The following is an 83136-nucleotide window of genomic DNA, read 5'->3' on the forward strand; positions in this document are numbered from 1 at the left end:
TGACCATCCCGGCCCCCACCCTTGCGTTTGAGCCGCTGCGGGTTGTCCGTGGTTGCTGATCGGTCCGTGCGTGGGTGGGCTGGGCTTTCACCTCCTGGTGGTGGGCTGGCTGCCGCGCTTCTGGTTTGGGTTGGCGGTTGGCTCTGGCGGGCCGGCCTGGGTGGTGGGGCTTGCGACGCACCTCGCCGGGGGCGCTCAGCGGCTGGTTCTTCGCCCGTTCAGCGGCGTCCGGATGCCTGGCTTACAAGCCACCGCTGCTCCGTCAGTCAACAATGCTTGCCGTGCGCCGTGCGCCGTGCGCCGTGCGCCGTGCCCCCAGCCCCCAGCGCGCGTGCTGCATGCCTAGTGCTGCGCCGCGTTAGTTGGTCGGGGGTCATGCGGCTTTGAGGTGGGTGCCGTCGTAGGTCCAGCGGTAGGGCTTGGCGGTGGTGTTCTTCTCGATCACGTATGTGTCGATCTTGTCGATCAGGTCCTGTCGTGACGGGAAGTCGCCGTGGCGCACGACCCGGCGGGTCAGGGCGGAGAAGTACATTTCGACTTGGTTGAGCCAGGAGGCGTGGACCAGGTCCAGTGGACGTGCCAGCGGGGATGCGCGGCGAGCCAGGCCCGGGTGGCTTTCGCGACGTGTGACGATCCGTTGTCGAGCACGACGTGGATGGTCTTGGCGGGGTCGATGCAGGTATCGAGCATGCTCAGGAATCGTTGGGAGGTCACTGAGTCGTTCCGGACGATCGGTTCGGTGATCGCCTGCCCGGTCCGGATATCGAGGGGGCGGCGACGATCGACACGGTGCCGTGACGCACGTGTTCGAACTCCCGCAGGGCGGGCCGGCCCGGTGCGACGGCCCGGCCGGGGTGTTTACGGGACCGGGCGGCGATCGCGGTCTTCTCGTCGATGGACAGCACGACCGCGCCCGGCGGCGGGTTGAGGTAGAGATCGCAGACGTCGCGGGCGCGGATCCAGAACATCGGGTCGTCTTTACGGGTCAGTCAGCCGCGGACCCGATACGGGCGCAGGTCGCAGTCGGCCAGGATCCGGCCGACCTGCGACGCTGAGATCCCGGTGTCGGCCAGTCGCCCGGCGATGGCCCGATGCGACCAGGTCGATTCCGGCCAGGGCGGGGCCGAGGTCGCGACCGCGATCACCCGAACCCGGACGTCGCTTCCGTGCCGGCGAGGTCGTCCGCTGCGTGGCGCGTCACTCAACCCGGCCAGGCCGGTGACGGCGAACCGGGACCGCCATTTACGGACCATGTCGACACCGATCTGCAGATCCGCCGCGATCCGGGCGTTGGGTATGCCGTCGGCCGCGGCCAGGACGATCTTCGCCCGTAACACCTGCCGCAGTTCGGCACGGGCCGACCTCGCTGTCCGGCACAGGCGCCGGCGGGTCTGCTCGTCCAACGCGATCTGCACTGCTGCCACCGCCACGAAACGTGCCCATCCCGCCGAGCCGACACCGATCGGGCAGCTCCTCGCTGATCATGGCGTCAGAGCGTCGAGCGCGGCAGCATGACCTGCATGGCCCGTAAGAACCCGCCCGAGTCGATGCAGCACCACCTGCGGCAACGACTCAACGAGCATGCCCATGACCGCTGGCCACAACTCGCCGAGGTTCAGGTCCGTTACCGGGCCGGGTTCGCCTACCTCGACGGGCTGTTCCCCGACGGGCGAGTACAACCGATGTGCCGGTTACGGTTCAGCGGGGTCCTGCACACCTGGGGCTTCGCGATCTACCTGGCCAGCCACGACAGCTACCAAGACAACCTGCTGCCGTCCGGGCTGCCCTTCGGCAGCCCGGAAGAAGCCCTCGACTGCGCCTGCGGCCTCTACCTCAACGACCCCACCGCCTGGCTCACACCCCCGACAAACTAACGCGGCGCAGCACTAGCGCTCAGCGCTGCGTGCTCCAGGCTGGGTGTGTGGGTGTGGGTGTGGCGCTGTGCGTTCGCGGCGGGGCGGTGTGGGGCTGGGCGGGTAGCGGGGCTTTGGGTGGTGTGGGGTTGGGAGCGTGACGGGCGCGGTGCGTCGCATGACCCGGCACATTGATTGGCCTGCCGGGCTGGGCCGGTGGGCGTGAGCAGAGGCGCGGCAGCCGGACCAGAATCCGGGAGGTGAAGGCCACGACGAGCCGCGCACGGAGCGGTGAGCAACCACGTCCGAAGCCGCACACTCTCTGACGCAAGGGTGAGGGCGGGGTGGCCGAGCCAGGCATAAAAAATCCCCTAAAGCCCGGCTCGGCCACCCCGGCCCTCACCCGTCCACCGCAAGAGACCCGCCAGCAAGGATCAGGATTCAAGAAGCAAAACCCGGACCCCCACAGATACCGTAGGCAAACGCGACGATGACAGGACCACCACCACACACGGTCCGTCTGACGACGATGGGGATATGAAGAACATGGCCGCGAGGACCAAACCGCACGCCGCTGACAGTCACGACCTTATTCGCGTGCACGGGGCGCGAGAGAACAACTTGAAAGACATCAGTGTTGAGCTTCCGAAGCGGCGCCTGACCGTTTTTACGGGGGTTTCGGGTTCGGGGAAGAGTTCGCTGGTTTTCGCGACTATCGCTGCGGACTCGCAGCGGATGATCAATGAGACGTACAGCGCTTTTGTGCAGGGGTTCATGCCGACGTTGGCGCGGCCCGATGTGGATGTGCTGGAGGGGCTGACGACGGCGATTATTGTTGATCAGCAGCGGATGGGGAGTGATCCTCGGTCGACGGTGGGGACGGCTACCGATACCGGGGCTATGTTGCGGATTTTGTTCAGTCGGCTGGGGAAGCCTCATGTGGGGTCGCCGCAGGCTTTTTCGTTCAATGTGGCTTCGATCAGTGGGGCCGGGGCGGTGACCATTGAGCGGGCCGGGCAGAAGGTGAAGGAGCGGCGCAGTTTCAGTATTACCGGGGGGATGTGCCCGCGGTGTGAGGGGCGGGGGTCGGTTACCGATATTGATCTGGCTCAGCTCTATGACGACGGTAAGTCGTTGAATGAGGGGCCGTTCTCGATCCCGGGGTACAGCATGGACGGATGGATGGGGCGGATCTTCATCGGATCCGGTTTCTTCGATCCGGACAAGCCGATTCGGAAGTACACCAAGCGGGAGTTGCAGGATCTGCTGTACAAGGAGCCGACCAAGATCAAGGTCGACGGTATCAACCTGACGTACGAGGGGCTGATCCCGAAGATCCAGAAGTCGATTCTCTCCAAGGATGTCGACGCGTTGCAGCCGCATGTGCGCGCGTTCGTGGAGCGGGCTGTGGTGTTCACGGTGTGCCCTGAGTGTGGCGGCAGCCGGCTCAGTGCGGAGGCTCGGTCGTCGAAGGTCAAGGGGATCAGCATCGCTGACGCCTGCGCGATGCAGATCAGTGATCTGGCGGGCTGGGTGCGGGGGTTGAAGGAGCCCTCGGTTGCGCCGTTGCTCGAGTCGCTGGGGGAGACCCTCGATTCTTTTGTGGAGATCGGGCTCGGGTATCTGAGCCTGGATCGGCCGGCGGGGACGCTCTCGGGTGGTGAGGCGCAGCGGACCAAGATGATTAGGCACCTCGGGTCGTCGCTGACCGACGTCACGTATGTGTTCGACGAGCCGACGATCGGGCTGCACCCGCATGACATCCAGCGGATGAACGATCTGCTTCTGCGGCTGCGGGACAAGGGCAACACCGTGCTGGTCGTCGAGCACAAGCCGGAGACGATCGCGATCGCCGACCATGTTGTCGATCTCGGGCCGGGGGCCGGGTCGGGTGGCGGGACCGTCTGTTTCGAGGGCACCGTCGCGGGGCTGCGGAAGAGCGGCACTCTCACCGGGCAGCACTTCGACGACCGGGCGTCGCTGAAGGAGACGGTCCGCACGCCGAACGGTGTGCTGGAGGTGCGGGGCGCCGATGCTCACAACCTGCGGAACGTCGATGTCGATATTCCGCTCGGTGTGCTCACGGTGCTGACCGGGGTGGCCGGGTCGGGCAAGAGCTCACTGGTCCGGGGGTCGGTGACCGGGCTCGACGGCGTGGTGTCGGTTGATCAGACGCCGATCCGGGGGTCGCGGCGCAGCAACCCGGCGACGTACACGGGGCTGCTGGAGCCGATCCGTAAGGCCTTCGCCAAGGCCAACGGGGTGAAGCCGGCGCTGTTCAGTGCCAACTCCGAAGGTGCCTGCCCCAACTGCAACGGTAACGGCGTCATCTACACCGACCTGGCGATGATGGCCGGGGTCGCCACCGTCTGCGAGGTCTGCGAGGGGAAGCGGTTCGACGCGTCGGTGCTGGAGTACCACTTCGGCGGACGGGACATCAGCGAGGTGCTCGCGATGTCGGTGATCGAGGCTGAGGAGTTCTTCGGCGGTGGCGATGCGCATACGCCGGCCGCGCACGCCATTCTGAAGCGGCTCGCTGATGTCGGGATCGGCTACATCCGGCTCGGTCAGCCGCTGACCACGCTATCCGGCGGCGAGCGGCAGCGGCTCAAGCTGGCGACGCAGATGGCCGACAAGGGCAACGTCTACGTTCTCGACGAGCCGACGACGGGGCTGCACCTCGCCGACGTGGACAACCTGCTGGGTCTGCTCGACCGGCTCGTCGACTCGGGCAAGTCGGTCATCGTCATCGAGCATCACCAGGCCGTGATGGCGCATGCGGACTGGATCATCGATCTCGGTCCCGGCGCTGGTCACGACGGGGGACGGATCGTTTTCGAGGGCACGCCCGCCGACCTGGTGGCCGGCCGCAAGACGCTGACGGCCGAGCACCTGGCGGCGTACGTGGGGAAATAGGTTTTCAGCGGGCGCGGCGCTGGAAGGTCAGGTGGGTGACGCCGCTCGGAGAGGGGGTGGCTTCGATGGCGAATCGCTCCTGCAGTCCTTCGAGGCCGTCCCACAGCCGTTCGCCGCGGCCCAGGAGGATCGGCACGAGGACGATGTGCATCTGGTCGATCAGGTCGGCCTGGAGGAACTGCCGGACGGTGCTCACCCCACCGCCGATGCGCACGTCGAGGTCGCCGGCGAGAGCGCGAGCCTGCTCGAGAGCGGATGCGGGATCGGCGTCCACGAAATGGAAGGTCGTCCCGCCTTCCATCTCGAGCGTCGGCCGGGGGTGATGGGTCAGTACGACGACCGGGGTGTGGAAGACCGGGTCGTCACCCCACCAGCCCTTCCACTCCTCATCGCTCCAGGGGCCGCGCTGGGGGCCGAACTTGTTGCGCCCCATGATCTCCACGCCGATGCCGCGTGCCCAGTTGCTGGCGAACGCCTCGTCGACGCCGTGCGATCCCGCGGTCTCCCCGTGTATGCCCATGTCACGGAAGGTGCGGGTCTCGAAGGCCCACTCGAGCAGACCGGTCCCGGCGTGCCCGAACGGTGCCTCGAGCTCCTGCCCCTCCCCGGTGCCGAAGCCGTCGAGGGAAACGGAGAAGTTGTGGACGCGGACGCGCGACATGGACCCTCCCAGGTATGCGATCTGCAAGCACCTTACGGAGGTCTCCGGGAGCCGCAGCAACTTCGGCCTGCGGCGGCGCGCCCGAGAAGTGCGGCACCGGCGCCCGGAAGGGGGCGCCGGCACCGGGAATCACTCGTTCGGGAGCAGAGCCCAGAGCACGAGGTAAACGATGAGCTGGGTGCCGGGCAGCAAGCAGGACAGGATGAAGATCAGGCGCATCATTCCGGAGGACATGCCGAAACGGCGGGCCAGACCGGAGCACACGCCGGCGATCCAACGGTCGTCGCGGGGTCTCGCAAGGCGGCGGGTCATCTCGTTCACTCCTTCGATGCCGCGCTCAGCGCGTCAGCACTGGCGTGGCAAGTGGTGGCCGGGGCCGGGTGCCTCGACCGCTTTCCACGGTATGGACCGTCACCCCGTCCGCCCTCGGTCGCGAGAGGGATAAGGGCGCTCACATCCCCGTAGGGGAACCCCGTACCCTCACGGGATTCACTGTTAACATCGGGGCAAATTTCGCCGCCTACTCTCTGCGACCGTAGGCGGTCGAGGTGGGAGGGATGCCGCGGTGACGCTCGCCGTGTTGTGCGGGAGCACCGGAAACGATCTCAGGCCGGAGGCTGCTCGCAGCCTTGCCGAAGATGTGCGTTCCGCCCTGTCGAGAGCTGGCGTCAGCCAGATTTTTGAAGTCAATGGACCGGATATATCCGGGCAAATTCGCGAGATCGTCAAGCTCGCCGATGAGCCCTTGCTGATCTGCGCCGACAATCTCGTCGCGCATCCGAGTCTGCTGTGGACGCTGGCCACCGAGCCGGCCGGCCGCAGCACCGCGCTGGTGGCGGCCACGGAGAGTGGCGACGGAGGCGACCTGAGGGAGGATCGGGGGCGCCTCGTTCCGGCCTCCGACGGGCCCACGAGCTTCCTCGGCGCACTCTGCGTCGCGACGAGTGATCTTGGTCTCGTAACGGCAGCGGCGGGCACCGTAAAAGGACAAAACGTCGACGCCCTCTTCGCGGCGTTACTGCAAGCCGGGCTCGTCCCGATCGCGACCCGTGTGCGCCTTCTGCACGCCGAGCGCGTCCACACCGACGCGGAGCTGGCCGCTGCCGAGGCCGCTGTCGCAAGCGTGGACGAGGACAAGGCCCTGCTGCGCCTGGCGGTCAAGGAAAAAGACGACTTCTTCACCACGTACGCCGTAAGCAGCTGGTCGCCGTTGGTAACGAAGCTCTGCGCCCGCGCCAAGTTGTCGCCCAGCCAGGTCACCGCCCTCTCCGTACTCCTCTCCGTGGTGGCGGCCCTCGGGTTCTGGCAGGCGTCCCGCCCGGCGCTGATCATCGGTGCGATCCTGCTCTACCTGGGCTTCGTCCTCGACTGCGTGGACGGCCAGCTGGCCCGATACACCCGGCAGTTCGGGGCGTTCGGCGGCTGGCTCGACACGATGGCGGACCGGGCGAAGGAATATGCGGTCTACGCCGGGCTCGCCGCCGGGGCCGAACGGATGGGCTTGTCGTTCGCGTGGCCGCTGGCGATCACCGCGATCGTGCTGCAGACCGTCCGGCACATGACCGACACCTGGTACGGCGCCCTGCACGACGAGGCCGCGGCCCGGCAGTCGGTCGGCACAGCTGGCAACGCGGACGCGGGCGGCGGCGTCGGTGCCCGGTTGAGCCGCGCGTCCAACAAGGTGCAGGGTGACACCGGCTCGATCGCGTACTGGCTGAAGCGGATCGTGGTGTTCCCCATCGGCGAGCGGTGGGCCCTGATCGCGCTGCTCGCGGCGGTCTTCAACGGGCGCGTCGCGCTGGCGGTCACCGTGGCATGGGGGGCGCTCGCTCTCGCGTACACGCTGGGGCTGAGGTCGTTGCGCTCGATCTCGATGCGCGTCGGAGTGCTGGACACGGTCGACACGTCGCGGCATCGTGATGACGGCCGGCTGGTTCGTGGCACCGTGAGTGCCGCGGGGTTGAAGCAGCCCCTGCTCTGGGCCGGCATCGCGGCGGTTTCCCCGCTCGTGCTGATCGGTGCGGTCGCGGCGGGCTGGGTGCCGCGCGGGACCCCGTGGCGGGCGGCGTACCTGGAATTCGAATGGGTCCGGGCGGGCGAGGCCGGGATCTGGCTCCTGGTGGTGGCGTTGCTGGTGCTCGGGGCCGGTGCTGCGGCGCGGTCCTCGCACGGCGGGCCGCTCGACTGGCTGGTGCCGGCCGGGTTGCGTGCCGGCGAGTATCTGATGGCGGTGGCGGTCGCGATGATCTGCGACGTGCCGCCGGTGGTGGTGTTCGCGCTGCTCTTCGTGCTCGCGCTGCATCACTACGACCTGACCGCCCGGATGGAGAAGGGCGCTCCGGATGCACATGCGCGACGCGCGCTGCTCGGGTGGGACGGGCGGGTCGTGCTGCTGGTGTTCTTCGCGCTGGCGGGTGTCGCAACGGCTGGTGAGCTGGTGCTCGCCGTCGGTGTCGGCACGCAGTTTCTGACAGGGGCAGTCAAGGATTGGCGAACCGGAGGAAGTCGATGACTCTGCTCAGTGTCGTGCTGCCCGTCTACAAGGTGCAGGGATATCTGCGCCAGTGCCTGGACTCGATCCTCGGGCAGGCGTTCACCGACTTCGAGATCGTGGCGGTCGACGACTGCTCGCCGGACAACAGCGGGGCGATTCTCGCCGAGTACGCCGCTCGTGACTCCCGGGTCCGCGTGGTGTCGCTCGAGGAGAACGTCGGCCTGGGCCGGGCCCGCAACATCGGCCTGGATCACGCGATCGGCGAGTACGTCTGGTTCGTCGACAGCGACGACTGGCTCGCCCAGGGCGCGCTGACCACGGTCGCCGACCGGATCGCCGGCGCCACGCCCGACGTGCTGATCGTCGGCTTCGACCGGGTGCACTGGGACGCGCGGGTGACCCAGTCGGGCGCGACGAAGATCCTCGCCGAGGCGCCGGACACGTTCACCGTCGAGCAGTTCCCCAAGGTGCTCAACGTCCTGCACGTCGCCTGGAACAAGGTCATCCGCCGTGACCTGCTGATCAGGCTCGGGTTCCGCTTCGAGGAAGGCTGGTACGAGGATGTCTCGTTCACCTTCCCGATCATGTCGGTGGCCGAGCGGATCAGCGCGCTGCCCCGGGTCTGCGTGCACTACCGCCAGCGGCGGACCGGCGCGATCACCAGGACGCTCGGCGACCGGCACTTCGAGATCTTCGACCACTGGGCCCACGCGATGGCGCTGGTCGACCAGTACAGCGATCGCGCCGCACAGATCCGGCCTCTGCTGTTCGCCCGGATGATGTGGCACTACCTGATCGTCCTGGACAACAGTCAGCGGGTGAAGAAGGCCTCCCGGCAGGCGTTCTTCACGCGGATCAGCGAGGACTACCGGCGCTACCGGCCGGCCGGCGCGTACCCGATGAAGGGCCGGGCGGACGGGCTGCGGCACCGGTTCATCGGTGAGGGCTCGTTCACGAAGCTCCGGATGCTCGACCAGGCCATCCGGGTGGCCAAGGCGGCGAACCGGGCGCGCCGGGTGCCGGTGGCGAAGGCGAAAGGGCTGGCCAAGAAGGCACGGCAGAGCCTGTACCGGGGTTACTACAAGCTCCAGCTGCGCGGCGCGGTCGACGAGAATCTCGCGCTCTATGCCGCGTACTGGTATCGCGGGGTGACCTGCAATCCCGCCGCGATCTCCCGCAAGGCGCAGGAGCTGGCACCCGGCATCCGCAACGTCTGGGTCGTCAGCAAGGGGCGGACGAAGTCCGTGCCGCCGGGCACCGATTACGTGGTCGCGGGCTCGCTGCCCTACTTCAGGGCACTCGCCCGGGCCCGTTACCTGGTCAACAACGTGAACTGGCCGAACTGGGTGGTCAAGCGGGACGGCACCACGCACGTGATGACCCATCACGGCACCCCGCTGAAGGCGATGGGGATGGACCAGGCCGATCATCCGGCGGCCGCCAAGGACCAGAATTTCCACGCCCAGATGCGCCGGGCCGACCGCTGGGACTTCAGCATCACGGCGAACGCGCACACCACGATCGCGTGGGAGCGGGCGTACCCGTGCCGCTACGAGACGATCGAGTCCGGTTATCCACGCAACGACCGGCTGGCGTCGGCGTCGGCTGCCGACTCCGCGGCGGTCCGGGAGAAGCTCGGCATCCAGCCGCACGAGCGGGTCGTGCTCTACACCCCGACGCACCGCGAGTGGCTGCCGATGGGCACCCAGGTGCTCGACGTCGAGGCGTTCGCCGACCGGCTCGGCCCGGACACCGTACTGCTGGTCCGGGCGCACTACTTCTACGTGGCCGCGGATCACGCCGCGCAGGCGGCTCGGGGGCGGATCGTCGACGTCTCGGCGTACCCCATCGTCGAAGATCTCTATCTTGCCGCCGACGTGATGATGACCGACTACTCGTCGGCGATGTTCGACTTCGCGGTGCTGGACCGGCCACTGGTGATCTTCGCGCCGGACTGGAACGCGTACCAGGAGCTTCGCGGGGTCTATTTCGACCTCATGGAGCTGCCGCCGGGCGCGGTCGCCACGAGCTTCGCCGAGCTGATCGAGGTCTTCGACTCGGGGGCGTACGCGAGCGACCGGTCGGCTGCCGCCCGGACCCGTTTCCGGGAGCGGTTCTGCTACCTCGACGACGGCAAGGCCTCTGAGCGGGTCGTACGCCGAGTATTGCTGGGGGAATCTTCCTCATAGAACTGTGACGATGTGGTGACAGGCTGCGAATGGCCGTTCACCCGATGGCAGACATTGATGCGTGTGGTCACGCTAAGCCATCGTCGCAGCTCACATGCAGGAGGTTGACGGTGTCCACCGTCGCGCTCAAAGACGTCACCAAGGTCTGGCCGGACGGCACCGTGGCGGTCGACCGGGTCAGCCTCGACGTGCAAGACGGCGAGTTCCTGGTCCTGCTGGGTCCCTCCGGCTGTGGCAAGTCCACCGTCCTGCGCATGATCGCCGGGCTGGAGGACCCCTCGGCCGGGGCGATCCTGCTCAACGGCGAACCGGTCCTGGACCTCCCGCCGCGCGACCGTCAGATCGCGATGATCTTCCAGGACTTCGCGCTCTACCCGCACATGACGGTCGGCGGCAACATCGGCTTCCCGCTGAAACTGTCGGGGGTCGAGCCGGACGCGCGCAGCGAGCGGATCGGTGACGTCGCCAGCGCGCTCGGCATCGGCGACGTGCTCGGCCGCAAACCCGGCCAGCTCTCCGGCGGGCAGCGCCAGCGGGTCGCCATGGGGCGCGCCATCGTCCGGCGGCCGGGGCTGTTCCTCATGGACGAGCCGCTGTCCAACCTTGACAGCGGGTTGCGCGCTGAGCTGCGTACCGAGATCAGCAGCCTGACCCGCGAACTCGGCGTGACCACCATGTATGTCACCCATGACCAGGCCGAGGCGCTGACGATGGCCGACCGGGTCGCGATCATGCGCAAGGGTGTGCTGCAGGACATCGGTACGCCCACCGAGGTCTACGGCCGCCCGGCCACCCTCTACGTCGCGGCGTTCCTCGGCTCCCCGCGGATGAACCTGCTCGAAGCGTCGGTCTACGCGCACCTCGACCGCTACATCGCCCTGAACCTCGGCGAGCAGGCGCTGTACCTGCCCTGGAACGACATCCGGGCCCGCGCCCTGTCGCACTACCACGGTGAGCGGATCGTCGTGGGCATGCGGGCGGAGGCGCTGACCCCGGTCTCCCCGGACACCCCGGGCGACGCGGTGCAGGGGGTGCTGCAGGGCCGGGTCCGTTACCTCGAGCACCACGGGCACGAGTCGCTGGCGTTCCTGGACGTCGGTGCCACCGCCATCTCCGTGGACGAGTTGGGCAAGGGTGTCACCGAGCCGGCCGGTGGGGGCGGGGCGTTCCGGAGGTTCGGGGAGACGTTGCAGCGGCTCACCGGGCGTACGGAGAAGCCCGTGATCGTCCGCGAGGAGCCCAAGGCCTCAATCCTCAACGACCCGGGCCGGCATGCACGCAGGCCCGCTGAGCTGGCCGTACGCCTGGCGCCCTATCCGGCGATCGCGGCCGGGCACCCGCTCGCGATCGGCGTCCGCCTCGACGCTCTGCACTTCTTCGATGAGCGCGGCGACCGCATCGACATCGGCTGGCGCTGACTTTTGCTGCTCCGATGACTGCCACGAAAGCGGTACACAGCGTAAGCTGCTCGGCGGTGGAGGAAACTGTTGACCAGCAGAGGCTGCGTCCGGCTCCGGTCAGGGAGTCGCCGGACGCGGGTGCCTCGCACCGTCAAACGGATCTTGATCGCGTGTTCGGCCGCGACGACATCACCGTTCTACGACATGAGGTCCTCGAACGCCTCGACCGCCGCCTCGGCGATCGGCTCGACGGCTTCGTCCTCGCGATCAACGAAGTGATCACCAACGTGGTCCTGCACGCCGGCGGGAACGGCCGGCTGGTGCTCGGGGTCAGCGGCAGCGCGGTCTGGTGCACGGTGACCGACTCCGGGCCGGGCATCCCGGAGCATCTGCAGCACCCACCCGAGGTGCCGGAGGCGTTCGGCGTGGGCGGCCGGGGCATCTGGCTGGCGTACCAGCTGTGCGACGAAGTCACCATGGCGACCGGTCCGATCGGGACGACTATCGGACTCAAAATTGACCTGCCCGGCCAGTAACCCGCATCTGAGCTGCTCAACGACCTGCTGAAAGACATCTGAACCCCGGATGAAACGCCGTGGAAACGTCGTCGGGGGCTTTCCAGGGTGTCAGCGCCGATAGGCGACTACATTAGGCCGGTGCTCGGACTACCTCCTCACGTGACGGCATGCCTCTTCGACCTCGACGGCGTGCTCACCCAGACCGCCCTGGTCCACAACGCGGCGTGGAAACAGACCTTCGACGCCTTCCTTCAGCGGTGGTCCGCTGACCACGGGCAGCCGTACGTGCCGTTCGACTCCGGCGCCGACTACCACCAATATGTCGACGGGCGTCAACGCGCCGACGGTGTCCGCACCTTCCTCGCCTCGCGGGGCATCACCCTGCCCGAGGGCACCCCCGACGACGGACCCGACGAGGAAACCGTCAACGGGGTCGGCAACCGCAAGAACATCCTCGTCCTGCAGAAGATCGCGGAAGGGGCGGTCCAGGTCTACCCGGGATCGGTCGACTACCTGCACGCCGTGCAGAAGGCCGGGCTGCGCCGCGCGGTGGTCTCGGCAAGCGCCAACTGCAAGGACGTCCTGGACGCCGCGAACATCACCGATCTGCTGGAGGAGCGGGTGGACGGAGTCGTCGCCCGCGCCGAGAAGCTGCCCGGCAAACCCGCGCCGGACACGTTCCTCTATGGTGCGAAGCTGCTCGGCGTCGAGCCGGAGAACTGTGCCGTTTTCGAGGATGCCCTGGCGGGCGTCGAAGCGGGCAGGGCCGGCAAATTCGGCATCGTCATCGGCGTGGACCGCGTCGGTCAGGCCGACGCCCTGCGCGAGCACGGCGCCGACATCGTGGTCCAGGACCTTTCCGAACTTCTCACCCGATAACCTTTCACTTCGAGAGGCACCACCGTGATCCGTGAACGGGCTTACCCCGTCGACCCGTGGCACATCCGGGAAACCCGGCTGGACCTTGATCTGCTGGCCCAGTCCGAGTCGGTCTTCGCCCTTTCCAACGGCCACATCGGCATCCGCGGAAACCTGGACGAGGGCGAGCCGCACGGCCTGCCGGGCACGTACCTCAACTCGTTCTACGAGCTGCGGCCGCTGCCGTACGCGGAGGCCGGTTATGGCTTCCCCGAGTCGGGCCAGACGATGGTCAACGTCACCAACGCGAAGCTGATGCGCCTGCTCGTCGATGACGAGCCGTTCGACGTCCGTTACGGCGAGCTGCGCTCCCACGAGCGCACCTTGGACCTGCGCGCGGGCACCCTCGAGCGGATCGTGGAGTGGGTCTCGCCCTCCGGCCAGGGGATCCGGGTCCGCACGGTGCGAATGGTGTCCTTCACCCAGCGCTCCGTCGTGGCCTTCCTCTACGAGGTCGAACCGCTCAACGACACCGCGCGGCTGATCCTGCAGTCCGAGCTGGTCGCCAACGAGCAGCTCCCGATCAGCAGCAAGGACCCGCGCGTCGCCGCCGTCCTCGACCACCCGCTGCAGGCCGAGGAGATGCTCGAGCAGCGCACCGGCGGCCTGCTCGTGCACCGCACCAAGGCCAGCGACCTGCGCATGGCCGCTGCGATGGAGCACCTCGTCGAGGCGCCCGGCAAGCACGCGGTCACCACCGAGGGCCACCCCGACTGGCTGCGCACCACCGTCGCCTGCAAGCTCGAGCCGGGCCAGAAGCTCCGCGTCGTCAAGCTGGCCGCTTACGGCTGGTCGAGCAACCGCTCTCTGCCCGCCGTGCGCGACCAGGTCGGCGCGGCGCTCGCGAGTGCCCGCCTGGACGGCTGGGAGGGTCTCCTCGACGCCCAGCGTGAATACCTCGACGAGTTCTGGGACCACTCGGACGTCAAGGTGGAGGGTGACCCCGAGGTCCAGCAGGCGGTCCGCTTCGGACTGTTCCACACCCTGCAGGCCGGCGCCCGCGCCGAGCAGCGCCCGATCGGCTCCAAGGGCCTCTCCGGCCCCGGCTACGACGGCCACACGTTCTGGGACGCCGAGACCTTCGTGCTCCCGGCCCTCACGTACACCCAGCCGGCTGCGGCAGCGGACGTCCTGCGCTGGCGGCACTCCACCCTCGACCTGGCCAAGGAGCGCGCGCAGACGCTCGGCATCCAGGGCGCGGCGTTCCCGTGGCGCACCATCCGCGGCCAGGAATGCTCGGCCTACTGGCCGGCCGGCACCGCGGGCTTCCACATCGGCGCCGACATCGCCGACGCGGTCCGCCGCTATGTCTCCGCAACCGGCGACTACGACTTCGAACGCGAGGTCGGCCTCGAGCTCCTCGTCGAAACCGCCCGTCTCTGGCGCTCCCTGGGCCACCACGACCGCCACGGCCGCTTCCACATCGACGGCGTCACCGGCCCCGACGAATACACCGCCGTGGTCGACGACAACATCTACACCAACCTCATGGCGCAGCAGAACCTGCACGCCGCGGCGGACGCGGCGAAGCGCCACCCCGACCTGGCCCGCAAACTCGGCGTCGACGACGAGGAACTGGCCTCCTGGCGCGACGCGGCGGCCGCGGTCCACATCCCCTACGACCGCGAGCTGGGCGTCCACCAGCAGTCGGAGGGCTTCACCCGGCTGCAGGAGTGGGACTTCGAGAACACCCCGCCCGAGGCGTACCCGCTGCTCCTGAACTACCCGTACTTCGACCTCTACCGCAAGCAGGTCGTCAAGCAGGCCGACCTGGTCATGGCGATGTACATCCGGGGCGACGCCTTCACTCCCGAGGAAAAGGCCCGCAACTTCGCCTACTACGACGCCCGCACGGTCCGCGACTCCTCGCTCTCGGCCTGCATCCAGGCCGTCATGGCAGCCGAGGTCGGCTTCACCGAGCTGGCCCACGACTACCTCGGCGAAGCAGCCCTGATGGACCTCCACGACCTCCACCAGAACGCCCGCGACGGAGTCCACGTGGCTTCCCTGGCAGGCTCCTGGATCGCCCTCGTGGCGGGCCTGGGCGGCATGCGCGACTACAACGGCCAGCTGTCGTTCGCCCCGCGCCTGCCCAGCCGCATCGACGGCCTGGAGTTCTCGTTGCTCTGGCGCGGCCTGCGCCTGCGCGTCGAGGTCGCCCGCGACGAGGTCACCTACTCCCTGCGCAACGGCGGCGGCTCAGCCCGCCTCGACATCCTCCATCACGGCAAAGAAGTCACGGTCACCCAGGTCAAGCCGGTCGTCCTCCAGATCCCGGCCGCCCTCCCGACCGGCCCCGCCCCCACCCAGCCGGCCGGTCGCGCTCCGGTTCGCAGGGCCGCAACCCTTTAAGATCAAGATGTCGTAGCTCGGTGGGTGGTGCTGACCGCAACTCCCGTCGAGGCCGGGCCCGAGGATCCAGGAGCTGGCGCTCCGTGAACGGATCCCCGGGCCCTTCTTTCTGCGTGCGGGGCGTCGCCTCGCTCCGCATCGGCCTGGTTTTCTTGGTTCGTGGTGGGGTTCCGGGCTTTGCTTTTGCAACGCCGGTTGTACGCCTGGTGCTGAGCGCGGAGTAGCGGTCCCGGCTGTTCGGGAGGTCCGGCTCTCGGCTCGTCTGCCCGACCCGACGCCGTGGCGGCATTAGACTCGCCGGCCATGGGATCGCTCATCTTCAGCCTCAATGTCACCCTGGACGGTTGCGTCGACCACCAGGAGGGCATCGCCGACGACGAGACACACGCCTACTTCACCCGTCTCATGGACGAGGGCGGAGCAATGCTGTGGGGCCGCGTCACCTACGAAATGATGGAAAGCTACTGGCCGGCCGTCGCCCGAGGTGACGAGCAGGCACCACCGGCCATCCACGAGTGGGCGGTCAAACTGGACGCCAAACCCAAGTACATCGTGTCAACGACGCGCACCGACTTCCCGTGGACCAACAGCCACCACCTAGCCGGCAACCTGCGCGAGAGCGTGCAAAATCTCAAGGACGCAACCCCGGCCGGCGTCCTCCTCGGAAGCGGCAAACTCGCCACCGAACTGGACCGCCTGAACCTGATCGACGAATACAAATTCCTCATCCAACCCAGAATCACCGGCCACGGCCCAACCCTCCACCAAAACGGCCTACCCACCACCCGCCACCTACAACTACTCTCCTCAACCCCCCTCCAAAACGGCGTAGTAGCCATGCACTACCGCCGCACCCCCTAACCCCCCCCGCCCGCCCCTCACCCCACCCAGTCTGTGCGGCCGGGTTCCGGCGTCATGAGGCCACCGTCCTTGCCCCGCCTATCCTTCACCTCGCCCTGCCTCGCCCTGCCTCGCCCTGCCTCGCCCTGCCTCGCCCTGCCTCGCCCTGCCTCGCCCTGCCTCGCCCTGCCTCGCCCTGCCTCGCCCTGCCTCGCCCTGCCTCGCCCTGCCTCGCCCTGCCTCGCCCTGCCTCGCTCCGTTTCGTCGGCTCCGTCTCGTCGGCTCCGTCTCGGCCCGGACATTTCCGGCCCGCTCCGTCTCGTCCGGACGTTCCGGCCCGCTCCGTCTCACCCGGACGTTCCGGCAAGCTTCGTCTCGCCCGGCTGTTTCCCACGCGGCCGTTTCTCGCGCGGGTCTACGGAAATGCGCGGAGGGCCGCTCGGAGTGGCACGCTGCGGTGTTCAGGGGCTCCGCCCTGCCGTCGCTGGCCGCACTTATCTGACTTTCAAGACATGCATCCGTGAGTGCGCCTGCCCTGCTGCCGCCTGGTACTGGAGTTCGTGGTTCAGGGATCGTCGATTCGGGAGCCCCGGCCGACGCTTACTTTTGTCACGGACCACCACATGCGGCTCACCGTCGGCGCGAACCGGATCAACTGCTCCAACCCGCGCTGGGCCTTTCGCCCGTTGGCGGGACCCCGCTTGGTTTGCCGTGCGGCCCGACCTTGCCCTTCACCGTGGCGGACGAGCGCCCGTAAACGCCAACATTCGCCGTGTTGCCCGTGGCGTTTGCGGTTCCTCGCTACTGACAGGTGCCAGGCACGAGCGACTCCCCACAGGTTCGGGTTGGCGGGCCCCAGCCGGCCAACAGGCCCTGACGTCGTCACCCGGCGTGGGTCACGCCGGGACAGGCCGGCACCGGCGAGACGCCGCCCCGCTCGACGCGCTTCTGAGGCATCCGGAAGACCGCCGACGGGACCCGAATGGTCCGTGTCCGCCACCTCCTGTGCCGATGTGGCGGCGATGGCGAACACCGCGTTCAGGTGCACGACTTGCGACGAGCGAACTGGCCCGACGACCAGTCCTACGGCAGACCGGGAACCAGATGCACGAAGCGCACTGCCAGTGCCGCTTTGTCCTGCAACGCGCCCAGAGCGGCAAAAGGGACTAGGGCGGCCAAAGCGGCCAAAGAGCCCAGGGCGGCCACGGCGGCCAGAGCGGCCAGAGCGGCCAGAGCGGCTAAAGCGGCTAAAGCGCGGCCTATCTGCCCCTGCCGTAACCGCAGGTTGTGCCGCCGCCCAGCCGGCCTGCCCAACACCGTGCGCGGTTCCGGCGGTTGGCCGTATCCCGCGCGGGTCTTGCCCCCGGTGGCCTGGGGAGAGGCTGGGTGATGAGGGCGGTGGGGGTCAGGCGGGGGTGGGGAGTTTCAGGTGCATGGATTGGTAGGTGGTCTGGTGGGGGCCGGGGCGGTGGGTGCCGGTGGGGGACCAGCCGTGGTGGGCGTAGAAGAGGAGGGCGCGGGTGTTTTGTTGCCAGACTTCGAGGAGGCCGGTGGGGGTGTTGGTGCGGCGTAGGTAGGTGAGGAAGGTGGCGTGGAGGCGGGTGCCGATTCCTTTGCTCCAGTGGGGTGGGTCGACGTGGATCTGGAAGAGTTGGCCGGCTGGGGTGCCGTCGGGGGTGGGGGTGAGGGCCGGGCCCATGGCGACGGCGCCGACCACTTTGTCGTCGATCACGGCGCAGTAGATCGTGTGGTCGGGGGATTCGACTGCTTGGGTCCAGGCTTCGCGGCGGTGGTCGGCGCCGGCGGGGTCGGCGGTGCTGTCGGCGAGGAGGCCGCCGGTCTGGTAGTAGGAGGCTCGGGCTCGGGTGTGGACGTCGGCGATGCGGTCGACGTCGGCGAGCGTTGGTTCCCGGATCAGCATGTTGGTCCTTCCTGCGGGCGCCCCGATATGCGAAGAAGCCCCCACTCCTCCGGCGGGAAGAGTGGGGGCCTGTGGGGCGCGGAGGGCTCGGCTACAACATGGAAACGTGTACGTGGTCCGTGTGGTTGCTGGGTCCGTGGTAGTTCTTCCAGCCGGTCGCCGGGAACCAGATCATGCGGTTCCAGATGACGTAGAGGATGCCGAGCTTGTCGGCGTTACGGACGAGGAAGGCCATCACTTCGTTGCCGTACTCGCGGGTGTCCTGGTTGTGCCAGGGGGCGAAGCCGCTCTTCTGCAGGGACCAGTCGCAGGCGCGGCCCTTGGGATGCTCGAACGGGCCGCCGTTGCGGTGACAACCGACAAAGCGGTTGAATCCGGCTTTCTTCACTTCCTTGTACATGTGGTACGTGCGAGGAGTGATGCAGCCGTCCGTTGTCGGGTCGTTCACACTGCACGATTCGGCGGGCAGAGAACCGTCCGAGTTGCGCGGGGTGGCAGAGGCGATCTTGCTCTTGGCAGTGACGAAGCCGCCGGTGACGGTGTCGCCGCCGACGAGGTTGAGGGCCTTCTCGGCCGATTCCTTCTGCTTCTGCATCGAGGCGAGGTTCTGCTTCTGCGCGGCGACCTCCTGGTCGAGGCGGGCCTTGTTGGTCGCCACCTCCTCGATGGCCGCGTCGAGCTCGCGCAACTTGTGATCGTGCAGCGCGTTGATCTCGGAGAGCGAGACCGCCTTGTCGAGGAACGCGTTGGCGGAGTCCGAGTTGAGCAGGAAGCCCATCGTGCTGACGCCACCGGTGCGGTACTGCTGGGCAGCCACCGCGCCCACCTCGGGCAGGAGTGCGTCGCGCTTGGCCTCCGCGGACTTCACTTTCAGCGAGAGGTCGAGCTGGGTCTTGGTCGACTTCGCGACTGCGGCCTTCGCGTCGAGGTAGCGCCGGCCGGTGCTGTCGAGCAGATCGTTCAGCTGGGGATTGTCGTCGCCGTCGTCGGCGGTGGAGCTGTCACTGCCGCCCGGGGCGGCGCTCGCGGGTGCGCCGGGTACGGCGACCGTGGCCACCGCGAAGATCGAGGCCAGGGCGAGGACGAGCCACCGGCGGGGTCTTGCCGTCATCCAGTTTCCTTCCACGTTGCCGCCTACCGAGTTAGCTGACGGGTTCGGGACGGAAGCGATCCCTACCGCTGATTACTCAGCGGATTCACCCCATTACTGAGTGGTTCCCCGGCTCGCCTGGTGGCGATTGAGCGGTGGTCCGCCGGTGCCTTTGGGGCGACACCTCTTGGCCTGACCGGCGGAAAGTTTACCTGAACTCAGACGAGTCCTCAGTCCTCGCGAGGACCGCAAAGCTGTTACCGTGCAACGACTTTACGTCACCACTCGTTGGCGTGACGCGAGCGGTGGCCCGTAACGGCGTACCAATGTGAGTCGTTGCATTCTCTCCGTAGTGTTTTCACTGAATGTGGTGGATCGAATGCTCAGAGTGCGACGGCTGTCAATAGTGGAAATTGATGGGTAGTGTTCGTCACGGTTCCATCACGGAGCCGCCGCTCAATCGCCGAGAGGCGAACCGGGGACCCAATCCGTAATGGGGTGAATCCGCTGAGTATTCAGCGGTAGGGATCCTTCCATCCCGAACCCGTCAGCTAACCCGGTCGGCGGTCGACGGAAGGAAGACTCGTGCGGCTCGACCCTGTTCGACGGCGATTAGCGATCGTTCTGGCGCTGCTCGTCGCCACCACGGGCCTGGCACTGACCGGCCCGACCGCGGCATCCGCCGCGCCATCGCCCCTGGCTGCCCCGGGTGACTCCGGTGATGACGGCGAGGGCGGTTCCAAGACCCTGGTCGAGCAGCTCGAGGCCGCGTCGAAGGGCTTCGTGGAGGCCAAAGAGACGCTCGAGAGCTCCAAGAAACGTCAGCAGCAGCTCGCGACGAAGCTGAAGGAGCTGGAGACCCAGCTCGCCCCGAAGCAGGCGGCGCTGGACGAGATCGTCCGGCAGTCGTATCAGTCCGGGCGGCTAGGCCCGATGGCCGCCATCCTCACCGCCGACTCCAGCGGCAGCATGATCGACCGCGCGCAGACGCTGTCGACGATCGGGGTCAAGCAGGACCGGGCCGTGCGCGATCTCAAGGACTCGAAGACCCAGCAGGAGCAGGCGAAGCTGGCCATCGACGCGGAGATCCGCAAGCAGGAAGCCCAGGTCGGCGTGATGGCCAAGCGCAAGACGCAGGCCGAGAACGCCCTCAAGGCCGCGAACGCCGCCAGCGCCGCCGCCGGCTCGTCGAGCAGCAGCGACGACGAAACCGGTGGCGGCAGCAGTAGCAGCAGCGCGGTCTCCGGTGCGGCGCCCCGCAACTCGGACGGCTCGCTGCCGTCGGAGTCGTGCAGCGTCAACGACCCGACCACCAGCGGCTGCATCACGCCGCGCACCCTGAACGCCATGAAGGAAGCGCAGAAGGACGGCTTCACCCACTTCGTGGCCTGCTTCCGCACCCAGAACAGCGGCGAGCACCCCAAGGGCCGGGCCTGTGACTTCGCGGCCGACAAGAACGGCTTCGGCGGTGTCGCCACGGGTAGCAGCAAGACCTATGGCACCAACCTGGCCAACTACTTCATCAACAACTCGAGCCGGCTGGGCGTGCTCTACGTGATCTGGTTCAGGCGCATCTGGCTGCCGAGCAGCGGCTGGAAGGCGTACAGCGGCGGTAACGGCGATCCGTCGAGCGACCACACGAACCACGTACATCTATCTATGCGGTAACCAGCGACACAAAAGGGCGGCCGTGAGAAACGGCCGCCCTTTTTCGCGTTATGTGTCACTTCTTGACGAAGGCTTCGTACTCCTTCATCACTTCGTCGGTCGGGCCGTCCGCGCGGATCAGGCCCGACTCGAGCCAGACAGAACGCTCGCAGGTGTCCCGGATCGACTGCTCGCTATGGCTGACCAGGAAGACCGTGCCCGCCTCGGCGCGCAGGTCACGGACCCGCTGCTCGCTGCGCTTGCGGAACTTCGCGTCACCGGTGGCCAGCGCCTCGTCGATCAGCAGCACGTCGTGCTTCTTCGCCGCGGAGATCGCGAAGCGCAGCCGGGCCGCCATGCCGGAGGAGTAGGTCCGCATCGGCAGCGAGCTGAAGTCGCCGCGCTCGTTGATGCCGGAGAAGTCGATGATCTCCTTGACCATGGGCTTCACCTCGGCCGGGGACATGCCCATGGCGAGGCAGCCGAGCACCACGTTGCGCTCGCCCGGGAGGTCGTTCATCAGGGCCGCGTTCACGCCGAGCAGCGAGGGCTGCCCGGAGGCGAAGATCGCGCCCTTCTCCACCGGCAGGAGCCCCGCGATCGCCCGCAGCAGGGTCGACTTGCCGGAGCCGTTCGTACCGATCAGACCGATCGCTTCGCCCTTGTACGCGACAAAGCTGACCCCCTTGATCGCATGCACCTCGCGCAGGATGGTGGGCTTCGCGCCCGTGACGATCCGTTTGAACCCGGCCAGCGGGCTGGAGGCGGAGCCGGACTGCTGCACCCGGTAGGTGATGTGCGCGTCGTCCACGATGACGGTGGGTTCGCGTTCGTCAGCCACGGCCGTAGCCCTTCTCTCCGCGCCAGAAGTAGATGTAACCGCCGATTCCGACGAACAGGGTCCAGCCGATCGCCTCTGCCCAGAGCACCCACGGCGTGGAAGCCAGCGGGACCTCTTCCAGCAGTGCGTGCCGCATGAGGTCGATGAAGACCAGCAGCGGGTTGGCTTCGACGATCTTCAGCGCGATCGGGTGGTCCTGGAGCGCCGACTGGAACTTCGTCACCGGGTAGAGCACCGCGGAGCCGTACAGCCAGAACCGCATGATGAACGGCACCAGCTGCTTGAAGTCGGCGACCTTGGAGCCCAGCCGGGCGGCGGCCATGGCGAGCCCCGCGTTGAAGATCGACTGGAGCAGGAAGATCGGCACGACGAGCAGCCACTCGAGGGTGAGCGGCTCGCCGAAGCCCAGCACGATCGCCATCAGCACGATGATCGAGGCGAACATGTTGCGGACCTCGACCATGGTCAGCGCGAGCGGCAAGGCGGCGCGGGGGAAGTGCAGCGCCCGGATCAGCCCGAGGTTGCCGCTGATCGCCTGGATGCCGGACTGCACGACCGACTGGGTGAAGCCGAAGATGAAGACACCCGTGCACAGGTACGCGACGAAGTTGGGGATGCCGCGCGACGTGTCCAGGATCTTGCCGAAGATCACGTAGTAGACCGCCGCGTTGATCAGCGGCGTCAGCACCTGCCAGAGGGAGCCCAGCCGGGTCTTGCCCAGCGAGGAGGTCACCTTGGCATTGGCGTAGTAGGCGATGAAGTGTCTGTACGCCCAGAGCTTGCCTGTGTATTCGGGCAGCGTGGGTAATCTGCCTGCTACACCGAGGCCGTGCCGACGTGCCAGCTCTCTCAGGGGGAGGCCGGTGTCGGAATCGGCGACCGCCGTCTGTGACATGGGGTGGCGCTCCGATCTGGTCGGTCCGTCCGGGGGCAGGGACCTGGATGACTTTCGCGGCAACACACTAAACAGTGTGCCGCGATGGAACGCCAGCGTATCGACGTCGGCTCGAATTTATCCGAACTGACGTCGAAACGCAACCGTTGCGTCGTCGCGTATAGTTACTTGCGTGGCAGCCACAAAACGCGCACCGGCCGGAGCGGCGGTGCTCCGCGGTGACATCACCGCGGCAATCCGGAACGCTGTGATGAACGAGCTGGCCGAGGTCGGCTACGGCAGGCTCTCCATCGAGGCGGTGGCGCGCCGGGCCGGCGTCGGCAAGACCGCCGTCTATCGCCGGTGGAGCAACAAACTGGAGATGGTCCTCGAGATCGTCTCCGGCGTGGCGGAGCGTAGCGTGCCGATGCCCGACACCGGTAGCTTTGCGACGGATCTTCAGCTGACGATGTTCATCGTGAGCAAGGCCCTGCAGCACCGCATCGCCTCACAGATCATCCCGGACCTGATGGCCGAGGCCGCCCGGAACCCGAAGATCGCCGAGACGCTGCACCGGGCGCTGCGCACCCACCAGACGGCCGTCGGCGAGACGATCGTCGGGCAGGCCGTCGCGCGCGGTGAGCTGCCCGAGGGCACCGACCCCGGGATCGCCGTCGACCTGATGATCGGTCCGCTCTACTGGCACCTGGCGGTCACGCGTACCCCGATCGACGAGGACTACCTCGAAAAGATGGCCAACGCCGTCACCGCGGCCCTCAAAGCGGCACCGGCAGGTCCGCCGGCTCCGTGATGGCGACGACGACGAGCTCGGCGGTCATCGGGCGGGCGAAGTGGAAGCCCTGGGCGCGTTCGTAGCCCAGATCGCCCAGCCGCTCCGCCTGCTCGGGTGTCTCCACGCCCTCGGCGACCGCCTCCAGGCCCATCGCACGGGCCAGCTGCAGCACCGCGCCCGCGATCGCGGCCGACCCGGGACCGGGTGTGAACGAGCGGTCCAGCTTGATCTGGTCGACCGGGCAGTTCGCCAGCAGGCTGAGCGTGGACGCCCCGGTGCCGAAATCATCCAGCGCCAGCCGTACGCCCATCGCCCGCAACGCCCGCAACACGTCGTGCGTGGCCCCGCCGCCCAGCGCGGTCGACTCCGTGATCTCGATCGTCAACCGGCCCGCGTCGAGGCCGCTCTCCCGCAGCGCCCGCGCGACCTGCTCGGCGAAGCCGCGGTTCTGCAGTTGCCGCGCGGACACGTTCACCGACATCGTGCCGGGTGCCCGGTCGCCGAGCTCCGTGATCCACGCAGCCGCCTGCCGGCAAGCCTCGTGCACAACCCATTCACCCAGCGGCACGATCATGCCGGTCAGTTCCGCGCCGGGGATGAACTCCGCGGGGCTTAGCAGGCCACGCTTCGGGTGGACCCAGCGCACGAGCGCCTCCACGCCGGTGAGGCGGCCCTCGGGCAGCGTCACCACGGGCTGATAGTGCAGCAGGAACTCCTGACGCTCCAGCGCCGCCGTCAGCGCCGCGGTGATGCGGTGCCGTTCGGCGCCACGGGCCTCCGAACCGGGCCGGTACCGCTGGTAGCCGCCCTCGCCGCGCTCCTTGGCCTCGTACATGGCGATGTCGGCCTTGCGCAGCAGGTTGCCAGGGTCGTCGCCGGAGCGGCAGTCGACCACGCCGAAGCTCGCGCGCACCGAGAGCAGGTGCCCGTCGATCTCGAACGGCATGGCCAGCGTGTCGGCGATGCGTTCGAGGACCTGGTCGACGTCCGGGCCGCCGAGCCCCTCGAAGAGGATCGCGAACTCGTCGCCACCGAGGCGCGCCACGGTGTCGGTCGGGCGCACCGCCGATCGCATCCGCTCGGAGACCGTGATGAGCAGGTCGTCGCCGACCGCGTGACCCAGGGTGTCGTTCACGGTCTTGAAGTCGTCCAGGTCGACCAGGACGATGCTGAGCCGGTGCTGCGGGCGGAGCCGGCCGACGGCGGCCTCGACCCGGTCACCGAAGAGCGCCCGGTTGGCGAGCCCGGTCAGGATGTCGTGCGAGGCCTCGTAGCTGAGCCGTTCGTGCGCCTCGACGGTCTCGGTGACATCGCGTGAGTTGCTGACGATGCCGCGTACGCCCGGCTCGTCCAGCAGGTTCGCGCTCGTGATCTCCAGGGTGCGGTACGAGCCGTCGGCGTGCTCCAGGCGTACCTGATAGGTCGAGGTCGTTCCTGGCTCGGCAGCGACCGTGCGCACGTGCCGGCCGATGTCGACCCGGTCATCGGGGTGCACCCGCTCCACGATGTTGGTGCCGATCATGGCCTCGGGCGCGCTGCCGAGCACCCGCCGCACGGCCGGGCTGATGTAGGTGATCAGACCGCTGACCTCGGTGATCGTGACGACGTCGCTGGAGTTCTGCACGAGCAGCCGGAACCGCTGCTCCTTCTGGCGCAGTTCCAGCATGTTGGCGTCGAGCCGGTCGACGAGCTGCTCGTTCTCGCGCATCGAGGCGACCTGGCGGGCGATCACGAGCGCGGTGAGCACCACGGCGGCCACTGCCACCGGCAGCACCCCGGCGGCACCCTGCACGAGGATGAAGATCAGCAGGGCGTTGGTGGCTGCCGCCATCCCGTACGCGAGCGGGCTCCACCGACGCTTGCCCGGAGTGGCGGCACGAGGGTTCGCACCCGCTTCGGACTGCCGGCGGGCGGCCAGCAGGAGCAGAAACGAGCCGACGGGCATGATCAGCAGGCTGGCGTCGAGGTACGGCTTCCCGACCAGCAGCGGGGCGACCGCGACACCGGCCGGCCCGGCGACGAACGCCGCGCGCAGCATCCGCAGCGAGCGCCCGTCCAGCGTGGCGGCGGCGGTGACCGCCATCTTCGCGATCGCGGTCAGCGCGACCACCCCGGAGACGGTCAGCAGCAGGCCGGAGCCGAGGGACGCCCGGTTCACGTTCTCGAAGAGGGACTGCGCGGCGAAGTGCCAGAAGAAGATGCCCGAACCGGCGACGAGGATGGCGACGTCGAGCACGGTGGCGATCAGACGCCCGCGCGAGAGTGCACCCCAGGGGAGCCGGAACATCGGCCAGACGATCAGCACGGTGGCGGCGGCGTGCAGCAGGCTGGTGACCATCCCGACCCGCATGGTCATGCTGAGATCGCGGTTGACCGAGTCGGCGACCTGGCTGATCAGGGAGAGGGTCAGCACGACGAACGCGACCGACATCTGCCGCCAGAACCGCCGGGCGGCCGCGGGAACGAGGACGTCGCCCGCTGTCCGCCGGGCAGCGACGGTCGCCACCGCGGTGCAGGCGGGGGCGAGCAGCCACCCGATCAGCGCCGGGCCGACCGCGCCGAGCACGAAGGTCAGCGCGAACCAGGCGGTCGCGGCGGCTGCGAGCGATCCGGAGATCACCAGCAGCCGCCGGTCCCACGCGGTGGTGCGGTCCATGGAGTTCCCTCTCGTGCCGGACAAGCCCGTTGCCCGCACGATCGGTACCGGGGCCGCCCGGCTGAGCTTTGGAACTAAGGCGCAACGTTCAACAGGTCGACCGCACTGTGCTGGCAACTGTGATTGGTGCTCACATAGGGGCCCGCGAAGTGGCTGCCGTACGCGTCGAAGCTGTTCCGGTCGTTCGCGTACGCCGAATCCGCCTGACGTTTCAGGTAGGCGTCGTACGGCCGGCCCACCGCCGCGTTGAGGACGCCGAGGCCGCGTACGAACGCTCCCTTGAAGGAAACGCCGTCACCACTGCACTGATCGGGCTCGTTGGGCTCGCGCAGAATGCCATTGGGATTGAGGTACGAGCTCGAAGTGGCCGCATCCCCGATCCGCCGCGCCACGGTCAGCGCGTTCGTGTCCCCGGTCAGCTTGTTGAGCTGCACCAGCGCGTTGATGAGTACGCCCTGGTTGTAGGTCCACGTCACGTCCCCGTTGTTCCTGCACGTGCTGAGGTTGATGCCGTCGTTGACCAGGTTCGAGCTGTTGACCATCCCGACGCTCTGGAACCACGCCCAGCCCGCCTGTGCCCGCGCGCGATAGGCGGTGTCACCGGCGATGCGCTGCGAGAGGGCGGCGTTGAGCTGGATGTAGAGGCTGTTCGCGATCGCGTTCTTGACCGTGCGATCGGTTTTCCAGTAAATGCCACCCCCACACTTGCTGGTGTCCCAGTACGCGAACATGTGGTCGGCGTCCGCCCTCGCCGTATTCAGGTAACGGCTGTCGCCGGTGCGGTCGTACGCGGCGACCCACGCCAGCCCCCACCACCCGGTGTCGTCGAGGAACTCGTTGCGGAACTGCCCCTGCGCGGCGTTGACCTGCTTGTCGTACGTGGTGGCGATCGCATAGTCGTAGCTGTGCATCCCGCTGATCCGGCTGTTGTCGATGATCGCGGTGAGCGCGTTCGCCCCGGTCCACCACCCGTTGGTGTCGAAGAGACCGGTGGTGCGGTCGAAACGCATCATCAGCGCGGTTGCCGCCGACGTCCTGCGATCCCACGCGTTCCAGTTGCTGCGTGCCCACGCGGTGCAGACGATCTCGGGCCGGTCGCCGGCCTTGCCGCACGCCCGCAGCACCCCGACGCCCCGGTTGGCCCAGTCGTCGACGTTGACCATCGCCGTCCGCCACCCGGTCGACCCGGCCGGAACCGTGGTGTCACCGAGCTTGCTGTCACCGCCCCAGGTGCGGCCGCCGTCGAAGGACCGGTCGAGCCATACCTCGTCCCCGGCCTGCCCGCCCTCGACGGTCGCCCACGTCATGGCGTCCGTGTCGTTGACATGCACCCTGAAGGTGCGCCCGTAGAGACCGACGCTGACCGGAGCGCGGTCGCCGGGGGAGAGGGAGGGGTCCCGGCCGTCGCAGTAACGGTTGCAGACTGTGGCCGCGAGGGCCGCCTCGACCGTCTGCAGCTGCAGCGCGGCGGTCGCGGCGAGCGCGAGCGCGGCGATCCACTTCTTCTGACGCATAACTGTTAATAAAGTCTTTAAATCGTTAAACGTCAATGACAAAATTCCCTCAAGACCAGGTCAAGGGCGCCGAAAGGAAGGGTCCCCTTCCCGTACGCCCCCTCCGGAGCATCATGCGCGTCGACACCACCATCTTCGGCACGGCCTCGCTGCTGACCCTCACCTTCGGGGGCAACGCCGACATCCCGGTCCCGCTTCGCGCTGACGGCCCGCCCGCCGGCCCGCCGGTCGGCTTCGTCGGCTTCTGGCAGAACGCTGACGGCTCGGTCCGCCTCTGCCTGGCCGAGGACTGGTCGTACGAGGGCCGCGTCGAGGGCCGCCGCCGGGCAGCCAAGGGCACCTACAGCCCGTACGACGGCGGCCTCGTGCTCCGCGACGAATCGGGGCTGCGTACCCCTGTGCTGGTGGCGGACGACCGCCTGGAGATGGCCGGCCACCAGCTCCACCGCGCCTAAGGCATCGCCCATCACCGCCGATTTTCACAACGTGCGGCTGTTTCCCAAGCTCCTGCTCCCCCTGCTGACCGTGCCCCTGGCGGTCGGCGGTTGCAGCGCGCTCGGCCTCGGCTCCAAAACGTCCCCCGGCGCATCCGGCACCAGCGCCACCCCCACGCCCGGCGCCCCCTGGTTCACCTTCGCCCCCGGCAGCGCCACCCCGAGCCCGCAACCCACCCGTCCCACAGGCTCCCGCTCCCCGGTCCTGCCCCCGGTCACGTTCCTGCCCGCCGACCCCGCCTGCTCGGTCTCCTGGACGGTCGACCCGGTCCTCATCCCCATGAGGGTCACCCCCGGCGCCGGAAAACTCACGGTCACCTGGCCCCGCCAGTACGACTCCGACTACCGCATCACGGCAGTGAAACAACCCCTCATCTCAGGCGCCCAACCCGCCTACACCTGGCAATACGTCCCCACCCCACCCGGCTGCCTCGCCACCGCCACCATCACCGGCCTCAAAAAGGGCGTCCCCTACATCGTCTGGCTCGACGCCCCCAACACCGGCTACGAACCCGACGGCACCCGCCACCCCTACAGCGGCAAATCCGGCGTCGTCTATCCGCTCTAGGCGGGCGCCGGTCATCAGCTTCTGCTTGCCGGCTCGAAGGCTTCCGTGGGGCTACTGCAATGGCGCCAAGACCGTGAAGCGGGTCGTCCTGGTCTCGCCTGCAATCTCCAGGTGCCAGTCGTAGTGACCGGGCGCCAGCGGCAGGGGCGAGACGTTCAGGGCGAAGGACGCATCGATGGGGTCGCCTGACGGCACCTTGCCGGGGCGGTTGGCCCTGATCGCCCCTTTGGAGTGCACACCGCGGGGGCCATCATGGGTGGCGATCCGGACGGGTTCGCCATCTTGATCTCTCAAGGTCAGGGTCAAGCTGAACCTCTGGTCGGCGCGATCCCACGGCACCTTGGCGAGAACAACGACCGCATGGGTCATCGGCGAAAAGATGCGGGACCAGCCGGCGCCGAGCATGTGCACCTTGCCGCTCGCAGGATCTGCCTGGGCTGCATCACAGAGGATCAGCTGGATCTCAAGGGGTGTTGCCATCAGGCGGCGAAGACGTTCAGCGTATTCGAAGTGTCCTGGTCGGTCTCCTGCGTGGTGCGGGATGCCAGGCCGAAAATCGTAAGCCAGTGGGTTTGCCCGTTAGCGGGCCGACAGGTCTTCCCGCCCTCCTCTGCCTGGTCAAAGGCTGCGAGAAGGTCCTCCACGTTTTCGTCTTCCTCGTAGAAGTCGTCTGCGTCCATGTTGCCCATCATGCCTCCCCTGCATCCGAAGTGGCTTTAGCTGTCGATGAAATACGCGCTTCCGAGTCGGTAGATGTCACCGAGGGGGTCATCAGCGTCGTATAGAACGATGAGTGCGTCCCTTTCCCGTATCTGTGTCTTGATCAGCCAGCGCCAGCCGCGCTCCTCTGAGTAGGAACGTTTGTACGTGAGGCCTGCGATGCAGACCACCGCGTCGCGAACCTCGTCACCGGTGATGCCGTGCCGTTGTTCGATCTTTTTCTTGGTGCGGGCGCTGATCTGGATCCTCGCGACCCAAAGTCCCCCCACGTGTTCCCACGTCCCTCCCGTCTGTGCGTCCGCCCGGTCGGTGCCGATCGATGCAAGCCGGGTATTGGCTTGCATCTACTTTATACACGACTAGCTTGCGAAGGACTAGTTGGCAGGTGAGTCGAGAGCTGTCCGGCGGCTGGAGGTCTTCCAGGAGGAGGAGCGGAAGGCGGGGTCGCTGGGGGCAAGGGAGGACGGCATCGGGGTCAGGGGCGGCAGGGAGGGTGGGGTTGTGGGCGCGGTGGGGGTTGGGCCTGATGACGGGGAGGGGGTGGGGGATGTCAGGGGTGCGGAGAACGAGGGGGAGGGGATGAGGGACGGCGTGGGTGAGAGGGAGGGGGACGGAGTAGGAGAAGAGGTGGAGGGCTGGGTTCGGCGGGTGGTGTTGGGGGCGGATTGGATGGAGGTCGCGATGCTTGAGGCGTTTACCGTGCCGGCTGTGGAGCCTGCGACGCCGGCGGTGAAGTGGTTCCAGACTTCGGTGGCAGTGAGGGCGTAGGTGTTCCAGACGGCGGCGTTGCTGAGGGTGCCGGCGAAGAAGTCGCTGCCGGTGGCAAAGAGGGGCCAGTAGCCGGAGAGGGTGTCGCCGCCGATGCGCCAGTAGCCGGCGAGGTATTGGCTGGTGGTGGAGCCGTTGGTGGCTACCTGGAGGCCGTCGACGTAGAAGCGCATGCCGGCGGCGGACATGGTGGCGGCCGCGTGGTGCCAGGCGCCGTCGTTGTATGTGTTGGGGGAGGTGATGGTGGTGACGCCGAGGTTGAGGAGGCCGTTGGTGACGCCGAAGTTGAGTTTGCCGTCCTTGGTCATGAAGATGTGGCGGTCGTAGTTACCCGACTTGCTGGTGCGCTGGTCGCCGTACCCTATGAGTTTGCCGCCGTTGGTTGTGGTGGTCTTGAACCAGATCTCTTCGGAGTAGGTGGTCGGGCCGGGGTAGGCGACCTGGTTGGTCGTGTAGACGTAGCCGGACGTGCCGTCGAAGGCTGTGGCGTTGTTGCAGACGCCGCCGATGACGTTCTGGGTGTACGTGCCGCTGTAGGTGCCCGTGTTGGTCTTGGTGCCGCTGTCGACCGCCGTCGTGGTGGAGTCGTTGAGTTTCCACCAGCCGTCGGTGGCGGGGCTGATCGCGGCGATCGCCGCGGCGCAGGTGAAGTAGACCGGCATCTTGATGGTGTTGGCGCCGACGTACGGCGCGCTGGTGTTTCCGACGTTGTCCGAGACGGTGTACTGGTACTGGTAGCAGAAGTTCGAGGCCAGCGGGCCGTCGGGGAACGGCGATGTGGCACCGGTGTAGATCGTGGCCCAGGAGCCGTACGTGCCGCAGGTGCCGCCGGGGATCGTCATGGCTGCCGAGCGGCGCTGGAGCAGGCCGCTGGACGCGTTGATGCCCGAGCCGGTCTCCGTTCCTGTCGTGAAGGCGATCGAGGGGGAGTTGCTGGGCGCGTACCCGTTGGCGTAGGTGACCGTGCCGCCTGCCGGGGCGGTGATGTCGCTGGTCAGGGTCATGGCCGCGGAAGCGGTCAGGCCGGCGTTGTTGGTGGCGGTGACCGTGGTGCTCGCGGGGACCGTGGCGGCGCCACCGGTCCACGAGTAGGTGGTGCCGGATCTGCTCCAGGTGCCGCCGAACGTCGGGTAGGTGAAGCCGGTGATCCCGGTTGCCGCGTCGGTCGAGGACGGGGTGACCGTGAACGAGCCGGAGGTCTGCGACGAGCGGTAGTAGAGCGTGGAGCCGGCGGCGTACGTGTTGGTGCCCGAGGCGTACGAGAAGGTCGGTGTGCTGGGGGCGGTGGTGTCGACCTTGACGTCGGGCGGAGTGCCGGCGGGGTAGGTGACCGTGTTGCCCAGCAGGTCGGACACCACGTAGGTGTAGCGGTAGCAGGCCTGGTCGGTGACGGTGTCGGCGTACGTGGTCGCGTTGGTGGTCGTGATCGTGACGGGTGTGTTGTAGGTCCCGCAGCTGTTGTTGGTGAGCGTGGCGGTCGCCCGTTGCAGGGTGGCCGCCGCGGTGTCGAGCCCGACCCCGCTGTCCGTGCCCCGGCTGAGCGCGACGTTGACCGTGGTCGAGGTCGAATATGCGGGGCCCCCGGCCGAGCCGCCGGCGGGTGCGGTCGAGTCGTTGACGAAGCTCAGCGTGGCCGGTGTGGTGTTACCCGCGACGTCCGCGCCGGTCACGGTCTCGGTGGGCGCGCTGGTCGTGCCGCCGGTCCAGGTGAAGGCGTTGGATACGTACGGGCCACCGCTGGGCGTGCTGACCGTCGAGGCGGTGTGGCTGAAACCGGTGCTCGTGCCGGCGAGCGCGGCGGTGCTGCTCGACGCCGGGCCGGAGCCGGCGTCTGTGACAGCGTTCCCGATCGTGAACGAACCGGGGGCCACACCCCGGTAGTAGAGAGTCGTGCCGGTCAGGACGGCGCCGGTGGCCGACGTGACCGTGAGCGTGTTGGCCGGGGCGGTCAGGTCGATCTGGATCGCGCGGGAGCCGACCGTGGACGCGTTACCCGCGATGTCGGTCGCGAAGTAGCGCACGGTCGCGGACGCCGCGACCGTGAACGGGGTGGTGTAGGTGATCGCGGTGCCCGAGACCGTCGGGTCGCTGCCGTCGGTCGTGTACCTGATCGCGGCGACGCTGGTGGTCGCGTCTATCGCGGACAGCGTCACGGTCACCGGGGACGAGGTGTTCCAGCCGTTGCCGTTGACGACCGGTGACTGCAGCGACGACACCACCGGTGGCACGGTGTCGATGGTGATCGTGGTGCTGGCCAGTGAGCCGTTCGCGCCGATCACGCTGACCGTGTGCGGGCCGTCGGTGGCCGACGGGATGCTCAGCGAGCTGATCGGGGCGCCGCCGGTCACGTCCACGACGGTCGGGAAGCCGGTCATCGAGGTCGAGGAATCCAGCCGATAGGTGTACGCCTCATTGGCACCGAACCCGGCGACCGTACCCGTCGTCGTGGCCGGGAAGGGGCCCTTGAACAGGGTTTGCGCGAGCGTCAGCGTGGCCGGGCCGGTGGCGACCGAGGTGCTCAGAGGGCTCTCCGCACCGGCCCAGTTGGCGCCGAGAACCGGGTAGACCGAGTAGCGCCACGAGCCGGTGGGCATGGTGTTCTCGGTGCAGGTCAGCGCGGTGATGGTGCCCGTGCAGCCGGACAGCACGGTCTGTGCGGTGAGGGTTGCGGTGTCGTAGCGCTTCACGACGTACCCGCTGACCGCGACGCCGTTGGAGAGGGTGACCGCCGACCAGGAGACCGTGACCGCCTGGGCCTGCTTCTTGAGCACGGTCGGGGTGGCGCCGGCCGGGAGCGAGGCCGCGGAACTGCCGCCGGTGCTGCCGGGTGTCGCCGGAGCCGTCCAGTACGCCCATGCGACCCCGCCGCCGATGCTCAGGGCACCGGCGATCAACAACAGCAGGATCCAGCGGCGTCTCACGGTCCGGTGCCACTCGTCCCCAGATAGACCCGGAACGTCGCACCCTGGCAGGTGTTCGCCGCGCTCGCCGCCATCGACAACGCGCCGGTCAGGGAGAGGGCGAGCGAGCCGTTCGCCGCGACGGTCCAGCCGTTGCCGCTGTTCGTCTGCGTCGTGTACGTGATCGCGCCGACGCCACAGGCATTGTGCGGGGCGTCGACGGAATACCCGTTGGTGCCCTGCGCGGGATCGAGGTAGATGCGCATCACGCGTACGGCGAAGGTGTTGGGGTTCGCGATCGTCACCGCGACGTCGGCCGAGCTGCCGGGGTAGAGCAGCGCGGTGGGCGTACCGGGAGTGAGGGTCAGTGCAGTGGCAGTGCCGCTCGTCGCAGTCCCGGAGCCGGTGCCCGTGCTGGACCAGTGGCCGTAGGCGGCGCCGGACACGAACAGGGCAAGGAAGAACCCCGTGATCACGGCCCGCTTCACGGCGCGTTACCCCCTTGCTGGACGAACTGAAGCGGCGGCGGTGCGCAGGGAGCGCACCGCCGCCGGGTGGATCAGGACGCGGTGAAGGTCAGGTTGACCGTCGCGTTCTTGCAGCCGTCCTGGTTCGTGAGCGCGTTGACCATGTGGATCTTCGCGCCGGACGGGTTGTAGTCGTGCGGGCCGCCGGTGAGGTCGGCGTTGATGGCATTGGGCTGGGTGATCACGAAGTCGCTCGCGGTACACCCCACGGCGGGGGAGCCGCCGACGGTGATCGGACCGATCCCGATCAAGACGCCGGCGACGTACTGGTTGGTGGTCAGCGTGTTGGTCACCGTGAAATTGATGGCCTGATCCGCGCCTCCGGGCACCATTGCGGCCGGATACGGCGTGAGCTGCGTTACTGTGACGGCGGTACTAGTACCGGTGGAACTGGTTCCGGTGCCGGAGCCTGAGGTGCTCCAGTACGCGAAGGCGGTGCCGGCGACGAACACGCCGGCGACCGTGGGGACCAGCACGAGTGCCGCACGACGACGACTCCTGCGACGCTGCTGGACAGAGCTCTTCGTAGCCATGCACCACTCCATTCCGATTGCCAGATGAACGGCCGTCCCGCCGTCGTTCACCTGCACCTTCGGACGCGCTCATGATCACCTTTGGGAAATCGCAAGTCGTGCAAAAAGTCAGGCGTATCGGTCACGGGATTTACTTGAGCGGATAACGCCCGATACTTGGTTGATGGCGGACTGGATCTCGCGCGACGACCGGTTACCGGTGCCGGTCACCGCGTACGGACCACTGCATCTTCTGGCCCGTCACGTGCACCGTTTGTCCGATACCGGGCAGGCGCACGAGGCGATCACCGCGGCCGATGCCTATCTCGTGATTGCGCGTATCGTCCGCGATGAGAAGAGCGTCCGGTTTCTCATCCAGGGCAAGATGTACGCCCTCCTCGCCCTGGGACGCGTGAACGAGGCCTACCCGTTGGCGATAGCCCTGCTGCACTCCCAGCGCGCCGCCGGTTCGGTGCTCGGCGAGGCGAAGGCGCTCTGCGATCTGGCCCGGATCCACCTGCTCGGTGGTCACTACGTCGACTGCATGCGCAACCTGGCCCGGGCCGGGGTGCTGCTGGGTACCGCGCCCGCCGAGACCGACCGGCACCGCTCGGCGCTGTGCTCCTTCGCGACCGCAGCCACCGCCGCCGAGCTCTACGAGGCAGCTGCCGGAGCGTACGAGCAACTGCGGCACAGCACCTCCTCGTTCGACCTGGTGCACGCGGTGACGCTGCTCTACTGGGGGCTGCGGCTCGCCCACGTCGGCCGCTCCGAGGAGGCCCGTTCCCGGCTGCGCCGCAGCGCCGAGATCACCCGCGCCTGGCTGGAGACCGATCCGGACCCGACGATCACCGCGATGCACGCGCTGGCCCTGGCGAAGCTGGGTGAGACCACGGTCGCGGAGAAGCTCGCCCGCTCGGTGATCATGGAGTTGCGCGCCGGCGGTAGTCATCAGTACGCCCGGATGGCCCACCTCGCCCTCGGCATCAGCCTGCGCGCGCACGGCTTCCCGCAGGAGGCGCGCCGCGAGTTCATCGCGGCCCGCGACCTCACCGAGGAGGGCTCACGCCCCGACGAGCGCCCGATCATCCGGTTCGAGCTGGCGCTGACCGCTCTCGACCTCGACAGCGGCCAGGCCAGCCGCGACCTCTTCGAGACGGTCGAGGGGCAGGTGCGCGAGTTGTGGCGGTTGCGCCTGCAGCGACTGGCGATGCTGCGCCAGGCCCGCCAGCGGGAGGAGACCGAGGCGGCCCGGGCCCGCGCGGAACGCGAGATCCTCCGCGACCCGCTGACCGGTCTCGGCAACCGGCGCCGCTTCGACCTGCTGATCGGGGCGGTGTCGCCGGCCCGGGAAGCGCCGCTCACGCTGTTGCTGATCGACCTGGACCACTTCAAGGCGGTCAACGACATCCACTCGCACAGCGTGGGTGACCTGGCCCTGCGCGAGGTCGCGGCGATCCTGCGGGCGCACTGCCGCCAGGGTGACGAGGCGGTCCGGTATGCCGGCGACGAGTTCGTGATCTTCCTGGGCGGGGACGCCGAAGCGGGCTCGGAGGTCGGCGAGCGGATCCGGATGGCGGTCGCTGAGGCCGACATCCTCACGGATCTCCACATGACGGTCAGCGTGGGCGTCGCGACCTGGAGTTCGGGCATGACCGGCGAGCAGCTCTTCCAGGCGGCGGACAGCCGGCTCTACGCCGCCAAGTGGTCGGGACGGAACACCACCGCGGCCTGAGTGGCGCCCTTCGCGGCACACAGCGTATCGATGTCTTTGCGTATTGTGATGGAATGGCGGACGCGTGGGGCCGGCGACGGGCTGTCACGGTGACCCTGGTTATCGAGCTGCTGCTCGCCGGGGCGGTTTTCGGTGCCGCCCGGGTGTCGTCACCGCGACTCGGGCCGGACTATGTCGAATTCTCGGCGGCGAGCGGCGCCGCTGTCGCTGCGGCGCCCGTCGAGGCGTCGTTCACCTGGGACTGCGGCCGTAACGAGATCGGTCACCTCAGCACGGCGAACGTCGTAGTCACGCCGGGAAAACCAGGGTCGCCGCATCACGTGCACGACTACCTCGGGAACCGGTCCGTCGATGTCGGGTCAACCGTCGACAGCCTGGCCGGAGCGGCTACGACCTGCACGAACGGGGACGAGTCCAGCTACTACTGGCCGGTGCTGCGCACGGTCCGGGACGGCGAGAGTGATCATGGCGGCACGATCCAGGTCGCTGCCTCGGTGACGCTGACCTACTACGCCAACCCGCGGGGGCCGGTGCTGCCGATGCCGCGGTTCCTGCGGGGTGCGGTCGGGGATGCGTACGCCGTGACGAACGGCGGTGCCCTCGCCGCGCCGGTCTGGAGCTGTGAGGGTGCCGGGTCGCGGCGCACGCTGAGCTATCCGATCTGTGCCCCGGGCCGGCGCGTGCTGCGGGTCTTCGACTTCCCGAGCTGCTGGGACGGGCGGCGCATCGACAGCACCGGTCACCGCCGGCACCTGGTGTTTCCTCAGCCCGGTGGCGGTTGTCCGCTCGGAACCTTCGCGGTGCCCCGGCTCGAGATCGTCGCGGCCTACGACATGCCGCGGGGCACCCGGTACCGGATCGACTCGTTCGACGATCAGCGGCACAGCCCTCGCACCGATCACGCCTTCTTCGTCAATCTGATGCCGGATGCCCTGATGCAGCACATCGCGGACTGCCTGAACTCAGTTGCCGGCGGCAAGGAGTGTGCTGCCTGAACTCAGTTGCCGGCGGGCGGGAGTGCTGACGTCTTGCCGCCGGTGGGGGACACCGCGAACCAGGTGTCCTTGACGCCCTGGCCCTTGATGTCGCCGGGCTCGGTGTCCTTGCTGAAGTAGTAGACCGGCCAGCCGTTGATCGTGACCTGGCAGTGGCCGTCGGCGCGCTCGACGTACCCGAGGATCTTGGGGTCGATGCCCTTGGGGAAGATCTTGCCGGGCGACTTGATCAGCAGCGGCGGCCAGGTCTTCGCGCAGTCGCCGTTGCAGGTCGCCTTTGGCGGCTTGTTGGAGTCGTTGTCGAAGCGGTAGAGCGTGCGGCCGGCGCCGTCGGCGACATAGGTGCCGATGTCGTCGTTCTCGGTCGCGTTGAGCTCGACCGTCTTGCTGCCCGACGTGATGCTCTTCGGCGGGGTGACCTCCTTGGCCGACGGCCCGTTGTAGATCTTGACCCACTTCTGGGTCTTGGCGACCGTCGGCTCGGGGACCGGCGTGGGCGCCTCGGGCGTCTCCACCGCGGCGAGCTCACCGGTCGGGGGTTCGGTCACCGGCGCGGGAGGCACGTCGATCGACGCGAGGGGCGCCGGCGTCTCGCTGGCCGCGACGGCCTGCGCGGCGGGCACCAGCGGGGTCGACGGGTTGGTGCCGGGGGCGGCGCAGGCGGCCAGGCTGAAGAGGCCGGCCGCCGCGAGGGCGACGGGTGCGATGGCGGTGCGCTTCATGGTTCCCCCTGCGGTTGAGATGACCACCTCCACACGGGTCAGGGGTGAGAATCGGTTCAGCCGAAATTTCTCTGAACCGTTCTGCGACCCCCGTACGTGTGCTGGGAGTCAGACCGACGCAACGGGGGTCGAGGGTGGCCGGGCACGCTCCGTCCGGCCAGCCTCGGCAGGTAGACCGCCACCGCCGTACCGGGGGGAGAACATGCCGGGGTTCAAGCTCCAACGTCGCCGGGAGGTGGCCGATGAGGCACTGGTCAGATCGTTGTTCCAGGAACACGGACGGGCCATGCTCGCCTATGCCACCCAGTTGACCAGGGACCGGGCCGCTGCCGAGGACGTCGTCCAGGAGGCTCTGGTCCGCGCCTGGCGGCATCCGGACAGCCTGGTCAACGGCAAGGGCTCGGTGCGTGGCTGGCTGCTGACCGTGGTCCGCAACATCGTCACCGACCAGATTCGGGCCCGCAACGCGCGAGCCACCGAGGTGCGGGAGAGCCCGGCCGACGTGGCCTCCGACGAGGATCACGCCGAACAGGTCGTGAACGCCATGGTGGTGGTCGACGCACTCAGCCGGCTCTCCGCCGAGCATCGTGAGGTCCTGGAACAGCTCTATCTGCAGGGCAGCACGGTCACCGAGGCCGCCAAGGTCCTGGGCATTCCGCCTGGAACAGTGAAATCACGTTCCTTCTACGCTCTTCGGGCCCTGCGTGAAGTGAAGACGCTGCGCCCCGCCGGAACAGAACGGTCTGCATCATGAACGAGACGCACGTGGACCTCGCCGGCTACCTGACCCAGTCACTGGACGCCGAGCAGAACCGAGCGGCCGAGGAGCACATCGCCGGCTGTGACGAGTGCCGCGCCGAGGTGGAATCCCTGCAGGAGTGGACCATGGCCCTCGAAGCCGTCCCCGAGGCGATGCTGCTCGACGGCCCTCCCGACGACGCCGACCTGTTGCTGCAGCGCACGCTGCGGCAGATCCGCACGGAGGCCGGCGGTCAGCGCCGGCGACGCTCGACGCTCGTGGGTGTCGCCGCGGCGGTGCTCGTGGCGGCTGCCGTCGCCGGTGGCATCGCGATCGGGGGCGCCACAACCTCCAACGAGCCCGGGACGACCGCGTTGCCGCCTGTGACGCAGTCGCAGCCGACAACCGCGCCGGGCACGAAGACCGCCACGGCAGTCGACCCCACGACCGGCGCGCGGATCACCGTCGCGGTCACCCCCGCCCCGGGATGGGTGCGGATCAAGGCCGCCGTCGCGGGCATCCCCAAGGGCGAACGCTGCCTGCTGGAGGTCCTCGACAAGAGTGGGAAGGTGACGCTCGCCGGCAGCTGGCTCGTCTCCGAGACGGGCGCCGCGGAGGGCACCACACTGGACGGCAGCGCGCTCGTGCCGCCGGACCAGGTCGCCTCGGTCCGGGTCATCACCGAGAGCGGCAAGCAATACACCAGCGTCAACGTCTGATCCAGCAGCAAGCGAGGGCGGCCCCAGCCGGGGCCGCCTCGAGCTGGGTGAGGACTTCGACACCTGTCGGGTACGCGTGAACGCCCGCCTGCCGACGTGCTGGACCCGGTCCCGTCCTACCGAACTCACTTCCAGGGAGCGTGGATGACCTTGTCGACCGCGATCTTGAAAACCACCCGAACCTGGTCGCGCCCGCCGAACCACGGATAGGGCCCCCCGAGATACTTCTGAGCCAACTCCTCGATCAGCTCAACCCCACCCTTCTCGGTGACCTCCACAACCCGCCCTTTCACCGAGAAATAATCGGACGCATCGGCAGGATCGGTAACAATCACCGACACCCGGGGATCCCGCTCAACATTGCTGACCTTCCGGAACCCGGCCACCGTATTGATCAGGATGTGCTCCCCATCGGTTCCGACCCACGTCTCGGTCAACTGCGGCGACCCGTCCGGATCAACCGTCGCGATGAAACACGGGCTCGCCTTGCCGAGCAACTCAAGCAGGCCCACAGGAATACTCGTCATCCCGCAAACCTAGATCGCTTCTACAGTTTCGGCCCGTATGCGGCTCGCAGAACTTCTCTGACCAACTCGCTCGGCCGCCGCCCGGTGTCGCGAGCCACGCGCTGAAGAACCTCGTAGATCTCACCGCTTGTTGTATTGCGGTCGCATCTCCACGGCACTTCGAGGGATGTGCCGTCCTGGTCGGCGCCGGGAAACCAGAGTGGATCGAACGGCCGGTCCGGCGGCTCTGCCGAGAGAAGGAAGGGGTTCTGGCAGCTCAGAACGGGTGGCGGCTTCGGGCCGGCCGGATGGGCGGGCGGTGGTTGAGCCGTTCGTGATTGATCTGAGTGATCCGGCTACCTACCGCAACGACTGGGGTGGGCCGCACCTGATCGGGGTGCTCGCCGTGCACGCCCTGCCGGGGATTCTCGCGCTGGCCGCCATGGTGTGGCGGGTCAGGAGGGTGAGGCGGCGGGCGACAGCGTCCAGCGATTCGCCGGTGGTGTCGCCCGCGGCCCGGGGGAAGTAGGTCAGATCGTGGGGAGGCCGGCGGCCTGCCAGGCGGCGAAACCGCCGGCGAGGTCGGTGGCGCGCAGGAGGCCGAGGTCCTGGAGGGCGGCTGCGGCGAGGCTGCTCGTGTAGCCCTCCTGGCAGGTCACGATGACGTCCAGGTCGTAGTGGGTGAACGAGAGCCGGGCGTCGCTGCGGGGGTCGAGGCGCCATTCGAGGACGTTGCGTTCGATGATGAGGGCGCCGGGGATCTCGCCGTGCTCCGCTCGCTGGGCGGCGGGGCGGATGTCGACCAGGATGGCGCCGCGGGTCATGCGGTCGTGGGTTTCCTGGGGGCCGATGCGGGCGAGGCGGGTGCGGGCGGCGTCGAGGAGTTCGTTGATGCCCTGGGAGCCGGCCGGGGCGGTCAAGGTGGGGGCGCTCACCACTGGGCTCCGGCGCGCTCGACCGTGACGACGTCGAGGCCGGCGGCGCCGATGCGGTAACGGGTCATGGTGGTCAGGGCGGGGCCGTAGGCGTGGATGCTGATCGCGGGCTGGTTGGAGCGGTTGGTGATGCGGTGGATGTGCCGGGTGCCGAAGCGGCGGCCGGCGCCCTCTCCGAGCTCGCGGGCGGTGACGCGGGGAGCGTGGCCGGGGGAGACCGCGACCGTCTCCTCGATCAGGGAGCCGGAGAAGACATGGAACGCGCCGGCGGAGCCGCCGTGGTCGTGCAGGTCGGTGCCCTGCCCGGGCAGCCAGGTCAGCAACCACACCTCGTGATCGATCTCCTCGGCGAGCCGGTGGTACCAGCGTTCGGCCGCGTCGAATTGTGGCTTGACGAGCCAGGACGCCTGGTCGGCAGCGTGCTGCCGGGCGACGGCGAGGTGATCGAGGCGGATGTCAACGGCGGTCATGGGATGTCCTCTCATACATTGCCTATCAACTCTATAGGTTTAACGTCAGACGTGGGCGTGGATGACGCGACGCGCGTGTGACGAACCCGAGGATGCCGGCGGACGAGGCCGGGGTGGAACAGAGGGGTGCTGGTCAGCGCGGACAGCGCGCGCTGGCGCACCGCGCCAGGTCGATCACCAGGCGGGCGGTGAGAGGTATTCCCTGCCGCTGCATGAGGCCCATCATGGCGCCTAAGGGTGCCCTTGGACAAACAAGTTCCAAAATATGGGAGAAACCCGGTTCCGGCGATATGGGCACTCCTTATCGATAGGAATCGCTATTTAGTGGCCTTCGCCGGCCTCGGATACGGCGCACCACCCGAAAGAACCTCGCGGCCGTTTGCTTCTTTCAGAGACGATCACCGAATTATGTCTTAGAGCAACTGCATCAATACGCACCGTCGACCATATTGGGCAATCGCTCACCGTATCGGCCGGGGCGCTCCACCGTTCAGGTTGATTGGCTCTGCGAGCGCAGCCAAGCGCATCCAGAGCGTTATATGGTCGGCGACGCCTGCTGGAGGCCACCCCGGTACTCGCCTCCGACAACCCCGATCGACGCCCCCTGATCAACGAGGACGGACACGTGTCGAAATCACGCCGCGGATTACTTGCCGCCGGCCTGGCCACCGCCGTTGTCGGCGCCACCGGGGTCGTATGGACCCTGAATGCGAGTGCCGCAGAAACGCCAGCACCGTCCACTGTCGCCGAATCGGCTTCCGCCGATGCGGTGGCACCGGTCAACGAGGCTACGGCCGTACCGCCGAAACTGCTTCCCTGGGGAGACCGGCCCACCGAACTGACGCAGGCCGAGGCCGGCGCGGACAGCGAGGAGGTGGCGGACGCGGGGGCAGACGCCGCGCCCGCTGACACCAGCGGGTCGCTGCTGCCGGAGGCTGAATACGCGCCCAAGGGCCGCATCTCCGAGGACAGCACCCTGCGCAAGGGCTACACCTCGGTGGTGCCGCCGGCCCCGCCGGCCGCGGGCAAAGCAACGGCCAAGGCCAAGGCCGGGGCCGTCTACTACCTCTACGCGCAGGGGCAGCAGGAGGGCGACACCGACGGGACCTGGGCCAACCTCAGCATCGCCAAGCCTGAGCTCAAGCAGGGCGATTACCACACCCTGACCGAGATCGCGGTCCAGACCACGAACGGCGACCACGTCGTCGAGCTGGGCTGGAACGTCGACCGCACGGTCAACGGTGACAGCGACCCGCACCTGTTCGTCTTCTACTGGAAAGACGGCGTGGCCACGTGCTACAACGCGTGCGGCTGGACGCAGTACAGCTCATCGATGAAGCCGGGCGACACGCTGCCCGCCGGCGTGGCCAAGCGGATGGGCATCCAGCACTCGGACGGTAACTGGTGGGTCGCGTACGACTCCGAGTGGATCGGCTACTTCCCCGACTCGCTCTGGGAGGGCCGCTTCACCCGCGGCGAGTACACCCAGTGGTTCGGCGAGGTCGCGGCGAACAACCAGAACCCGTGCACCCAGATGGGCAACGGACTCGGTCCCACGTCGGGCACCGCCGCCCGGGTGGGCAGCATCTCGATGACCAACGGCCCGGAGCCGAAGCCGGCGCTCACGAACACGACCTACCGCTACAACTTCAAGTGGCTGAGTGATCGCACGTTCCGCTTCGGTGGGCCGGTCGACGACCCCGAGACCGACAGCGACAACTGCTGAGGCTGCGCGATCGGCGAGACGCCCGGTTCCCTTCCGAGGGGGCCGGGCGTTTTTCCTGCGTGGAGATCGAACCGAACGACCCGTCGCGGGGTACTGAGCAGGGGAGCACCGAAGGGAGGCGGCGGATGATGCGACGGGGAAGTCCCGACGAGGAGCTGATGACCGCCCTCTACACCGAGCACTACGGGATCCTGCTCAACTTCATCACCCGCTACGTGCACGACCGGCACCGCGCCGAGGACCTCGTCCAGGAGACCCTGTTGCGGGCCTGGCGGCACATCGACCACCTCGACCCGCACCCCGGACGGACCCGTTCCTACCTGCTCACCATCGCCCGCAACGTCGTGACCAACAACTGGCGGGCCGAGCAGCGCCGCCCGCGCCTGGTGACCGATGACATGGCGGTCGAGTCGGCGCCGACCGGGGACAACGTCGACCAGATGGTCGAGGGCTGGCTCGTGGCCGAGGCGCTGGAGCGGCTCTCCGACGATCACCGCGCGGTCGTGCAGGCCATGTACTACGACGGTCAGAGCGTCGCCGACGCCGCCCGGCAGCTGTCGGTGCCCGAGGGCACGGTCAAGTCGCGGGCCTACTATGCGGTTCGCGCGTTGCGGCAGGCGTTCGAGGAGATGGGGGTGCTGCGATGAGCACCGACCATGATGAGCTGCGCCGGCTGCTCGGCGGTTACCTGCTCGGCGGTCTCGACGACGCGGACACCGACCGGCTCGACGCGCACCTGCTGACCTGCGACGAGTGCCGGGCCGAGCTCGATCGGCTGGCGCCCGTGCCCGAGCTGCTGCGCACGTTTCCGCAGGCCCCGCCCGTCGCTGTCGCGCCCGGAGCGCGGCCCAGCCCGGCCCGGGTGGAGAGCCTGCTCGGCCGGATGCGTGCCGAGAAGACCCGCGAACGGCGCCGTTCGACGGCCCGCAGGCTCGCCGTCGCGGCGGCGGTGTTGCTGGTCGCCGCGATTGCCGGTGGTCTTGTGATCACCAGGGACGAACCGAAGACCACGCCCCAGGTGGCCCCGAGCCAGCCGCAGGTGACTGCCGCGTTCGAGGCCGCGGACGGCAGCGGGCTCACCGGCGAGGCGGTGCTGACCGGCAAGACGTGGGGTGTGTCGGTCGACCTGATCGTGCAGAAGCTCGCCGGCGACGGCCCGTTCGTGTGCCAGGTGCGCAACGGCGACGGGCGGATCGAGCAGGCGGCGATGTGGGGGCCGACCCCGAGCGGTAACGCCAAGGTCACCGGCGCGAGCTCGATTCAGCTGCGCAACGTCACCGACATCGCTGTCAGCGACTCCGCAGGTCATCTGCTCGGCACGGCGCATCTGAATTAGCAGGGAACCCCGTGCCCTGCCCAGGCGTGTACGGGGCATGAAAGTGGCGCTCGAAGCCGAGAGACCCGTGCAGCACGACAATTTTGAGGCGTTCTACCGGGCCAACGTCGACCGGGTGCATCGTGCGCTCGCGGTGACGTTGCGCAACGACGATCTGGCGCGCGAGGCCGTCGACGAGGCGATGGCTCGCGCGTACGCCAACTGGGCCAAGGTCAGCGGCATGGAGAGCCCCGCCGGCTGGGTCTTCCGGGTCGGCCTGAACTGGGCTACGTCCTGGTGGCGCAAGGTACGCCGGGAGCGTCCGCCGGGCCCGGAGGACTCCTCGGTGCCGGCCGGTGACGAGTCGTCGGTGGTGGCCCGCGAAGCACTCGCGGCGTTGCCGTTGCCGCAGCGGGCGGTCGTGACGTGCCGCATCCTGCTCGATCTGTCGACCGCCGAGACGGCGCTGGCGCTCGGGCTCAACGAGGGAACCGTGAAGAGCCGGTTGTCCCGTGGCCTGTCCGCCCTGCGGTCCGCGCTCAGCGAGAAGGAATGACCATGGACCAGATTCCGAACGACCTGAACACGCTGGTCCGGGACGTCGCGCACGATGCCCCCGGATATACCGGCAGCCTCGACGAGGTCTACCGCCGTTACCGCCGCCGGCGCCGCGGCAAAGCAGCCGTTGGTGGCGTGCTGGCTCTACTCCTGATGGCGGGGTTGGGCCTGACGATCGACCGCCGCCCGCAAGAGACGCCGCCGCCAGCCCAGCCGGCTGCCTCTCAAAATACGAAACGTGCCCAGGGGATCGTGGTGCACGGCGACCCCCGGCTGAAGGGCGGCGTGAAGATCACCGGCACGTTCTGGGACGTGTGGCCGGACCAGGTGGTGGCATCGTTCGACATCCACGGCGTGACGTGGGACGGAGCTGTCGCGCTGCCCGGCGGCCGGGTCGTCGCGGTGGAGCGAGGGGCCGGCGGCCACACCTGGAGCCTCGTCGAGGTCGACCGCTCAGGGACGACGCTGCTGCGCCGTGAACTCCCGGCGAGCAAGGGCGAACCGATGAGCCTGCTGACCGCGGACGAGTCGACGGCGTACGTGTGGCATAAGAGGTCGCTCGTCGCCCACGATCTGGCCACCGGGACCGAGCGCCCCGTGCTCGAGATCGGCACCGGGCCGATCCAGGCGGTGGATTACGCCGACGGCCGGCTGGCGGTGGTGGGGATGAGCGCGGACTGCCAGCTCAACCTCGGTAGCGGGAAGCCCATCGAGGCGCTGGCGGCGGCCATGCCGCCCGAGCTGAGATGCGGCTCGGTGACGGATCTGCGGTTGTCCCCGGACGGGAAGGCGATCGCGGTCGCCTACCGGCGAATGGACCGCGATGAGCAGCGGGTCGCGCTGCTGAACCTGCCCGCGGCCGAGGTCCTGGCCGATCAGCAGGTCACGGCGACGTCAGCGGACCAGATCCGGCTGGCCTGGCAGGACAACCGGACTCTGAACGGCGTCGTGGTCCCGGCGGGGACGTGGTTCAGCGTGAAGTACTAGGGCCGTAGAGCTTGTCGCGCTGCGCCTGCGGCAGGGAACAGGCCGCGGTGCCGCCCGGCAGGAGGTGGCGGTGGTCGGCGACCCAGTGGTACGCCGGCCACGTCAGCCACCCCACCGGCTTGAGCTGCAGCGCGCGGCCCGGCAGCTCCCACATGCGGCCGGCGTCGCGCAGCAGCAGGGCGATCGCGTCGGGGCCGGCGGCGACCGTGCCGTCCTCGCCGACCCACTGGACCGCGGTCTCGACCTGTTCGAGGGTCAGGCCGAGGGCGTCGAGATCGGCGAACTGCCACGGGATCACCCGCGCCCGCGACGGGATGCGGCGCTCGATGAACTCAGCGCACGAGGTGCAGAACGAGCAGTCGCCGTCATAGACGAACGTGTTACCGGCCATACCCCCATGATGTCAGGTGCGGCGGCGGAGCTTGACCAGGTAGGTCTGGGCGACGACGACCACGGCGAGGAACGCTCCGCTGATGACCTGCTGGTAGCTGCTGGGGACGTTGCCGACCTGGTTGATCATGTTCTGGATCACGCCGAGCAGCAGGACACCCGCGATCGTGCCGGCGATGGTGCCCGCGCCACCCGTGAGCAGCGTGCCACCGATCACCACGGCGGCGATCGCGTCGAGTTCCATACCGGTGCCGAGGACGGTGACGCCCGAGCCGAGCTTCGCGGCGTTGATCGCGCCGGCCAGCCCCGCGAGCAGGCCGGACATGACATAAACGGTGACTTTGGTGCGGCGTACGGCCACGCCCATCAGGCTAGCCGCGTCTTCGCTGCCGCCCACGGCGTACACGGATCGGCCGAATCTGGTCCGGGACAGCAGGACCATGCCCAGCACGAAGACGACGGCGACCAGCCAGACCGGGTAGCCGATGCCCAGGAACGATCCGGTGCCGAAGCTGCGGAATCCGTCGTTGCCGACGAGATACGTGGTCGAACCCTCGTTACTGAGCGCACGCATCAGGCCCCGAGCGCCGAGCAGAGCGGCCAGGGTCACGATGAACGGCGCCATTCTCGTGTACGCGATGAGCACCCCGTTCACGACTCCCACCAGCCCGCACAGCGCCAGCGGGACCAGCAGGGCGGGCAGGAAACCCCACTTCGACGCGTACGCCGAAACGACCCCACCCAGCACGTAGAGTGACCCGACCGACAGGTCGATCCCACCGGTGATGATCACGAACGTCATCCCGAGCGCGATGAGCGCGGGCGGCGCGGCCGCGATCAGGATGGTCCCCGCGTTGTCGTAACCGCGGAAGTTCGGGAACGCCGCCGCCGCGATGATCACGACGACGACCAGCACGGCGAGCGCACCCTGGCGTTGCACCAGGTCGACGATCCGGTCGGAGCGCTCGCTCCTGCGCACGTCGTTCTCGACCGGAGCAACCAGTGTGGTCACCGGGATTTCCTCTCTCGGGCGGCGTACACGGCGACGAGGATGATCACGGCCTGGACCATCTCGGTGGTGGACGGCTGCAGGTTGTGCTTGATCATCGTGGCGATGACGAGCTGCATGAGCAGGGCGCCCGCGACCGTGCCGAGCACCCGCACCTTGCCGCCGGTGAGCGGGGTGCCGCCGACGACCACCGCGGTGATCGCGGAGAGCTCGATCAGCAGGCCCACGGACGAGGCGTCGCTGGACTGGATGCGGGCCACGGCGAGCAGCCCCGCGATCGAGGCGAGCACCGCGCAGAGGACATAAACGCCGATCAACACCCTTTTCACGGGTACGCCCGCCAGCTCGGTCGCCGCCCTGTTCCCCCCGACGGCGAGCAGCCGCCGGCCGAACACCGTGCGCCGGACCACGAACGCGACCACCAGCACGAGCAGCGCGGCGATCCACACCAGCATCGGCAGCCCGAGGAAGTCCCCGGAACCGAGGAAGATCAGGTCGTCGTTGCGGACGTCCTTGAGCTGGCCGTGCGAGATGACCAGGGCGAGCCCGCGACCGCCGACGAAGAGCGCGAGCGTTGCCACGATGGGCTGCAACCCGACCCGGGCCACGAGTACGCCGTTGATCAGGCCGACCACCACCCCGGCGATCAGCGAGACCAGGATCGCCGCGATCACGCCGTACCCGAGATAGAGCGGGATGAGGGCCGCCGCGAGTGCCATGACCGAGCCGACCGACAGGTCGATGCCCTCGGTGCCGATCACCAATGCCATGCCGAGCGCGACGATCACGATCGGGGCGACCTGCACGAGCTGGATCCGCAGGTTGCTCCACGCGAGAAAGTTGGGGGTGAACGCGACGTTGTAGAGCACCAGCAGCACGATCGCGGCGTACACGCCGTACTTCGGCAGCCAGGCCCGATCGAAGGTGGGCCGCCGGACCAGAGCCTCAGTTGTCATGGGGTTCCTCCGATGAGACCGCTGCCGCCGCGATCGTTTCCAGCAGGGCTTCCGTGGTGACGTTCGTGCCGGTCAGCTCGCCGACGACCGCGCCGTCGCGCAGCACCACCACCCGGTCCGCGCCCTCGACCAGCTCCTCCGCGTCGGAGGAGACCAGCACGACACCGAGCCCGTCCGCCGCGAGCTCGTCGATGAGTGCCTGCACCTCGGCCTTCGCGCCGACGTCGATGCCGCGGGTCGGCTCGTCGAGCAGCAGCACCCGGGGCTGGGTGGCGAGCAGCCGGGCGAGCAGCACCTTCTGCTGGTTGCCGCCGGAGAGGTCACCGACGCGCTGGTCCGGCCCGGACGCCTTGATCCGCAGCCGGGTCATGTACGTGTCGACGATCTTGTCGATCTTGCGGTCCGAGACCAGGCCGAGGCGGGCCATCCGGGGGAGCACGGCGAGCGCGATGTTCTCGCGGATCGACAGGCCCGCGACGATGCCCTCCGCCTTGCGGTCCTCGGGTTGCACGGCGATACCGGCCTGGACCGCGCGCACGGGTGTCGGGTTCTTGAGTGTCTTGCCGCCGACCTCGATCTCACCGGCGTCCACGGGGTACGCGCCGCCGATCGCCTTGATCGTCTCGCTGCGGCCCGCGCCGAGGAGTCCGCCCAGGCCGACGACCTCGCCCGGGCGTACGGCGAAGCTGATGTCGTGCAGTCGATGCCGGCTGCTCAACCCGGTGACCTTCAGGACCGGGGGTGCGTCGGCCGCGCCGGTGTGGTCGCCGGCGAAACCGGTGAAGCCCTCTCTGCGTACGGCGGACATGTCCCGCCCGAGCATCAGCGACACGAGCCTGATCCGTTCGAGCTCGGCGAGCCTGCCGGTGTGCACGACCTTGCCGTCGCGCAGGATCGTGACCGCGTCGCAGATCTGGTAGAGCTCGTCGAGGCGGTGGCTCACGTAGACGATGCCGATGCCCCGGGCGTGCAGGTCGCGGATGACACCGAACAGCGTCTCCACCTCGCGAGGCTCCAGCGACGACGTGGGCTCGTCCATGATGACGACCTTGGCGTCGACCATTACCGCGCGGGCCAGCGCGACCATCTGCTGCGCGCCGAGCGCCATCGTGCCGAGGGGGCGGCGTACGTCGGTGGTGACGCCGTAACGAACGAGGATCTCGCTCGCCTCGCGGACCATCCGCTTCTCGTCGACCAGCCCGAACGCGCTGCGGGGCTCGCGACCCAGGAACAGGTTGTGCGCGACGCTCATCAGCGGGACGAGGTTGACCTCCTGATAGATCGTGGAGATCCCGGCGCGCTGCGCGTCCATCGGCGTCGCGAAGCGGGCCGGCTCGTCGCGGTAGCGCAGCTCGCCGCCGTCCGGCTGATAGACCCCGGTCAGTAGCTTGATCAAGGTGGACTTGCCGGCGCCGTTCTCGCCGACCAGGGCGTGCACCTCGCCGGGCTGCAGCGCGAAGGTAACCCCGTCGAGTGCGCGCACCCCGGGGAAAACTTTGTTGACGTCGGTGACCTCGAGTAGTGGCATGTTCCCCCCATCGCGGTGCGGGCCGAGCGGATGACCGCTCGACCCGCCGTTCTGCTCACCCCAGTGGGGCGGCGTTGTTCCAGGTGGCGTCGGCGGTGAAGCTGCCCGGGTTGTCCCAGGCGTTGCCGCCGCCGTTCGTGGCGATGTAGACGGCCTCGGCGTAGTGGCGCCAGTAGTAGCCGGGGTAGTTGAACGACTCCAGCGACACGTTGCCGCTGCCGCCGTTCAGGGCCGGCTGTGCGCAGAATGTCGCATCCTGTTGGAACGTGGCCGTTCCGTCGTTCGACGCCTTCTGCACCCGGTACGCGGCGTGCCGCAGGAACTGACCGGGATAGTTCACCGACTCGAACGAGAAGCAGCTCGAATCCGCGAGGCCGGTCCGCACGGTGAACGTGGCATCCGCGCGGTCGGTCGCCGCGCTCGCCGAGCTGATCACGTCCGTCCGTGCCAGCCCCTCACGATGCCGCAGGTAGCGCGTGTCGTACCCGGCGGTGGTGACCCGGAACGACCGGTTCTGCCCGACGGTCAGGTCAGCGCCGCTCTTCCACAACGGCGGGGACACCGCCCAGGTCGCGTCGTTCGTGAACGAGCCGCCGGTGTTGGCGTCCATCCACACCTCGTCGCTGCGGTGCCGCATGAAGTAGCCGGCCATGTTGTACGCCTCGAGCGAGGTGCCGCCGCCACTCAGTCCGGGCCGTGCGCAGAAGGTCGCGTCGGCGTTGTACGTGCTCCCGCCGTCGTTCGCTTCCTTGTAGACGCGGTACGCCCGGTGCCGCAGATACTGACCCGGGAAGTTGCGCGACTCGAACGAGTAGCACGTGGCGCTGGCGAGACCCGGCCGAACGTAGAAGCTCGCGTCCTGGCGGTCGGCCGTGGCGCTGCTCGCACTGATCACGTCGGTGCGCGCTGCCCCGTCGCGGTGGCGCAGGTAGCGGTCGGTGTAACCGGGTGTGGTGACGCGCAGGCTCGCCAGCTTGTTCGTCGACAACGTGGTGCCGTTGGCCGCGCCGAGAACCCGCAGGTTCACCTCGCGGACGCGGGCGAAGTCCATCTTCTGCACCTGGCGGTCGTACGTGTAGAAGCCGTTGAGCTCCTCCTCCACGTCCGTCGGTTCGGTGTAGACGCTCCCGGACAGCCCGTTGCCGTTGATCAGGTCGATCAGCTTGCTGGTGATCTGCACGTAACGGCTGGTCAGCGATGCGTTGTCGGGGAGCCACTCGTAGGCGAACTTGCCCGCGGTCGGCCACTCGTGACCGGGGACGCGCAGGCCGAGACCGCCGTACTCGCCGTTGACCGCGATCCGGGTCGCCGTCGGCTGGCGGGTGATGCCGGGGCCGACGTACATGTGGTCGTCGATCACGTCGCCGTTGCCCGGGTCCGGGTCGGAGTCGCAGCAGTTCGAGCCCGAGTTGTGGTTGACCAGGCGGGTCGGGTCGTAGCTCTTCACCAGGTCGGCGATGCGCCCGGCGTCGTACTCGCCCCAGCCCTCGTTGAACGGCACCCACTGCACGATCGACGTGATGCCCTTGTGCTCGTCGATCAGCTCCTTGAGCTCCTTCTCGTAGCGGGTCCGCCCCACGGCTGATGGTTCCTTGCCGCTGGCCAGCGCGGGCATGTCCTGCCAGACCATCAGGCCGAGCCGGTCCGCCCAGTAGAACCAACGGTCGCTCTCCACCTTGATGTGCTTGCGGACCATGTTGAAGCCCAGCGCCTTCTGCTGCTCCAGGTCGAAGCGCAGCGCGGTGTCGGTCGGCGCGGTCGAGATGCCGTCCGGCCAGTAGCCCTGGTCGAGGGTGCCGAGCTGGTAGACGAACTTGCCGTTCAGCGTGGGGCGCAGCACCCCGCCGAGCACCGCCTTGCCGACCGAGCGCATCCCGAAGTAGCCGCCGACCGTGTCACCCGTCGCGAGCGTGACCTTCACGTCGTACAGGAAAGGATCGTCGGGGGTCCAAAGATGGGCATTCGGCACGGGTACGCGCAACGAGCTGCCCACCGTGCCGGTCGCCGTGCCCACCACTGTGCCGCCGCTGAGCACCTGAGCCGTGACCGCCTGCCCGCTCGCGTTGGCGGCCTGGACGACCAGGTCGAGCCCGCCCGCCGCGACGTTCGGGGTGGTGTCCAGCCGGGTGATCCGCGCCGGGTTGGTCGGCTCCAGCCAGACGGTCTGCCAGATGCCGGAGTACGGCGTGTACCAGATGCCGCCGCGGTTCACGCGCTGCTTGCCGACCGGGATGTCCTGGGTGTCGGTGGGGTCCCAGACGCCGACGATGATCTCGTTCGACCCGGCCCGCAGCGCGGTGGTGATGTCGTAGGAGAACTTGTCGTAGCCACCCTCGTGCGTGCCGAGCAAAGTGCCGTTCACCCAGACCTTGGACTGCCAGTCCACGGCTCCGAAGTTGAGCTGCACGTTCCTGCCCGACCAGCCGGCCGGGACGGTGAACGTCCTGCGGTAGTAGGAGAAGTCCTGCCGGCGCATGATGCCGGACAGCGCGCTCTCGATCGGGTACGGGACGAGGATCTCCTCGCCGAGGTTGGTGTTCACCGGCGGGGTGTTGATGTTCGAGGAGCCCGCGAACTGCCAGGTGCCGTTGAGGCTCTGCCAGTCGGTGCGGGTGAGCTGCGGGCGGGGGTATTCCGGCAGCGGGTTGGTGGTGGAGACCTGGCTGGTCCAGGGCGTCGTCAGCGGCGGCGGCTTGGGGGCTGCCGTTGCCGGGCTGGTCGACGCCACCAGGGCGCCGATGGTGGAGGTGAGGACCGCGATGAGCGCGGCGGGGATCCGGCGCATGCGTCTGCTCTTTCTAGTAGGCGCTGCCGAGGTCCGTCTTGGCGGAGGCCTCGTCGTATTCGCGGTCGGCGATGATGATGTCCTCGGGGATGGGCTCGCCGTTGAAGAACTTGGTGGCGGTCTCGAACGCGAGCGGGCCGAAGCGCGGGTTGCTCTCGATCACCGCGGAGATCCAGCCGTCGACGATGCCCTGGACGGCACCCTTCGTACCGTCGATGGACACGATCTTGACGTCGCCCTTGGCCTTGCCGGCGCCCTTGAGCGCGACCTCGGCACCGAGCGCCATCTCGTCGTTCTCGGCGTAGATCCCGTTGATGTCCGAGTTGGACTGCAGCAGCTGCTCGGTGACCTTCTGGCCCTCCTCGCGGGAGAACTGCCCGGTCTGCTCGAACGAGATCTTGATCTCCGGGGCGACCTTGGCGATCTGGTCCTTGAAGCCCTTGGTCCGCAGCGTGGTGACGTTGTTGCCGGGGGCGCCGAGCAGGATCGCGACCGAACCCTTGTTGCCCAGGGCCGCCGCCATCTTGTCCGCCGCGCGCTGACCCTGCTTCTCGAAGTCCGACCCGATGAAGGTCAGGTAGTCGGTGCAGGAGTCGGCGTTGATCTTCCGGTCGATGGTGATGATCGGGATCTTCTTGGCCGACGCCTTGGCGAAGACCGAGTCCCAGCCGTCGGAGTTCAGCGGGGCGATGACCAGCAGCTGGACGCCCGAGTCGATCATCTGCTCGACGTCACTGATCTGCTTGTTGAACTGGGAGTTCGCGTTGGTGGCCTGCAGGTTGGCCGCCGGGATGCCGAGCTTGGCGGCCTCGTCCTTGATGGACTGGGTCTCGGCGATCCGGAACGGGTTCGCCTCCTTCTCCGACTGGGAGAAGCCGATCTTCGCGGTCTTCAGGTCGATCTTCGTGCCGCCGAACTGGTCGAGGGTGCACGACTTGGCGCCGGGGGCGGCGGACTCGGCGACCTGCGCGCCGGCGGATGCGTTGCCACCGGAGGTGGACGGGGTGTCGCTGTCCTCCGACTTCGCGCAGGCGCTGACGAGCAGGAGGGTGGCTCCAAGGGTGATGACGGCGGGTCGAATCCGAGAAAGCGCTCTCACAGGGGTGCTCCTTAGCGCGGGAATATCGGTAAGTAACTATCCCGAAACACATTCACGCACTAACGAACTTTTCCTGTCAAGGACTAACCACAACCGAACGTTCCTGCTCAGAGCCAAAAAGGATCGATCAAGATCATGATTGGACGAACGCTGCGGACTGCAACAGCAGCGCGAGAGCGCGATGTTCGTCGGCGGCGTCCGGCGTGGGCAGTGCCGTGCCGGCGGCCCGCACGTGGGTGAGCAGGGCGGGATCGGGGGCCAGCCCGTACGTCCGCACGTAGTACGTCACCGACTCGGTCCACAGCCAGCGCCCATCGGTGCGGTAGGTCATCGGGACCACGGCTCCCCGGGACGGCTCGACGACATCGGGCAGGGCCGAGCCGGTACCGAACACCGGTGCGCCGGCGTCCAGCCACGTCACGACCTGCCCCCGGTCGGCGCCGGTGAGCAGCTCGTGGCCGGGTTCGAAGCGGGCGCCCCGATCGTCCACGACGTCGAAGACCTTGGCGACCCGGATCGGGTGCGGCTCGGCGGCCGTCCACAACAGGGCGCCGGCGTTGCGGGCCGCGCGTACGTCCACTGTGGGCTTCTCGCCGGTGCGGTAGACCCGCATCCCTGGCACGGCCTGCCCGTCAGCAGTCTCGAGCACGAAGACCCGCTCCGGTTCGGGGGCGCCCAGCCACCAGGCCCGCCACAGAGCGACCGCACCCGGGAGTTCGCGCGCGACCCGGACCGCGGCGACGTCGGCGTCGTCGCCCGGCTCCCGTCCGGTCAGGTCGAGCAGCGGGGGCACCGCCTGGCCGAACGTGCGCGGATTGGGCAGCGAGGGAACGAACGTCACGAGGGCACCAGGGGCTTCCGGGGTCGGGTACGGGGCACCGGCGGACAACCCCGCCCGGCGGCATGCGTAGCTGTTACTCGTCGTCGACGACCGTGCCGGCGCCGACTCGTTGCAGGGCGGCGAGTGCCCGGTGCACGGCGACCGCGTCGGCCTGCCACAGCAGATAACCGGTCTCGCGCAGGTGCTCGAGCAGGGCCGGGTCGCCGAGGACGCCCTGGTCCGCGAGCCGGTCGGCGATCGCGTCGGGCCAGACCCAGCGGCCGTCCGTACGCACCCCCGGGGTCATCAGCGTCGCTTCCCGAAGGTATTCCAGAGCCGCGGCCCGCTCGTCCCCGTCGAGCGGCGCCGAGCCTGGTCCTTCGAGCTCGGCGAACCGGATCTCCGGCGTCGGGTACGGGGCCCAGATCAGGGCCGATCCCGCCCGGGCCGCCCACTGGTAGGCGGGCAGGGGCATGTCACCGCGGTACACCTCGACCTGCGACGTCAGGTCGCCCGCGTCGATCAGTGCCTGCCGGGCGGCGGCGGCCACCCCGGGCAGTTCCTCGGGGGCGACGTCGCTCTCCACCACGTAGATCCGGGTGAACGAGTCGTCGCGGACCCGCCAGCCCCGCCACACCCCGCTGGTCTCGCTGGGGTCGAGCGCTTCCAGGACGATGTCGTCGTACACGTCGGTCTGGTCGTCGTCGCCCGAGACGTCGAGCAGGGGCGGGACGAAACCCTGGTACATCTCGAGTGCATCCGGTGGCACGGGGATGAACGGCGTGGCCGGTGTCGGGTCGGCCGGGCCGTCGACCGGTGCCGGCAGCGCTGTCCCGGCCGGGAGGACCGCGGCCAGCACGGCGATCTCGTCAGCGGTCATGTCGAACGCGTCGACGAGCGCGGCGGCGCACATCTCGAACCTGCCGTCGGCCAGCGTGAACCGCAGATCCGCCACGGTGTCGTCGGGGAGCCGGCCGGCCGCGCGCAGCAGCAGCAGGTGCAGCTGGGCGGCTACGGGTGCGTCGATCACAGCGATCCCTCCGGGGTGGTCACGAACTCACCGGCCAGGCGAGCGGGGACCGGGCTGTTCGGGTTGACCAGGACGTCGGCGCCGTCCGGCAGCAGCGCGCGGAGCTCGGCGGCGTCGACCAGGCGCCAGTCCGGCGACGCGATCCGCAGCCGGTGGGGCTCGCTGGTGGCGACCACGACGCACCTGACACCGTCGTCCGCCCGCAGGATCAGCGGCCGCCCGTCGCCGTTCAGCGCGATCTCCATGGTCGAGTCGCGCAGCACGGTCAGCAGGTCGTCGATCTCGGCGTCGCCGGCGAGCGCGACCCGGATCAGGGCCTCGATCGGATCCGTGGGCGAATTGTCGTCCACCGGCCGATAGTCAGGGTTGCTGCGGAACGGTCCGAGCGTGCCGTCGTCGCGCCGCGGCCACAGGCCGATCACCGCGTCGACCGGCGGGTCGTCGTCGCTGTCCGGCAGCCAGCCCGGGTCGATGAGCAGGAGATGCTCGTCCACGGCGGCGTCAGTCATGCCTGGCATTCGACCACGGGCCGCCGCCCGGCCGGGAACGCCGTCGCCGGTCATGCCCCATCGCCCGGGCGTTCTTACCCGACTAACGCCGCCAGCGCGCGATGCTCGGTGACCGCGTCGACCACGGGCGGCCGGTAGCTCAGTGACCGGATGTGCGCGAGCAGGTCCTCGTCCGGGCTGAGCGCATACGTCCGGAGATAGTAGGGAACCGCGTCGGTCCAGATCCAGGTCCCGTCGGTCCGGAAGCTCGCCGGGACGACCGGCCCGGCGCCGTCGTCGAAGATGTCCGGCTCCTGGGCCGTGGTAGCCAGCAGGACCGTGCCGGCGTCCAGGTAGGCGAGCACCCGGTCGAGCTCGTCGCCCGCGCCGATCAGCGGGTGCTCGGCGGTGAACTGGCCACCGAGCACCGGGTCGTAGGAGTCGAACACCCGGGCGATCGTCATCGGCGCGCCCTTGCCGGCCGTCCACAGCAGCGCGGACCGACCCCGTGCGAGCCGCTGGTAGCCGGGCAGGTCGGCGCCGGGGCTGAACACCTCGGCCTGCGGGTCCTCGACACCGGCTGCGGCGAGGGCCTGCTGCAGCCACGCGGCCACGCCCGGTAGTCCCGCGGCGTCGCCGTCCGACTCCAGCAGGTAGACCCGGACCGGACCGGCGGCGATCCGATCGGGCTGCGGCGACCGCCAGGCCCGCCAGAGGGCGATCGCGCCCGGCACCTGATCGAGCGCCGCGAGGACCGCCCGGTCGATCGCGTCCAGATCCTGGCTGTTCGTCAGGTCTAGGACCATGGGGAGCGGTTCGTCGCGGTTCGGCAGCAGCGGTGCGAACTCGAACGCGGGGTGGGCACCGGGCTCCAGCGCGGGCACGGCAGTGGCCAGCGCCGCGACCTCGGGCACGTCGGGAAGCGTCAGCACGAGCAGCTCGGCGTCCTCCGCGCGGATCGGCAGCCGCCCGGAGACGACCGCGCCGAGCAGCGACCGGGCTACCTCGGAGACCCGGCCCTCGGCGAGCCGCCCCCGGGCGTCGCTGATCAGGTCGTCGGGCGCCCAGCCCGCGAGCCGCAGCAGCAACTCGTGGTACCGCGGGATCAGCCGGTCGTCGGGCTGGCTCATCGGGGTCTCCTGCTCGTCATCCCCAGCCGCCCAGCAGCTTGGGGTCATAGCCCTTCGGCGCGATCTCGGTCGCGTACACGTGGTAGTACCGCCCGCCGCCCGGCTTGAACCGCTCGACCACGCGGGTGACCCGGAAGCGTGTACCCGGCAGCATCAGGATCTCGTCCTCGGACGCGAACACCGAGAAGATGTCGATGTCGCGGCCGCCGTAGCCCTTGAGATCCATGTCCAGCAACATGCCCGGCTTGCCCTCCGGGATGAAGCCGATGCTGGTCTGCTTGTCCCGGCTCGTGCTGCTCAGGTGCTTCATCGAGAACTCGTGACCGGGCACGTAGTCGAAGTTGTACTCGTTGCCACGGTAGACCTGCACGCCGCGGACCGCCGGGAGCATGCGCAGCGCGTCGATCGCCATGTCGTTGTGGATACGCATCTCTTTCCACACGGCGGGGGCGAGGCTGACCAGTCGCTTCTCCATGTCGTACTTCAGGTAGGACATCTCCTTGTGGTCGTAGTAGTACGACGCCGTCCGGTAGCGGGCACGCAGGTCGCGCAGGGTCGGGTCGTAGCGCAGGAAGCCCGCGGTGTTCGACTGGTCGGTCGCGCCGCCCTCGAGGTCCTTGCTGAGCAGCACTGCCATGTCGTCGTACGTGCTCTGCGCGTTCGTGGGTGACTGGTGGTTCGCCTTGTGCGCCATCGCGCCGTTCATGATCCGGAAGTTGCCGCTGGTGTACATCCAGACGCCGAAAGTCTGCGCCTTGCTGATCCGGAACAGCATCTGGCGCATGTCGACGCCGTTGCGCCGCTGCCAGTTGAGCAGGCGGGCGCTCGGATACTTGACGTCCCAGGCCATCCGCTGCAGGTCGTCGTAGAGCCGGTTGAACAGGGCCCGCTCCGTCGAGCCGACCGCGTCGAAGTAGCCGAGCTCGCCGCCCTCGACCCGGCGCCAGTACAACCCCTCGTACGGCGTGTGCTGGCGGCGGGTGTTCGGCCCGAGGTCGCCGGACTTGTTGCCGTTGACGACCTGGTTGGCGATCAGGCGGACGTAGACCTCGTCGGCTTCCTTGGCGCTGGAGATGCGTACGCCGCGGATCGAGGTGTCGGCCATCTCGGCGCCGACCATGGTCTCGCGCAGGTTGGCGTACCCGTTGGTCATCTGGTGACCAGCCAGGATCTGCAGGAAGTCCGTGGTCTTCACGCCGGGCACGTTGAGCAGCCGGAACATCGTGATGGTCCGGGCCGCCCGCCAGGAGATGAACTGGCCCTCGCGGGCGAGCTCCCTCAGCAGCGTCAGGTCGGCACCGTGGTTGTCGTCGACGACGAGCTGCGAGGCCAGCACGTCGCGGCCGAAGATGTCGCGGTTCTCCTTGTCGTTCTGGATGCCGTTCTTCGCGAGGACCGACCGGACCTCGGCGCGGACCGCGGGGCTGTCGATGAAGGCGCGCATCTTCTTGAGCTGCTGGGTCCAGAGGCCGAGCTGGTCGGCGAGCTTCCAGTCCTGGCGGTTGAAGATGTCCTGCACCAGACCCTTGAGCAGGGCCTCGCCCTCGCTGATGTCGGCGGCGGCGCGGTAGAAGTCGCCGACGACGCGTTTGTCGACCTCGGCCAGCGCGCGGTAGTGCGGGTTCTTCTGCAGCCAGGACGTGTTGCCGTACGCCTGCGTCAGCACGTTGTACAGCCGCACCTTGGCGGCCCGGCCCGCCAGCGCCGCCTGGCCGGAGGCGAGGAACGTGGTGGCGAGGTCCCGCTCGTAGTCGCGTTCCCGGCCCGGCATGAGCTGACGCATCGCCGGCTCGTCCAGCAGCGGGCGGCGCGCGTAGGGGCGGCCCCACGGGGCGAGCCGCCGCGCGTCGGCGAGGTCGTCGGTCAATGGGCCGTCACTGAGGAACGTGCGGGGCTCGGCAACCTCGGTGGCGGGGGTGTCGGTGGCTGGGGACTCGTACGTGCGCCAGGCACCGGTCGGCGGAATTTTGGGCCGGGGGCGCCCGTCCGCGTCGTAGCCCGCGGTGCCGGACACGAAGCTGTGACCGGACGGCGAGACCCAGGCGGGCGCGTCGGCGGCGGTGACGCGGGTGCCGGGCAGCAGCCGGGCGAGCTGGGCGGCGTACCCGTCGGGCACACCGGTGTCGCAGACGACCAGGGTGATCGGCTGACCGTGCCAGCGCTTGTCGGCGCGGATCTCGGCGGCGAGCTCGGCGACGGGGACAACCTTGCCGCCCCGGACAAGGCCGTCGCGGGTGCCGTGGTCGTAGAGCGCGTACTCGCCGGGAACCACCGGGGTGACGCGGCCGGCGGGGTCGTCCGCGCTCAGGTGCGAGACGACGACGGTGCCGTCCGGCTCGGACGACAGCCCGGTCTCCTGCTGCCGCTCGGCGCGGGCAGCCAGGTCCGGGGTCAGCGGCTGGTCCGCGGTGCTCCGGGCGAGATACGGCCCGTCGGTCGAGGTGGTCGTGATGGCCGAGACCGGATCCGTCCGGTACGTGTGCCAGTTCCCGGTCGGCGGCAGCTGGGGCCGGGGCCGGCCGTCCGGGGCGTACGCGCTGGTCGCGGACGCGATCGCGGTGCCGCTCGGAGTCGTCCACGCCGTGGTGCCCGCCACCCGGACGTCGGTGCCCGGCAGCAGCTGCGACAGGCGCCGGGCGTAGGCGGGCGGCACGTCCGCGACGAGGTTGACCGGCTGTCCCTGCCACCGTTGATCGTTGCGGAGCCGGTCGGCGAGGACCTGCTCCGAGGGGACGGGACCGGGACCGGTCAGCGTGTAGTTCCCGGCCGGCCCGGTGAACGTGGTCGTGCCGGGGCCGAAGGTGCGGGTGACCGTACGGTCGTTCTGCGGCTCCCGCGTGGTGCCGGTCTCCAGGGCCGGGGTGGGGGTGGCCAGGCGCACGTCCGACGGGACATCGATGCCGACGCGCCACAGGTTGGCGTACATGTCGTCGGAGCTGGCGAAGTCGTAGACCCTCCGGCCCGGCATGGAGGTGCCCGCGACCTCGCCGCCACGCAGCACCTCGAACAGCGAATGGTCGCGGGCGGCGACCATCCAGCCCGCGAGCGCGCCGAGGAAGTCGCGGTCGCTGACGCCGGGCACGTTCAGCCAGCGGAACGCGATCAGCATGCGGCTCGCCGTCAGCGACGGGCCGGCCACGACCGGGATCGCGGCGTCGTCGTGCAGCTGCCGGTACCACTCGCCGGCCGGGTCGAAACCGAAGTACGCGTTGCCGCTGACCCAGTTCAGCGGCAGCTCGGGACCCTGCTCGTCGGGCCGCAGCCAGGTGCGCCACGGGTCCTGGTGGGTGTGGGTGCCGAGGTAGGAACGGGTGACGCCGGTGACGACCGGGCGGCCGAGGGCGTCGCGGACCGGCTCGCCGTCCGGCCCGTGCTCGAGGTCGAGCGTCACGTTCACGGTGTCCGGCTTCGCCAGCAGCGGCGTGACGTCGAGGTTGCCGTCCGGCCCGCGCTCCAGCGTGGACAGCTCCACGGACTCCGACTCGAAGGTGTCGACCGTGAACGTCTGCCCGGGGCGGCGCAGGAACGCGGTCTCGTACTCGCCGAGCCCGTTGCCCATCAGCCGCAACTGGCGCGGCGTCACGGCCTGCGGGCCGCGGACCTGGTCGCGGTGGCTGCGCGGGGTACGCCCGCTGCGTCCCTGTTCGCGAACGTCACCCGCCCAGTCGGCGGACTGCCCGATGATGTTCGGCGGCATGAACGGGTCATGCGTCAACGGCGGCGGGGCGGGCTTGTTCTGGACGGTGGCGAGCGCGTTGTTGACCGTGTGGTGCAGCGGGCTGTCGAGGAATCCCGCGTACCGCTTGAGCTCGGCGGTGTTGAGCCCGAGCCGGTCGGACATCGCCCAGTCCTGGCGGTGGATGATGTCGAGCACCACGTCGGCGAGGCGCTGCTGGCCGTCCTTGCCCTTCGCGAACACGTTGTAGAACGCCCCGTTGTAGTACAGGGTCATCAGCTCGCGCAGGGTGCCGTTCTCGAACACCCGGTGGAAGTCCTCCGGGCTGGTCGCGGTGCCGATCTGGCCCGCGCTGTCCGGCGAGTCGGTGAGGAAGATGCGCGGCATGCCGTCCGCCGGCGGGTTCGGGGCGGCCTGCATCAGCACGTCACGCATCCGGCTCGCGGCCGCGCGTGCCACGGCACGGATCTCCGGCGAGGCGGTCAGGTGCCGGGCCAGGTCCTGCTCGAACTGCTCGGCGGCCTCGACCCGGCTCACCGGCCCGGGTGCGCGGGACGGGGTGTGCGCGTCGGCGGGGGTGATGTCGCGGTCCGCCGGCGGCGTCGGCCCGGCGGTGGCGGCCACGTCCTGGATCAGGGCCAGATCATGATCATTGAGGTACGCGGGCAGCCGATCCGGTGCGTCCCCGGCTGTCGTCGGCAGCAGGTGCGCGTCCCGCCCCATCACACCGGGCCGGTCCGGGGTGCGCAGCAACCGGTCGGGTGAGGAGTAGCCCTCCTTGGCGCCGAGGAAGTGCAGCAGCTCGTGCACACCGGCCGCCGGGCTGTCGCCGATGTTCCAGTTCTGCTGGTCGGTGCCGGTCGCGGGGTCGTCGGTGAGGGACACCGCCGGGTTGCCGGTCGGCGTCTCGGGGGTGCCGAAGGTGAACTCGATGTGCAGCTCGTGTCCGTCGGGGAACGTGTGCCGCCCGTTGACCAGCTCGTCGACGGTCCGGCGGACCCGGTCGGCGTAGTCGCGGCGGGCCTGCGGGGTGGCCGGGCCGGTCAGGTCGAGGTGGACGCCGAACGCGCGGACGGGCGTGCCGTCCGGGGCCGTGAACTCGCGGACCTGGAAGTCGATCGCGGTGTGCTCGCCGCGCAGGTTGCCCGCGGCGGCGCGGGCGTCGGCGGCCGGCGTGAACCGTTCGGTGCTCAAGTAACGCGGCTGCGCGCTCTCGTACGCGTGCTGCCACCGCGTCTGCCGGTCGTGCTCGGCGTACGCGTCCGACCACGCGGTCTCCGCCTGGAAGACGGCCCGGTCGGCGGTCTCGACGTCGGCGTCGTCCGGGTCCGCCTGGGCGAGCGCCCCGTCGAGCCGGGCCACGGCGTCCGACCACTCCTTGCCACGGGCGGCGAGGTCGAGGGCGGACTGCCGCAACTCGGGCCGCAGCGGCCGGCCGGTGACGTCGCGGGCGGCGTCCTCGGCCATCAGCAGCGTGACGGCGTCGTCGACGCGCAGACCGGTCACGCCGGTCCGGCGCGGGGTGCCGTCCGAGGCGGTCGCATGGGAGCGGGCCACGAAACGGAACTCGACGTCGTACGTGAGGGCGCGGGTCAGGTCGTCCGCGGCGTCGGGCTTCGGTGTGCGTACGGTCGCCTTGTCCGTGCTGATCGTCGCCTCGACCTTGAGCTGGCGGGTCGGGTCGGTGCTGTAGATCGGCTGCTCGTAGAACGTGGACGCGTTGACGGCGCCGAAGTCGTGCCGCTCGCCGACCTTGCTGGCGCCGCCGGGGTGGTTGACACCGCCGGTCAGGACCGGGCCGTTCATCTTGACGGCGTACGTGTGCCCCGACGTCTGCTCGATCGTGCGGCTCTGCGGGCGCTTGACGGAGTTGTCGAGCGTGATGCCGGCGTGCGCACCGGCGAACCGCGGCCGCGGCACCAGGCGCGCCTCGACGTGCAGGTCCCGGCCGGCCTTCCCGGGCAGCGGCACCCGGAACGTGCCGTCGAGCATGGCCGGCAGGCCCGCCTTCAGGTTCGCGGGGGTGAGCCCGTCGCGCAGCGCCGCCCTCGTCGCCCGGTCGAGGTCGGCGCCGGACGCGGTGAGTGCCTGCTCCGCGGCCCCGGTCAGGTCGGTCATGCCGGTGTGCACGTGCTCGACGGTGAACCGGGGGCGTTGCGCCGGGCTCAGCCACTTCTCGTCGGCGCTGCCCGTGGTCACCGGTCCGGGCCTGCCCGGATCACCGTCCGGGGTGGACGTGCCGACCCGGGTGTGCATCGTGACGGGGCGGACGGCGTGCACGGTGACGCCGTCGTCGGGCAGCCGGTGACCGGTGACGGTGATGCCGAACCGCACGTCGCCGGTGTAGGTGGCGACCGGGCCGCTGACCTTCATCGACTGCTCGTAGGTGCGGCCGCTGGTGTCGGTCTCGGTCGTGCTGGTCACACCGAGGTTCGCGGTCGCCACGTAACCGCCGCCGACCGTGCCGGTGGCCGGCCCGTGCCCGGTGGTGTCCTGCGCGTTGCCGTCGACCTTGTCCGTCTCGGAGCCCTGGGCGCGTGCGGTGACGGTCACCGAGCCGAACGTCTGCCCGCGCGTACGGGTGTCCGTCCCGGCGACCGCGGTGCTGTCACTGACCGAGAGCTCCCGCACGTGCTGGATGCCCGCGTAGCGCGGCGGTGCGAGGAACTCGGCGTTCAGCGTGACCTGGTACGTGTGCCCCTCGAACCGGCCCTCGAGCCGGATCGGCAGCGTCCGGCCGCCGTTGAGTGCGCCGTCGAGGTGATGGTCGGCGTTCGCGAGGAACGTGTGCAGCTTGCGTACGTTGTCGTGCGGCTGGTCGAGCGACGACTCGGGCAGCAGCGCGAACGCGACCTCCTCGCCGCGGCCGGGCTCGCTCGTGTCGACGGACTCCGCGATGCGCCGGCGCAGATGGGTGATCCGGTCGCTGAGGTCGACCGTGGTGCTGACCCCGCCGAGCCCCAGCGACCGGGTCGGGCCCGCCGGGACGGCAGGATCCACCGGAGGCGCCGGCCGCTGCTGCCCGGCTGCCTGCGACTGGTGCCGCTGCTGGGCGGCGTCACGTTCGGCGGCGTGCCGGGCCGCGAGTGCCGCACGCTCTTCCGCCGGTGCGGTGCGGAGCTGCTCGGCTTCCGCGGCCTGGCGGTGCTGGCGGCGGATGTCCTCGGTGACGCGGCGGTGTTCCTGGTCGTGGCGGGTCAGCTCGTCGAACTGCGCCTCGGTCATCCACATCTGCACGGCGTCCGGCAGCGTGAACGTCTGGCCCGCCCGCCTCGTCCGTTCGCCGGGCAGTACGTCGAACGGGTCGAGGTTGCCCTTGTGCCGGGCCTCGGCGACGACCTCCGCGTCGACGTCGAGCTGGACGAGAACCCGCCGCTCGGGGCGCTCACCCACGCGCAGCTTCGAGACGCCCGCGAGGGACTGGCCCTTGACCCCGCCCCAGCGCCGCAGCCACGGCGTCACCGACGCGATGATCGCCCCGCCCGGCGTGGACGTGCTGCCGCCGTTGTCGACGCCGGACCCGGTCAGCGACGCGACGCCGGTCGCCGACGCGCTGACCTCGAACGAGCGCCCGTGCTTCTCCGCCGTCGTGGTGCCGCCGCTGCGAACGTCCGTGACCTGCTCGAACTCGGAGACGGCCAGCCGCCGCGGGTTCCTCGGGATCAGCCGTACCCCGGCGTCGGCGTCCGCGACGGCGGTCCGGCGCGGGTGCTGCAGATTGCGCAGCGGCACCGGCCGGCTGAAGATCTGCGGGTCGCCGGCGAGCCGGTCCGGTGACAGCGCGTTCGCGATGACCGTGGAGACGCGGCCGTCCGGGAAGTCGTAGATCGGATCCTGGGCGGCATCGACCAGGCTCTCCTTGACCGCGGCCTGCAGATGCTCCGCCCCGATGAACGTCTCGATCCGGGCGCCGTCCAGATCGTGCGGGTACCCGCCGGACTGCCGGCTGATCGGGGTGGGCCGCCCGGTGCGCTCGACGTCGCGGGGTTCGAGGCTCGGCAGCGCCGGCGGGGGCGTCCCGGTCACCCGATGCTCGGGCACGAGGAGCCGGATCGACAACTGCTGGCGGGCCGGCGGGTTGTCGACCTGACCGACGCGGGTGGGCACGCCGCGGCCGGGTTTGCCGGGGAACATGCGGCGGGCGTTGTCGTTCGAGCGTACGGACGACCGGCTCGCCGCCTCGACCCACAGCGTGCCGGCGAACTCCCGCATCGGCTGTCCCGCCGGGGTGCCGTCCGCCTCCAGTCCCGGGCCGTGCTCCGAATGGGACGTGTGGCCCTGGGTGAGGCCGAGCTCGTCGGTGCGGGCCAGCGTGACGCTCGCCTTCGGGCCGCCGAGCAGCGTGGAGAACGCGCGCCCGACCGGGCCCATGAGGCGGGCCTCGACGCTGACCTCGCCGGTGATGCTGCGGTCCCGGGCCGAGCCGGCGGTCGTCTTGCTCTTGCGCCGGTCCGCCGCGTGCAGGTCACCCCGGTCGATCGGGTCGCCGTCGGAGAGATCGGTGAGCCCGCCGCGGACGGTCACCACCGTCGTGTGATCGAAGACGTGACCATGCTTGACCAGCGGGATCTCCAGGCCGGGCCCGACGATGCGGTCCAGCAGGTAGCGCAGCTGGCGGTCGTCGAGCTTCTGCCGGGCGTCGGTGTCGCGGGCCAGGATGGCCTTCACCCCGGCGCTGAGACCCTTGGCGAACTCGGGATCGTCGAACTGGCGCAGGAACGCGTCCGACTCGAGGCTGAAGCGGTGCCGGCCGGGCGTACGGCGCAGGGCATCCGACACCGCCTGGTAGATCCGGTCGCCGCCGCTGAGGTCGTTGATGAACGCGCCGCCGAACGAGCGTCCCTGCTCGATGTGCGCGGGGGCGTAGTACCTGCGGGCGGTGCCGGTGCGGCCGTGCCAGCCGGCGTTGTCGCGGTTCGGGTCGAGCGCGGTGTCGCGTACCCGGTCCTGGGTTGTCCACTGCAGCGTCTCGACCGCGCCGTCCAGGGTGACCGGGTCCCGGCCGATCGTGCGTACCTGCAGGTCGTAGACGGTGCGGTAGCGGACCGCGGGCCCCTTGGCCGACAGGGTCTGCCGGGTGCTGGTCTCCTCGGTGAACTCCTGCGTGTGCCCGCCGGTGCGGGTCGCGGAGACCTTGGGGCCGACCACGACGGTCAGCGGGGGTACGTCGGCGCCGCCGCCGACGGTGCCCCAGAGATTGATCGTGCGCTCCGCGTTGCTGCGGTCCGTGCTCTGGTTGGCGAACGCGGACGTGTCGAGGTGGGTGGCGTCGTCGACGGTCTCGACTGTCTCCACCTGCCGGGCGACGAGCCGCATCTGCAGCGCCTGGTGCCGGCCCGGGAACGGCTTGCGCCACCAGCGGGACGGCGAGCGCAACAGGTCCTCGGACTTCACCCAGCCGTCGTGCCGGTTGCCGGGATCGTGCACGACCATCCGGCCCAGGTTCGACGAGATCGTACCCTCGCTGAGGAACCGGGTCAGCACCGCGCGGCCGGGGGTCCCGGTGCGGGTGAGATCGCTCAGCCCGTTCCCGGCGAGGACGGCGGCGACCTGGTCGAAGAACGTGCCCGCGGTGGGGGCCGGACGGGCGACGACGCTCTCCACGCCGAAACGCTTGGGCGGGGCCACCTCCAGGGGCGGCGCGTCGGGGTCCGGCATCGTCGTGGGTACGGCGGCGAGTTTGGTGGGTACGCGCAGGCGCACGGACGCGCCCGTGGAGCTCGTGCCGAGAACGTTGCCGTCGGCGTCGCGCAGGACCGCGGTGTAGCGGACGGGCACCTTGACCTTGGCCTGGTCGGCGAACTCGACCGTGGTCGTCGTCGTGAACTTGCTGCGGTGCGCGATCGAGTGGGTGGTCTGCGGTGCCACCGGGATACTCGCCCCGGCCCCGACCACGAGGGCCGGTGCGGCGGTGACCGTCACCTTCGGCTCGAGATGCTTGTCCCGGACGTGGCGCACCGAGTGCTCGCTGGTCCCCTCGACCTTCGAGCTCGCCTTCGCGTGGTCGTCGGACACGGCTTCGACCGTCATCGCGGACCAGTCATGCGTCGCGGTGACGGTCAGCTCCGCGGGCCGGCCGTTCACGGTCACCGGGTAGGGCCGGCCGGTGTTGAGGAACTGGTCGACGTCGTCCCGCATGTCGTCGTGGATCGTGTCGAGGGTCGTCGCGTCCAGGTCGACACCGAGGTCCAGCCGGCCCGTCTCGATCGGGTCGAGCTGGGCGGCGACGCCGAGCGTCCGGTTCTCGAGCAGGTACGACGGCATCGTCTGCCGGACGGCGTCGGGGGAGGGCAGCGCCACGTCGCCCTCGGTGGTGATGGCGAGCCCGATCGTGTCCGGGTCGATGTCCTGCCCGGCGAGATCGTCGTCGAAGTGCTCCACGAACCGCGACTCCCGCGGTGCGGGCCGGGTTGCCTGGTCGGTGTCGTGGTCGATCGGCGCGGTCTCGCCGGGGTTGGCGGGCAGCGAAGACGCGGCGGTGTCGGCGATGCGGTCGAGGTGGCGCTGGTGGATCTGGTCGCTGTCACCGGCCATCAGGGAGTCGGTGTGCTGCGTGTTGTTCAGGACGCGGATGTTGTCGACGTATTCGTCGGGCAGGCCGAGGTAGTGGCCGATCTCGTGGGCGAAGTCGAGGTCGTTGCCGGTGGTCGACCAGTTGGTCTGGTCGGTCGGGGGTGCGTCGGTGCCGAAGAGTTTGACGGCGGCGTGGGCGTCGGCGGGGTTGTCGACGAATTCGACGTTGACGTTGAGCTGGTCGTCGCCGATGCGGTAGCCCTGGTTGAACGCCTGGTGGACGGCGTTGCGGACCCGGCTCTCGACCGCTGATCGCTGGTCGCGGGCGTTGCTGTCCTGGGGGTCGAGGTGGACCTTGACGGTGAAGTCCTGGACGCCGTCGAAGCTGCGGTGGTCGTAGGCGATCGGGCCGGCGTAGTGGTCGAGGTTGATGCGGGGGCGGTCGGTGGTCGGGGCGTCCAGTCCGGCGGCCGCGTAGGAGCGGGCGACGATGTCGGGGACGCCGCTGGCGACGGGGGTGCGCTCGATGACGTCGTAGGCGGACGTGTTCGCGGTCCGCGGCGGGGTCGTGGCGCGCTGGGCCGTATAGGGATCGGCCGGGGCCGTCGGAGCCGGGGACGGGTTGCTGCCCCGGGGCGCCGGGCGGGACGAGGAGTACGGCGAGAACGCGATCCGGTCCGTCTCGGTCGTCACGCGGCGGACGTGGACCGTGCCCGACGAGTTCGGGGCGGCGAAGCGGTGCGTGCTGCCGTTCGGGGTGTGGACGATGATCGTGATGCCGAGCGCCCTGGCCGTCGTCGTGAGCACCACGTCGTACGCGTTCCGCAGCCGTTCCCGCTCCCGGCTGTTCCGCTCGGCCCGGCTGGCTTCGGGGACGTAACGGCCCGTGTCCGAGCGCGGGGCACCGATAGCGGCGACGACGAAGTGGCCGGTTCCGTAGCCGTTGCGCGCGCGCTGCCCGGCCAGGCCTTCGAGTTCGGTGGAGCCCGCGTCGCGACCCGCCTGCAGGGTGCGGGACCGGATCTCACCGGCGCTCAGGTTCACGCTCGCCGCGATCGCGTTGTAGACCGAGTCGCTGCGGACCGGCACGTTGGCGGCGATGCTCGCGGCGTTCGCGAAGTCCTGCTGCACGGTGTACGCGGTGTTCGACATGGACAGTTGCTGGGCCGCGTAGAGCTTCTGGCTCGGGGGCAGGCCGACGCTGGAGCTGGTGCCGGGCACGCCGAGCGAGACCGCGGGGCTGAGCGTGTTGTGCGACTGCCCGCCGAGCTGCTGTATCTGGGCGGCCGGCAGGTTGTTCTGCCACGTCGACGTCAGCGGCGCGGCGGTGGACGGCCCGGCGCCTGGGGTGCCGTAGTAGAACGAGCTCGCCGCCGGGTGGTAGGCCGGGGTGGCGTACGGGTTGGCGGTCGCAGCGTTGGTGCTCGCGTACCCGGTGAGCCCGATGCCGGACTTCGCGGCCTTCGGGTTGGACGGCCCGCCCGGGGTCTTGTTCTGCGCGTCGTAGCCGAAGAACCGGCCTGACACCGTGAGCATGCTGGTGTGCGACTGCGGCAACGCCTTGCCCTGGATGACGTCGGCGGCGAGCCGGGACAGGTCGGTGGGCACGGCGGAGTCGGCGTAGTCGATGAGGAAGCCGGACCCACGCTCGGGATGCCGGTTGTTCTGCGAGTCGACCTGGAGCTGGCCCTCCAGGATCTCGGCGGGCAGCTGCCGGACCGACTGGTAGCCGTAGTCGGCGGCGAGCTCCTCGGCGTAGGCGCGGTGCAGGTTCGTGCTGAGCTGCCCGAACTCCGCCGAGCCCTCGCCGAACTGGACCTGGGGGTTGCCGCGGACGAGCAGGCCGTCGACGAACAGGTTGGGCTCGGGGGCGTACGGCAGCAGGGGGTGGATCTGTTTCTGCCGGTCCCGGGTCTGCATGTCGTCCTGGATCGCGGTCGTGAAGTCGCGGACGAACTGGTCGCGGTTGCCCGGGTTGTCGAGCCGCTTGATGGCGTCGCGGATCTTCTTCTGCTGGCTGGAGCTGCCCGCCTTGGCGACCGCGCGCTCCAGCCGCTTGCGGGTGTCGGCGACGAGCCGGTTCGTGTCGCCGACGCGATAACCGCCGGTCAACATCAAGGGCCGGTCAGGATCGTCATCGTCGTACGCCGTGAGCGCCTGGACCTGGTCGAAGATGTGCGACCCGGACGGCGTGGTCCGCGCACCGGTGTCGAAGTCCTGGAACGAGACGTACGGGTACGCGCCGGCAGCCGCGAACCCCTGCACCGCCGCCGCGGTCGCCGAGCTGTTCATGACGGCGTTGCGGCCCCGGCCGTACAGGAAGGCACCGGTCTTGGGGTTGGTGCCGACCGCGTGACCCGTGACGGCGATGGGGATCGAGGCGGCGCTGTCGGCGATCTGCCTCGCCCGCGCTACGGCGTTCTCGAGGTCACGGTTCGTCTTGGACTTGTCGGTGTTGACGCCGACGACGAACGCGACGCGGGTGCCGGGACGCAGACCGGCGACGACGGAGTTGAGAACCCGCGGCAGGTCCTCGACGTCACCGGCGGGAACCATGACGTTGACGACGAACGCCATCGGCGCGCGGCCGTGGATCAGGGAGTTGCGGACCTGCCGGTACGTGCCGGGGTCGACGGTTCGCTGCGCGGACGCGAGCTGCTCGAACGCGGCGTTGTGACCGCCCTGGACCCGGGGTGGCGGCGCGGGCCGGGTCGCGTGGGTGTCGTCGTGCTCGATCGGGCCGCTGTCACCGGGGTTGGCCGGCAGGGACGCCGCGGCGGTCTCCGCGATGCGGTCGAGGTGGCGCTGGTGAACCCGGTCGCTGTCACCCGCCATCAGCGAGTCGGTGTGCTGGACGTTGGTGAAGACGCGCAGACCGTCGACGTATTCGTCCGGGAGGCCGAGGTAGTGGCCGATCTCGTGGGCGAAGTCGAGGTCGTTGCCGGTGGTCGACCAGTTCGTCTGATCGGTCGGTGGGGCATCCGCGCCGAAGAGTTTGACGGCGGCGTGGGCGTCGGCGGGGTTGTCGACGAACTCGATGTTGACGTTGAGCTGGTCGTCGCCGATGCGGTAGCCCTGGTTGAACGCGTTGTGCACGGCGTTGCGGACCCGGTCCTGGACCGCCGTTTCCTGATCGCGGGCGTCGCTGTCCTGGGGGTCGAGGTGGACCTTGACGGTGAAGTCCTGGACGCCGTCGAACGAGCGGTGGTCGTAGGCGATGGGTCCGGCGTAGTGGTCGAGGTTGATGCGGGGCCGGTCGGTGGTCGGGGCGTCCAATCCGGCTGCGGCATAGGAGCGGGCCACTACGTCGGGTACGCCGCTGGCGACCGGCGCGCGTTCGATGACGTCGTAGGCCGAGGTGTTCGCGGTTCGCGGCGGGGTCGCGGCGCGTTGGTTCGCGTAGGGATCGGCGGGTGCGATCGGCGCGGGGGCCGGGTTGGTGCCCTTCGGCGCCGGGCGTGACGACGAGTACGGCGAGAACGCGATCCGGTCCGTCTCGGTCGTCACCCGGCGGACGTGGACCGTGCCCTGGGAGTTCGGGGCGGCGAAGCGGAACGTCGACCCGTTCGGGGTGTGCACGACGATCGTGATGCCGAGCGCCTCCGCGGCGGTGGACAGCACGACGTCGTACGCATTGCGCAGCTGCGCGCGCTCGCGGCTGTTGCGCTCGGCGCGGGTGGCTTCCGGAACGTAGCGGCCCGTGTCCGAGCGCGGTGCACCGATCGCCGCGACGACGAAGTGGCCGTTGCGGTAGTCGTTGCTGGTGCGCTGGCCGGCGAGTGCTTCCAGGGTGCTGCTCGACGCGTCCCGGCCGGCGGCGAGGGTCCGGGACCGGACGTCCTCGGCGGTGATGTTCAGATTCGCGGCGATCGCGGTGTAGACCGAGTCGCTGCGTACCTTGACGTTGCGGGCGATGCTCGCGGCGTTGGCGAACTCCTGCTGGACCGTGTACGCCGTGTTCGACATCGACAGCTGCTGCGCCGCGTAGAGCTTCTGGCTCGGGGGCAGGCCGATGCTGGAGCTGGTGCCCGGGACGCCGAGGGAGACCGCGGGGCTGAGCGTATTGTGCGACTGCCCGCCGAGCTGCTGTGACTGGGCCGCCGACAGGGTGCTCGACCAGGACGGGGCGACGGGCGCGGCGGTGGACGGCCCGGCGCCGGGGGTGCCGTAGTAGAACGAGCTCGCCGCCGGGTGGTAGGCCGGAGTCGCGTACGGGTTGGCGGTCGCAGCGTTGGTGCTCGCGTACCCGGTGAGCCCGACGCCGGACTTCGCGGCCTTCGGATTGGACGGCCCGCCCGGGGTCTTGTTCTGCGCGTCGTAGCCGAAGAACCGACCCGACACCGTGAGCATGCTCGTGTGCGACTGCGGGAGAGCCTTGCCCTGGATGACGTCAGCTGCGAGCCGCGACAGGTCCGTCGGCACGGCCGAGTCCTCGTAGTCGACCATGAAGCCCTGGCCGCGGCTCGGGTGCCGGTTGTTCTGCGAGTCGACCTGCAGCTGACCCTCGCGGATGTCCTCGGGGAGCTGCCGGACGGACGAGTAGCCGTAGTCAGCGGCGAGCTCCTGGGCGTACGCGCGGTGCAGGCTCGTGCTGAGCTGCCCGAACTCCGCCGAGCCGTCGCCGAACTGAACGTCGGAGTTGCCCCGGACCAGGAGGCCGTCGACGAACAGGTTGGGCTCGGGGGCGTACGGGAGCAGGGGGTGGATCTGCTTCTGCCGGTCCCGGGTCTGCATGTCGTCGCGGATCGCGGTTGTGAAGTCCCGGACGAACTGGTCGCGGTTGCCCGGGTTGTCGAGCCGGTCGATCGCGTCACGGATCTTCTTGCGCTGCGTCGAGCTCGACGTCTTGCCCAGCGCACGGTCGAGCCGCTTGCGGGTGTCGGCGACGAGCCGGGCGGTGTCACCGACGCGATAACCGCCGGTCAACATCAAGGGCCGGTCAGGATCATCATTGTCGTACGCCGTGAGCGCCTGGACCTGGTCGAAGATGTGCGCACCCGACGGCGTGGTCCGCGCACCGGTGTCGAAGTCCTGGAACGACACATACGGGTACGTGCCGGAGCCCGCGAACCCCTGCACCGCCGTGGCGGTCGCCGAGCTGTTCAGGACGGCGTTGCGGCCCCGGCCGTACAGGAACGTGCCGGTCTTGGTGTTGGTGCCGACGGCGTGCCCGGTGACCGCGACGGGTATGCCGCTGTTCTGGGTGAGCTGCAACGCGCGCCCGACCGCGTTCTCCAACTGGCCGGTGGTCTTCGTCTTGTCGGTGTTGACGCCGACCACGAACGCGACGCGGGTGCCGGAGCGCAGCCCGGAGGCGATGGAGTTGAGGACGCGGGGCAGGTCTTCGACGTCGCTCGCCGGGACCATCACGTTGACGACGAACGCCATCGGGGCCCGGTCGTTGATCAGCTTGTCGCGGACCTGCCGGTACGTTCCGCTGGTCACGGGGCGTGCACGCGCCGCCAGCTGCTCGAACGCAGCGTTATGGCCACCGGGCACGCGCGGTGGCGGCGCCGGCCGGGTTGCTTGCTCAGCGTCATGCTCGATCGGACCGGTCTCGCCGGGGTTCGCCGGCAGCGACGCGGCGGCGGTGTCGGCGATGCGGTCGAGGTGGCGCTGGTGGACCTGCGGGCTGTCACCGGCCATCAGCGAGTCGGTGTGCTGGGTGCCGAGGACGCGCAGCCCGTCGACGTATTCGTCCGGGAGGCCGAGGTAGTGGCCGATCTCGTGGGCGAAGTCGAGGTCGTTGCCGGTGGTCGACCAGTTGGTCTGGTCGGTCGGGGGTGCGTCGGTGCCGAAGAGTTTGACGGCGGCGTGGGCGTCGGCGGGGTTGTCGACGAACTCGACGTTGACGTTGAGGGTGTCGTCGCCGATCTGGTGGCCCTGGTTGAACGCCTGGTGGACGGCGTTGCGGACCCGGTTCTCGACGTCGGGCCGGGCGTCTTGTGCGGTGTCGTCCTGGGGGTCGAGGTGGACCTTGACGGTGAAGTCCTGGATGCCGTCGAAGCTGCGGTGGTCGTAGGCGATGGGTCCGGCGTAGTGGTCGAGGTTGATGCGGGGGCGGTCGGTGGTCGGGGCGTCCATCCCTGCGGCCGCGTAGGAGCGGGCCACGATGTCCGGGACGCCGCTCGCGACGGGGGTGCGCTCGATGACGTCGTAGGCGGACGTGTTCGCGGTGCGCGGGGGTGTCGCTGCTCGTTGCGAGGTGTAGGGGTCGGCGGGTGCGGCCGGTGCCGGGGTCGCGTTCGAGCCCTGCGGAGCCGGCCGGCTGAAGGCGACGCGGTCCGTGTCCGTCGTGTGGCGCCGGATGTGGACGGTTCCCTGGGCACCCGGTGTCGTGTAACGGTGCGTGGTGCCGTTCGGGGTGTGGACGACGATGGTGATGCCGAGCTCGGCCGCCGCCGTGTCCAGCACGACGTCGTAGGCGTTGCGCAGCTGCTCACGTTCGCGGCTGCTGCGTTCCGCGGTCGTCGCCTCCGGAACGTAGCGGCCGGTGTCGGACCGTGGTGCGCCGATCGCCGCGACGACGAAGTGCCCGGTGCCGTAGTCACCGCGGGTGCGCCGGGCGGCGAGCTGATTGAGCAGCGGACCCTCGGCGTCCCGCCCGCCGCGGAGCACCCGGTCCCGGATCTCGCTCGCGCTGAGGTTCACGCTCGCCGCGATGGCCGCGTACACGGAGTCGCTGCGGACCGGCAGGGCCCGGGCGATGCTCTCGGCGCTCGCGAACTGCTGGCGCACGGTGTTGGCGGTGTTCGACACCGACAGCTGCTGCGCCGCGTAGAGCTTCTGGCTCGGCGGGAGGCCCACGCTGGCGTTCGTGCCGGGCAGTCCGAACGAGATCGCCGGGTTCAGCGTGTTGTGCGACTGGCCGCCGAGCTGCTGCGTCTGGGCGGTGGACAGGTTGCTCTGCCAGGACGGCGTTGCCACGGGTGCGGCCGTCGACGGGCCGGCGGCCGGGTTGCCGTAGTAGAACGAGCTCGCGGCCGGGTGGTACGTCGGCTGCGTGTACGGGTGGGCCGTCGCCGCGCTGCTGCTCGCGTACCCCGTGAGCCCGATGCCCGACTTCGCGGCCTTCGGGTTGGACGGGCCGCCCGGGGTCTTGTTCTGCGCGTCGTAGCCGAAGAACCGGCCCGACACCGTGAGCATGCTCGTGTGTGACTGCGGCAACGCCTTGCCCTGGATGACGTCCGCCGCGAGCCGGGACAGATCCGTGGGCACGGCCGAGCCGGCGTAGTCGACCATGAAGCCGAGGCCGCGGCTCGGGTGCCGGTTGTTCTGCGAGTCGACCTGCAACTGCCCGTCGCGGATCTCGGCCGGGATCTCGTTGCGGCGATACCCGTACGCGGCCGCGAGCTCGTCGCCGTACGCCCGGTGCAGGTTCGTGCTGAGCTGCCCGAACTCCGCCGACCCCTCGCCGAACCGGCTGGCCGGGTTGCCGACGGCGAGCACGCCGTCGACGAACAGGTTCGGCTCGGGGGCGTACGGGAGCAGCGGATGGATGCCGGCCTGCCGGTCGCGGGTCTGCATGTCGTCGCGGATCGCGTCGGTGAAGTCGCGCACGAACTGGTCGCGGTTGCCGGGGTTGTCCAGCCGGGTGATCGCGTCGCGGATCTTCTTGCGCTGCGTCGAGCTCGTCGTCGTGGCCAGCGCGCGGTCCAGGCGGCGCCGGGTGTCGGCGACGAGCTGCGGGGCGTCGCCGATCCGGTAGCCGCCGGTCAGCATCAGCGGGCGGGCCGGCTCGTGGCCCGGAACGGCGGTCAGGTCCTGCAGGCGGTTGATGATGTGATCACCGGACGGCGTGGTTCTCGCGCCGGTGTCGAAGTCCTGGAACGACACGTAGGGGTACACACCCGAGTTCGCGAACGCCTGCACGGCGGACGTCGTGGCGGAGCTGTCCAGGACGGCGTTGCGGCCCCGGCCGTACAGGAAAGCACCGGTCTTGGCATTGGTGCCGACGGCGTGCCCGGTGACCGCGACCGGTATGCCGCTGTTCTGGGTGAGTTGCAGCGCGCGGCCGACGGCGTTCTCGAGCTGGCTGGTGGTTTTCGTCTTGTCGGTGTTGACGCCGACGACGAACGCGACGCGGGTGCCGGGTCGCATGCCTCCGGCGATCGAGCTCAGGACGCGGGGCAGGTCCTCGACGTCGCCCGCCGGGACCATCACGTTGACGACGAAGCCCATCGGTGCGGAGTTCGCGATCAGGGAGTCGCGGACGGCGGGGTAGGAGCGGCCGTCGATCCGTACCTGGTTCTGGATGAGGTTCTCGAACGCCTGGTTGCGGCCGCCCGGGACCCGTGGCGGCGGTGCGGGGCGGGTGGCCTGGTCGGTGTCGTGGTCGATCGGCCGGGTCTCGCCGGGGTTCGCGGGCAGGGACGACGTGGCGGTGTCGGCGATGCGGTCGAGGTGGCGTTGCTGGATCTGGTTGCTGTCGCCCGCCATGAGCGAGTTCTCGTGCTGGGTGTTGTTCAGGACCCGGATGTTGTCGACGTACTCGTCCGGGAGGCCGAGGTAGTGGCCGATCTCGTGGGCGAAGTCGACGTCGTTGCCGGTGGTCGACCAGTTGGTCTGGTCCGTCGGCGGCGCATCCGTGCCGAACAGCTTGACGGCGGCGTGGGCGTCGGCGGGGTTGTCGACGAACTCCACGTTGACGTTGAGGGTGTCGTCGCCGACCTTGTGGCCCTGGTTGAAGGCGTCGTGGACGGCGTTGCGGACCCGGTTCTCGACGTCCGGCCGGGCGTTCTGTGCGGCGTCGTCCTGCGGGTCGAGGTGAACCTTGACCGTGAAGTCCTGGACGCCGTCGAACGAGCGGTGGTCGTAGGCGATGGGTCCCGCGTAGTGGTCGAGGTTGATGCGGGGGCGATCGGTGGTGGGTACGTCCAGTCCGGCTGCTGCGTAGGAGCGGGCCACAACATCGGGTACGCCGGTCGCGACGGGTGCACGCTCGATGACGTCGTACGCGGACGTGTTCGCGGTGCGCGGGGGTGTCGCCGCTCGTTGCGAGGTGTAGGAGTCGGCGGGCGCGGCCGGTGCCGGGGCCGGGTTCGTGCCGGTGGGCGCCGGGCGCGACGAGCGGTAGGGCTCGAAGACGATCCGGTCGCGGCTGTCCGTCCGCCGGGACACGTGCAACGTCTGCGTCGCACCCGGTGCGCGGTGCGTCTGCGTCCCGCTCGGCGTGTGGACCGCGATGTTGAGGCCGAGCGCGTGGGCGGTCACGTCGGCGACGACGTCGTGCGCGCTCCGGAGGCGGTCGCGTTCCCGGGAGCTCGGCGTGACCGGCGTCGACGAGCCGAGCGAGGCGGTGACGAAATGGCCGTTCTGGTACGGCGTGTCGCGGCGCCGGTTCGCGACCTGCTCCAACAGGGTCGCGTCGGCGCGGCGGCCGGCGTTCAGCGTACGAGTCCGGATCTCACCGGCACTCAGGTTGACCTGCTGCGCCAGCACCGAATAGAGCGAGTTCGACCGGATGTCGACGGCGGTGCTGGCATTGACGCTGCTGGCGTTCGCGAACTCCTGCCGGGCCGTGTTCGCCGTGTTCGACAGCGACAACTGCTGGGCCGCGTAGAGCTTCTGATCGGGGGCGACGCCGACGTTCGGGCCCAGCGAGATCGACGGGTTGAGTGTGTTGTGCGACGCACCGCCGAGCTGCTTGAGCTGCGCGGGGTTCAGCTGACTGGCGAACGACGTGGACTGCGCCGGGCCGGACGACGAGATGACGACACCGGTGTTGTAGTACGACTGCCCGCCGGGCTGATAGGACGGCTGGGTGTACGGGTTCGCCGTTGCCGCGTTCGCCGAGGCGTACGGAGTAAGCCCGATCCCGGCCTTCGCCGCCTTCGCGTTCGACGGGCCGCCGACCGGGTTGTTCTGCGCGTCGAAGCCGAAGAACCGATCGGAGACGGTCGCCATCGACGTGTGGTTCTGCGGCAGCGCCTTGCCCAGGATCAGGTCCGCCGCGAGCCGCGACAGATCCGTCGGTACGGCCGAATCCGCGTACTCGACCTGGAAACCGAGACCCCGCACGTCGTGCCGGTTGTTCTGCGAGTTCGCCCGCAGGCTGCCGTCCAGCACGTCCGGCGGGACCTGGCTCAGCGACTGGTAACCGGCGTCCGCGGCCAGTTCCTGCGCGTACGCCCGGTGCAGGCTCGCCCCGAGCTTGTTGAACTCGGCGCCGCCGTCGCCGAAGCGCACCCCGGCGTTGCCCCGGACGACGAGGCCGTCGACGAAAAGGTTGGGCTCGGGGGCGTACGGGAGCAGGGGGTGGATCTGTTTCTGCCGGTCCCGGGTCTGCATGTCGTCGTTGACGGCACGGGTGAAGCGCTGCACGAACTCGGCCGCGTTGGCGGGATCGTCCAGCCGAGCGATCGCCTCGGTGATCTTTCTGCGCTGGTTGCCGCTCGCCGACCTGGCCTGCTCCCGGACGAGCCGCGCGCGGGTGTCCGTGATCAGCTGCGCCGTCGGGCCGACGCGGTAACCGCCGGCGAGCATCAGCGGCCGGTCCGGGTCGGCGTCCTCATAGTCCGACGTCGTCTGCTGCATCCGGTCGAACACGTGCGAACCCGACGGGGTGGCGCGCGAGCCCGTGTCGAAGTCCTGCACGGCGACGTACGGGTAGCGGTTCTTGGCGGCCAGGGCCTCGATCGCCGCGCTCGTCTCCGCCGACTCGAGGACGACGTTGCGGGCGGTGCCGTACGGGAAGTTCTTGCCGTTCATCCCGACGGCGTGCCCGGTGATCGCGACCGGGAACGACGAGTTCGCCACCATCTGGGTCGCCTGGTCCACGGCCTGCTGCAGGCCCGCGTCGGCGCGCCGCGAGTTCGTGTTCAGCCCGACCACGAACACGACGTCGGTGCCCGGCGACAGCCCCGCCACGATCGAGTTGAGCACGGCCGGTAACCGGTTCACGTCGCTCGCCGGGGCGGTCATGTTCACCACGAAGCCCATGGGGCGGCGGTTGGTCACCAGGATGTCGCGTACACCCCGGTAGTTGCCGGGGGTCACCTGCACGCGGTTGTTCACGAGATTGAGGAACGCCTGGTTGTGGCCGCTGCGGACCGCGTCCGGCGCCGGACGCGAGGGCCCGCCGTCCCGCTCGGGCTTCACCGTGGTGTCACCGTCGTTGGCGGGCAGCACCGCCTCGGCGATCTGATTGATCGTGTCGACGTGCTGCTGCGACACCTCGGAGCCGCCGGCCATGAGCGAGTCGGGGCTCGGCGCCGGGCGGCTCAGCACCCGGTCGTCGTTGCTGTCCTCGTCCGGCAGGCCCAGGTAGTGGCCGATCTCGTGGGCGAGCGTGTCGCCGTCCGTGTCGGCCGCCCACTCCGTCTGAGTGGTCCGCGGTGCGTTCTCGCCGAACAACTCGATCGTGGTGTGCGCGCTCGCGGCGTCCGGCACGAACTCGACCGTGACCTGCAGGGGCAGGCCCCTGTTGAAGGCCCGGTCCACGGCCGCTCTGGTCCGGCTCTCGACGTCCGCCTGCTGCTCGCGGGCGGTCGCGTCCTTCGGATCAAGGTGTACGCGCACCGTGAAGTTCTGTACGCCGTCCTTCACCTGGTGGTCGAAGGCGATGTGCCCGTCGACGTGCCCGAGGTTGGGGCGTGGTGCTGTGGTCTCCGGGACGGGCAGACCCGCCTGCTCGTAGGACCTGGCGACCACATCCGGCACGCCGCTGGTGGCCGGGGGGCGTTCGATCACGTCGAAGGAGGTCGCGTACGCGGTGCGGGCAGGCGCGGGATTGACGCCGGTGGAACCGAACGTCCCTCTGGTTGGGGCGTTTTGGGCGTTTTGTGGCAGGGTTGCGCCGGGCACGTGCGTCGGCATGATGTGGAAGCGGCCGGAGTCCGGCAGCGTTGCCAGCTCGCCGGACTGCCCGTCGACGAATACGACGTGCCCGGTGTCCAGCTTCACGACGTTGACCAGGTGCCCGTTGCCCGGGGAGTGCTCGAACGCCACCACCCCGCGCGATCCGGGTGGCAACGAGTCCACCGTGCGCACCAGATCGACGAGCCCGCCGGTGGTCGTGAACTGGCTGCCCATCCGCTGCTCGAGCGTCTTCAGATCCTGGATCGTGCCGGTCTTCGGCGCGGTCATCGGCGGATGCCCGCCCAGCATCCGATCCACGATCTGCACGGTGATGTGACAGTTGGTGTCCTGCGGGCCGAGCTTGTCCGGGTTGATCGCGTCCAGGCCAGGGAACAGGTCGTTCGTGACCGTCGGCAGATCCGCGGCGCGGGCCGTGTCCGGATGCGCGTTCTGCGCGATCACCGGCGGCAGGCCCGGCCCCGGGACGTGCGCGACATGGTTGAGCAGGGCGATCCGCGCGGCCACGACCTGATCGGGCGTGCCGTTCTGCTTCGCCTGGACCAGGTTGTCGCTGAACTGACTCGGGCTCGGCGGCGCGTCCACCATCTCCGAATCGGCGTCCGGGTTCGTCCTCTCGACACCCTCCATCGCCGTCAGGTTGATGCCGGTGTCATTGCTCGTCGCGGTGTCGCTCGCGGTTATGCCGTCGAACGGTGTCACGTCGTTGACGACGTCCCAGCCCTCGTCGTCCACGGCGTCCGGCTGGTAGAGCTGCCAGGATTCGCCGTCGACGGTGCGGATCCCGCCCGGAGCCTCGCTGCTGCCGGCGATGATGTCGCTCTTCGGGGCCACGACGTCGCCCTGGTTCGCGTCGGCCAGCTGAGGGGCGAAGCCGCCCGCGAGCGTGCCGGTGTCGCAGGAGAGCAGGGCGATGGGCGTACCCGGCTGATTGACGACCGTGGCGAGCTGCCCGGGAGTCAGGGCGACGGTGCTCGTGGTGCCGTCCGGATTGCGTACGGGTGCGTGCACCACGTCACCGGCCCCGTGCACCACGACGGCGGTGGACACGCTGTCCGGGATCAACGTCTGATCGCCGAGTGACCGGTAGTCCTGATCGTTGAGCAGCGCGACGCCGGGACGACCGCCCGGCAGGGGCCGGATGTCCAACGGCTTGCCATCCGCCAGCCACGTCCCGTCAGGCCCCTGGGTAACCGTGTCGACCGACGGTGTCGTTGTGGCATCACTGCGCAGCGAGACCCCGGGCGGCTGCGAATTCTTCAGCACCGACACGATGCTGTCGATGGACCGTCCACCCTGGAACAACTGATCCATGTCCGGCGCGATGACCGGCCGGAAACCGTTGTCCAGCAACAGCTTCGGCAGCAGCACGTGCACGTTCAGGCGGCGGTTACCGTCTTCGAACGGGTGGGTGATGTGCAGCGTACGCACGGTGCGGGCAATCGCGGCGAGCTTGGCATCCGGGTCAGTCCCCGCGGTGGTCAGTTCGCCGCGATACTGATCAAAAATCTGGTCGACAAGCGCCGGCGCGTCAGCCCGAAGATAGTTCGTCGTGATGGTGCGCGGCATATCGTTGTTACTGGCGCCGCTCCGGCCCATCAGCGTGCTCGTGAAGGTGACCGGCTTCGCGCCCCGCTGCTTGACGGCGTCCCGCAGATCCATCATCAACGGCCGATCGCCCACCCGATCCGCGAACACATCCGGGCTGACCTCAGCATTACGCACGGGGAACGACGTCGGCCGCGCAAAGTTGCCCCGGCTCGTGCCACCGGTCCAATCCAGGGGCGTCGCCAGGTGCTGCGTCACCGTCTCGTGCATGCCCTTGTACGTCGCCGCGTTCAGGGTCGTGCTGTTGACGGCCGGATTGTTGAGGAACTGCTCGTACGCTTCGACCATCCCCCGCTGGAAACCGGGCGACATGTCATTGTCGTAGAGCGACCCGGGATCGTTCGGGAACTTCGCCTGAGCCTCGGCATGATGCTTGGGATCCAGATACAGCTGCCACCACTGGTCCCGCGGCATCGCATCCCCGAGCAGCGGAGTCGCCCCAGGCGTCGCCGCACCCAGCCGCACACCGTCATTCCGCACCCACGGCGGCGTGTCATCAGCGGTCATATCAATCGCCGAGTCAACATCCGGGGCAGGCTTGACCTCAACCTGCTGCTGTTGCCCGTCTACCTGCTCGGCCGTCTGCTCGTCATCAAAGGAAAGATCGATGGCCGAGTCGGTGTCAGAGTCGATGTCAACACCCTGCGCCCAGGGAGCGGCCTCAGGACTGGCAGGCAAGGAATCCGGCCCCACGGAATCCGGCCCCACGGAATCCGGCCCCACGGAATCCGGCCCCACGGACGGCTGCGCGGCCGACGACGTATCGATGCGAAGCGGCGTCTTCGGCGCCGCATCTTTCGGGTTGCTGTCGGTGGACGGTGTCGGGGTCGCGGCTGGCGCTGGCGCTGGGGTGCTTTGCGGCGCTGTGTTGGTCTGCGGCGCTGGAGTGCTTTGCGGCGCCGAGGTGCTCTGCGGGGTTGGGGTGCTCTGCGGAGTCGGGTCGCTTCCTACGGTGAGGTTGCTTCCCGTAGCGGGAGTGCTACCGGGGGTCGGCGTGCTGTCGGCGTTCGTCGTGCTGTCGGAATCCGGAGCGCTGTCGCTCATGGACACCGCATCAACAGTCAGCCCGCCCGCGGAATCCTGAACAGCCGGTCCCGCAACCACACCCGGCCCAACCTCACTACCCGGCGTCCCCACCGCAACCCCAGGCCCCTGCTCCCCACCCGCCCGAACCGCCGCCGCGGGGACCGTCGTCGCCTGAGTCGTTGTCGCCTGAGTCGTTGTCGCCTGAGTCGTAGCCGCTTGAGTAGTGGGTGCTTGAGTAGTGGGTGCCTGAGTAGTGGGTGCCTGAGTCGTGGGCGCTTGAATGATGGGCGCTTGAGTTGTGGGGCCTTGAGTTGTGGGGCCTTGAGTTGTGGGGCCTTGAGTTGTGGGGCCTTGAGTTGTGGGCGCTTGAGCCGTCGGCGTCTGGCCGGCCGGCGTCTGTACCGTGGACGAGGGACTCACGGGACCCGGCGCTGCCGACTGGTCAGTACTAACCGCCGAACTCGGCACCACACCCGGCGCCGACACCTCAGGAACGGCCGCCGGCCCAGGAGCCACATCACCGACCGACCCGACCCCAGCCACAGGACCCTCAACAGTCACCGGCACCCCGCCCGGCGCCGCTACAGCCGGCCCTGTTGCAGTGGGCCCTGTTGCAGTGGGCCCTGTCGTGGTGGGCGCTGTTGTAGCGGGTGCCGTAACAGTGGGTGCGGCGGTTGTGGGTGCGGCGGTTGTGGGTGCGGGAGTTGTGGGTGCGGGAGTTGTGGGCGCAGCAGTTGTTGGTGCTGCGTTGGTCGGCGGCGCTGTAGTGGTTGGAGCGGTCGTAACCGGAGCGGTAGTGGCAGGCCCCGCAGTTGCCGGAGCCGCGCTGGGCGGCGCAAATGTCGCGGGTTCCGAGTTAGGCGCCGGTGCCGCAGTGGTCGGCCCAGCCGAGACAGGCCCGGCAGTAGTCGGCCCGGCCGAGACCGGCCCGGCTGTAGTCGGCGCCGTTGTCGTCAGGTCAGCATTCCCCGGCGCGGGAGCCGTGACAGCAGGCGCAGTCGCAACTGGCGCCGAGGCAACAGGTGTCGTAGCGCCCTGACCAGCATCGGGCGCCCCCACAACCGCCGGACTGTCAAACCCAGGAAGCCCCCCACTGACACCACCCACCGGGGCAACAACCCCCGCCACCGGCCCCGCACTACCCACCCCAACCGGCCCAGCCGAAACCCCCGGCGTCGGCACCGTGGAACCCGTGCTGCCGGGTGCAGGAGTCGTGCTGCCTGTGCTGCCGGGTGCAGGAGTTGTGGTGCCTGTGCTGCCGGGTGCCGGTGCCGTGGTTCCGGTGCCGCCAAGAGCCGGGGCCGTGGTGCCTGTGCTGCCAGGCGTCGGAGTTGTACTGCCTGTGCTGCCGGGTGCTGGGGTCGTGGTCCCGGTGCTGCCGGGTGCCGGAGTTGTGGTGCTGGCGTCGCCAGGTGCGGGGGTTGTTGCGCCCGTACTACCTGGAGTGGGGGTGGCATTCGCGTCGCCAGGAGCGGGAGCCGTAGCGTCGGAAGGCGCAGGTGCATTGGAACCCACGTCGACGGGGGTGGGGGTGGTCGAACCCGCGCTGGCAGGGGGAGGGCTGGTGATACCCGCGTCAGCATTGGACGGAGCCGGTGCCGGGGTCTCGATGGGAGTCGGCGCGGTGGTCCCTGTCCCGCCAGCCGTTGGAGTACCTGCATTCGCCCCCGCCGGTGGCGGTGCGGTGATCCCCGTCCCGCCGGTTCCTGCGCCGACACCGGTTCCTGCGCCCACACCGGTTCCTGCGCCGACGCCAGTCCCTGCACCAACGCCGGTTCCCGGGCCCGCACCAACGCCGACCCCTGCGCCAACGCCAGTCCCCGCACCGACACCGGTTCCTGCGCCGACATCAGTGCCCGCGCCAGTTCCCGCGCCAGTTCCCGTGCCC

56 protein-coding genes and 2 riboswitches are annotated in these 83136 nt (G+C 69.3%); of the genes, 23 read left to right on the forward strand and 33 right to left on the reverse strand.

Annotation, left to right across the window (positions count from 1 at the left end; translation table 11 throughout):
- Positions 1-373: 373 nt before the first annotated feature.
- Genes Aco04nite_RS50320 through Aco04nite_RS43135 form a run of 4 tightly spaced genes read right to left on the reverse strand, consistent with a single transcriptional unit; the run spans position 374 to position 1424 of the window.
- Positions 374-532, reverse strand: a complete 159-nt coding sequence (locus Aco04nite_RS50320) for a hypothetical protein (RefSeq protein WP_213002973.1) — start codon at positions 530-532, stop codon at positions 374-376.
- On the reverse strand, positions 514-714 hold the full coding sequence (locus tag Aco04nite_RS50325; protein ID WP_213002974.1) for a hypothetical protein: 201 nt from the start codon (positions 712-714) through the stop codon (positions 514-516). The genes Aco04nite_RS50320 and Aco04nite_RS50325 overlap by 19 nt, the downstream gene beginning before the upstream one ends.
- On the reverse strand, positions 711-968 hold the full coding sequence (locus Aco04nite_RS43130; RefSeq protein ID WP_213002975.1) for a hypothetical protein: 258 nt from the start codon (positions 966-968) through the stop codon (positions 711-713). The genes Aco04nite_RS50325 and Aco04nite_RS43130 overlap by 4 nt, the downstream gene beginning before the upstream one ends.
- Before the next feature lie 21 nt (positions 969-989).
- On the reverse strand, positions 990-1424 hold the full coding sequence (locus Aco04nite_RS43135) for a helix-turn-helix domain-containing protein (RefSeq protein WP_213002976.1): 435 nt from the start codon (positions 1422-1424) through the stop codon (positions 990-992).
- A 96-nt stretch (positions 1425-1520) separates the two neighbouring features.
- Here Aco04nite_RS43135 and Aco04nite_RS43140 point away from each other — a divergent pair, with 96 nt between their 5' ends.
- The gene (locus Aco04nite_RS43140) at positions 1521-1874 is read left to right on the forward strand and encodes a hypothetical protein (protein WP_213002977.1); all 354 of its coding nucleotides are present in this window, start codon (positions 1521-1523) and stop codon (positions 1872-1874) included.
- A 525-nt stretch (positions 1875-2399) separates the two neighbouring features.
- Complete coding sequence (locus tag Aco04nite_RS43145) at positions 2400-4769, forward strand: ATP-binding cassette domain-containing protein (RefSeq protein ID WP_213002978.1); 2370 nt, start codon at positions 2400-2402, stop codon at positions 4767-4769.
- A 4-nt stretch (positions 4770-4773) separates the two neighbouring features.
- Here Aco04nite_RS43145 and Aco04nite_RS43150 read toward each other — a convergent pair whose 3' ends face one another.
- Together Aco04nite_RS43150 and Aco04nite_RS43155 are read right to left on the reverse strand one after the other, a co-directional pair.
- Positions 4774-5430, reverse strand: coding sequence for a dihydrofolate reductase family protein (locus Aco04nite_RS43150; RefSeq protein WP_213002979.1), 657 nt, complete (start codon positions 5428-5430; stop codon positions 4774-4776).
- Positions 5431-5559: 129 nt separating this feature from the next.
- Positions 5560-5742 carry a PspC domain-containing protein gene (locus tag Aco04nite_RS43155; RefSeq protein ID WP_213002980.1) on the reverse strand — a complete coding sequence of 61 codons (183 nt, stop codon included), beginning with the start codon at positions 5740-5742 and terminating at the stop codon, positions 5560-5562.
- A 253-nt stretch (positions 5743-5995) separates the two neighbouring features.
- On the opposite strand from Aco04nite_RS43155, the gene Aco04nite_RS43160 reads away from it, so the two are divergent.
- From Aco04nite_RS43160 to Aco04nite_RS43190, 7 genes are all read left to right on the forward strand, one after another.
- On the forward strand, positions 5996-7942 hold the full coding sequence (locus Aco04nite_RS43160; protein ID WP_213002981.1) for a DUF5941 domain-containing protein: 1947 nt from the start codon (positions 5996-5998) through the stop codon (positions 7940-7942).
- Positions 7939-10113 (forward strand): bifunctional glycosyltransferase/CDP-glycerol:glycerophosphate glycerophosphotransferase, encoded by a 2175-nt coding sequence (locus Aco04nite_RS43165; RefSeq protein WP_213002982.1) that lies wholly within the window; start codon positions 7939-7941, stop codon positions 10111-10113. Before Aco04nite_RS43160 ends, Aco04nite_RS43165 begins: the two co-directional genes overlap by 4 nt.
- A 110-nt stretch (positions 10114-10223) precedes the next feature.
- On the forward strand, positions 10224-11531 hold the full coding sequence (locus Aco04nite_RS43170; RefSeq protein WP_213002983.1) for an ABC transporter ATP-binding protein: 1308 nt from the start codon (positions 10224-10226) through the stop codon (positions 11529-11531).
- A gap of 152 nt (positions 11532-11683) precedes the next feature.
- Complete coding sequence (locus Aco04nite_RS43175) at positions 11684-12049, forward strand: ATP-binding protein (protein ID WP_239158834.1); 366 nt, start codon at positions 11684-11686, stop codon at positions 12047-12049.
- Between the two features lie 120 nt (positions 12050-12169).
- Positions 12170-12910, forward strand: coding sequence for an HAD family hydrolase (locus Aco04nite_RS43180; RefSeq protein ID WP_203836944.1), 741 nt, complete (start codon positions 12170-12172; stop codon positions 12908-12910).
- A gap of 24 nt (positions 12911-12934) precedes the next feature.
- Complete coding sequence (locus Aco04nite_RS43185) at positions 12935-15301, forward strand: glycoside hydrolase family 65 protein (protein ID WP_213002984.1); 2367 nt, start codon at positions 12935-12937, stop codon at positions 15299-15301.
- Between the two features lie 303 nt (positions 15302-15604).
- Positions 15605-16162 carry a dihydrofolate reductase family protein gene (locus Aco04nite_RS43190; protein ID WP_213002985.1) on the forward strand — a complete coding sequence of 186 codons (558 nt, stop codon included), beginning with the start codon at positions 15605-15607 and terminating at the stop codon, positions 16160-16162.
- A gap of 1384 nt (positions 16163-17546) precedes the next feature.
- On the opposite strand, the gene Aco04nite_RS43195 is transcribed toward Aco04nite_RS43190, so the two are convergent.
- Positions 17547-18062: a GNAT family N-acetyltransferase gene (locus Aco04nite_RS43195; RefSeq protein WP_213002986.1), complete on the reverse strand. Its 516-nt coding sequence runs from the start codon at positions 18060-18062 to the stop codon at positions 17547-17549.
- 91 nt (positions 18063-18153) lie between these two features.
- The gene (locus tag Aco04nite_RS43200; protein ID WP_213002987.1) at positions 18154-19173 is read right to left on the reverse strand and encodes a coiled-coil domain-containing protein; all 1020 of its coding nucleotides are present in this window, start codon (positions 19171-19173) and stop codon (positions 18154-18156) included.
- 5 nt (positions 19174-19178) lie between these two features.
- A riboswitch (cyclic di-AMP (ydaO/yuaA leader) is annotated at positions 19179-19317 on the reverse strand.
- A gap of 278 nt (positions 19318-19595) precedes the next feature.
- A riboswitch (cyclic di-AMP (ydaO/yuaA leader) is annotated at positions 19596-19734 on the forward strand.
- A 3-nt stretch (positions 19735-19737) separates the two neighbouring features.
- Here Aco04nite_RS43200 and Aco04nite_RS43205 point away from each other — a divergent pair.
- Positions 19738-20820, forward strand: a complete 1083-nt coding sequence (locus tag Aco04nite_RS43205; protein WP_213002988.1) for a coiled-coil domain-containing protein — start codon at positions 19738-19740, stop codon at positions 20818-20820.
- Between the two features lie 55 nt (positions 20821-20875).
- On the opposite strand, the gene Aco04nite_RS43210 is transcribed toward Aco04nite_RS43205, so the two are convergent.
- Complete coding sequence (locus tag Aco04nite_RS43210) at positions 20876-21640, reverse strand: ABC transporter ATP-binding protein (RefSeq protein WP_203836949.1); 765 nt, start codon at positions 21638-21640, stop codon at positions 20876-20878.
- Entirely contained in the window at positions 21633-22535 is a 903-nt protein-coding gene (locus Aco04nite_RS43215) for an ABC transporter permease (RefSeq protein WP_213002989.1), read from the reverse strand. Before Aco04nite_RS43215 ends, Aco04nite_RS43210 begins: the two co-directional genes overlap by 8 nt.
- Positions 22536-22707: 172 nt before the next feature.
- Here Aco04nite_RS43215 and Aco04nite_RS43220 point away from each other — a divergent pair, with 172 nt between their 5' ends.
- Positions 22708-23325 (forward strand): TetR/AcrR family transcriptional regulator, encoded by a 618-nt coding sequence (locus Aco04nite_RS43220; RefSeq protein WP_244876715.1) that lies wholly within the window; start codon positions 22708-22710, stop codon positions 23323-23325.
- Here the strand turns inward: Aco04nite_RS43220 and Aco04nite_RS43225 are convergent.
- Both Aco04nite_RS43225 and Aco04nite_RS43230 read right to left on the reverse strand, forming a co-directional pair.
- Positions 23291-25963 (reverse strand): EAL domain-containing protein, encoded by a 2673-nt coding sequence (locus Aco04nite_RS43225; RefSeq protein ID WP_213002990.1) that lies wholly within the window; start codon positions 25961-25963, stop codon positions 23291-23293. The two genes, Aco04nite_RS43220 and Aco04nite_RS43225, sit on opposite strands and share 35 nt — an antisense overlap.
- Before the next feature lie 74 nt (positions 25964-26037).
- On the reverse strand, positions 26038-27477 hold the full coding sequence (locus tag Aco04nite_RS43230) for a glycoside hydrolase family 76 protein (RefSeq protein ID WP_213002991.1): 1440 nt from the start codon (positions 27475-27477) through the stop codon (positions 26038-26040).
- 113 nt (positions 27478-27590) lie between these two features.
- Here Aco04nite_RS43230 and Aco04nite_RS43235 point away from each other — a divergent pair, with 113 nt between their 5' ends.
- Entirely contained in the window at positions 27591-27932 is a 342-nt protein-coding gene (locus Aco04nite_RS43235) for a hypothetical protein (protein WP_213002992.1), read from the forward strand.
- 31 nt (positions 27933-27963) lie between these two features.
- Positions 27964-28539, forward strand: a complete 576-nt coding sequence (locus Aco04nite_RS43240) for a hypothetical protein (RefSeq protein WP_213002993.1) — start codon at positions 27964-27966, stop codon at positions 28537-28539.
- Positions 28540-28590: 51 nt separating this feature from the next.
- On the opposite strand, the gene Aco04nite_RS43245 is transcribed toward Aco04nite_RS43240, so the two are convergent.
- The 6 genes from Aco04nite_RS43245 to Aco04nite_RS43270 all read right to left on the reverse strand — a co-directional run bounded on the left by Aco04nite_RS43245 (position 28591) and on the right by Aco04nite_RS43270 (position 33987).
- Complete coding sequence (locus Aco04nite_RS43245; RefSeq protein WP_213002994.1) at positions 28591-29019, reverse strand: DUF6941 family protein; 429 nt, start codon at positions 29017-29019, stop codon at positions 28591-28593.
- Positions 29019-29219: a hypothetical protein gene (locus Aco04nite_RS43250; RefSeq protein WP_213002995.1), complete on the reverse strand. Its 201-nt coding sequence runs from the start codon at positions 29217-29219 to the stop codon at positions 29019-29021. Before Aco04nite_RS43250 ends, Aco04nite_RS43245 begins: the two co-directional genes overlap by 1 nt.
- A gap of 36 nt (positions 29220-29255) precedes the next feature.
- Positions 29256-29603 carry a hypothetical protein gene (locus Aco04nite_RS43255; RefSeq protein WP_244876716.1) on the reverse strand — a complete coding sequence of 116 codons (348 nt, stop codon included), beginning with the start codon at positions 29601-29603 and terminating at the stop codon, positions 29256-29258.
- A 30-nt stretch (positions 29604-29633) separates the two neighbouring features.
- On the reverse strand, positions 29634-32948 hold the full coding sequence (locus Aco04nite_RS43260) for a LamG-like jellyroll fold domain-containing protein (protein ID WP_213002996.1): 3315 nt from the start codon (positions 32946-32948) through the stop codon (positions 29634-29636).
- Positions 32945-33415: a hypothetical protein gene (locus Aco04nite_RS43265; protein WP_213002997.1), complete on the reverse strand. Its 471-nt coding sequence runs from the start codon at positions 33413-33415 to the stop codon at positions 32945-32947. Before Aco04nite_RS43265 ends, Aco04nite_RS43260 begins: the two co-directional genes overlap by 4 nt.
- Before the next feature lie 71 nt (positions 33416-33486).
- Positions 33487-33987, reverse strand: coding sequence for a hypothetical protein (locus Aco04nite_RS43270; protein WP_213002998.1), 501 nt, complete (start codon positions 33985-33987; stop codon positions 33487-33489).
- Positions 33988-34150: 163 nt separating this feature from the next.
- Here Aco04nite_RS43270 and Aco04nite_RS43275 point away from each other — a divergent pair, with 163 nt between their 5' ends.
- Positions 34151-35701: a GGDEF domain-containing protein gene (locus tag Aco04nite_RS43275; protein WP_244876717.1), complete on the forward strand. Its 1551-nt coding sequence runs from the start codon at positions 34151-34153 to the stop codon at positions 35699-35701.
- 53 nt (positions 35702-35754) lie between these two features.
- Positions 35755-36696, forward strand: a complete 942-nt coding sequence (locus Aco04nite_RS43280; protein WP_213002999.1) for a DUF1996 domain-containing protein — start codon at positions 35755-35757, stop codon at positions 36694-36696.
- 2 nt (positions 36697-36698) lie between these two features.
- Here Aco04nite_RS43280 and Aco04nite_RS43285 read toward each other — a convergent pair whose 3' ends face one another.
- Complete coding sequence (locus Aco04nite_RS43285) at positions 36699-37418, reverse strand: COG4315 family predicted lipoprotein (RefSeq protein ID WP_213003000.1); 720 nt, start codon at positions 37416-37418, stop codon at positions 36699-36701.
- A gap of 202 nt (positions 37419-37620) precedes the next feature.
- On the opposite strand from Aco04nite_RS43285, the gene Aco04nite_RS43290 reads away from it, so the two are divergent.
- Positions 37621-38172 carry a sigma-70 family RNA polymerase sigma factor gene (locus Aco04nite_RS43290; RefSeq protein ID WP_308161727.1) on the forward strand — a complete coding sequence of 184 codons (552 nt, stop codon included), beginning with the start codon at positions 37621-37623 and terminating at the stop codon, positions 38170-38172.
- Positions 38169-38876: an anti-sigma factor family protein gene (locus Aco04nite_RS43295; RefSeq protein WP_244876718.1), complete on the forward strand. Its 708-nt coding sequence runs from the start codon at positions 38169-38171 to the stop codon at positions 38874-38876. The genes Aco04nite_RS43290 and Aco04nite_RS43295 overlap by 4 nt, the downstream gene beginning before the upstream one ends.
- 125 nt (positions 38877-39001) lie before the next feature.
- On the opposite strand, the gene Aco04nite_RS43300 is transcribed toward Aco04nite_RS43295, so the two are convergent.
- The gene (locus Aco04nite_RS43300) at positions 39002-39403 is read right to left on the reverse strand and encodes a PPOX class F420-dependent oxidoreductase (RefSeq protein WP_213003001.1); all 402 of its coding nucleotides are present in this window, start codon (positions 39401-39403) and stop codon (positions 39002-39004) included.
- A 313-nt stretch (positions 39404-39716) separates the two neighbouring features.
- Between Aco04nite_RS43300 and Aco04nite_RS43305 the strand changes: the two genes are divergently transcribed.
- Positions 39717-39911: a hypothetical protein gene (locus Aco04nite_RS43305; RefSeq protein WP_213003002.1), complete on the forward strand. Its 195-nt coding sequence runs from the start codon at positions 39717-39719 to the stop codon at positions 39909-39911.
- Position 39912: 1 nt separating this feature from the next.
- On the opposite strand, the gene Aco04nite_RS43310 is transcribed toward Aco04nite_RS43305, so the two are convergent.
- Complete coding sequence (locus Aco04nite_RS43310; RefSeq protein WP_438874996.1) at positions 39913-40320, reverse strand: rhodanese-like domain-containing protein; 408 nt, start codon at positions 40318-40320, stop codon at positions 39913-39915.
- The gene (locus Aco04nite_RS43315) at positions 40314-40787 is read right to left on the reverse strand and encodes a cysteine dioxygenase (protein ID WP_213003004.1); all 474 of its coding nucleotides are present in this window, start codon (positions 40785-40787) and stop codon (positions 40314-40316) included. The genes Aco04nite_RS43310 and Aco04nite_RS43315 overlap by 7 nt, the downstream gene beginning before the upstream one ends.
- Before the next feature lie 625 nt (positions 40788-41412).
- Here Aco04nite_RS43315 and Aco04nite_RS43320 point away from each other — a divergent pair.
- From Aco04nite_RS43320 to Aco04nite_RS43340, 5 genes are all read left to right on the forward strand, one after another.
- The gene (locus tag Aco04nite_RS43320; RefSeq protein WP_244876719.1) at positions 41413-42513 is read left to right on the forward strand and encodes a neprosin family prolyl endopeptidase; all 1101 of its coding nucleotides are present in this window, start codon (positions 41413-41415) and stop codon (positions 42511-42513) included.
- A gap of 125 nt (positions 42514-42638) precedes the next feature.
- Positions 42639-43160: a sigma-70 family RNA polymerase sigma factor gene (locus Aco04nite_RS43325; protein ID WP_213003005.1), complete on the forward strand. Its 522-nt coding sequence runs from the start codon at positions 42639-42641 to the stop codon at positions 43158-43160.
- Complete coding sequence (locus Aco04nite_RS43330; protein WP_213003006.1) at positions 43157-43849, forward strand: zf-HC2 domain-containing protein; 693 nt, start codon at positions 43157-43159, stop codon at positions 43847-43849. The genes Aco04nite_RS43325 and Aco04nite_RS43330 overlap by 4 nt, the downstream gene beginning before the upstream one ends.
- A 37-nt stretch (positions 43850-43886) precedes the next feature.
- Positions 43887-44384: an RNA polymerase sigma factor gene (locus Aco04nite_RS43335; RefSeq protein ID WP_213003007.1), complete on the forward strand. Its 498-nt coding sequence runs from the start codon at positions 43887-43889 to the stop codon at positions 44382-44384.
- Between the two features lie 2 nt (positions 44385-44386).
- Complete coding sequence (locus Aco04nite_RS43340) at positions 44387-45373, forward strand: WD40 repeat domain-containing protein (protein ID WP_213003008.1); 987 nt, start codon at positions 44387-44389, stop codon at positions 45371-45373.
- Here Aco04nite_RS43340 and Aco04nite_RS43345 read toward each other — a convergent pair.
- The 11 genes from Aco04nite_RS43345 to Aco04nite_RS43390 form a co-directional block, all read right to left on the reverse strand.
- On the reverse strand, positions 45357-45764 hold the full coding sequence (locus Aco04nite_RS43345) for a thiol-disulfide oxidoreductase DCC family protein (protein WP_213003009.1): 408 nt from the start codon (positions 45762-45764) through the stop codon (positions 45357-45359). The two genes, Aco04nite_RS43340 and Aco04nite_RS43345, sit on opposite strands and share 17 nt — an antisense overlap.
- A 12-nt stretch (positions 45765-45776) precedes the next feature.
- Complete coding sequence (locus Aco04nite_RS43350) at positions 45777-46775, reverse strand: ABC transporter permease (protein ID WP_244876721.1); 999 nt, start codon at positions 46773-46775, stop codon at positions 45777-45779.
- A complete protein-coding gene (locus Aco04nite_RS43355) occupies positions 46772-47728 on the reverse strand; it encodes an ABC transporter permease (protein WP_213003010.1) in 957 nt (318 codons plus the stop codon). The genes Aco04nite_RS43350 and Aco04nite_RS43355 overlap by 4 nt, the downstream gene beginning before the upstream one ends.
- Positions 47718-49256 carry a sugar ABC transporter ATP-binding protein gene (locus Aco04nite_RS43360; RefSeq protein WP_213003011.1) on the reverse strand — a complete coding sequence of 513 codons (1539 nt, stop codon included), beginning with the start codon at positions 49254-49256 and terminating at the stop codon, positions 47718-47720. Before Aco04nite_RS43360 ends, Aco04nite_RS43355 begins: the two co-directional genes overlap by 11 nt.
- 55 nt (positions 49257-49311) lie before the next feature.
- Positions 49312-52041: an AbfB domain-containing protein gene (locus Aco04nite_RS43365; RefSeq protein WP_213003012.1), complete on the reverse strand. Its 2730-nt coding sequence runs from the start codon at positions 52039-52041 to the stop codon at positions 49312-49314.
- Positions 52042-52054: 13 nt separating this feature from the next.
- Positions 52055-53140 carry an ABC transporter substrate-binding protein gene (locus Aco04nite_RS43370; RefSeq protein WP_213003013.1) on the reverse strand — a complete coding sequence of 362 codons (1086 nt, stop codon included), beginning with the start codon at positions 53138-53140 and terminating at the stop codon, positions 52055-52057.
- A 133-nt stretch (positions 53141-53273) separates the two neighbouring features.
- Complete coding sequence (locus Aco04nite_RS43375; RefSeq protein WP_438874997.1) at positions 53274-54029, reverse strand: hypothetical protein; 756 nt, start codon at positions 54027-54029, stop codon at positions 53274-53276.
- Between the two features lie 25 nt (positions 54030-54054).
- Complete coding sequence (locus tag Aco04nite_RS49365; RefSeq protein WP_244876723.1) at positions 54055-54990, reverse strand: hypothetical protein; 936 nt, start codon at positions 54988-54990, stop codon at positions 54055-54057.
- A complete protein-coding gene (locus tag Aco04nite_RS43380) occupies positions 54987-55499 on the reverse strand; it encodes a type VII secretion system-associated protein (protein WP_244876724.1) in 513 nt (170 codons plus the stop codon). The genes Aco04nite_RS49365 and Aco04nite_RS43380 overlap by 4 nt, the downstream gene beginning before the upstream one ends.
- Before the next feature lie 74 nt (positions 55500-55573).
- Positions 55574-56608, reverse strand: coding sequence for a hypothetical protein (locus Aco04nite_RS43385; protein WP_213003015.1), 1035 nt, complete (start codon positions 56606-56608; stop codon positions 55574-55576).
- A gap of 16 nt (positions 56609-56624) precedes the next feature.
- Positions 56625-80729, reverse strand: coding sequence for a DUF8616 domain-containing protein (locus tag Aco04nite_RS43390; protein ID WP_213003016.1), 24105 nt, complete (start codon positions 80727-80729; stop codon positions 56625-56627).
- Positions 80730-83136: the final 2407 nt, after the last annotated feature.

Origin of the sequence: Winogradskya consettensis (assembly GCF_018332715.1) — a bacterium.
GTDB lineage: Bacteria > Actinomycetota > Actinomycetes > Mycobacteriales > Micromonosporaceae > Actinoplanes > Actinoplanes consettensis.

What these genes read in the sequence shown, in the direction of transcription:
- Aco04nite_RS50320 (WP_213002973.1), bottom strand. Translation starts at nt 532, where the DNA reads ATGTACTTCTCCGCCCTGACCCGCCGGGTCGTGCGCCACGGCGACTTC.
- Aco04nite_RS43130 (WP_213002975.1), bottom strand. Translation starts at nt 968, where the DNA reads ATGTTCTGGATCCGCGCCCGCGACGTCTGCGATCTCTACCTCAACCCG.
- Aco04nite_RS43140 (WP_213002977.1), top strand. Translation starts at nt 1,521, where the DNA reads ATGGCCCGTAAGAACCCGCCCGAGTCGATGCAGCACCACCTGCGGCAA.
- Aco04nite_RS43145 (WP_213002978.1), top strand. Translation starts at nt 2,400, where the DNA reads ATGGCCGCGAGGACCAAACCGCACGCCGCTGACAGTCACGACCTTATT.
- Aco04nite_RS43150 (WP_213002979.1), bottom strand. Translation starts at nt 5,430, where the DNA reads ATGTCGCGCGTCCGCGTCCACAACTTCTCCGTTTCCCTCGACGGCTTC.
- Aco04nite_RS43155 (WP_213002980.1), bottom strand. Translation starts at nt 5,742, where the DNA reads ATGACCCGCCGCCTTGCGAGACCCCGCGACGACCGTTGGATCGCCGGC.
- Aco04nite_RS43165 (WP_213002982.1), top strand. Translation starts at nt 7,939, where the DNA reads ATGACTCTGCTCAGTGTCGTGCTGCCCGTCTACAAGGTGCAGGGATAT.
- Aco04nite_RS43190 (WP_213002985.1), top strand. Translation starts at nt 15,605, where the DNA reads ATGGGATCGCTCATCTTCAGCCTCAATGTCACCCTGGACGGTTGCGTC.
- Aco04nite_RS43195 (WP_213002986.1), bottom strand. Translation starts at nt 18,062, where the DNA reads ATGCTGATCCGGGAACCAACGCTCGCCGACGTCGACCGCATCGCCGAC.
- Aco04nite_RS43200 (WP_213002987.1), bottom strand. Translation starts at nt 19,173, where the DNA reads ATGACGGCAAGACCCCGCCGGTGGCTCGTCCTCGCCCTGGCCTCGATC.
- Aco04nite_RS43215 (WP_213002989.1), bottom strand. Translation starts at nt 22,535, where the DNA reads ATGTCACAGACGGCGGTCGCCGATTCCGACACCGGCCTCCCCCTGAGA.
- Aco04nite_RS43225 (WP_213002990.1), bottom strand. Translation starts at nt 25,963, where the DNA reads ATGGACCGCACCACCGCGTGGGACCGGCGGCTGCTGGTGATCTCCGGA.
- Aco04nite_RS43230 (WP_213002991.1), bottom strand. Translation starts at nt 27,477, where the DNA reads ATGCGTCAGAAGAAGTGGATCGCCGCGCTCGCGCTCGCCGCGACCGCC.
- Aco04nite_RS43235 (WP_213002992.1), top strand. Translation starts at nt 27,591, where the DNA reads ATGCGCGTCGACACCACCATCTTCGGCACGGCCTCGCTGCTGACCCTC.
- Aco04nite_RS43245 (WP_213002994.1), bottom strand. Translation starts at nt 29,019, where the DNA reads ATGGCAACACCCCTTGAGATCCAGCTGATCCTCTGTGATGCAGCCCAG.
- Aco04nite_RS43250 (WP_213002995.1), bottom strand. Translation starts at nt 29,219, where the DNA reads ATGGACGCAGACGACTTCTACGAGGAAGACGAAAACGTGGAGGACCTT.
- Aco04nite_RS43255 (WP_244876716.1), bottom strand. Translation starts at nt 29,603, where the DNA reads ATGCAAGCCAATACCCGGCTTGCATCGATCGGCACCGACCGGGCGGAC.
- Aco04nite_RS43270 (WP_213002998.1), bottom strand. Translation starts at nt 33,987, where the DNA reads ATGGCTACGAAGAGCTCTGTCCAGCAGCGTCGCAGGAGTCGTCGTCGT.
- Aco04nite_RS43275 (WP_244876717.1), top strand. Translation starts at nt 34,151, where the DNA reads ATGGCGGACTGGATCTCGCGCGACGACCGGTTACCGGTGCCGGTCACC.
- Aco04nite_RS43280 (WP_213002999.1), top strand. Translation starts at nt 35,755, where the DNA reads ATGGCGGACGCGTGGGGCCGGCGACGGGCTGTCACGGTGACCCTGGTT.
- Aco04nite_RS43285 (WP_213003000.1), bottom strand. Translation starts at nt 37,418, where the DNA reads ATGAAGCGCACCGCCATCGCACCCGTCGCCCTCGCGGCGGCCGGCCTC.
- Aco04nite_RS43290 (WP_308161727.1), top strand. Translation starts at nt 37,621, where the DNA reads ATGCCGGGGTTCAAGCTCCAACGTCGCCGGGAGGTGGCCGATGAGGCA.
- Aco04nite_RS43295 (WP_244876718.1), top strand. Translation starts at nt 38,169, where the DNA reads ATGAACGAGACGCACGTGGACCTCGCCGGCTACCTGACCCAGTCACTG.
- Aco04nite_RS43300 (WP_213003001.1), bottom strand. Translation starts at nt 39,403, where the DNA reads ATGACGAGTATTCCTGTGGGCCTGCTTGAGTTGCTCGGCAAGGCGAGC.
- Aco04nite_RS43315 (WP_213003004.1), bottom strand. Translation starts at nt 40,787, where the DNA reads ATGACCGCCGTTGACATCCGCCTCGATCACCTCGCCGTCGCCCGGCAG.
- Aco04nite_RS43325 (WP_213003005.1), top strand. Translation starts at nt 42,639, where the DNA reads ATGATGCGACGGGGAAGTCCCGACGAGGAGCTGATGACCGCCCTCTAC.
- Aco04nite_RS43330 (WP_213003006.1), top strand. Translation starts at nt 43,157, where the DNA reads ATGAGCACCGACCATGATGAGCTGCGCCGGCTGCTCGGCGGTTACCTG.
- Aco04nite_RS43335 (WP_213003007.1), top strand. Translation starts at nt 43,887, where the DNA reads ATGAAAGTGGCGCTCGAAGCCGAGAGACCCGTGCAGCACGACAATTTT.
- Aco04nite_RS43340 (WP_213003008.1), top strand. Translation starts at nt 44,387, where the DNA reads ATGGACCAGATTCCGAACGACCTGAACACGCTGGTCCGGGACGTCGCG.
- Aco04nite_RS43345 (WP_213003009.1), bottom strand. Translation starts at nt 45,764, where the DNA reads ATGGCCGGTAACACGTTCGTCTATGACGGCGACTGCTCGTTCTGCACC.
- Aco04nite_RS43355 (WP_213003010.1), bottom strand. Translation starts at nt 47,728, where the DNA reads ATGACAACTGAGGCTCTGGTCCGGCGGCCCACCTTCGATCGGGCCTGG.
- Aco04nite_RS43360 (WP_213003011.1), bottom strand. Translation starts at nt 49,256, where the DNA reads ATGCCACTACTCGAGGTCACCGACGTCAACAAAGTTTTCCCCGGGGTG.
- Aco04nite_RS43365 (WP_213003012.1), bottom strand. Translation starts at nt 52,041, where the DNA reads ATGCGCCGGATCCCCGCCGCGCTCATCGCGGTCCTCACCTCCACCATC.
- Aco04nite_RS43380 (WP_244876724.1), bottom strand. Translation starts at nt 55,499, where the DNA reads ATGACTGACGCCGCCGTGGACGAGCATCTCCTGCTCATCGACCCGGGC.
- Aco04nite_RS43385 (WP_213003015.1), bottom strand. Translation starts at nt 56,608, where the DNA reads ATGAGCCAGCCCGACGACCGGCTGATCCCGCGGTACCACGAGTTGCTG.
- Aco04nite_RS43390 (WP_213003016.1), bottom strand. Translation starts at nt 80,729, where the DNA reads ATGACCGCTGATGACACGCCGCCGTGGGTGCGGAATGACGGTGTGCGG.